This window comes from Pseudomonas sp. FP603 (assembly GCF_030687415.1).
In the GTDB taxonomy this organism is placed as follows: Bacteria; Pseudomonadota; Gammaproteobacteria; order Pseudomonadales; family Pseudomonadaceae; genus Aquipseudomonas; species Aquipseudomonas wuhanensis.
Window position 1 is genome coordinate 1,372,063 of the sequence record NZ_CP117431.1, and the last position, 115,343, is coordinate 1,487,405.

The 115,343-nt window shown below is 59.4% G+C and carries 101 protein-coding genes and 1 pseudogene (2 of these 102 only partly in view); 44 read left to right on the forward strand and 58 right to left on the reverse strand.

The features are described from left to right. Positions 1-814 carry the 3' portion of a glycosyltransferase family 39 protein gene (locus PSH65_RS06355; RefSeq protein WP_305425402.1) on the forward strand. The gene continues 779 nt to the left of window position 1, outside the view, so 814 of the gene's 1,593 nt are visible here — the last part of the coding sequence; its start codon lies off the left edge, out of view; its stop codon occupies positions 812-814. Here PSH65_RS06355 and PSH65_RS06360 read toward each other — a convergent pair. From PSH65_RS06360 to PSH65_RS06385, 6 genes are all read right to left on the reverse strand, one after another. Then, a complete protein-coding gene (locus tag PSH65_RS06360) occupies positions 792-2,411 on the reverse strand; it encodes an FMN-binding glutamate synthase family protein (RefSeq protein WP_305425403.1) in 1,620 nt (539 codons plus the stop codon). The genes PSH65_RS06355 and PSH65_RS06360 overlap by 23 nt on opposite strands. A gap of 280 nt (positions 2,412-2,691) precedes the next feature. Beyond that, on the reverse strand, positions 2,692-4,098 hold the full coding sequence (locus PSH65_RS06365) for an ATP-binding protein (protein WP_305425404.1): 1,407 nt from the start codon (positions 4,096-4,098) through the stop codon (positions 2,692-2,694). Next, positions 4,095-5,903 (reverse strand): DAHL domain-containing protein, encoded by a 1,809-nt coding sequence (locus PSH65_RS06370; protein WP_305425405.1) that lies wholly within the window; start codon positions 5,901-5,903, stop codon positions 4,095-4,097. Before PSH65_RS06370 ends, PSH65_RS06365 begins: the two co-directional genes overlap by 4 nt. Next, the gene (locus PSH65_RS06375) at positions 5,900-6,859 is read right to left on the reverse strand and encodes a cytochrome-c peroxidase (protein ID WP_305425406.1); all 960 of its coding nucleotides are present in this window, start codon (positions 6,857-6,859) and stop codon (positions 5,900-5,902) included. Before PSH65_RS06375 ends, PSH65_RS06370 begins: the two co-directional genes overlap by 4 nt. A gap of 44 nt (positions 6,860-6,903) precedes the next feature. After that, on the reverse strand, positions 6,904-8,778 hold the full coding sequence (locus tag PSH65_RS06380) for a bifunctional diguanylate cyclase/phosphodiesterase (protein WP_305425408.1): 1,875 nt from the start codon (positions 8,776-8,778) through the stop codon (positions 6,904-6,906). Continuing rightward, on the reverse strand, positions 8,775-11,081 hold the full coding sequence (locus PSH65_RS06385) for an EAL domain-containing protein (RefSeq protein ID WP_305425410.1): 2,307 nt from the start codon (positions 11,079-11,081) through the stop codon (positions 8,775-8,777). Before PSH65_RS06385 ends, PSH65_RS06380 begins: the two co-directional genes overlap by 4 nt. A gap of 256 nt (positions 11,082-11,337) precedes the next feature. Between PSH65_RS06385 and PSH65_RS06390 the strand changes: the two genes are divergently transcribed. From PSH65_RS06390 to PSH65_RS06405, 4 genes are all read left to right on the forward strand, one after another. Continuing rightward, positions 11,338-12,696 (forward strand): HD domain-containing phosphohydrolase, encoded by a 1,359-nt coding sequence (locus tag PSH65_RS06390; protein ID WP_305425412.1) that lies wholly within the window; start codon positions 11,338-11,340, stop codon positions 12,694-12,696. 206 nt (positions 12,697-12,902) lie between these two features. Beyond that, entirely contained in the window at positions 12,903-13,337 is a 435-nt protein-coding gene (locus tag PSH65_RS06395; RefSeq protein WP_305425413.1) for an NUDIX domain-containing protein, read from the forward strand. Between the two features lie 23 nt (positions 13,338-13,360). Continuing rightward, positions 13,361-13,999, forward strand: coding sequence for a LysE family translocator (locus PSH65_RS06400; RefSeq protein ID WP_305425414.1), 639 nt, complete (start codon positions 13,361-13,363; stop codon positions 13,997-13,999). A gap of 2 nt (positions 14,000-14,001) precedes the next feature. Then, positions 14,002-14,499, forward strand: coding sequence for a GNAT family N-acetyltransferase (locus PSH65_RS06405; RefSeq protein WP_305425415.1), 498 nt, complete (start codon positions 14,002-14,004; stop codon positions 14,497-14,499). Between the two features lie 34 nt (positions 14,500-14,533). Here PSH65_RS06405 and metR read toward each other — a convergent pair whose 3' ends face one another. Further along, entirely contained in the window at positions 14,534-15,451 is a 918-nt protein-coding gene (gene metR, locus PSH65_RS06410) for a transcriptional regulator MetR (RefSeq protein ID WP_007898547.1), read from the reverse strand. Between the two features lie 110 nt (positions 15,452-15,561). Here metR and metE point away from each other — a divergent pair, with 110 nt between their 5' ends. Next, entirely contained in the window at positions 15,562-17,874 is a 2,313-nt protein-coding gene (gene metE / locus PSH65_RS06415; protein WP_305425417.1) for a 5-methyltetrahydropteroyltriglutamate--homocysteine S-methyltransferase, read from the forward strand. Positions 17,875-17,928: 54 nt separating this feature from the next. Here the strand turns inward: metE and PSH65_RS06420 are convergent, their stop codons facing one another. Further along, positions 17,929-23,499 (reverse strand): dermonecrotic toxin domain-containing protein, encoded by a 5,571-nt coding sequence (locus PSH65_RS06420; RefSeq protein ID WP_305425418.1) that lies wholly within the window; start codon positions 23,497-23,499, stop codon positions 17,929-17,931. A 261-nt stretch (positions 23,500-23,760) separates the two neighbouring features. On the opposite strand from PSH65_RS06420, the gene PSH65_RS06425 reads away from it, so the two are divergent. After that, positions 23,761-24,795, forward strand: a complete 1,035-nt coding sequence (locus tag PSH65_RS06425) for an alpha/beta fold hydrolase (RefSeq protein ID WP_305425419.1) — start codon at positions 23,761-23,763, stop codon at positions 24,793-24,795. A 178-nt stretch (positions 24,796-24,973) separates the two neighbouring features. Here PSH65_RS06425 and PSH65_RS06430 read toward each other — a convergent pair whose 3' ends face one another. After that, the gene (locus PSH65_RS06430) at positions 24,974-25,330 is read right to left on the reverse strand and encodes a DUF6124 family protein (RefSeq protein ID WP_305425420.1); all 357 of its coding nucleotides are present in this window, start codon (positions 25,328-25,330) and stop codon (positions 24,974-24,976) included. A gap of 542 nt (positions 25,331-25,872) precedes the next feature. Between PSH65_RS06430 and PSH65_RS06435 the strand changes: the two genes are divergently transcribed. From PSH65_RS06435 to PSH65_RS06445, 3 genes are all read left to right on the forward strand, one after another. Further along, positions 25,873-26,538, forward strand: a complete 666-nt coding sequence (locus PSH65_RS06435; RefSeq protein WP_305425421.1) for a DsbA family oxidoreductase — start codon at positions 25,873-25,875, stop codon at positions 26,536-26,538. A 96-nt stretch (positions 26,539-26,634) separates the two neighbouring features. Continuing rightward, complete coding sequence (locus tag PSH65_RS06440) at positions 26,635-27,330, forward strand: hypothetical protein (RefSeq protein ID WP_305425423.1); 696 nt, start codon at positions 26,635-26,637, stop codon at positions 27,328-27,330. Continuing rightward, on the forward strand, positions 27,327-28,235 hold the full coding sequence (locus PSH65_RS06445) for a hypothetical protein (protein ID WP_305425424.1): 909 nt from the start codon (positions 27,327-27,329) through the stop codon (positions 28,233-28,235). Before PSH65_RS06440 ends, PSH65_RS06445 begins: the two co-directional genes overlap by 4 nt. 61 nt (positions 28,236-28,296) lie before the next feature. Here PSH65_RS06445 and PSH65_RS06450 read toward each other — a convergent pair whose 3' ends face one another. From PSH65_RS06450 to PSH65_RS06500, 11 genes are all read right to left on the reverse strand, one after another. Continuing rightward, the gene (locus PSH65_RS06450) at positions 28,297-28,626 is read right to left on the reverse strand and encodes a GlpM family protein (RefSeq protein WP_305426949.1); all 330 of its coding nucleotides are present in this window, start codon (positions 28,624-28,626) and stop codon (positions 28,297-28,299) included. Positions 28,627-28,634: 8 nt separating this feature from the next. Continuing rightward, positions 28,635-29,915, reverse strand: coding sequence for a sigma-54 dependent transcriptional regulator (locus PSH65_RS06455; protein ID WP_305426950.1), 1,281 nt, complete (start codon positions 29,913-29,915; stop codon positions 28,635-28,637). 44 nt (positions 29,916-29,959) lie between these two features. Continuing rightward, positions 29,960-31,861: a sensor histidine kinase gene (locus PSH65_RS06460; RefSeq protein ID WP_305425425.1), complete on the reverse strand. Its 1,902-nt coding sequence runs from the start codon at positions 31,859-31,861 to the stop codon at positions 29,960-29,962. A 203-nt stretch (positions 31,862-32,064) separates the two neighbouring features. Then, positions 32,065-32,799: an amino acid ABC transporter ATP-binding protein gene (locus PSH65_RS06465; protein ID WP_305425426.1), complete on the reverse strand. Its 735-nt coding sequence runs from the start codon at positions 32,797-32,799 to the stop codon at positions 32,065-32,067. Next, positions 32,796-33,467: an amino acid ABC transporter permease gene (locus PSH65_RS06470; protein ID WP_305426951.1), complete on the reverse strand. Its 672-nt coding sequence runs from the start codon at positions 33,465-33,467 to the stop codon at positions 32,796-32,798. Before PSH65_RS06470 ends, PSH65_RS06465 begins: the two co-directional genes overlap by 4 nt. After that, complete coding sequence (locus PSH65_RS06475; protein ID WP_305425427.1) at positions 33,467-34,213, reverse strand: amino acid ABC transporter permease; 747 nt, start codon at positions 34,211-34,213, stop codon at positions 33,467-33,469. Before PSH65_RS06475 ends, PSH65_RS06470 begins: the two co-directional genes overlap by 1 nt. A gap of 164 nt (positions 34,214-34,377) precedes the next feature. Next, on the reverse strand, positions 34,378-35,292 hold the full coding sequence (locus PSH65_RS06480; protein WP_305425428.1) for a glutamate/aspartate ABC transporter substrate-binding protein: 915 nt from the start codon (positions 35,290-35,292) through the stop codon (positions 34,378-34,380). Between the two features lie 448 nt (positions 35,293-35,740). Continuing rightward, the gene (gene glpD, locus PSH65_RS06485; RefSeq protein ID WP_305425429.1) at positions 35,741-37,279 is read right to left on the reverse strand and encodes a glycerol-3-phosphate dehydrogenase; all 1,539 of its coding nucleotides are present in this window, start codon (positions 37,277-37,279) and stop codon (positions 35,741-35,743) included. Positions 37,280-37,574: 295 nt separating this feature from the next. Next, positions 37,575-38,330, reverse strand: a complete 756-nt coding sequence (locus tag PSH65_RS06490) for a DeoR/GlpR family transcriptional regulator (protein WP_007898523.1) — start codon at positions 38,328-38,330, stop codon at positions 37,575-37,577. A gap of 83 nt (positions 38,331-38,413) precedes the next feature. Continuing rightward, on the reverse strand, positions 38,414-39,919 hold the full coding sequence (gene glpK, locus PSH65_RS06495) for a glycerol kinase GlpK (RefSeq protein WP_305425430.1): 1,506 nt from the start codon (positions 39,917-39,919) through the stop codon (positions 38,414-38,416). A gap of 76 nt (positions 39,920-39,995) precedes the next feature. Next, positions 39,996-40,847 carry an MIP/aquaporin family protein gene (locus PSH65_RS06500; RefSeq protein WP_305426952.1) on the reverse strand — a complete coding sequence of 284 codons (852 nt, stop codon included), beginning with the start codon at positions 40,845-40,847 and terminating at the stop codon, positions 39,996-39,998. Between the two features lie 371 nt (positions 40,848-41,218). Here PSH65_RS06500 and ybaK point away from each other — a divergent pair, with 371 nt between their 5' ends. Together ybaK and PSH65_RS06510 are read left to right on the forward strand one after the other, a co-directional pair. Then, positions 41,219-41,689: a Cys-tRNA(Pro) deacylase gene (gene ybaK / locus PSH65_RS06505; RefSeq protein ID WP_305425431.1), complete on the forward strand. Its 471-nt coding sequence runs from the start codon at positions 41,219-41,221 to the stop codon at positions 41,687-41,689. Between the two features lie 116 nt (positions 41,690-41,805). Beyond that, positions 41,806-42,588: a PhzF family phenazine biosynthesis protein gene (locus tag PSH65_RS06510; protein WP_305425433.1), complete on the forward strand. Its 783-nt coding sequence runs from the start codon at positions 41,806-41,808 to the stop codon at positions 42,586-42,588. Between the two features lie 124 nt (positions 42,589-42,712). Here the strand turns inward: PSH65_RS06510 and PSH65_RS06515 are convergent, their stop codons facing one another. Both PSH65_RS06515 and argF read right to left on the reverse strand, forming a co-directional pair. Then, positions 42,713-43,822 (reverse strand): ABC transporter ATP-binding protein, encoded by a 1,110-nt coding sequence (locus PSH65_RS06515; RefSeq protein ID WP_305425434.1) that lies wholly within the window; start codon positions 43,820-43,822, stop codon positions 42,713-42,715. Beyond that, positions 43,819-44,739: an ornithine carbamoyltransferase gene (gene argF / locus PSH65_RS06520; RefSeq protein ID WP_305425435.1), complete on the reverse strand. Its 921-nt coding sequence runs from the start codon at positions 44,737-44,739 to the stop codon at positions 43,819-43,821. Before argF ends, PSH65_RS06515 begins: the two co-directional genes overlap by 4 nt. Positions 44,740-45,144: 405 nt before the next feature. Here argF and PSH65_RS06525 point away from each other — a divergent pair, with 405 nt between their 5' ends. The 3 genes from PSH65_RS06525 (at position 45,145) to grxD (ending at position 48,117) form a co-directional block, all read left to right on the forward strand. Next, on the forward strand, positions 45,145-45,435 hold the full coding sequence (locus PSH65_RS06525; protein ID WP_008069494.1) for a hypothetical protein: 291 nt from the start codon (positions 45,145-45,147) through the stop codon (positions 45,433-45,435). Positions 45,436-45,569: 134 nt separating this feature from the next. Continuing rightward, positions 45,570-47,678, forward strand: coding sequence for a molybdopterin oxidoreductase family protein (locus PSH65_RS06530; protein ID WP_305425436.1), 2,109 nt, complete (start codon positions 45,570-45,572; stop codon positions 47,676-47,678). Positions 47,679-47,775: 97 nt separating this feature from the next. Then, positions 47,776-48,117: a Grx4 family monothiol glutaredoxin gene (gene grxD, locus PSH65_RS06535; RefSeq protein ID WP_305425437.1), complete on the forward strand. Its 342-nt coding sequence runs from the start codon at positions 47,776-47,778 to the stop codon at positions 48,115-48,117. Positions 48,118-48,253: 136 nt separating this feature from the next. Here grxD and bfr read toward each other — a convergent pair whose 3' ends face one another. Continuing rightward, entirely contained in the window at positions 48,254-48,727 is a 474-nt protein-coding gene (bfr, locus tag PSH65_RS06540; protein ID WP_019581554.1) for a bacterioferritin, read from the reverse strand. Positions 48,728-48,928: 201 nt separating this feature from the next. After that, on the reverse strand, positions 48,929-49,147 hold the full coding sequence (locus tag PSH65_RS06545; protein ID WP_305425438.1) for a bacterioferritin-associated ferredoxin: 219 nt from the start codon (positions 49,145-49,147) through the stop codon (positions 48,929-48,931). 312 nt (positions 49,148-49,459) lie between these two features. Between PSH65_RS06545 and PSH65_RS06550 the strand changes: the two genes are divergently transcribed. Beyond that, a complete protein-coding gene (locus PSH65_RS06550; RefSeq protein WP_007938920.1) occupies positions 49,460-50,062 on the forward strand; it encodes a peroxiredoxin in 603 nt (200 codons plus the stop codon). Positions 50,063-50,138: 76 nt separating this feature from the next. On the opposite strand, the gene rnt is transcribed toward PSH65_RS06550, so the two are convergent. Then, positions 50,139-50,816 (reverse strand): ribonuclease T, encoded by a 678-nt coding sequence (rnt, locus tag PSH65_RS06555; protein ID WP_007898509.1) that lies wholly within the window; start codon positions 50,814-50,816, stop codon positions 50,139-50,141. Continuing rightward, positions 50,813-51,859, reverse strand: a complete 1,047-nt coding sequence (pyrC, locus tag PSH65_RS06560) for a dihydroorotase (RefSeq protein ID WP_305425440.1) — start codon at positions 51,857-51,859, stop codon at positions 50,813-50,815. Before pyrC ends, rnt begins: the two co-directional genes overlap by 4 nt. Positions 51,860-52,016: 157 nt before the next feature. Between pyrC and PSH65_RS06565 the strand changes: the two genes are divergently transcribed. Both PSH65_RS06565 and PSH65_RS06570 read left to right on the forward strand, forming a co-directional pair. Continuing rightward, positions 52,017-52,925 carry an OmpA family protein gene (locus PSH65_RS06565; protein ID WP_305425441.1) on the forward strand — a complete coding sequence of 303 codons (909 nt, stop codon included), beginning with the start codon at positions 52,017-52,019 and terminating at the stop codon, positions 52,923-52,925. Positions 52,926-53,054: 129 nt separating this feature from the next. After that, positions 53,055-54,272, forward strand: coding sequence for an argininosuccinate synthase (locus PSH65_RS06570; RefSeq protein ID WP_223489117.1), 1,218 nt, complete (start codon positions 53,055-53,057; stop codon positions 54,270-54,272). Between the two features lie 142 nt (positions 54,273-54,414). Here PSH65_RS06570 and PSH65_RS06575 read toward each other — a convergent pair whose 3' ends face one another. Beyond that, positions 54,415-55,029 (reverse strand): hypothetical protein, encoded by a 615-nt coding sequence (locus PSH65_RS06575; RefSeq protein WP_305425442.1) that lies wholly within the window; start codon positions 55,027-55,029, stop codon positions 54,415-54,417. Positions 55,030-55,601: 572 nt separating this feature from the next. On the opposite strand from PSH65_RS06575, the gene PSH65_RS06580 reads away from it, so the two are divergent. Continuing rightward, positions 55,602-56,228: a response regulator transcription factor gene (locus tag PSH65_RS06580; RefSeq protein WP_008069501.1), complete on the forward strand. Its 627-nt coding sequence runs from the start codon at positions 55,602-55,604 to the stop codon at positions 56,226-56,228. 91 nt (positions 56,229-56,319) lie between these two features. Here PSH65_RS06580 and PSH65_RS06585 read toward each other — a convergent pair whose 3' ends face one another. From PSH65_RS06585 to metG, 8 genes and pseudogenes are all read right to left on the reverse strand, one after another. Then, positions 56,320-56,499, reverse strand: a complete 180-nt coding sequence (locus PSH65_RS06585; RefSeq protein WP_007898493.1) for a PA3496 family putative envelope integrity protein — start codon at positions 56,497-56,499, stop codon at positions 56,320-56,322. 108 nt (positions 56,500-56,607) lie between these two features. Next, positions 56,608-57,246: an endonuclease III gene (gene nth, locus PSH65_RS06590; RefSeq protein ID WP_007938911.1), complete on the reverse strand. Its 639-nt coding sequence runs from the start codon at positions 57,244-57,246 to the stop codon at positions 56,608-56,610. A 25-nt stretch (positions 57,247-57,271) separates the two neighbouring features. Next, a complete protein-coding gene (locus tag PSH65_RS06595) occupies positions 57,272-57,862 on the reverse strand; it encodes an Rnf-Nqr domain containing protein (protein WP_305425443.1) in 591 nt (196 codons plus the stop codon). Further along, positions 57,855-58,466 carry an RnfABCDGE type electron transport complex subunit G gene (locus PSH65_RS06600; RefSeq protein ID WP_305425444.1) on the reverse strand — a complete coding sequence of 204 codons (612 nt, stop codon included), beginning with the start codon at positions 58,464-58,466 and terminating at the stop codon, positions 57,855-57,857. The genes PSH65_RS06595 and PSH65_RS06600 overlap by 8 nt, the downstream gene beginning before the upstream one ends. Beyond that, on the reverse strand, positions 58,463-59,455 hold the full coding sequence (locus PSH65_RS06605) for an RnfABCDGE type electron transport complex subunit D (RefSeq protein WP_305425445.1): 993 nt from the start codon (positions 59,453-59,455) through the stop codon (positions 58,463-58,465). The genes PSH65_RS06600 and PSH65_RS06605 overlap by 4 nt, the downstream gene beginning before the upstream one ends. After that, entirely contained in the window at positions 59,442-60,449 is a 1,008-nt protein-coding gene (rsxB, locus tag PSH65_RS06610) for an electron transport complex subunit RsxB (RefSeq protein WP_305425446.1), read from the reverse strand. The genes PSH65_RS06605 and rsxB overlap by 14 nt, the downstream gene beginning before the upstream one ends. Next, positions 60,446-61,015 (reverse strand): electron transport complex protein RnfA, encoded by a 570-nt coding sequence (locus PSH65_RS06615; RefSeq protein WP_305425447.1) that lies wholly within the window; start codon positions 61,013-61,015, stop codon positions 60,446-60,448. The genes rsxB and PSH65_RS06615 overlap by 4 nt, the downstream gene beginning before the upstream one ends. 129 nt (positions 61,016-61,144) lie before the next feature. Further along, a pseudogene (metG, locus tag PSH65_RS06620) lies at positions 61,145-63,197 on the reverse strand (methionine--tRNA ligase). A 171-nt stretch (positions 63,198-63,368) separates the two neighbouring features. On the opposite strand from metG, the gene apbC reads away from it, so the two are divergent. Then, positions 63,369-64,463 carry an iron-sulfur cluster carrier protein ApbC gene (apbC, locus tag PSH65_RS06625; protein ID WP_305425448.1) on the forward strand — a complete coding sequence of 365 codons (1,095 nt, stop codon included), beginning with the start codon at positions 63,369-63,371 and terminating at the stop codon, positions 64,461-64,463. A gap of 124 nt (positions 64,464-64,587) precedes the next feature. Here apbC and PSH65_RS06630 read toward each other — a convergent pair whose 3' ends face one another. Further along, the gene (locus PSH65_RS06630) at positions 64,588-65,346 is read right to left on the reverse strand and encodes an SDR family oxidoreductase (RefSeq protein WP_305425449.1); all 759 of its coding nucleotides are present in this window, start codon (positions 65,344-65,346) and stop codon (positions 64,588-64,590) included. Positions 65,347-65,495: 149 nt separating this feature from the next. Between PSH65_RS06630 and PSH65_RS06635 the strand changes: the two genes are divergently transcribed. The 4 genes from PSH65_RS06635 (at position 65,496) to groL (ending at position 69,004) form a co-directional block, all read left to right on the forward strand. After that, positions 65,496-66,227 carry a HugZ family protein gene (locus PSH65_RS06635; RefSeq protein ID WP_305425450.1) on the forward strand — a complete coding sequence of 244 codons (732 nt, stop codon included), beginning with the start codon at positions 65,496-65,498 and terminating at the stop codon, positions 66,225-66,227. Between the two features lie 66 nt (positions 66,228-66,293). Further along, positions 66,294-66,770: an FxsA family protein gene (locus PSH65_RS06640; protein ID WP_008069522.1), complete on the forward strand. Its 477-nt coding sequence runs from the start codon at positions 66,294-66,296 to the stop codon at positions 66,768-66,770. 247 nt (positions 66,771-67,017) lie between these two features. After that, positions 67,018-67,311 (forward strand): co-chaperone GroES, encoded by a 294-nt coding sequence (locus PSH65_RS06645; protein WP_007898444.1) that lies wholly within the window; start codon positions 67,018-67,020, stop codon positions 67,309-67,311. Positions 67,312-67,360: 49 nt separating this feature from the next. After that, positions 67,361-69,004: a chaperonin GroEL gene (groL, locus tag PSH65_RS06650; protein ID WP_008032122.1), complete on the forward strand. Its 1,644-nt coding sequence runs from the start codon at positions 67,361-67,363 to the stop codon at positions 69,002-69,004. Positions 69,005-69,174: 170 nt separating this feature from the next. On the opposite strand, the gene PSH65_RS06655 is transcribed toward groL, so the two are convergent. Next, positions 69,175-69,918: a phosphatase PAP2 family protein gene (locus PSH65_RS06655; protein WP_305425451.1), complete on the reverse strand. Its 744-nt coding sequence runs from the start codon at positions 69,916-69,918 to the stop codon at positions 69,175-69,177. A gap of 217 nt (positions 69,919-70,135) precedes the next feature. Here PSH65_RS06655 and colR point away from each other — a divergent pair, with 217 nt between their 5' ends. From colR to PSH65_RS06680, 5 genes are all read left to right on the forward strand, one after another. Beyond that, positions 70,136-70,819, forward strand: coding sequence for a two-component system response regulator ColR (colR, locus tag PSH65_RS06660; protein ID WP_305425452.1), 684 nt, complete (start codon positions 70,136-70,138; stop codon positions 70,817-70,819). Then, positions 70,809-72,089: a HAMP domain-containing sensor histidine kinase gene (locus PSH65_RS06665; RefSeq protein ID WP_305425453.1), complete on the forward strand. Its 1,281-nt coding sequence runs from the start codon at positions 70,809-70,811 to the stop codon at positions 72,087-72,089. Before colR ends, PSH65_RS06665 begins: the two co-directional genes overlap by 11 nt. 149 nt (positions 72,090-72,238) lie before the next feature. Continuing rightward, complete coding sequence (locus PSH65_RS06670) at positions 72,239-72,907, forward strand: class I SAM-dependent methyltransferase (protein WP_305425454.1); 669 nt, start codon at positions 72,239-72,241, stop codon at positions 72,905-72,907. 4 nt (positions 72,908-72,911) lie between these two features. Continuing rightward, complete coding sequence (locus PSH65_RS06675) at positions 72,912-73,628, forward strand: lipopolysaccharide kinase InaA family protein (RefSeq protein ID WP_305425455.1); 717 nt, start codon at positions 72,912-72,914, stop codon at positions 73,626-73,628. A 2-nt stretch (positions 73,629-73,630) separates the two neighbouring features. After that, positions 73,631-73,858, forward strand: coding sequence for a hypothetical protein (locus PSH65_RS06680; protein WP_026331876.1), 228 nt, complete (start codon positions 73,631-73,633; stop codon positions 73,856-73,858). A 187-nt stretch (positions 73,859-74,045) separates the two neighbouring features. Here the strand turns inward: PSH65_RS06680 and PSH65_RS06685 are convergent, their stop codons facing one another. The 7 genes from PSH65_RS06685 to PSH65_RS06715 all read right to left on the reverse strand — a co-directional run bounded on the left by PSH65_RS06685 (position 74,046) and on the right by PSH65_RS06715 (position 86,100). Next, on the reverse strand, positions 74,046-77,084 hold the full coding sequence (locus PSH65_RS06685; protein ID WP_305425456.1) for a multidrug efflux RND transporter permease subunit: 3,039 nt from the start codon (positions 77,082-77,084) through the stop codon (positions 74,046-74,048). 13 nt (positions 77,085-77,097) lie between these two features. Next, a complete protein-coding gene (locus PSH65_RS06690) occupies positions 77,098-78,246 on the reverse strand; it encodes an efflux RND transporter periplasmic adaptor subunit (protein ID WP_305425457.1) in 1,149 nt (382 codons plus the stop codon). 238 nt (positions 78,247-78,484) lie between these two features. Further along, positions 78,485-79,582: a DUF1513 domain-containing protein gene (locus PSH65_RS06695; protein WP_305425458.1), complete on the reverse strand. Its 1,098-nt coding sequence runs from the start codon at positions 79,580-79,582 to the stop codon at positions 78,485-78,487. A 14-nt stretch (positions 79,583-79,596) separates the two neighbouring features. Further along, complete coding sequence (locus tag PSH65_RS06700; RefSeq protein ID WP_305425459.1) at positions 79,597-80,661, reverse strand: imelysin family protein; 1,065 nt, start codon at positions 80,659-80,661, stop codon at positions 79,597-79,599. A 27-nt stretch (positions 80,662-80,688) separates the two neighbouring features. Continuing rightward, on the reverse strand, positions 80,689-82,116 hold the full coding sequence (locus PSH65_RS06705; RefSeq protein WP_305425460.1) for a di-heme oxidoredictase family protein: 1,428 nt from the start codon (positions 82,114-82,116) through the stop codon (positions 80,689-80,691). A 265-nt stretch (positions 82,117-82,381) separates the two neighbouring features. Continuing rightward, positions 82,382-83,725, reverse strand: a complete 1,344-nt coding sequence (locus PSH65_RS06710; RefSeq protein WP_305425461.1) for an imelysin family protein — start codon at positions 83,723-83,725, stop codon at positions 82,382-82,384. 326 nt (positions 83,726-84,051) lie between these two features. Next, positions 84,052-86,100 (reverse strand): bifunctional diguanylate cyclase/phosphodiesterase, encoded by a 2,049-nt coding sequence (locus tag PSH65_RS06715; RefSeq protein ID WP_305425462.1) that lies wholly within the window; start codon positions 86,098-86,100, stop codon positions 84,052-84,054. 627 nt (positions 86,101-86,727) lie between these two features. On the opposite strand from PSH65_RS06715, the gene PSH65_RS06720 reads away from it, so the two are divergent. Further along, positions 86,728-87,096, forward strand: coding sequence for a DUF6124 family protein (locus PSH65_RS06720; protein WP_305425463.1), 369 nt, complete (start codon positions 86,728-86,730; stop codon positions 87,094-87,096). Between the two features lie 249 nt (positions 87,097-87,345). Here the strand turns inward: PSH65_RS06720 and PSH65_RS06725 are convergent, their stop codons facing one another. From PSH65_RS06725 to PSH65_RS06735, 3 genes are all read right to left on the reverse strand, one after another. Further along, positions 87,346-87,942 carry a superoxide dismutase gene (locus tag PSH65_RS06725; protein ID WP_007938876.1) on the reverse strand — a complete coding sequence of 199 codons (597 nt, stop codon included), beginning with the start codon at positions 87,940-87,942 and terminating at the stop codon, positions 87,346-87,348. A 176-nt stretch (positions 87,943-88,118) separates the two neighbouring features. Next, complete coding sequence (locus PSH65_RS06730; RefSeq protein WP_305425464.1) at positions 88,119-88,721, reverse strand: LysE/ArgO family amino acid transporter; 603 nt, start codon at positions 88,719-88,721, stop codon at positions 88,119-88,121. A gap of 5 nt (positions 88,722-88,726) precedes the next feature. After that, positions 88,727-89,128: an ACT domain-containing protein gene (locus PSH65_RS06735; protein ID WP_305425465.1), complete on the reverse strand. Its 402-nt coding sequence runs from the start codon at positions 89,126-89,128 to the stop codon at positions 88,727-88,729. Between the two features lie 96 nt (positions 89,129-89,224). On the opposite strand from PSH65_RS06735, the gene PSH65_RS06740 reads away from it, so the two are divergent. From PSH65_RS06740 to PSH65_RS06750, 3 genes are all read left to right on the forward strand, one after another. Continuing rightward, positions 89,225-90,118 (forward strand): LysR family transcriptional regulator ArgP, encoded by an 894-nt coding sequence (locus PSH65_RS06740; protein WP_305425466.1) that lies wholly within the window; start codon positions 89,225-89,227, stop codon positions 90,116-90,118. 89 nt (positions 90,119-90,207) lie between these two features. Next, positions 90,208-91,200: an NAD(P)-dependent oxidoreductase gene (locus PSH65_RS06745; RefSeq protein ID WP_305425467.1), complete on the forward strand. Its 993-nt coding sequence runs from the start codon at positions 90,208-90,210 to the stop codon at positions 91,198-91,200. A 117-nt stretch (positions 91,201-91,317) separates the two neighbouring features. Next, on the forward strand, positions 91,318-92,175 hold the full coding sequence (locus tag PSH65_RS06750; RefSeq protein ID WP_305425468.1) for an ATPase: 858 nt from the start codon (positions 91,318-91,320) through the stop codon (positions 92,173-92,175). Positions 92,176-92,246: 71 nt separating this feature from the next. Here the strand turns inward: PSH65_RS06750 and PSH65_RS06755 are convergent, their stop codons facing one another. After that, positions 92,247-93,764, reverse strand: a complete 1,518-nt coding sequence (locus PSH65_RS06755; RefSeq protein ID WP_305425469.1) for an MDR family MFS transporter — start codon at positions 93,762-93,764, stop codon at positions 92,247-92,249. 78 nt (positions 93,765-93,842) lie between these two features. Continuing rightward, on the reverse strand, positions 93,843-95,027 hold the full coding sequence (gene pobA / locus PSH65_RS06760; protein ID WP_305426953.1) for a 4-hydroxybenzoate 3-monooxygenase: 1,185 nt from the start codon (positions 95,025-95,027) through the stop codon (positions 93,843-93,845). A gap of 188 nt (positions 95,028-95,215) precedes the next feature. Here pobA and PSH65_RS06765 point away from each other — a divergent pair, with 188 nt between their 5' ends. Further along, entirely contained in the window at positions 95,216-96,112 is an 897-nt protein-coding gene (locus PSH65_RS06765; RefSeq protein WP_305425470.1) for a helix-turn-helix domain-containing protein, read from the forward strand. 133 nt (positions 96,113-96,245) lie between these two features. Here the strand turns inward: PSH65_RS06765 and PSH65_RS06770 are convergent, their stop codons facing one another. Both PSH65_RS06770 and PSH65_RS06775 read right to left on the reverse strand, forming a co-directional pair. Further along, positions 96,246-96,467: a hypothetical protein gene (locus tag PSH65_RS06770; RefSeq protein ID WP_305427086.1), complete on the reverse strand. Its 222-nt coding sequence runs from the start codon at positions 96,465-96,467 to the stop codon at positions 96,246-96,248. 172 nt (positions 96,468-96,639) lie between these two features. After that, a complete protein-coding gene (locus PSH65_RS06775; protein WP_305425471.1) occupies positions 96,640-97,545 on the reverse strand; it encodes a LysR family transcriptional regulator in 906 nt (301 codons plus the stop codon). Between the two features lie 114 nt (positions 97,546-97,659). Between PSH65_RS06775 and PSH65_RS06780 the strand changes: the two genes are divergently transcribed. Further along, positions 97,660-98,541 (forward strand): MBL fold metallo-hydrolase, encoded by an 882-nt coding sequence (locus PSH65_RS06780; protein ID WP_305425473.1) that lies wholly within the window; start codon positions 97,660-97,662, stop codon positions 98,539-98,541. Between the two features lie 165 nt (positions 98,542-98,706). Continuing rightward, a complete protein-coding gene (locus tag PSH65_RS06785; RefSeq protein WP_305425474.1) occupies positions 98,707-99,321 on the forward strand; it encodes an NAD(P)-dependent oxidoreductase in 615 nt (204 codons plus the stop codon). 129 nt (positions 99,322-99,450) lie between these two features. On the opposite strand, the gene PSH65_RS06790 is transcribed toward PSH65_RS06785, so the two are convergent. Continuing rightward, entirely contained in the window at positions 99,451-100,332 is an 882-nt protein-coding gene (locus PSH65_RS06790; RefSeq protein ID WP_305425475.1) for a LysR substrate-binding domain-containing protein, read from the reverse strand. 159 nt (positions 100,333-100,491) lie between these two features. Here PSH65_RS06790 and PSH65_RS06795 point away from each other — a divergent pair, with 159 nt between their 5' ends. From PSH65_RS06795 to PSH65_RS06820, 6 genes are all read left to right on the forward strand, one after another. After that, positions 100,492-102,129, forward strand: coding sequence for a 5-guanidino-2-oxopentanoate decarboxylase (locus tag PSH65_RS06795; protein ID WP_305425476.1), 1,638 nt, complete (start codon positions 100,492-100,494; stop codon positions 102,127-102,129). Further along, positions 102,126-103,574 (forward strand): aldehyde dehydrogenase family protein, encoded by a 1,449-nt coding sequence (locus PSH65_RS06800; protein ID WP_305425477.1) that lies wholly within the window; start codon positions 102,126-102,128, stop codon positions 103,572-103,574. Before PSH65_RS06795 ends, PSH65_RS06800 begins: the two co-directional genes overlap by 4 nt. A 218-nt stretch (positions 103,575-103,792) precedes the next feature. Beyond that, entirely contained in the window at positions 103,793-104,896 is a 1,104-nt protein-coding gene (locus PSH65_RS06805; RefSeq protein ID WP_305425478.1) for an ABC transporter substrate-binding protein, read from the forward strand. Between the two features lie 192 nt (positions 104,897-105,088). Then, the gene (locus PSH65_RS06810; RefSeq protein WP_305425479.1) at positions 105,089-105,997 is read left to right on the forward strand and encodes an ABC transporter permease; all 909 of its coding nucleotides are present in this window, start codon (positions 105,089-105,091) and stop codon (positions 105,995-105,997) included. Next, on the forward strand, positions 105,994-106,842 hold the full coding sequence (locus PSH65_RS06815; protein WP_305425480.1) for an ABC transporter permease: 849 nt from the start codon (positions 105,994-105,996) through the stop codon (positions 106,840-106,842). Before PSH65_RS06810 ends, PSH65_RS06815 begins: the two co-directional genes overlap by 4 nt. Before the next feature lie 13 nt (positions 106,843-106,855). Further along, positions 106,856-107,911, forward strand: a complete 1,056-nt coding sequence (locus tag PSH65_RS06820) for an ABC transporter ATP-binding protein (RefSeq protein WP_305425481.1) — start codon at positions 106,856-106,858, stop codon at positions 107,909-107,911. A gap of 122 nt (positions 107,912-108,033) precedes the next feature. On the opposite strand, the gene PSH65_RS06825 is transcribed toward PSH65_RS06820, so the two are convergent. Together PSH65_RS06825 and PSH65_RS06830 are read right to left on the reverse strand one after the other, a co-directional pair. Then, positions 108,034-109,335, reverse strand: coding sequence for a transposase (locus PSH65_RS06825; protein WP_305424801.1), 1,302 nt, complete (start codon positions 109,333-109,335; stop codon positions 108,034-108,036). A gap of 94 nt (positions 109,336-109,429) precedes the next feature. Further along, positions 109,430-110,359, reverse strand: a complete 930-nt coding sequence (locus PSH65_RS06830) for an AraC family transcriptional regulator (RefSeq protein WP_305425482.1) — start codon at positions 110,357-110,359, stop codon at positions 109,430-109,432. A gap of 335 nt (positions 110,360-110,694) precedes the next feature. Between PSH65_RS06830 and PSH65_RS06835 the strand changes: the two genes are divergently transcribed. Together PSH65_RS06835 and PSH65_RS06840 are read left to right on the forward strand one after the other, a co-directional pair. Continuing rightward, positions 110,695-111,048 (forward strand): putative quinol monooxygenase, encoded by a 354-nt coding sequence (locus PSH65_RS06835; RefSeq protein WP_305425484.1) that lies wholly within the window; start codon positions 110,695-110,697, stop codon positions 111,046-111,048. Between the two features lie 41 nt (positions 111,049-111,089). Further along, positions 111,090-111,320 carry a hypothetical protein gene (locus tag PSH65_RS06840; RefSeq protein WP_205889518.1) on the forward strand — a complete coding sequence of 77 codons (231 nt, stop codon included), beginning with the start codon at positions 111,090-111,092 and terminating at the stop codon, positions 111,318-111,320. On the opposite strand, the gene PSH65_RS06845 is transcribed toward PSH65_RS06840, so the two are convergent. The 4 genes from PSH65_RS06845 to PSH65_RS06860 all read right to left on the reverse strand — a co-directional run. Next, entirely contained in the window at positions 111,321-111,950 is a 630-nt protein-coding gene (locus PSH65_RS06845) for a flavin reductase family protein (protein WP_018926552.1), read from the reverse strand. Between the two features lie 252 nt (positions 111,951-112,202). Next, positions 112,203-113,522 (reverse strand): MFS transporter, encoded by a 1,320-nt coding sequence (locus PSH65_RS06850; protein WP_305425485.1) that lies wholly within the window; start codon positions 113,520-113,522, stop codon positions 112,203-112,205. 318 nt (positions 113,523-113,840) lie between these two features. After that, the gene (locus tag PSH65_RS06855) at positions 113,841-115,175 is read right to left on the reverse strand and encodes a sigma-54 dependent transcriptional regulator (protein WP_305425486.1); all 1,335 of its coding nucleotides are present in this window, start codon (positions 115,173-115,175) and stop codon (positions 113,841-113,843) included. Continuing rightward, a protein-coding gene (locus PSH65_RS06860) for an ATP-binding protein (RefSeq protein ID WP_305425488.1) crosses the window boundary here: on the reverse strand, positions 115,175-115,343 show its end. The gene runs 1,592 nt beyond the window's last position; the window shows 169 of its 1,761 coding nt (coding positions 1,593-1,761); the start codon falls outside the window, past its right edge; the stop codon is at positions 115,175-115,177. The genes PSH65_RS06855 and PSH65_RS06860 overlap by 1 nt, the downstream gene beginning before the upstream one ends.

Genomic DNA, 115,343 nt, shown 5'->3' on the forward strand with positions numbered 1-115,343 from the left:
GATGATGGAGGGAGCCGTCAGCCATTCATCCTTATGGCGTGTGTTGCCCTCGGTGTTGATCGTTGTTTGCGCTGCTGCGGTGCTGCTCAAGGCACGCCATGAGCGACCTTTCAGTGTCTTGCTGGTGGGCTATTTTTTTGTACCGGTGCTGACCGTTTTTCTGGTGTCGCTGATCGTGCCGGTTTTCAATGCCAGATACCTGGTGTTCGCTGCCGCCGCGTTGCCCCTTATCGTTGCGCTCGCGCTGGACGTATGGAGCGAACGCCACACCGCGCTTGCCGCTGTCGCCATGGCTTTGGTTTTGTTGGCAGAAATACATGGGCTTTTGGCGGTCTACGCGCAAACGGATGAGATGAACGGGACAAGCATTCGCAAAGACGCAAGGCTGGACGCCGTGGTCGAAGGTCTTGGTCGCAAAGTCCGTCCGGGTGACGAGATCGTTGTGGATAACCTGTATTGGTATTTGCCGTTTACGTACTACAACCCGACAGGTATTCAGCCGAGGTTATACGCCTTCAAACCACCGACCGGCACCCTTTGGGGAACCGCCGAATACGGTGGTTGGGCACTCATCCCCCGTCATTTGCGTTCGATTCTCTTCGACGATTTTTCAACCTTGAAACTGAATGCCAAGAGGATCTGGTGGGTCACGGGCAACGCTCGTCCTGAACATGACGCCTTGTTTCCCGAACACTGGAAACAGGTGCAGATGCTGAAGGAAGGGGACAGCGAAGCCCGATTGTTCATCCGAGGGGAAGCGCCAAACCCTGAGGTTGGCGCGCAAACACGGCCTATGCAGCCGCCAGTTCATTAGGCTCAAAACTATCCGTCCGCGCCATCTGCCACATCCGCGAGTAAAACTCGCCGTTCACTTCACCGGTGAGCAACTCGCCCGGTTTCAGGAACACATGCAACTGCGAGAACAGTTTGATCTCGGTCGCCGACATGCGTCGCACCAGATGCTTGGCCGACAGTTGTGAAGGATGATCGAGACCCGCGGCGGCGAGCATTTCGGCCAGGGCTTTAAGCGTATTGCGATGGAAGTTAAAGACGCGCTGCGCCTTGTCTGGAACCACGAGGGCGCGTTGACGCAGAGCGTCCTGGGTGGCGACGCCGGTCGGGCATTTGTTGGTGTGGCAGCTTTGCGACTGGATGCAGCCGATGGCGAACATGAAGCCGCGCGCGGAGTTGGCCCAGTCGGCGCCGATGGCCAGGACGCTGGCGATGTCGAAGGCGCTGACGATCTTGCCGCTGGCACCGAGTTTGATTTTGTCCCGCAGGTTCAGGCCCACCAGCGTGTTGTGCACGAACAGCAAACCTTCGCGCATTGGCACGCCGATGTGGTCGGTGAACTCCACAGGCGCGGCGCCGGTGCCACCTTCCTTGCCGTCGACCACGATGAAGTCCGGGAGGATGCCGGTTTCCAGCATGGCCTTGGCGATGCCCATGAATTCCCACGGGTGGCCCAGGCAAAACTTGAAGCCCACCGGTTTGCCGCCGGACAGTTCACGCAGCTGCGCGATGAAGTGCATCAGTTCGATCGGCGTGGAAAACGCGCTGTGGCGTGACGGTGAGATGCAGTCTTCGCCCATCAGGATGCCGCGGGTTTCGGCGATTTCCTGCGTCACCTTGTGCTTGGGCAAGATCCCGCCATGGCCGGGTTTGGCGCCTTGGCTCATCTTGATTTCAATCATTCGCACCTGCGGGCTCGACGCCTGGGCGGCGAAGCGTTGCGGGTCGAAGCGGCCATCGGCGGTGCGGCAGCCGAAGTAGCCGCTGCCCAGCTCCCAAGTCAGGTCGCCGCCGTTTTCCCGGTGATAGGCGCTGATGCTGCCTTCGCCGGTGTCATGGGCGAAGTTGCCGAGTTTGGCACCCTGGTTCAATGCGCGAATGGCGTTGGCGCTGAGGGAGCCGAAGCTCATGGCCGAAATGTTGAACACCGACGCCGAGTACGGCTGGGTGCACTGCGGGCCACCGACCATTACCCGGAAACTGCTCGGGTCGCTCAATGGTGCCGGGCGCATGGAATGGCCAATGAATTCGAAGCCAGACTGATACACATCGATCAGCGTGCCGAAGGGTTTGTCGGCACTTTCATTCTTGGCTCGTGAATAGACCAGCGAACGCTGGGCCCGGGAGAAGGGCAGGGCGTCGCTGTCGGATTCGAGCAGGTACTGGCGGATTTCCGGGCGAATACCCTCCACCAGATAACGAATATTGCCCAGGATCGGGTAATTACGGCGCACCGCGTGTGGGCTTTGCAACAGGTCGAACAGCCCTACGAGGCTGAGGACGCCGGTGACGGCAGTGATCGGCCAGAGCCAGTCGTGTTGCAGAAAGGGCAGGCTGGCGAGGGTGAATATCACACACACGGCAAAGAAGGCGTAGCGGCTCAGGAGGGACAGGCTCATACGGTTTCCTTGGGGTCGGACTCGGTAAGGGTAGGGCAGTGGCACACAGGCTTTTGTGGCGAGGGAGCTTGCTCCCGCTCGGCTGCGCAGCAGTCGCAAAACCTGCTGACGGGATTTGTCTGACTGAACGCATTGCCTGTTTTGGGATCGCTTCGCGATCCAGCGGGAGCAAGCTCCCTCGCCACAAGATCTCCTGTGTTAGAACAGGACGTCAGGCATTCTGCGCCTGGGGAAAAAACGAAAACAGCCCGGATTGAGATTTGATCCCTTATTCGGCTGGTCAGACAGTCGCTTTCGATTGCCGTACCGGCAACTCGACCCGAAAGGTGCTACCCACCCCGACTTCGCTACGCACCGAAATATCGCCCTGGTGTTTTTTCACGATGCCATAGGACAGGGACAACCCGAGCCCTGTCCCCTGGCCCACCGGTTTGGTGGTGTAGAACGGGTCGAATATTTTCTGCAGGTTGTCCGGCTCGATGCCTATTCCCGTGTCCGCGACCTCGATCGACACCGTTTCACCTTCAAGCCCGGTGCGTAGCGTGATGGTGCCCCGTTCCGGCCCCATCGCCTGAGAGGCGTTGACGATCAGGTTCATGATCACCTGATTGATTTGCGATGGCAGGCATTCGATGTCGGGCAGCTCTTTATACTCCTTCACCACATCGGCTTTGTACTTGAGTTCATTGGCGACGATGTTCAGGGTCGACTCGATGCCTTGTTGCAGATTGGTCCACTGCCATTCCTGATTGGAGTCCACGCGGGAGAAGTCCTTCAGGTCTTTGACAATCTGCCCGACTCGGCCGATGCCGTCCTTGGACTCCTTGATCAGCAGCGGAATATCTTCGCGCAGGAAGTCCAGTTCCACCCGCTCACGTAACTGACCGAGACGGTCGATGACCTCGCTTGAGCCAATGGCGTTTTCCGCCTCCCGATAGGCATCGAGCATGGACTGCAGTTGCTTGAAGTAGCCATCGAGGGCACCAAGGTTGGAGGAAATGAAGCCAATGGGATTATTGATTTCATGGGCGACGCCCGCCGCCAGTTGTCCCAGCGAGGCGAGTTTTTCCGACTGCACCAGTTGGCTTTCCAGTTGTTTGCGCTCGTCGATTTCCCGCTGCAACGCCTCGCTGGCCTGCTTGAACTGGTCCGTGCGCTGATCCACCAGATGCTCCAGATGGCTCATCTGAATAGACGCCCGTTCGGTCATTTCCCATTTGGTGAGCAGGGTGTTGGCCATTTGCTGGACTTCAATGTTGTCGAACGGCTTTTTCAGAATCAGCAGGCGGTCGTGGGCGTGCAAGCGTTCCAGCAGTTCATCCCAGGAATAGTCGGAATAGGCGGTACACACTACAACTTGCAGCTGCGGGTCTTCCTGCCACAGATGCTCGATGGTCTGTGCACCGTCCCAACCCTCGGGCATGCGCATGTCGACGAAGGCCAAGGCGTAGGGGCGGTTTTCCTGTAATGCCTGGATGAGTTTGCTCAGACCCTCCTGGCCGCCATAGGCCGAATCCAGCTCGAACAACAGGTTAGTGGACTTCACTTCGTCACCGAACAGCGCGGCCTCCATTTCGTCCAGCTCTACATGTTGCGCCGATGTCGGGGTGAGGATCTTGCGAAAGTCTTCATGGATGGACGGCGTGTCGTCAATCAACAGAATGCGTCGGTTCGAAAGATCGCTCATGCTTCCTCCATGACGGGTTTCAACGGGATCTGCAACGTGAACAGTGCACCTTTGCCCGGTCCGTCGCTGTGGGCGGTGAGATGGCCGTTCATCTCGATCGCGGCCAGGGCACAGCTGTGCAGGCCGAAGCCGTGACCTTCCTTGCGGGTGGTAAAACCGTGGGCAAAGATCCGCGTCATGTTCTCCGGCTCGATGCCTTCACCGTCATCCTTGACGCTGATTTGCAGGATCGTGTCCTCGACGACTTTCACCCCAAGGGTCATTTGCCGAGGGCGATTGCTGAGGTCGGTCATGGCGTATTTGGCGTTACTGATCAGGTTGATCAGGATCAGCAACAACCGGTGCTTGTCACCCATGACTTGCGGTACATCGCCGTACTCCTTGACCACCGTGACGTGATGGCGGGTCAGGGCGCCGGCATTCATCCGCAGGGCGTCTTCCAGCAGTTCGCTGATGTGCAGCGGCTCCATCAGGCTGTTGGCACCCGCGTAGGACTGCTGGGTGGCAACGATGTCCTTGATGTGGTCGACGCTTTTGCTCAGTTGCGCGAGTTCATCGGCCATGCCTTGTTGTTCAAGGGCAATGGCATCCACCAGTTGGTTCAGGTAACCGGGCAGCAGTTTTCCTTTCTCGTCCTGGGTCAGGAAAACGCCCAGGTCGTCTTGATGCGCGTTGATCAGCTGCATCGCCTTGCCCAATCCCTGGGCCTTGCTGCTACGCAGCTTGCGGGTGACCAGGTCGGCCGAGATGTTCACGCTGTTGAGCACGTTGCCGACGTTGTGCAGCACGTTAGTGGCGATTTCAGCCATGCCGGCCTGGCGCGCGGTGTCGAGCAGTTCACTCTGGGTATCCTTGAGTTCGCGGGTGCGCTCTTCGACCCGTTGTTCGAGGATCTCGTTGGCCGTTTGCAGTTCCTTGTTGACCCGATTGATCTCACCGAAGCTGCGCATCAGGCGAGTTGCCAGGTACACCAGCCCCATCACCAGCAGCGTCGAAAACACCAGCATGTAGAAGTGGTAGCGCTGGTCGATTGCCTCGGTTTGCTGCTGATCCCGGTTTAGCAGACTGGTGATCTCGTCCAGCCGTGCGGCCACAGGAACGGCTTCAATGTTTTGCAGCAGCCGATTGACCACGGGTTGTTCCCGCAGTATCAGCGCGATGTGATTGCTCAAGACGTCGATCGGGCTATGAAACTGCTCCGGTAATCGGTCCTTGTTCACCCGTAGTTTGTTCAGCCCGACCAGGATATCGGCGGCTTTGTCGTCGGAGGTGACCTGGGCGAACTCCAGGCTGCTGAGCAGCAAGTCGTAGGTGTCGGTGGCAATGTTCTGGAGTTGCAGTTTGTCTTCGTCGAGCAGTCGGGTAAGCGGTTCCTGAATGTCGTCTTCGGCAGTGGGCAAAAACGCCAGTGAGTTGCGCAGCACCGCGTTGTGGGATTTGAACTGCTCCACCAGCCGGGTTTTTTCCTGAACGGCGGTGTGGTACGCGTCATGGCCGGCGTGCCAGATGGGGTCGTTGCGGCCGTGATTGGACTCCATGGTCTCGAATTGCTCCCACAACTGGGTCATCTCGTTCAGCGGTGCAACCAGTGGATCGTAATTGTGGCTAATGGCAATTCTGGCCTTGAGAATCTCGGTTTCCCACTGCGCATTGAGCTGTTTGATCTGGCCGATCAGGCCCCGGGACTCGGCGTACGTCGAAGTCTGGTCGGAGCTTGATTTGAGGTACAGAAACAGCAATGTCGAAGCCAATATCAAGGCCACGCCACTGAGCAATGCCAGGTGGCGACGGTGGTAAGTTTTCATAAAGGTTTGCCTCCCCACTCACCGGTCAGGGTCTTGAGGAATTTGATGATCAGGTCCTTGTCCTTGTCGGAGGGCACACGACCGAGCTGGAATTTGAACATCACGTCCACCGCTTCTTCGAGGGTTTTCGCCGAGCCGTCGTGAAAGTACGGCGCCGTCACGGCGACGTTGCGCAGGCTCGGCACCTTGAACACGTTGCGGTCCTCTTCAGCCTTGGTGACCAGATAGCGCCCCAGATCGGCTTCGGTGGGGTTGCCTCGAACCTCGAAGTAGTCGCCCATGACCCCGAACTTCTGGAACATGTTGCCGCCGATATTCACCCCCTGATGGCAGGCGATGCAGCCGTAGTCCTTGAAGCGTTGGTAACCGTACTTCTCCTCGATCGTCAGAATATCGGTATTGCCCAGCAGGTATTGGTCGAAACGCGAGTTGGCGCTGAGCAGCGTGCGCTCATAGGTGGCCAGGGCTTTTTGCACATTGTTCATGGTCACGCCGTCCGGGTAGGCCTGGGCGAACGCGCTTTTGTAAGCTGGGTCTGCGGACAGCACCTCGACCACATGCTCCCAATGACTGCCCATTTCGCTGGGGCTTTGCACCACTTCGTGGGCCTGTGTTTCCAGGGTGTCGGCGCGGCCGTTCCAGAACTGTCGGAAATTCAGACTAGAGTTGAAGACGCTGGGGGTGTTGATCGTCAGGGGATCGCCTTTGAAGCCAATAGACAATGCTTTGTCGTCTGCGCCTCCGCTTTCCAGACGATGGCAACTGGCGCAGGACAGGCTGTTGTTGACCGACAGGCGTGGTTCGTTGAACAAGCGGCGACCGAGTTCGACTTGCAAGGGATTCTGCTGGGGCACCGCGGGCAAGGGTTTGAGCGGTTCGTCCAAAGGTGCGCCGTTGGCTATCAGACAACATCCGAGTAGCGGCGCAAGAAGCAGGTAGTAGAAGGGGCTCGACATCTTATGATTCCTTGGCGCAGGCCCTGGGTGTCGTTGCACATCGGTCATGGGGTGGTGGATGAGGCGGTCTGCACGGACGTCAGGTATTGGACGAAGGCGTCCGGCTCCACGGCTTTGCTGAAGTAGTAACCCTGGCCTTCCTCACACTGGAGGCCCTTGAGAAAATTCAACTGTTCGAGGGTTTCTACCCCTTCGGCAATGACGGCCAGTTTGAGACTCTTGCCCAGGCTGATGATGGCGCTGACCAGGGCCGCGTCATTGCTGTCACAGCTCAGGCCGCGAATGAATGACTGGTCGATTTTCAACACATCGATGGGAAACCGTTGCAGGTAACTCAGGCTGGAATAGCCGGTGCCGAAGTCATCGATGGCCAGTCGTACGCCCAATGCCTTTAGCTGATTCAGCGCGACCATCGTGGCATCGACATTCTGCATCAATACGCCTTCGGTAATTTCCAGCTCCAGTAAGGTGGGGTCCATACCGGTTTGCTTGAGTATCAGCTCTATACCTTCGACAAAGTCCCGCTGACGGAAATCGATGGCCGATACGTTCACCGACATGTAGAGCTTCGGCAGGCCTTTTGCCTGCCAGGCACGGGCTTGTCGGCAGGCCTGGGCAAGCACCCATTTGCTCAACGGTACGATCAAGCCGCTGTCCTCGGCCACACCGATGAAATCGGTTGGGTAAACCCAGCCTTGCCCCGGCTTTTGCCAGCGGATCAATGCCTCGGCGCCGACCACCTTGCCGCTGCCCAGGTCGAGTTTGGGCTGGTAGTGCAGGACAAATTCGTTGCGTTCCAGCGCCAGGCGAATACCCGACTCGATGCTCTGCTGTTCCCGGGCGCGCTGGTTCATCTCATCGATGAAAAAGCTGAAATCGTTCGGGCCGCTGTCTTTGACGTTGCGCATGGCGGTTTCGGCTTTTTTGATCAATGCAATGGCATCGAAACCGTCCTCTGGATAAATACTGATGCCCAGGCTGGCCGTCACGCTCAGGTCATGGCCGGCGATGTGTTGAGGCGTGCGTATGGCGTTCAGGAGCTTTTCGGCGATGCCCTTGGTCTGTTGGGGGTGGTGGATGTCAGCCAGGATCACCACAAACTCATCGGAGCCGTAGCGAAACACCGAATCGGACGCGCGTACACAGGCCACCAGGTTTTGCCCGACACGCTTGAGCATCTCGTCACCGGTCGGGTGACCCAAGGCATTATTGATGCGCTTGAAGCGATCGAGCCCCAGAAACATCACGGCCAGTTGTTTGTCATGGCGCCTGGACAGGGCCAGTGACTGGTTCAGCCGGTCGCCCAGCAAGGTGCTGTTGGGCAATTCGGTCAATACGTCGTACTGCAACAAGTGCGATACCTTGAGCAGCTCATGGACACGGGCCTCGATGGTTTGCTCCAGGGTCTGCACTTTAATGGCCGCGTCCTGCGCCATCTGCCACTTCCAGGTCAGAGCGCTGGCCATCTGGCGGATTTCCAGGCTGTCGAAGGGTTTTTTCAGCACCAGCAACTGATCGCCGAACTCCAGTCGTTCGGCCATGGCTTCCCAGGTGTAATCGGAAAAGGCCGTGCACAGCGCGATTTGCAGGTGAGGATCTGCCTTCCAGAGCTGTTCGATGGTTTCCAGCCCGTCCCAGCCCGGGGGCATGCGCATGTCGGTGAACGCCATGGCGTAAGGGCGACCTTGTGCCCGGGCATGCTTGACCAGTTCGAGCGCTTCCTGGCCCTGGTAGGCGGAATCGAGCTGGAATATCAGCCGGGTAGATTGCTGGCTGCCGAACAGCGCTGCTTCAGTGCCGGCGATGGATTGTTCGTCGTCGGTATCCGGACCGAGAATCTTGCGAAAGTCCTGATGGATCGAAGGCGTGTCGTCAATGATCAGAATGCGCCGGTTAGCCTGGACGAACGGAGTTTTCATTTCTTGTCCTCCGTGGCACGCCGCGGGTCGTCCGGCATCGCTCCGGTTCCGTAGCTGGTATGCACGATGCACCCGGCCTTCAGCAACTCGGCGGCCTGTTGGCTGCTGACCGCTTGGCTGAAGTAGTGACCCTGGGCGTTCATCGGTGAGCCGGTGGCCATCAGCGAACTGCGTTGCTCCTGGGTTTCGACGCCCTCGGCGATGATGCCGATCCCTACCTCGCGGGCGAAGTTGATGATGGCCCGCAAGGTGGTTGCACTGGACGGGTCGCGTGCGGCCATGTCGATGAAGGTCTGGGCGAGTTTCAGGTGATTGACCTGATAAGTCTTGAGGTAATCGAACGAGGAGTATTCGGTGCCGAAGTCGTCGATGGCGATTTTCACCCCCAGTTCACGCAGGCGCGGCAGTACATCGTTGTGCGTCCACTTGGTCTGGGCCAGGGTCGCTTCGGTGACGTCGAAACGCAGGTCCCACGGGCACAGTTCCCAGCGCGCGGTGGTGCGCAACACGTCATAGATCAACTCGGGACCGCTCTTGAGCTGAGCCAGGGACAGTTTTATCGCCACCACTGGTGGCGCCATGCCCTCGTCACGCCACTGGCGCATTTGCTGACAGGCGCGCTCCAGCACCCAGTGACCGAGGGCGACGATGGTGCCGGTCTTTTCCGCCGCGGGCAGAAACGCCTGGGCTTCCAGCAACCCGCGCAGGGGGTGATTCCAGCTGACCTGTGCTTCCATGCCGAGGATCTTGCCACTGCTCAGGTCCACTTCCGGCCAGTAACGCAGTTCGAGTTCGTCGTGTTCGATGGCCGTTTTCAAGTCGTTGGCAATGGTCATGCGCTCGACCACTTCCTGATTGATCTCCTCGGAGTGGAAGTGGTACTGGTTGCGGCCCTTTTCCTTGGAGCGATACAGCGCCATGTCGGCCTGGGTCAACAGGCTGTCCGCGCTGAGGCTGACCGGCGCGTAGCTGCTGATGCCGATGCTGACCGAGACCCGCACATCATTGCCGGCCAGGGAGTAGGGCAACACCAGTGCATCGCGGACCTTGGCGGCCAGGGCCGCTGATTGGGTCGGATCGCCGACGTCCAGTTGCAGTATCGCGAACTCGTCGCCACCCAGGCGGGCAACCACGTCGTTTTCGCGCACGCAATTTTTGATGCGCCTGGCAACCTCCTGCAACAACAGGTCGCCCACCGGGTGGCCCAGGGTGTCGTTGATGCGTTTGAAGTGATCAAGGTCCAGGTAAAACATGGCGAACGGTGTGGCTCCGCGCCGGGCGGCGGCGAACGCCTGATGCAGCCGCTCGATCAGCGTCGCGCGGTTGGCCAGCCCGGTCAGCCCGTCGGTGCGGGCCAAAAGGGCAATTTTTTCCTCGGCCAGTTTGCGTTCGGTGACGTCGATGATGATGCCTTCGACTTCCAGCAAGCGGCCTTCATCGTCACGCACCGGGATATAGCGGTTTTCGACCCAGCGCCAGTCGCCATCGCCGGTGCGCATCCGGAATTCGATGGAAGCACCTGCCGCATGGCGGTCCAGCACCCGGGCCATGGCCGTATCGACTTTTGATTGATCGTCGGGATGGATCAGCTCCTGCGCCCAGTTGGACGAAGCCACCAGGGCCGCCGCGATGTGACCGTATTTGGTGATGTTGTGGGAGATGTACATCAACGGAAACGACGGTTCGCCCCGCAGTCGATACAGAATGGTCGGGCTGTTCTGCACGATGATGTTGGCGTCGGACAACTCCCGGGTACGCTCTTCGACCGCATGCTCCAGCAAGGACATCTTCAGCGCGGCGTCTTCGGTCATTTGCCACTTGGCGGTCAATGCGCTGGCCATCTGGCGAATTTCGATGGCATCGAAGGGCTTTTTCAGGATAAGCAGGCGATCGCCCAGTTCCAGGCGTTCGGCGATGTCTTCCCAGGAATAGTCGGAATACGCGGTGCAGAGCGCCACCTGCAACTTGGGATCGACCTGCCATAGGCGTTCGATGGTTTCCAGGCCGTCCCAACCCGGCGGCATGCGCATGTCGATGAAGGCCATCGCATAGGGCGAGTCGTTCGCCAGTGCGCTCTCGACCTTGTCCAGCGCTTCACGGCCCTGAAACGCCGAATCGATGACGAAACTTTGCAACGATACCGACGCTGGGGTACCGAACAGGGCGTTTTCGGCGCTGATCAGGCTGTCGTCTTCGATCGATGGCGGGCTGAGAATCTTGGCAAAATCCTCATGGATCGACGCCGTGTCATCGACGATGAGAATCCGACGATTAATGCGCGCAAGCAGCGTGTTCACTGACATGCGCCTATACCGACAGCAGGTTGGTGCAATGAGCTCATAGAGGGTATCCCTTCCCTGATCGCTGGATGGCGCGAGTATCGTTCTGGATCCGAGTGATCTGAGCATAGTCGCCCGGCCGGCACTTCGCCCGGTTGACTGAAACGAATCATTTCCGGGGTCGGGCTGAAAATCATCTAGCCTGTAGGTCAGGCTCGGGGAACGTCAGGACGTTTGCCCCCGCGCGCGATAAAGACACCGTTTTACTTGAGGTAATGCCATGGAAGAGCAACTCCCCACGACTGTGACCGATAAACCCAAGTTATTGCTGGTCGACGATGAGGAGTCGATTCTCAACAGCCTGCGCCGCCTGCTGCGCGGCCAGCCCTACGAGGTATTGCTGGCAACCAACGGTGCCCAGGCCCTGGAGATCATGGCGCAGCAGCCGATCGATCTGGTGATGAGTGACGCGCGCATGCCCAATATGGACGGCGCCACGCTGCTGGCTCACGTCCACCAGCTTTACCCCGATACCACCCGCATCATGCTGACCGGTTATGCCGATCCTTCGGCGATTATCAAAGCCATCAATGAAGGGCAGATTCATCGTTACATCAGCAAACCCTGGCACGATGAGGAAATGCTGCTGACCTTGCGACAATCACTGGCCTATCAGCATTCCGAGCGTGAACGCTTGCGTCTGGTGCAGGAGACGTGGGATCAGAACGAGAAACTGAAGCAGCTCAACGCCACCCTGGAAAAACACGTCGCGGCCCGCACCAGCGAGCTGCAACAGACCGCCGACATGCTGGACCTGGCCTACGAAGAGCTCAAACGCAGCTATGTCACCGGCACCGAAGTGTTTTCATTGCTGGCCAACCTGCGTCTGCCGCCCGCCAAACAGACCAACCGGCAGATCATCGAGCTGGTGCGGGTGTACTGCAAACTCCATGGCCTGGACGAAGGCACCAGTCGTGACCTGACCATGGCAGCGGCGCTCTACAACATCGGCAAGTTGAGCTGGACCGACAGCATGATGAGTACGCCTTCGGACCTGCTGCATCACAATGACCGCGAGCGCTATCGGGGTTATCCGAAGCAGAGTGAGTCGCTGCTGATGACGCTCGATCCGATGAAGGATGCCGCCCGGCTGATCCTGCATCACCAGGAGCGTTGGGACGGCAGCGGTTTCCCTGATCGGCTCAAGGGCGAAGCGATTCCGTTCGGTTCACGGTTGCTGAAACTGGCGGTGGATTTCATCGAGTTGCAGCGCGGGCTGATCCTCGAACGGCAGATGAACAGCGATGAAGCCTTGGTGTATATCCGCCAATACGCCGGTCGCCTCTACGACCCGGAACTGGTGGAGGATTTCATTCAGGTCTGCGCCACTTATCTGAGCGACGTGACGCTGGCCGATCCGATGGTCAAGGTGCTGACCACCCGGGAACTGGCGGCGGGCATGATCCTGGCGCGCAATCTCAATGCCGACAACGGCATGCTGCTGCTCAATGCCGGCAAGGTGCTGAATGGGCCGCTGGTGGAGAAGTTGATCGCTTTCGAGGCGATGGAAGGTGCCAAGTACAGCATTTTCGTGAAAGTGCCGGAGGAAGTGGAGGGCGCACTTCTGGAGACGAGTTGAGCTTTCCAGACTCAGCACTGATCCCCTGTGGGAGCGGGCTTGCCCGCGATGAGGTCATCACATCCAACATTGATGTTGCTGACAGTCCGCAATCGCGGGCAAGCCCGCTCCCACAGTTTGGCGCTCGGCAGATGCTTTTTTCGGCGTGACGAAGAACCGGCGCGCATGTGATCCTTGCTGCTTTTACCCAAGGCCAATCACGATCCATGACGCTTTCATCCGCCAGCTCGCCCCGCATCATCCGTATTGCCGCCGCCCTGCTGATCGGCCCCGACGGTCACACCCTGCTGGTCCGCAAGCGCGGCACCCAGGCGTTCATGCAGCCGGGGGGCAAGATCGAGGCCCATGAGCAACCGGTCCATGCCCTCGCCCGTGAGCTGGAAGAGGAGTTGGGGCTGGTCATCGATCCGACGCATGCCGCCTACCTGGGACAATTCTCGGCACCGGCCGCCAATGAGCCGGGTTATGTCGTACAGGCCGAACTTTTTCAGCTGACCATCGATTCGCAGGTTTCCCCGGCGGCAGAGATTGAAGAAGTGCGCTGGATCGATCCGGCCACCGACGGCGAAATCACGCTGGCGCCATTGACACGAGACCTGATCCTGCCGTTTTATCGAGCTTCACTGATCGAAACTGCCTGATCGTCCAAGGACGGAGGATGCCCATGATTCCGCTTCAAGACTTGCTGATTTTTGCCGCCGCGGCGTTACTGATGGTGCTCACGCCCGGGCCGAACATGATCTACCTGATCTCTCGTTCAATCTGCCAGGGACGCAAGGCTGGGGTGACTTCGTTGCTGGGTGTGGTCGCGGGATTCTTCGTGCACCTGTTCGCCGCAGCAGCCGGTTTGACGGCGGTGTTCCTGGCGGTGCCGATGGCCTACGAAGTGTTGAAATGGGCCGGTGCGTTGTACCTGCTATGGCTGGCCTGGCAGGCGGTCAAGCCCGGAGCGCGTTCGCCGTTCGAGGCGCAGCAGTTGCCGGCGGACTCGTCGCGCAAGTTGATCACCATGGGCTTTCTCACCAGCGCTCTGAACCCCAAGATCGCGGTGTTTTACCTGTCGGTGTTTCCGCAGTTCATTACCCCTGAGCACGGTTCGGTGTTCACCCAGAGCATCATCCTCGGCGTGACCCAGATCAGCGTGAGTTTCAGCGTCAATCTGCTGATCGCATTGTTCGCCGCGGGCATCGCGTCCTGGTTCGTCAACAACCCGAACTGGCTGGCGATGCAGCGTTACTTCATGGGTTTCGTGCTGTCCGGGCTGGCGGTGCGCTTGATGCTTGAGCAGCGGCGAGTGGCCTGAAAATGTGGATTGAACGGCTTGATGCCAGCCATGCCCTGGATTACCGGGCGCTGATGCTCGAAGCCTATGACTTGCATCCCCAGGCGTTCACTTCCAGCGTGCGCGAGCGCGCCGTGATGCCGCTGAGTTGGTGGGAATCGCGCCTGACCAGCAAGCTGGACCGGGTACTCGGGGCGTTTGAGGAAGGGAAGCTGGCGGGCATCGTCGGCGTGGCTTTTGAGCCGCGGGAGAAGGCTCGGCACAAGTCGACGTTGTTTGGCATGTACGTGACAAGCCAGGTCCGGCAGCGCGGGCTCGGCTATCAACTGGTTCAGGCAGCGTTGGCTGAAGCGCAGAGCCATCAGGGCCTGAGGCTGATCCAGTTGACCGTCACCGCCGGCAATGAAGCCGCCTTCAAGCTGTATCAGCGTTGCGGCTTCGTGCAGTTCGGGCTGGAGCCACTGGCAGTGCGAGTCGGCGAAGACTACTTCGACAAGATCCATATGTGGCGTGAGCTCTGAAGCCACCCCGATCCCTTGTAGGAGCGAGGTCGCTCTATCGGACAGCGCTGACGCCATCGAGCGTCGAAAACGACGTGTCCTTGGCCGTCAGCAAAAAATCGCGCATGTACGGCGCATCCAGCATGTCGGCGCGAATCCCTGCGTACAACGTCGCAAACAAGCCTTTCTCGCCTAGTCGCTTGGCCTTCACATAACCCCGTGAACTGTACTCATGCAACGCCCAATGGGGCATGCCACACACGCCGCGACCGCTGGCCACCAGTTGCATCATCATCACCGTCAGTTCCGAGGTGCGCACCTGGGCCGGTTCGATGTCGGCCGGTTCGAGGAATCGGGTGAAGATGTCCAGCCGATCGCGTTCCACCGGGTAGGTGATCAAGGTTTCCGTGAGCAGGTCTTCGGGCACGATGTACGGCTTGCTCGCCAGACGGTGCTGGTTCGCCACCGCGAGCATGGCTTCGTAGGTGAACAACGGCACGTAAGTGATCCCGACCAGTTCCAGCGGGTCGGAGGTCACCACCAGGTCCAGGTCGCCGCGTGCCAGTGCCGGCAGCGGGGCGAAGGAGAAACCCGAGGCCAGGTCCAGCTCGACTTCCGGCCAGGCATCGCGGAACTGGTCGATGGTCGGCATCAGCCACTGAAAGCAACTGTGGCACTCGATCGCCATGTGCAAACGCCCCGCAGTGCCACCGGCCAACCGCGCAATGTCACGCTCGGCGCCGCGCAGCAACGGCAGGGTGGCATCGGCCAGTTGCAGCAGGCGCAGGCCGGCACTGGTGAAGCGCACCGGTTTGGTCTTGCGCACGAACAGCGGCATGCCCATGCGCTCTTCCAGTTCCTTGAACTGGTGGGACAGCGCCGATTGGGTCAGGTGCAGGCGGTCGGCCGCATCCACCAGGCTGTCGGCTTCGCGCAAGGCGTGCAGGGTTTTCAGGTGACGGATTTCAAGCACCGGGGGGGCTCCATGAGGAAAACTTGTGATCAACACGAAAAGGTTGAGTTTGTCTCATGTTGGGTGGGCTGTCGACAATAGCACCATCTTTTATAGGGAGGATTCTCATCATGGCCTTGGCCCACACGCTTGGTTTCCCGCGCATCGGCGCTGACCGCGAACTGAAAAAAGCCCTCGAAGCCTATTGGAAGGGCGATCTGGATCAGAACGCATTGAAAAGCGTCGGGCGCCAACTGCGCGCCACCCACTGGCAATTGCAGAAAGACGCCGGCATCGACCTGCTGCCCGTGGGCGACTTCGCCTGGTACGACCAGGTGTTGACTCACTCGCTGACCTTCGGTGTGGTTCCCGAGCGTTTCGACAGCGCCAACGATGAACGCGGTCTGCCGACCCTCGACACCCTGTTCGCCATGGCTCGTGGTGCTACCGCAACCTGCTGCGGCGGCGAACATGCCAAGGTGCAATACGCCCAGGAACTGACCAAGTGGTTCGACACCAACTACCACTACCTGGTCCCGGAGTTCAGCGCTGATCAGCCATTCAAACTGAGCTGGGAACAGCTGTTCGATGAAGTTGAAGAAGCCAAGGCCCTCGGCCACAACGTCAAACCGGTGATCATCGGCCCGCTGACTTACCTGTGGCTGGGCAAGGCCAAAGGCAACGACTTCGACAAGCTCGACCTGTTGGAGCGCCTGTTGCCAATCTACGGCGAAATCCTCGGCCGCCTCGCCGCTCAAGGCGTGGAATGGGTGCAGATCGACGAACCGATCTTGACCCTCGATCTGCCACAGGCCTGGAAAAACGCTTTCGAGCGGGCCTATCACATCCTTCAATATTCACCGCTGAAAAAACTCGTGGCCACCTACTTCAGTGGCCTGGAAGATAACCTCGGGCTGGCTGTCGGCCTGCCGGTGCAAGGCTTGCACATCGATGCGGTGCGGGCGTCGGAGCAACTGGGCCAGGTGCTGGATCGCCTGCCGACCTACAAGATTCTCTCGGTAGGGCTGGTCAACGGCCGTAACGTCTGGCGCTGCGAACTGGAACAAGCCCTGGCACAACTGCAATTTGCCCAAGAGCGCTTCGGCGATAACTTGTGGGTCAGCAGTTCTTGCTCGCTGCTGCACAGCCCGGTGGATCTGGAGCGTGAAGACAAACTCGACCCTGAACTGAAAAGCTGGCTGGCGTTTGCCGTGCAGAAGTGCGGCGAAATCGCCGTGCTGCGTGATGCCCTCAACGACCCGCAAGCGCCCAAGGTACAAACCGCCCTGGCCGAAAGTCGCGCCATTGCGGCCAGTCGCGCTCAATCTCCGCGTATCCACAAAACAGATGTGCAGGCCCGAATCAACGCCATCGGCGCGACCGACAGCCAACGCCATTCGCCGTTTGCCAAACGCATCGAACAACAACAGGCTCGGTTGAAACTGCCGGCGTTCCCGACTACCACCATCGGCTCGTTCCCGCAGACTGGGTCGATCCGCTTGGCGCGCCAGGCCTTCAAGCAAGGCAAGCTGTCGGCCAACGATTACACCGATGCCATGCACAGCGAAATTCGCCATGCCGTGCAAATCCAGGAACGCCTGGGCCTGGACGTGCTGGTGCATGGTGAAGCCGAGCGCAACGACATGGTCGAGTACTTCGCCGAACAACTGGACGGCTACCTGTTCACCCGGTTCGGCTGGGTCCAGAGCTACGGTTCGCGTTGCGTCAAACCGGCGGTCATCTATGGCGACCTGAGCCGCCCGAAGCCGATGACGGTCGACTGGATCAGCTATGCCCAGAGCCTGACCGACAAGGTCATGAAAGGTATGCTCACCGGTCCCGTCACCATGCTGATGTGGTCGTTCCCGCGCGAAGACGTCTCGCGCAAAATTCAGGCGCAGCAACTGGCCCTGGCCTTGCGCGATGAAGTGGTGGACCTGGAAAACGCCGGCATCAAGATCGTGCAGATCGACGAAGCCGCGTTTCGCGAAGGGCTGCCGCTACGCCGGGCGCAATGGCAGGAATACCTCGACTGGGCGGTGGAAGCCTTCCGCCTGAGTGCATCGGGCGTGCGCGACGAAACCCAGATCCACACCCACATGTGCTACAGCGAATTCAATGACGTGATCCAGTCGATCGCCGCCATGGACGCCGACGTGATCACCATCGAAACCTCACGCTCGGACATGGAACTGCTGGAGGCCTTTGAAGCATTCGACTACCCGAACGATATCGGCCCGGGCGTCTATGACATCCACTCACCACGGGTGCCCGACACTGCCGAGATGGTGAAGTTGATGAGCAAAGCCGTTAAGCGCATTCCGGCCGAGCGCCTGTGGGTCAATCCCGATTGCGGGTTGAAGACTCGCGGCTGGCCGGAAACAGAAGCCGCGCTGGTGAACATGGTCGCGGCGGCACGCCAGCTGCGCAGTCAGTTGGCCTGACACCACCGGTTATTGGCTGACAACGGAGCGCTTCGGGCGCTCCGTTGTCGTTCTTCACAGCTGTGGGAAATGTTTGAGCGCCAGCGGTTTGCCGATGTCGCCCCGCCAGATCGACTCCACCTGAGCGCCGCTGCTGGCCTGGGCCTGCTGCCATTGCAGGCCCAGGTTGCGTTGTTCAGGCAACTTCAGATGACCTTTGACAAAGTCGTTGAGCGGCGACTTCGCCGAGGTGTAATGAAAGTGCGCATACCATAGCGTTTGCGGCGGCTGGCGGGTCAAATCGCGGACTTCATACTCCTGCAGAAAATCCCGTCGCCCGTCCGGGTGCTTGCCTATATCCCGCAATGCGCCTTCCTTGCGAATGTCCACCACCCGCTGCTCCAGCAGGTAGTCCAGATAACCCTCGGTCGGGGTTTTGCTGTTCATGGACTGTTCGATGTGCAGGGTCCGTCCGGCACGCGCAAGATCCCGGGCCTTCTCCTTCAATTGCACGATGATCGGATCGGTCGGTGACAGTCGTTCGATGTCCCGCGCCCGCATGATGAGTTCGTCAGCTTCGCTGTTCATCATGTGTTCAAGGTCGACCGGCAGCATGCCCTGGTCGGCATATCCTTTGACCTTGCTCTGGTAGTTTTCTATGGCAGCAAGCCGTGTTCGGGACTCCGCCAGTAACGGCCGAACATCCGTCTGCTGCGGACGCTGCACAGCGACAGATTGCTCGCTGAGGTGATATTTACCGCTTGAGCGCGGCAGCCAGGTTTCCGTGTGTCCATCGACCCCCTCGATGGTGAACCGCTTCTGCCGAGTCACCGCATCGGTTTTTTCGACGCCGATCAGTAACTGGTTGTCTTCGGTCTCAAACAGCTTTTTACCGGAGGCGGCTTCATTCGGCGAGGTGGAGGCGCGGTTACCCAAGACTTTTTGAGCAGACGTCTCGAGATTCGCCAGGTTCTCTAGAAACCGGGTGACTAGTTCCTTATCCAGGTGTTGCGGATAGCCCAGTACCCAGGCATTCAAGTCGCGGCGGAATTTGGAGTAAGACTCCAGACAGTCTTTCAGCACTCTATGGCGTTGTGTCACGTTGGCATGCACGGTCGGAAGGTTGTGCTGGGTGACCATGGCACGATCCACTTTGATCCTGGCGGTTTTCAACTGCACATGAAAATACAACCAGGACTGGTCGTGGACGGCGTCGTATCGGGTAATGATTTGGAGGCTGTGTGCTGCTTTCAGGTAACGGTAGCTTGTCCCGGTGAACGCCTTGTTTACCTTCGCCAGATCCTCGGCCATTTTCAGTTTTTGGTCTTTAAGGGTGATTCGACCATTCCACAGGTTGGCCTGTTCGGTCGCGGTGTGAGCGTATTCGAGATCCTGAAGAAAAGCTTTACGGACCGCCGTGCGTTGTCCCATCAAGTCCAGGTGTTTGCGGATATCGCTGGCGGGTGTGGTGTTGGAAAGTTCATTGAGTTCATCGATCCGGTCGAGGCAGTCCTGTAGTCGCTTGTTGGCCAGGTCGACCCGGCACAGGGTGCGATCAACCACTAAAAAGGCGCAACTGTTTTTAACCTCCGCAATTTCACGGGCTTGTCGTCGCCCGCCCAAACTGCGCAGTTCTTCCAGATTGGCGTATTGGTTCTGGGCGATGTCGATGTCTTTGGCACAGGCAGCGTCGACGGAAGGTTGCAGTTTTATGCGTTGTTCGGTGCCGGCTTCATAGTATTGCTGGATGTCGATTTTCGTTTTTCTGGACTGCGTAGTGAGTTGCCGGGTACTCGCGTCGATGGTGTGTTTCAATGTCCCCAGACGACGCTGAGTCCGATCAGCCCACCAGCGGGGCAGCCAACGCCTGATGACGGCTGGCCAGAGCGGATCCATGCCGTCGGCCAGATGCCCGAGCACCGCACCGCCGCCCACGCCACCTCCCTCCATCAAGGTGCCGTACACCGCATAGTGGGTGTTCCAGTTGCCGGCTTCATCAAGGGCGATCGGCTGTTTATAGGCGCGGGCCGATGTGCCGTGCAAGCGCCAGCCACGAGAAGCATCGCTCAGCTCGATTCGATAGATACGCCCCTGGCTGATCATGAAATCGCCCTCGACATGCCGATAGACATTGCGATAGATGCCATGTGTGGCAGGTTGCAGTTCAGCCAGCGAAATTTCGTGTTCGTATTCGTAGCCGTGGAAGTAATCACGGATGCGGCGGGCCTGTCGATGCGAGGGCATCTGCAAGGCTCCGGCCTTTCTGGCCATTGCCCGTAACTGACGATGGCGCGTTAGCGCACGGGCAGCACCGGGAGCCGCGTGGGCACCCGGAAGCACATCCATGGCAGCGTCAATCAACGACAACAACACCGCTTCCACCTCGGCCAGACCATGACCGACATCGCCACGCAGGAAGGCAGCGACCGCCAGATTGGCGCTTCCCCAGGCGTCATACAAAGCAATGGCCGTACCCACGAATGGCACCATGCCCAAGACCATTTTCAGATAGTTGAACATCGCCCCGGACTTCAGTGCGCAGTGCTCCAGATACAAGGCGTCATTGGAACGTGAGGTACTTCGATGGGCTTCCAGCAAACGCCCCATATGCACATTGAGCAGATGCGTCGCCAGCGAGGTGGTGGTCGTCCACGCCATGCCGACGCCGATCAGCGCATTGAAGTTTTGCAGTAATGCCTGATTGATCCGACTGACGTGAAGGGCGAAGTCGCCTTGCAAGGCACGCCCGGCCAGATAGTTGACCATGCTGTTGTGCAGGCACAGGTTGAACAGGTTTTGGCGTGCCTGCTCAAGGGTGTCGTACTGACGCAGATGGATACCGTCCGGGCTGTCCGGCAGGTAGAGCAGCGTCAGGCCGCTGACCTGTTCCTCGATGAAGGTGACCCCCGACAACGTGCTCGGGCCCTGATGCGGCGTGTCTTCACCGCCCACGGTCAGGTGGGCCGGCAGCAGTACGATACGCTTGCCTTGGGCAGCAAAGGCTTGCGCGGTATCGGCGTCAATCGCGATATTCAGCACTTGCCATCCATGGGCGTCGATCTGCCGTTGCAGCAGGGCAAATTCGCCTTGCAGTTTCAGCATCAGGCGCCACGGCTCGGTCAGGCATTCACGGCGATATTCAAGATCAAAGGCTGAGGTAGTAGGCGCGCCCAGAAAAGCGTGGCGGATCTGTGTCTCGTAATGTCCGGCCAGATCCAGTTCGGTGATCAGCTTGCGCAGATAGGGTTGTGTGATGCCGCTTTTCAGCTTCTGGCGTTCTGCCTCGTCATCCGCAGATATCTCGACACGCATGAACGACAGTCGCCACCATAACTGCTGATCGATATTGGTTTGGGCCAGTTCGGCGAGGGACAGCGTGCTGCGGTTTTTACTGGCTATCAGCACATTTTCTTGCGGCGTTCCCGGTGCGGCGCCTTCGGTCACGACCTTTTGCCAGATGGTTGAATCGGGCAGATCCAGCATCACCTCAAAGCCTTGCTCGAGGGCGAAGTCCTGACGCAGGCGAGCGTCGATGCGTTTTTTGCTGAAATCATCCCGTGGCGGCAGATCCCGTTCGAGTAACTCATGGGAGCGTTTCATCGCGGCAATGTACGTCTTGAACAGATGCTTGAACTGCAAGCGCCGAGCATCGGACAGCGTGCCGAGCCACTGTGGCAGTGCTTTAGCCAGGACGCTGCTGTGGTTTTGCTCGAGGAGTTGCGCGAAAGCCAGTTCCCGCGCGGCGGGCATCGGCACTGTCAGGCGGGCGAGGGTGTGTTCGCGCAGTTTTTCCAGCGCCACGGTACGCTGCTGGGCCTTGGCTGGCACGGGGTTGTCGGCAATCAGTCGAGTCGCCTGCTGCACGCAGCGGTAAAGCTGATTTTGCAGGGCATATTCGAAGGGGGCGCCGCTCAACTCGCTCAGGTGCAAGGCCAATACGTCGTCGTTGGCGCTCAACTTGAACAGTGCTTGTTCCAGTGCTCGCCGAGAGGCGAAACGCTGCAAGCCACCGAACCGGCCGGGCCAGTACAACAACAGACTGTGGGACGCGACACCGCGCAGCACGGATGGGTGCGTAATCAACAGCACGCCGTCCAGTTCCTCGCTTTGAGTGCTGCCGCCTTCGGTGGCCGATAGAGTCAGCCGCGCCACCGCGACGTCTGCATGGCGCGGCGCGGCAGGCGCATCGAGAAGTGCCTGAACCCAGCGGAGTTCTTCAGGGCTGAGCTGGTTCAGGGTCAGTTGAATCTCTGCCTCGCTGCGTAACCCCGCTAGCCGTGCCTGATACAGCGCGGGGTAATGCGGATTCGATGCATGGCGCAGTTCCAGCATCTTCAGCGCATCACGGGTGTCCAGCAATGCGGAGGCGGCAGTTTGGCTGGCTTGTTCTGCTGCCGCGAGGGCGTCGAGGTGTTTTTTCAGGTTCTGCAGGCGTGGATCATTCAGATCCCCGGCGAAGTCTTTGCCAAGCAGGGTTTCGAGCGCTGCGCAGTGATACGCCAGGGCACTCTGGCGGGTGTCCAGCGCAATGTCGGGGGTGAGCAAGCCGAACTGCGGAACGCTGTCGCCGGTCTCTTCCTCGTTGATGATTTCCGCCGGCCATTCGGCAGGCTCGGCAAAAGCAGCTTCTTGCCGGTGTTTGCGATCCAGTCGATCGGCGGCGTCCAGGGCGGTAGCGCCATGCTGGACGATATCACTGCCGTTACCCTGACGAATACTGTTCATCCAGGCGACCGATACACGCGCAATCAGCTGTTCGGCGGCTACCGCCAGCGGTGTGGTTACGATGCGGGTGTATTCGAGGCTGATGCTGTCGAGCGGAGGCATCCCGGCAATATTCTGCGGGTGTGTGGTCAGCCAGTTTTCCACCTCATGACGGTGCTGGAAATGCCTCCATGCCGGTTGCTGCTCTGGCAAGTACAGCAACTGCGCGGCCGGGTGTCCGGGGCTGATGAGTAAAACCCCGGGCAACTCGACACGGCGACTGTCAGTCAATCTGAGCGCCAGTTGATGGATCGTTATACGGGCGTCGACAACCGCGCTGTCGTTGGGGGCATCGATCAGCGTCAGCAGGGACTTCATCTGTTCGGCCGTCAAGGTGCGCTGGGCATGGGCCACCTGGCTGGAGGCTTCGAAGTGCTGGCGATACAGCTGGATGGCCAGCGCTCTGCGCGTTACCGCCGTCCCGGGCGCCCGGCCATTCCACCAACGCTCCCAGTCGTGATTGAGCAGGCGCTCCGGGTTCAGGTTTTTCAGTTGTTCGAGCAGTTCGGAAGGGGGCTTGCCGAAGAGGCGGTGTTCCCGTGCAAGACCGATCACCGCGCAACGTGCGTCGAGTGAAACCTCAACCGCGGGCTGTTGCAGCACAAAGGCGCAGGCGTGGGTCAGGCTGACAAAGTGTTCCGGCCGGGTACTGGTGGCGAAGAAGCCGAAACCGACCCGGTTGCCATCCAGATCCCAGTGGTCTTTGAGCACTTGGTTGATCGAGTCGTGTGCCTGCGGGCTTTGCGCCATGAGTTCGAGCCACTGTCGGCGACAGTCGCGCCAGCGTTCCGAGGCGGTTAGCAACAGGTTCTGATCGGGGTTGGGTGCAAGCAGATGGGAATAGACGAAATCGGCCTGAAAGGGCTTGGGGGCGTCGGGCATGGCGACTGGTCTCCAAAGGGCGAGAGGGCCGGGTTGTTCCGGCGTCCAGGCCATTAGAGGTCAGTTGTATGGGGGGCTGGTGGTACATAGTTATAGGATTGTGCGTTTATCAAATGCCAGGTTATGTCCACGCTACGACCCATTTTTATAGCGATGACCGCTCGGCAATCTTCATCAAACTGTCACGTAACTGTGGCAGCGCGCTTGAGCAAACTTCATCAGACTCGCGCTCTACTGGAGTTCTGCGTTTCGGTGTTTTTCATGCGTGCACGATTTTTATCCACAGCGGTCTTTCTGGCCGCTGTGTTGTTCAATTTTCCGTCTCTTGCGGCGTCTCGTTGCGATGTCAATGTTCCGACCGAGCGGGTCGATCTGGAGCAAGTGAGCCTGGCTTACCAGAGCATTGGCCGTGCCTCGGACCCTGCGTTGTTGCTGGTAATGGGCCTGGGCGGGCAATTGATTCACTGGCCGGATGAGGTGGTGGTTGCGCTGTGTCAGCAGGGATTTCGGGTGATTCGCTATGACAATCGCGATGTTGGCCTGTCGACTTGGCGGCAGACGCCTGTCGACGCCAACCTGACCTTCGAAGTGCTGCGCTACAAACTCGGCTTGCCGGTATCGGCACCGTACACCCTGACCGACATGGCGGACGATGCCTTTGGACTGATGGATGCCTTGCACGTCAAGCAATTCCACGTACTGGGCGCGAGCATGGGCGGGATGATTGCCCAGCATATGGCGGCCATGGCACCGCAGCGTGTCGAGAGCCTGACGTTGCTGATGACCAGTTCGGGTGCCGAAGGTTTGCCGGCGCCGAGTGCGGCGCTGGTGCAGCTACTCGCGCGACGCGGCGCCCCGAATCGCGAGGTGGCGCTGGAGCAACAGGCTGATTTGCTGGCGGCACTGGGTAGCCCGGCGGTGAGCGATGACCGGCAGGCGTTGTTGCAGCAGGCGGCGCAATCCTATGACCGGGCGTTCAACCCGGAGGGCGTGAAGCGCCAGATCATGGCCATCCTCGCCGAACGCAGCCGCGTGGCGCTGCTCAACCAATTGCGGGTTCCGACGCTGGTGGTTCACGGCACCGCCGATCCGTTGTTGCCGGTGATGCATGGCGTGCACCTGGCGGCGCATATCCGTGGCAGTCAGTTGAAGCTGATCCCGGGGTTGGCTCATCGTTTTCAAGAGGCGTTCAAGGCGCCGTTATTGGCGGCGGTATTGCCGTATTTGCAGGCCCACCGAGAAGACACCTCGCATTGGGCACAGATCGATCCGGTGGCCGAACGCAATCTTCTATAACCCCCAAATCCGAGCTCTTGTGGCGAGGGAGCTTGCTCCCGCTGGGCTGCGAAGCAGCCCCAATCCTGCACATGCTGAGTCTCAGGTAATCCGTATTTACCTGTTTACGACTGCTGCGCAGCCGAGCGGGAGCAAGCTCCCTCGCCACAAAAGCGCCTCACTTACAGTGGAGGCTGGTTTACGTTGGAACGAAGTTATCCAGCATCCGGTTCACCGCCAGTTCACCCAACATGACGGAGTTCTGGATGCCGAGCACGGTGTTGCGCTGCGGGCCGTCCAGCAACCCCGCGAAATCGCTCAACATCACACTCGCTGACGCCAGGGCTTCGCAGGCGTTGATCAGCAGGGTTTCGTTATCGGCGTCGGGGGCGATGAGGTAAAGGGTGCTGGGTTTGCGTGGGGTATCTTTGGGAATGACCGGTTTGAGGTAGTAATCGAGGGCGCGGTCGGCGGCTTCGTTGAGCTTTTTGGAGCCGGGGGCTTCGTATGGGGAAACGTCGTCGGTTTCCGGGGGATTGGGTGTGATCTTGAACATTGAACTGGAGCTCCTGTTAGTAGAGCTGCAACTCATCTCGCTACTAAACGGAATGGGTGGCAGCTGTGCGCAAGTTAGTAGACCGGCCTCCAGTCAAAACCGGCGCGCCCGAGGGCGCCATGCGCACAGCCACCATCAAGTGCAGGCAACTACCTGACTGGATGACACTTATGCGACCGGAAAAAGCCGGGCTACTAAACCCGATCACTGGGAATCAGTGACACGAACCAAGTTACCGACGGGCCTCCAGGCGCACAAGCCGGCGGATTCTGACGTGGTTGTAGGCGACGGCGCAAGGCGCTGTAGCTTTCAGGAAGTAACGATAAACAGAACTAAACACGTCCCCCCAAACACCCCAAAACCTGTGGGAGCGGGCTTGCCCCGCGATGGCGGCGTGTCAGTCACCGCAGATGTCGTTTTGAACACCGTCATCGCGGGCAAGCCCGGCTCCCACAGGGAGAGTGGAACGGCTGCCACACAGGCTCAGCCTGCGGGTGTATCGTTCGAACTTTCCGGCGCGATTCAAGCCTGTGAGGTAAATGATGAGTCCCCCCCTGAGAATCGATTTCGTCAGCGACGTGTCCTGCCCTTGGTGCGTCGTCGGCCTGTACGGCCTGACCCGTGCCCTGGATTTGCTCGGCGACGAAGTCCGGGCCGAGATCCGTTTCCAGCCGTTCGAACTGAACCCGAAGATGGGCCCCGAAGGCCAGAACATCACCGAACACATCAGCGAAAAGTACGGCTCGACGCCTGAGCAATCACAGAAGAACCGCGAAATGATCCGCGCGCGCGGCGCCGAGGTCGGGTTTACCTTTCGCACGGACGGCAACAGCCGCATCTACAACACTTTCGATGCTCACCGCCTATTGCACTGGGCGGGGCTGGAAGGGTTGCAGTTCAATCTGAAAGAGGCACTGTTCAAGGCGTATTTCACCGAGGGCGGCAATCCATCCGATCACGCACAGTTGGCGCAGATCGCCGAAAGCGTGGGGCTGGATCGACAGCGGGCCGAGGCGATTCTGGCATCCGACGAATTCGCCAAAGAGGTTCGCGAGGAAGAACAGTTGTGGTTAACGCGCGGCGTGAGTTCGGTGCCGACGGTGGTGTTCAACGGACAGTACGCCGTCAGTGGCGGGCAGCCGGTGGAAACGTTTGTCGATGCGATTCGCCAGATCATGAGTGAGGCCAAGGGCGGAACAGTCAACTGACGACTACTGGCTGAAAAATATATCAATGTGCCACTACGGTTTTTACCGATGCTGCCGACATAAGCAGCATCGTTAATCATCATAGGGACTTGATCCATGAATCTTCACGCTCTACGCACCTGGGCAGCACTGACGTTGCTCGCCTGCCTGACCCTCACTGGCTGTGCCCACGTGCAACCACCCGTACCTCTGGACCACCAATTCTGGGATGCCAAAGAGCCGACTATCGGCGTGGCGATCACTGTGGTGCCGGAGCCGGTGCTGGCGTTGACCGGCAATCAGGGGCTGCTCGATTACGCCATCAACAAGGGCGTTAACAACAATCTCAGTGACAGCGTCGAAAAATGGCAAGTGGGCGACCTCAACACCTTGCCCGATGTCCTTGTCGCCAAGCTGCAGGCCAAGGGTTACAAAGCCAAGCGGATCAACGAGCCGTTCGATCTGAAGATTTATAAGGAAACCAGTTTCCGCGAAGGTTACATGACCCGGGACATGACGCCGGTCAAAGCCACCTACGGCGTCGATCGTCTGTTGCTGGTGAATGTCTACGCCACCGGCGCTACCCGCAGCTACTACAGCATCGTGCCGACCAGCGTGCCGATGGCGCAGGTGGGCGGACAGGGCATGGTGATCGATCTGGCAGACAACAAGCTGCTGTGGTTCAAACCTTTTGTCGCTACGCAAGCCGCCCAGGGCGAATGGGACGAGCCGACCTACACCAACCTGTCCAACGCGTTCTATCAGGCTGTGGACAATAGCCGTCAGCAAATGATCACCCCGTTCGCGCAATGAAGCATCTGCCCATAGTGGCCGGTGCGCTGGCCCTGCTGATGCTGACGGGGTGTGCGCAAAAGCCGGCCCCTGAGACCGGTTTCAAGGACCAGAGTGCCTTGCCTTACGTCCAGGCCCACGGGCTTAAGGTCGACGTGCAGCTGCCGCAATCCTTTGTCGGTGCGAGCACCGTGATTGACTCCCAGGCGGCCTTGAAGGCTGCGTCGTCGAGTCATAACTTGGTGGCGAGCTCGGGCAACACTGCCGGGCTTGCCGGCTTGCTGGTTGCCAGCCTGATCAATACCCAAATGGGTAGCGGCAGCTTGCAGCGCGATGCGGAAAAAAACGCACTCAACGAGGCGCGACCGATGGCCGACTTGCTTGCCGGCGTTCCGTTGCAGGAGCGTCTGCAAAAGCGCTATCAACAGGCGTTGCAAGTGGCCGGGTTCAAGCAAGGAGCAGGGCAGGTCACCGCGCGCCTGTTGATTGAACCCAAACTGATGCTTACCCCCGATCGCGGCAGTTTCGTGCTGGTCAATCAGGTGCAGGTTCAGGACATTGCCGGTTCAGCGCTGTATCGCATGCGGATCGAAGTCGTCAGCCAGCCGATTCGTCGCTGCGGCAAACAGTGCATCGACGACGGCAGCCTCGATTTGGCAAAGGTCACGGCTGTGCTCGACGAGTGCATCGACGAGTCGATGCGCGTTCTGTCCACCGACCTGATGCAGCCGACACCGCCAGTGGCTGCCCAGGAAACCTTGCGTTATATCCTTGATGGCCAGCGAGTGGTCGAGCGTGGTTATCAACTGGCCAACAACGGTAACTATTGGCGTTATCGCAACCTCTACGGGGCGGTGAAATCGGTGCCGGTGCCGTTTGAGGATGCGTTGACACAAGCGCAGTTGCAGAAGGTTTACGGGCAGTAATGCCCAATGCCAGTCAGTTAAGCGAGTAAACCGCTTTTTTGTAGGCGCCAGGGAATTGTGGTCAGGATTGAAAACGCACCCACACAGTCACCAACACCGTCGCCGCCATCAGCCACGCCACTGCCGCCACCGCCAACGAAGCCTCCAGCCGCATCCGGTCGACCATCAGATACAAGGTCGCCAGGTAGACGAAGTACGGAATGATCGACCACATGCCAAACACGATGGTGGTTTTCAGATCATCCAGCGAGCGCCCTTTGCCGACGATGTAATGAGCGATCAGCGCAAAGGTCGGAAACAGCGGTACCAGGCCTGCGATGTAATAGTTTTTGGTCTTGGCCAGCATGGCCAGAATCACCACCACCGCGGCGCCCAGGATTGCTTTGAAAATCAGGTCCATCAGTGGCTCAGCCCGTACTTCTTCACTTTGTCGAACAGCGTGGTCTTGGCCATCCCCAGTTCCTGGCTGGCCTGGGTCAGGTTGCCGCCGCTGCGCTGCAAGGCGTCGCTGAGCAGGTTGCGTTCGAAGGCTTCCACCGCTTCGGCGAAGGCCAGGCCTTGATTGTTGCCATTGGTGCCGGATTTTTTGAAGGCCGGCAGGCCCAATGCGAAACGCTCGGCGACGTTGCGTAATTCGCGCACGTTGCCCGGCCAGTCGTGGCTCATCAGGTTCGACAGGGTCTGGTTGTCCAGATCCGGCACGGCGCGGTCGAAGCGTAGGGATGACTGCTGCAGGAAGTGTTCGAACAGTTGCAGGATGTCTTCGCGGCGTTCGCGCAGCGGCGGCAACTCCAGGGTTACCACGTTCAGGCGGTAATACAGGTCGCTGCGAAACTCGCCGGCCTTGCTCGATTGATCCAGATCGGACTTGGTCGCGGCGATCACTCGGCAATCCACCGCCACGCTCTGGTTTGAGCCGAGGCGTTCAAGGGTGCGTTCCTGCAATACCCGCAGCAGTTTGATCTGCAACGGCAGCGGCATGCTTTCCACTTCATCGAGGAACAGCGTGCCGCCGTCGGCGTGTTCGATCTTGCCGATCCGCCGCTTGCCGGCACCGGTGAAGGCGTTGGCCTCGTGGCCGAAGATTTCACTTTCGAACAGGTTCTCCGGCAGGCCACCGCAGTTCAGCGCGACGAACTGTTTGCTGTGCCGGCGGCTGAAGTCGTGCAGGCAGCGTGCAACCAGTTCTTTACCGGTTCCGGTCTCGCCTTCGATCAGCACGTTGGCCGAGGTATCGGCGACGTTGGCGATCAGTTCCCGCAGGTTCTGCATGGCCGGTGAGCGCCCGATGATCCGGCCTTCGAGGGAATCACGCTCGAACAGTTGGCGACGTAACGAGGTGACTTCCCGCGCCAGGCTGCGTTGCTCCAGCGCACGGCGGGCGACGTCCACCAGGCGTTCGGGGGAGAAGGGTTTCTCCATGAAGTCATAGGCGCCTTTCTGCATCGCGCCGACAGCCATGGAGATGTCGCCGTGGCCAGTAATCAGCACCACTGGCAGGCTGCGATCACGGGCCTTGAGCCGGGTCAGCAGTTCCAGACCATCGATGCCCGGCAGGCGAATGTCGCTGATGACGATGCCGGCGAAGTTATCGCCGACTCGCTCCAGCGCTTCTTCGGCGCTGCCGACGCCCATGCAGGGAATGTCTTCCAGGGTCAGCGCCTGTTGGCAGCCCAGCAGGACATGGGGGTCGTCTTCGACGATCAGCACACTAAGGTCGTTGTTCATATTGGCTCGGCGGGAGTGGGGCTTACCAACGGTAAACTGAGGACGAAGGTGGTACCACCGCTGGCCGGGTGTTCGACACCCAGATGCCCGCCGGTGGCGGCGGCCAGGCTCGCCGACAAAGTCAGGCCGAGGCCCAGGCCCTGTTCGCCGGGTTTGGTGGTGAAGAACGGTTCGAACAGATGCTTGCGCGCTTCGGCATCGATGCCGTGGCCATTGTCGCGCACCCGCAGGCGATACTTGCCGTCGAATTCCTCGGCTTCGAGCCACAGCTCCGGCTGGGGCTGCGACTGCATGGCGTCGAGCGCGTTGCCGATCAGGTTGACCAGAATCTGCTCCAGACGAGTCTGGTCGATCTGTACCTGCACGTCTTCGAGGTCGCGATGCAATTGCAGGTGCGCGCTTTCCATCCGGCTGCCCAGCAATTGCAGGGCGGCGTCTACGGCTTTACCAAAACTGGCCTGGCCCTTGTCATCACCGCGCCGGGCGAAGGAACGCAGGCTGGCGGTGATCCGGCCCATGCGGTCGATCAGTTCATTGATGGTCTTGAGGTTGGTGCTGGCCACATCCAGCTGACCGCGTTCCAGAAAACGCACGGTATTGCCGGACAAGGTCCGCAAGGCGGCCAGCGGCTGGTTCAATTCGTGGGCGATGCTGGTGGACATCTGGCCGATGGCGGCCAGTTTGCCGGCCTGGACCAGTTCATCCTGGGCGCGGCGCAGCGTCTCTTCCGCCTGACGCCGTTCGCGGATCTGGCCCTTGAGCCGTTCGTTGCTGGCGCGCAGGTCGGTGGTGCGTTCGGTAATCCGACGCTCCAGTTGATTGTTGGCTTCCTGCAAAGCTTCCCGCGCCGCGAGGCGGGTGGCGATCACCTTGCGCCGCTCGTTCCAGGCGATCAGCAGAAACGCCACCAGGGCAAACGCCACCGCCACCAGAATCCCCTGATTGATCGCTTCACGCCGCAAATCCTGCAGGGGGGTGAGCAGGGTGAAATTCCATGGGGTGTCGCTCAGCGGCCGGGTTTGCGACAGGTAGCTGATGTTCTCTTCATCGGACATCAATTCGCTGTTGGCGGGGAAGGTCAGCTTTTCCTCGCCTTCGGCGAGTTTCTCCCGCGCCAGCGGTTGCAGTTCGTTCAGTGGAAACCAGTAGTACTGCAGGCTACGGGCCAGTTTTTCCTTGGTTTCCTCGCTCAATGGCACAACCGATTTAAGCCGCCGCGCCGGATCGCTGGAGAGAATGATGATGCCGTTTTCGTCGCTGACGAAGGCTTCCAGGCGCGCGCGCTGCCAGCGTTCTTCCATGGCTTCGAGGCGAACCTTGACCACGGCGACGCCGATGATCTTGCCGTGCTCCTCCAGCCCGTGAGCCAGGTAATAGCCGGGTTCGCCACTGGTGCTGCCGATGCCGTAGAAACGCCCCGGCTGACCGCGCACGGCATTCTGGAAATAGGCGCGGAAGGACAGGTCTTCACCCAGATAACTGTCGACATCGCGCCAGTTGCTGGTGGCCAGTACGCGACCGGTGGTGTCCATCACATAAATGGCCCGACTGCGGCTGCGCCGGTTCAGGCCTTCAAGGTATTCGTTGACCGTCTGCCGGTGTTCCGGTGACGTGTCGGCCAGCAGTTTGGAAACACTGGATTCGAGTTCCAGCAGGCTGGGCAGGTAGGTGTACTTGCTGATTTCGCTCTCGACGGCGCGGGCGTGCAGTTCCAGCTGACGCTGGCCATTCTCGCTGAGGCTGCGAATTCCGTAGTGTTCACTGACCCAGAAGCCGATGTAACCCAATCCGATCATCAGGGCGATGATCAGCGGCGGCAGGAACAGATGGCGAATCAAACGGGGTTTCACGGCGAGTGATGGCGGCGCGGCGCGATAGAGGGTGGAGTCGCATTTCATCACAGATGCCTTGGGTCAACCACAACACAAATATCCATATACCCACGGGCCCCTGTGGGAGCTGCTGTGTGGTGATCCGTAGGAGCCAGGCTTGCCGGCGAAGGCGTCCTTGAGAGCGCCTTCGCCGGCAAGCCTGGCTCCTACGAAAAGCGGTTCACTCCACACAAGTCCGCTCCCACATCAGTTGGGGAGCGGTGCCTTTCTTAGTGCTGCAAAATTTTCGCGAGGAAGTGCTGTGTACGCTCGGCACGGGCGTTGATGTCGCCGAAGAACTCTTCTTTCTTGCAGTCTTCGATGATCTTGCCCTGGTCCATGAAAATCACCCGGTCTGCCACTTTACGGGCGAAGCCCATTTCGTGGGTCACGCACATCATGGTCATGCCTTCGTGGGCCAGTTGCACCATCACGTCGAGTACTTCGTTGACCATTTCCGGGTCCAGCGCCGAGGTCGGTTCGTCGAACAGCATGACGATCGGATCCATCGCCAGCGCACGGGCAATCGCCACACGCTGTTGCTGACCACCGGAAAGCTGGCCCGGGTGCTTTTTGGCGTGGGAGGAGAGGCCAACGCGCTCAAGCAGTTGCAGGGCTTTTTTGCTGGCTTCTTCCTTGCTGCGGCCCAGCACCTTGATTTGCGCGATGGTCAGGTTATCCATGATGCTGAGGTGCGGGAACAGTTCGAAATGCTGGAACACCATGCCGACGCGCGAACGCAGTTTCGGCAAGTTGGTTTTCGGGTCGGCGATAGACGTGCCATCGACGATCACGTCGCCTTTCTGGAACGGTTCCAGCGCGTTGACGCATTTGATCAGGGTGGATTTGCCGGAACCGGACGGCCCGCACACCACGATCACTTCGCCTTTTTTGACCTCGGTGCTGCAGTCAGTCAGTACCTGGAAGTCGCCATACCACTTGTTGACATTCTTGATAGAGATCATACGGCAAACCTTTTTTGCAGACGCTTGACCAGCTGCGAGGCGGCAAAGCTGATGATGAAGTATGTGAAACCGGCGAAGATCAGGAACTCATTGGAGCGACCGATGATGTCGCCACTGGCGCGCGAGGCATTGAGGAAGTCGACCAGACCCACCGCGTAGACCAGCGAAGTGTCCTGAAACAGGATGATGCTCTGTTGCAGCAGCAGCGGGGTCATCTTGCGGAACGCTTGCGGCAGGATGATCAAACGCATCATCTGGCTATACGTCATGCCCATGGCCTGGGCAGCACTCATCTGGCCCTTGGGAATCGACTGCACGCCGGCGCGGACGATTTCGCAGAAGTACGCCGCTTCGAACATCATGAATGCCACGATGCATGAGGCGAACGCGCCGATCGGGGTGTCTTCACCGGTGATCCAGCGCAGAACGAACGGCACCGCCAGGTAGAACCAGGTGATGACCAGCAGCAATGGAATCGAACGGAAGTAGTTAACGTAGGCGCCGGCGATGTTCGACAGCAGTTTGCTGTGGGACAGGCGCATCAGTGCCAGGATCGTGCCGAGGATGATCCCGCCGACCACGCCCAAGGCCATCAGCTTGAGGGTCATGACCATGCCGTTCCACAAGCCCGGCAGGGAAGGGATGATGCCCGAGAAGTCGAATTCCATCATTTACCCCCTACGGAGATCAGGCCCGGTACGGCGACTTTCTTCTCGACACCGCGCATCAGCAGCATCAGGCCCATGTTCAGCGTGAAGTAGATCAGCGTGGCCAGGGTGAAGGCTTCGAACAGGTTGGCGGAGAACTCGGCGGTCTGTTTGGTCTGCGCGAGCAGCTCCATCAGGCCGATCAGCGATGCCACGGACGAGTTCTTGAATACGTTCAAAAATTCCGAGGTAAGCGGCGGAATGATGATGCGATAAGCCTGGGGCAGCAGCACGTTCCAGTAGATCTGCGGCAGCTTGAAACCCATGGCACGGGCAGCGGATTCCTGGCCGCGAGGCAGCGCCTGGATACCGGTGCGCACTTGTTCACAAACACGAGCCGTGGTGAACAGGCCCAGGCACACGACGACGCTGAGGAAGGCCGAGGTGGTTGGGTTCAGGTCCTGTTTGTACCAGTCCTGCAGGTTTTGCGGCAGCAGGTCGGGCACCAGGAAGTACCAGATGAACAGCTGAACCAGCAGTGGCACGTTACGGAAGAGTTCGACGTAGCAGGTCGCGATGCCCGATACGATGCGGTTCGGCACCGTGCGCATGACGCCCAGAATCGAGCCCAGCAGCAGCGCGATGATCCAGGCTGCGATGGCGATGGCGATGGTCCAGCCCAAACCGGAGAGGTACCAGTCGAAATAAATCTCGCTGCCCACGCCGGTGGACTTGAAGAACACGCCCCAGTCCCAGTTGTAATTCATTAGGGTCTCCCCTCGGATTCGATCGATGTACAAGTGCCCGATGACGGTCAGGCACACGCGAACGGCTCGACAGCCACCGGTTCGAGTGTTTCCAGAAATGCCAGCAGGGAGTGACAACCCTCTGAAAGGGCAGAGGCCCTTCAGAGGGTAAGGTTAGTCAGAAATCAGGATTTCTTTTCGTCAGCCGCTTTGTCGGTCGGATTGGCGATCAGGGCCTTGAGCTCTTCGCTCATCGGGAACATCAGGTTCAGGCCTTTAGGCGGAATTGGCTGCATGAACCATTTTTCGTAGATCTTGTTGATCTCGCCGGATTTGTAGGTCGCGATGATGGCGTCGTCGACAGCTTTCTTGAACGGCGCGTCGCCCTTGCGGACCATGCAGCCGTAAATCTCGTTGGACTGTGCAGTCCCGGTCACGGCCCAGTCAGTCGGCTTCTTGGCCTTGGCCATTTCACCGGCCAGCAAGGCGTCGTCCATCATGAAAGCCACGGCACGGCCGGTTTCCAGCATCTGGAAGGACTCGCCATGGTCTTTGGCGGAGATCACGTTCATGCCCATCTGCTTGTCGGCGTTCATCGACTTGAGGATGCGCTCGGACGTGGTGCCGGCGGTGGTCACGACGTTCTTGCCTTTAAGGTCGGCGAAGTCTTTGTACGGGGAGTCTTTCTTGGACAGCAGCTTGGTGCCGATTTCGAAGATGCCGACGGAGAAGTCAACTTGCTGCTGACGCTCGACGTTGTTGGTGGTGGAACCGCACTCGAGGTCCACGGTGCCGTTCTGCACCAGCGGGATACGGGTTTGCGAGGTCACCAGGTTGTATTTGACCTGGAGGTTGGGCATGTCCAGGTCTTTCTTGATGGCTTCGACGACTTTCAGCTGGATATCGTGGGAGTAGCCAACCGGTTTGCCGGAAGCGTCCGAGATGTAGGAAAACGGAATGGAAGCGTCACGATGCCCGAGGGTGATGGTGCCGGACTCTTTGATCTTCTTCAGTGTGCCGGTGAGTTCGGCTGCGAAAACTGGAGTGCTAATCAGAGCGGCAGCAATGGCTGCGCCCAGGAGATGGGGAACGATGCGCATCAAATTTTCCTCGACATTGTTTTTATATGGAGCCAGTTCATCGGCCCTTTTTTGTGCTTCGAATGCTTGCCGGCTCCTGAAGGGCTGGCGCAGCAGACATTCGTCCAAGAGTGTAGAGCATGACTCGTGCCAGACCAGGCGGTATGGATCAAGTTATTGATTTATAAAGGTATTAAATATTTATGGCGTTGAATTTTCTATCGGACGATCCGGTTTACCGAATCGACTGGCAAGTCGCGTTCGGAAAACCGAATGCAATCTTGGGTCTTGCTCAAACCCTGTGGGAGCGGGCTTGCCCGCGATAGCGGTGTGTCAGTCGACATTATTAGCGGCTGTGCTGCCGTCATCGCGGGCTAGCCCGGCTCCCACAGGGAGTCGAGGTGTGTTCGGAATACAAAAAGCCCCTGAATCGTGAGATTCAGGGGCTTCGTTTTAACCGGATTCCCGATCAGGCCGCTTCGATCTTGCTGCGGTTCTGTTCGACCTTGTTCAGGTAATCCTTGAGCTTCTGCTGCTCGGCCGGGGTGGTGAACAGCCCAAGCTTGCTGCGGCGCCACAGAATGTCGTGGGCGGTGGTTGCCCATTCTTCGCTGCACAGGTAATCGACTTCGCGGGTGTAGAGACCGCCGCCGATGTGTTCGCCCAGGTCACTGAGGCTTTCCACACGCTCGAGCATGCGCCAGGTGCGGCTGCCGTAAGTGGTGGCCCAGCGTCGGGCGATCTCGGTGGGCACCCAGTCGAACTTGTCGCGGATCCGCGAGCTCAAGGCTTGCGGGGTGGTCATGTCTTCGCCGCCGGGCAGGGTGGCGCTGGCGGTCCAGCTTGGCTTGATGTGCGTGAAGTACGGGGCCAGTTGCGCCAGCGCCGATTCGGCCAGTTTGCGGTAAGTCGTCAGTTTGCCGCCGAACACCGACAGTAACGGTGCTTCTTCGCCACTGCCCGACAACGCCAGGGTGTAGTCGCGGGTGACGGCCGACGGGTTGTCGGATTCGTCGTTGCATAGCGGACGAACGCCGGAATAGCTGTGCAGGATGTCCGTGCGGCTGAGTTGCTTCTTGAAGTGGGCGTTGACCACTTTGAGCAGGTAATCGGTTTCGCCCTCGGTGATCGCCACTTTAGCCGGGTCCCCGGTGTACTCGCGGTCGGTGGTGCCAATCAGGGTGAAGTGGTTCAGGTACGGAATGGTGAAGACGATACGCTGATCTTCGTTTTGCAGAATGTGCGCGTGTTCGCCTTCATACAGCTTCGGCACGATCAGGTGGCTGCCCTGGATCAAGCGGATGCCGTACGGCGATTCCATCTTCAGGTCGTCACGAATGAACTGGGCGACCCATGGGCCGGCCGCGTTCACCAGCGCCTTGGCACGGATCGAAAACAGGCTGCCATCGGCGCGTTCCAGGTGCAGGTCCCACAGGCCTTTGGTGCGACGGGCACTGACGCAGCGGGTTTGCGTATGAACGTGGGCGCCTTTTTCGCGGGCGGCCATGGCGTTCAGCACGACCAGGCGCGCGTCATCGACCCAGCAATCGGAATATTCGAAGCCTTTGGTGATTTCGCTTTTCAGTGCGCTGTCCGGGCCGAACTTCAGGCTTTTCGAGCCTTCGAGTTTTTCCCGTTTGCCGAGGTGATCATAAAGGAACAGGCCGGCGCGGATCATCCAGGCCGGACGCAGGTGCGGGCGGTGCGGCAACACGAAACGCATCTGTTTGACGATGTGCGGCGCCTTGGCCAGCAGTACTTCGCGCTCGGCAAGGGCTTCGCGCACCAAGCGGAACTCGTAATGTTCGAGATAGCGCAGGCCGCCGTGGATCAGCTTGCTGCTGGCGGATGAGGTGTGGCTGGCCAAGTCATCCTTTTCGCAAAGGAATACCGAAAGACCGCGACCGGCGGCATCCGCTGCGATCCCCACGCCATTGATCCCACCACCGATGACGGCGATATCGTAAACCTCGGCGAGAGGGGGCGTAGGCAAGGTAGAAGTGGGCATCGGCTGGCCTCGGGCTTTTGATTTTGTATATTGGAATTCGAACATTAATGTTCATTTGCGAAAATATTAGCCCATAAAGACACGCGCAGCCAGTCAACTTCGATTGAAAATACTGATCGAAGGGCGGTTAAAGGAAAATTTACGAACATTTAGACGCGCGGTAGGGCGCAAGAGGTGTGTTGCGGATGTGGCCGTCATCGCGGGCAAGCCCGCTCCCACAGGTTATGTACAGACCCTGTGGGAGCGGGCTTGCCCGCGATGGCGTCGGTACAGGCGACGAAGATGTGAGGGGAGGTTAAACGACTTCCAGCCGTATCTTGTGCTGGCTCAACAACTGCGCCAAGGCCGGCGAGGGCTGCTGATCGGTGACCAGGCAATCGATCAGGCTGATCGGCCCCAGGCGAATCATGGCGTTGCGCCCGAATTTGCTGGAGTCAGCCGCCAGAATCACTTGTCGGGCGTTGGCGATGATCGCCTGGGACACCCGCACTTCCTGATAATCGAAGTCCAGCAAGCTGCCGTCTTCATCGATGCCGCTGATGCCGACTAGCGCGAAGTCGACCTTGAACTGGTTGATGAAGTCGACACTCGCCTGACCGACCACGCCACCGTCACGCCGTACGTTGCCACCGGTCAGCAGCACGTCGAAATCGTCCTTGGCGCTGAGCATCGAGGCCACATGCAGGTTGTTGGTGATGATCTTCAGGTGGTTGTGGTTGAGCAGTGCCCGAGCGATGGATTCGGTGGTGGTGCCGATGTTGATGAACAGCGAGGCGTGATCGGGAATCTGAGCGGCAATGGCTTCGCCGATACGCTGCTTTTCATCGCGCATCTGATCGGCGCGCATGGCGTAGGCGGTGTTTTCGACGCTGGAGTCGTAGGCTGCGCCGCCATGGTAGCGACGCAACAGATTCACTTCCGCCAGTTGATTGATATCGCGGCGGATGGTTTGCGGTGTAACGACGAACAGCTGAGCCATTTCCTCGATGCTGACATAGCCGCGTTCGCGGACCAGTTCGAGGATTTGCTGCTGACGGGGAGGCAGATTCATGGGGCTTCCTTTGGGCTGCCGTGCAAAATTTGCCCATGATGCCGCAGGAATCTGCTCCCTGCCAGTTAGAACCCGACCTTGGCTTATTCAGCACCCTCGTGCGGTTCCCAATCACGGGTGCGGCTGACGGCTTTTTTCCAGCCGGCGTAGAGTTTTTCCTTCGCGGTTTCGTCCAGCATCGGTTCGAACTCGCGCTCGATCACGGCCTTGCCGCGCAACTCGTCCAGGCTGCCCCAGAAGCCGCAGGCCAGACCCGCCAGGTAAGCGGCGCCCAACGCGGTGGTTTCGCGCATTTTCGGACGCTCGACCTGAGTGCCGAGGATGTCGGCCTGGAACTGCATCAGGAAATTGTTCGCCACTGCGCCGCCGTCTACGCGCAGGGCTTTGAGGCGTTCGCCGGAATCCTGTTGCATGGCGTCCAGGACGTCACGGGTCTGGTAGGCAATCGACTCCAGCGCGGCACGAATGATGTGATCCACGCGTACGCCGCGAGTCAGGCCGAACAGCGCGCCACGGGCATACGGGTCCCAGTACGGAGCACCCAGACCGGTGAAGGCCGGCACCAGGTACACACCGTTGCTGTCCTTGACCTTGTTGGCGAAGTATTCGGTGTCGTGGGCGTCGTTGATGATTTTCAACTCGTCACGCAGCCACTGCACGGTGGAACCACCGTTGAATACCGCGCCTTCCAGCGCATAGGCCACTTCGCCGCGCGGGCCGCAAGCGATGGTGGTGAGCATGCCGTGTTTGGATTTCACCGCTTTGTCGCCGGTGTTCATCAGCAGGAAGCAACCGGTGCCGTAGGTGTTTTTCGCCTGGCCTGGCTCGACGCACATCTGGCCGAAGAGGGCCGCCTGCTGGTCGCCGGCGATACCGCCAATGGCGATGCCGCTTTTGGTGTGGCCGTAGATTTCGGATGAGGACTTAACTTCCGGGAGCATCTCGCGCGGGATGTCGAGGACTTCCAGCATCTTCGCGTCCCACTCCAGCGTATGGATATTGAAGAGCATGGTGCGCGAGGCGTTGGTGTAATCGGTGACGTGCACTTTGCCGCCGGTAAATTTCCAGATCAGCCAGCTATCGATGGTGCCGAACAGCAGTTCACCCTTGCGCGCCCGCTCGCGGCTGCCTTCGACGTTGTCGAGGATCCACTTGAGCTTGGTGCCGGAGAAGTACGGGTCGGTGACCAGGCCAGTGGTGTCGCTGATGTACTGCTCGTGGCCATCGCGCTTGAGCTGTTGGCAGATTTCGGTGCTGCGGCGGCACTGCCAGACGATCGCGTTGTAGATCGGGCGGCCGGTGGTCTTGTCCCAGACCACGGTGGTTTCGCGCTGGTTGGTGATACCGATGGCCGCGACCTGGTCGTGATGCAGGCCGGCTTGAGCCAGGGCCTCGACCATCACGGCGCTTTGGGTGGCGAAGATTTCCATCGGGTCATGTTCGACCCAGCCGGCTTGCGGGTAATGCTGTGCGAATTCGCGTTGGGCGGTGCAGACCACGTTCGCGTCACGGTCGAAAATGATCGCGCGGGAGCTGGTCGTACCCTGATCGAGGGCAATGATGTAGTTCTTATTCTGAATGTCGGTCATGTCGATTGCCTTGGACGAAATAAGGAAGTGAAGTCAGGCGCGGGACCAAAATGGGCAGGATCGCGCGTCAACGGTTTCAAGACGTTCTTGGTTTGCCGTCAATGGCCGGTGCTGCATCCTTTTTAGCAGGTATGGCGCTGGGCAGATGGCGGGCAATCAACCCACGATAAGCTGCAGCACCGAGGCAGGCACCGACAATCGGTGCAAAAATCGGGATCAGGAAGTACGGGATATCGCGCCCGCCAGTGAGGGAAATTTCACCCCAGCCTGTAAAGAAAGTCATTAGTTTAGGACCGAAGTCGCGGGCCGGGTTCATCGCGAAACCGGTCAGCGGGCCCATTGAGCTACCGATCACGGCAATCAGCAGGCCGATCAGCAACGGCGCCAGCGGCCCTTTGGGCAGGCCATTGTTGTCGTCGGTCAACGACATGATCACTCCCATCAGGATGGCGGTGATGATCACTTCAACCAAAAAGGCCTGGGCTGTGGTCAGGGCAGGGTTCGGGAAGGTGGAGAACACCGAAGCCAATTCAAGGCTGGCCTGAGTGCCACGAACCATTTGGTGAGTTTGTTCGAAATCGAAGAAAAGGTTGCTGTACAGCGTGTAAACCAACAAGGCCCCGCAGAAGGCGCCGGCCACCTGGGAGAAGATATAGAAAGGCAGTTTGCGCTTTTCGAAGTCAGCGAAAATGCTCAGCGCGATACTTACGGCAGGATTGAGGTGCGCGCCGGAAACGCCGGCGGTGAGGTAGATCGCCATGCTGACGCCAACCCCCCAAATGATGCTGATTTCCCACAGCCCGAAGCTGGCACCCGCCACCTTGAGCGCGGCAACACAGCCGGTACCGAAAAAGATTAGCAGTGCAGTACCCAGAAACTCGGCCATGCATTGGCTGGAGAGCGACGGTTGTTGTAAAGCAGTTGTCATTGAAAACCTCGTTTTTGTTGTTGTCTGGCGCTTTTTCATCAAGGTCAAAGCGCGATTTTCACCGAGGCAAGGATCCCCATCCTGTGCCCGGCTTACTGCTGGGTGCTGCGGTGAGACATTCGTACAGTATTCAGATTCGAAAAAATATAGACAAGAAACGCTGCTGTCAAAGGTCGAAAGTGAACTGTCGGTCACATTTCAACTATTAGTCACGTGAATGACCGCATCGTTCATCAGGCAGGCCGACCGTGGACGAACGGCACAGAAGCCCGGCCAAGCTTTTGAAATGGCGTTGTAATAGAGCCTTTTATCGATCAATGACCTAGAATCTTGCGCAGTATTTTTCTTCTGCCGCCAAGCTTGGAGCTGCCATGACCCCCGCATTGGATTTGTTGAAAAAAGTTCGTGCCGAACATCGCGTGCACAGTTACGAACATGATCCGAAGGCAGCGTCCTATGGCCTGGAGGCCGCGGAGAAACTGGGGTTGGACCCGGCCCAGGTGTTCAAGACCTTGCTGGCGGCCAGCGAAAAGGGAGAATTGTTGGTGGCGGTGGTGCCGGTCGTCGGAAGTCTGGACTTGAAGGCGCTGGCGCAGGCCGCTGGCGTGAAAAAAGTCGAAATGGCCGACCCCGCGGCTGCACAGCGATCGACAGGCTATCTGTTAGGCGGCATCAGCCCGCTCGGACAGAAGAAGCGCCTGCGTACCTTTATCGATCATTCGGCTCAGCCTTTTTCCAGCATCTTTGTCAGCGCCGGACGGCGTGGTCTGGAAGTTGAGCTGGCGCCCGCCGTGTTGGCCGAATACACCCAGGCGAAGTTCGCCGATATCGGTCGCGCGTGAGCAGAAGGCCTCGGGCGTTCAGCCCGGCGCTGTATGGTGGAAATTGATTCGTTCTGTCACTGGTGAAGGGCTCCTCGTGGCTTCATGCTCGTCGACCTGAAAAAGGGAGAAGTGGCATGCAGCTAGAGTTTCATCAAGTCGACGCGTTCAGTGATCGGCCGTTCAGTGGCAACCCGGCGATGGTGTATCGGCTCGATACCTGGCTCGACGATGAGTTGATGCAAAAAATCGCCGCCGAACACAACCTCGCCGAAACCGCATTTCTGGTGCGTGAGGATGCCGTCTGGCACATCCGCTGGTTTACCCCGACCACCGAAGTCCCGTTATGCGGCCATGCGACCCTGGCCAGTGCCTTTGTCCTGTTTGAAATCTATAAAGAGCCGGTCGAGCGGCTGGACTTCATCTGCAAGTCCGGCCCGCTGAGTGTCAGTCGTGAGGGCAAGCGCTTGTGGCTGGATTTCCCGGCCATCGCGCCGACAGAAGTGGGCGTGACCCTGGAGGTCGAGCGCGCCTTGGGTGTGAAAGCAGTCGATGTGTTGGGTTCGAAAGAATTGTTCGTGGTACTGGAGTCCGAGCAAGCCGTGCTCGATTGTCAGCCGGACATGGTTGCGCTGGCAAAACTGCCGTGGCCGGGCGCCATTGTGACGGCCAAGGGCAACAAGCATGATTTTGTATCGCGGTACTTTGCGCCAGCAATCGGCATCAACGAAGACCCGGTGACCGGTTCAACCCATTGCAGCCTGATTCCGTACTGGTCGCAACGCTTGAGCAAGTCGAGTCTGACGGCTTATCAGTGTTCGGCACGGGGCGGGGAGTTGTTTTGCCAGCTGGAAGGTGATCGGGTGAGTATTGGCGGGAATGCGACGCTGGTCGCAAGCGGCAAGTTATTGCTCGGATGATTTTTTGTAGGAGCGAGCGGTGCGGCGATCCGACTTGCCCGCGAAGGCGTAGTGTCAGTCGATATCATCATTGACTGACATGACGCCTTCGCGGGCAAGCCTCGCTCCTACACAGATTGGGGTGTCAGCTAGAGGAGCTGTACCGCCGAACACCGGATTCGATCACCGGAATCTGCGCCGCCGTGCTGCCGGACGCCTGGAACAACACCAGGTGTTCAGCCGCCACCCGAATGCCTACTTCAGCACCGACCAGATGATCGGCATGGCTCGGGAAAATCGACTCCAACTGCGCGCCCGTAGGCAACTGCAAGCGGTACAGGGTCGATGCCCCCTGGAAGCTCTTGCCAACAATCTGCGTCCTCAGTGGGCTGTCCGGCGCATAGACGATATCGTCCGGACGCAACAATACGTCCACGGCGCCACCGATCGGCCAGGTGTAGGCACGATTACCGCGCAATTCCCCCAACTCGGTCTGCACCGACTCCGGGCTGCTCAACTGACCGCGAATGAAGTAACCCTGGCCAATGAAACTGGCCACATACGGCGTCAGCGGTTCGTGATAGAGGTTGTAGGGCGTATCCCACTGTTCAAGGCGACCTTCCTTGAAAACGCCGACATGGTCGCTGACTGCGAAGGCTTCTTCCTGATCGTGGGTCACCAGGATCGCACTGGTGCCGCGAGCCTTGAGAATGTCGCGTACCTCATGACTGAGCTTGCGTCGTAGTTCACCGTCGAGGTTGGAGAACGGTTCATCGAGCAACAGCAATTGCGGTTCCGGCGCCAGGGCGCGGGCGAGGGCGACACGTTGCTGCTGGCCGCCGGACAGCTCATGGGGGAAGCGTTTGCCGAGGTTTTTCAGGTTGACCAGTTCGAGCAATTCTTCGGTGATGCGATCCTTTTGCGGGTGCTTGCGGATCCCGAAAGCGATGTTCTCGGCCACGCTCAAATGCGGAAACAGTGCGTAATCCTGGAACACCATGCCGATCCGGCGCTTCTCCGGGGCGAGGGTGAAGCCAGCGCTGGAGATGGTCTCGCCCGCCAGCTGGATTTCACCTTCGTGCACCGGTTCAAAACCGGCAATCGCCCGCAGGGTGGTGGTTTTACCGCAGCCCGAAGACCCCAGCAGACAACCGATATCGCCGGCGTTCAAATGCAGGTTGAGGTTCTGCACGACCCGCTGGTTTTGGTAACCGCAAGCCAGGTTGCGCAGGTTCAGCAGTAAGGGCGGGCTCATGCGTGGTGATACGCCGGCTCGACGAGAAACTCGAGCAGCGCCTTTTGTGCGTGAAGACGGTTTTCGGCTTGATCCCAGGCCACCGAGCGCGAGTCGTCGAGCAGGTCGAGACTGATTTCCTCGCCACGGTGGGCCGGCAGGCAATGCATGAACAGGACGTCCGGCGCGGCCAGGTCGAGCAGGGCACGGTTGACCTGGAAGGGGGCGAACAATTTCAGGCGCTTGGCGGTTTCCTCTTCCTGGCCCATAGAGGTCCAGACGTCGGTGCTCACCAGATGTGCGCCGCTTACGGCTTCCTGCGGATCGCGGACGATGGTCACCCGATCGCCGGCTTTAGCCACGAACTCAGGGTTGGGTTCGTAACCTTCCGGGCAGGCGATGCGCAACTGGAAGTCGAACTGGATCGCCGCTTCTATATAGCTGTTGCACATGTTGTTGCCATCACCGATCCAGGCCACGGTCTTGCCTTGAATCGAACCGCGGTGTTCGAGGAAGGTTTGCATGTCGGCCAGCAACTGGCATGGGTGCAGGTCGTCGGACAGGCCGTTGATCACCGGCACACGGGAGTTGGCGGCGAATTCGGTCAGGGTGCTGTGGGCAAAGGTACGGATCATCACCGCATCGAGCATGCTCGACATGACGATGGCGCAGTCGCCGATCGGCTCGCCGCGACCCAGTTGGGTATCGCGCGGCGACAGGAAGATCGCCTGGCCACCGAGCTGGATCATGCCGGCTTCAAACGAGATACGGGTGCGGGTCGAGGACTTCTCGAAGATCATCCCCAGGACGCGGTTCTTCAATGGCTCGAACAGTACGCCGCGGTTACGCAGGTCCTTGAGCTCAACGCCTCGACGGATCACGCTGACCAGCTCTTCGGGCGTGCAATCCATCAGGGAGAGAAAGTGCCTTGCGCTCATCATTGACTACCTTTTTGCAACAGACCGCAGATACTCAAAGCCTTGTTTAACTGAAAAACGGGCGAGACCTGCGGCGTAAGCCGCACGGGGCGACGAAATAGGGGGAGGCGCGATATTGACATTAAATGTCGCGTTTTTCCAATGGGCTACGGTGTTTAGGGGATTTCAGAGGGGCTACGGGTGACCGCAATAGCGCTTTTGAAGCCTGTTTCCTGACAGCAGCTAACCATTTGTACACTGGGCTCGCCGGGCTTGGCAATCAAACAGGGCGCGGGCGACACGCTGACGGTCGGTTTTTGACCTGTCATTCGGGCCTCTAGCGGGCAATGTGTGTTGTCCGAAACATTTGCTAAAGCAAAGTGCTGGGTTATAACTAGGTCACGAGCGACGCAGGAAGCCCTTGGAATGGAATCGAAAGAACAACTGTTGATGGAGCTACTCGGCCTTACGGCACGCTCCCTGACTCACCTCACCGCTTCCATGACCTCGATGTCTTTCGAGCTGTTGCGCAGTGAAGACGAAGTCACGAAGGCGGCTGGCCGGCGCATGATCGACCGCATGGCCACCATCAGCGCCGGGCTCGACGAGCATTGGCGACTGATCGGCGAGCTCACCGGCGTGCATGTTGCCCATGAGCAGATCGAAACCATCGAGGAGATTCAGTTGCAGGCGCCGCCGAGTCTACCGTCGAACTGATCCCTTGCGGCCATCGGCTGGCCTGATGGTCGCCAATTCACAAGACGAACGTCGCTGGCAAAGGGGCGAATCGCGCGCCATAGTTTTGTTCCCGCGGCCGATATTACCCGCCCAGAACAAAACAGAGACTGGCCATGACCAAGACTCTCCATCACCGTGCGTGCCACTTGTGTGAAGCCATCTGCGGCCTGACCATCGAAACCTCCGAGGTCGAAGGCAGCGGCGTACAGATCACCTCGATCAAGGGTGACCCCCAAGACACCTTCAGCCGCGGGCATATCTGCCCCAAAGCGGTAGCCCTGCAAGACATTCAGAACGATCCGGATCGCCTGCGTCAGCCGATGCTGCGAGTAGGCAGCGAATGGCAGCCTATCGAGTGGGAAGATGCTTTCAGCCTTGTGGCCGACCGCCTGGCGGCGATTCAGGAGCGTCACGGGCAGAACGCGGTGGCGGTCTATCAGGGCAACCCCAGCGTGCATAACTATGGGTTGATGACCCACAGCAATTATTTTCTCGGACTGCTGAAAACCCGTAACCGGTTTTCCGCGACATCGGTCGATCAGTTGCCCCATCACCTGAGCAGTCACTTGATGTACGGCCACGGCTTGCTGTTGCCGATCCCGGACATCGATCACACCGATTTCATGCTGATCCTGGGCGGCAATCCACTGGCCTCCAACGGCAGCATCATGACCGTGCCGGATGTAGAGAAGCGCCTCAAGGCGATTCAGGCGCGGGGCGGCAAAGTGGTGGTGGTCGATCCGCGTCGCAGCGAAACGGCGGCGATTGCCGATCAGCATTTGTTCGTGCGCCCCGGTGGCGATGCGGCGCTGTTGTTCGGGCTGCTCAATACCTTGTTTACTGAAGGCTTGGCCAGCGACAGTCATTTACCGGTCGACGGCCTGGATGAAGTGCGTGGGGAGATCGCAGGTTTCACCGCCGAGGCCATGAGCCCGTTGTGCGCAGTGCCCGCCGAGCAGATCCGCCAACTGGCGCGCGACTTCGCGGCAGCGCCGACCGCGGTCTGCTATGGCCGCATGGGCGTTTCGACCCAGGCTTTCGGCACCCTGTGCCATTGGCTGGTGCAACTGATCAATCTGGTCACGGGCAACCTCGACCGGGTGGGCGGTGCGTTGTGCACCGAGCCTGCGGTGGATCTGGTGGCATCGACCTCGGGCGGGCATTTCAACCGGTGGCAGAGCCGGGTGTCCGGACGTCCAGAATACGCTGGAGAACTGCCGGTGTCGGCGCTGGCCGAAGAGATGCTCACCGAAGGGGAAGGGCAGGTCCGCGCGCTGATCACCGTGGCGGGTAATCCGGTGCTGTCCACGCCCAATGGCCGACAACTGGAGCAGGCACTGGACGGATTGGAGTTCATGGTCAGCGTCGACCTGTACATCAATGAAACCACGCGTTATGCCGACCTGATCCTGCCGTCGACTTCGGCGTTGGAAAACGATCATTACGACACCACGTTCAACATGTTCGCGGTGCGCAACGTCACCCGCTTCAACCGGGCGATCCTGGCCAAGCCCGAAGGCGCGCTGCATGACTGGGAAATTTTCGTGGGGCTGGCCAAAGCCTTTGCGGCCAAGACCGGCAAGGAGCTGAAACCAACTATCGCGCCAGCGCAGATGATCGACCGAGGGCTGCGGATGGGCCTGTATGGCGACGCTTCGGAACACAAACTGTCGCTGGCGACCTTGTTCGATCATCCTCACGGTATCGATCTCGGGGCGCTCAAACCCAACCTGGCACCACGCCTGAAAACCGCCAATCAACGAGTCCAGGCGGCGCCTGTCGAGATCCTCGCCGACCTGGCGCGCTTCGCGGCACTACAAGCACCGGCTGCCGATGAGTTGCTGATGATCGGCCGCCGTCATGTGCGCAGCAACAACTCATGGATGCACAACTATCACCGTCTGGTGAAGGGCAAACCGCGGCATCAACTGCTGATGAACCCGGACGATTTGGCCAGCCGCGGGCTCAGCGATGGGCAGCGGGTGCGCGTCAGTTCGCGGGTCGGCGTGATCGAGGTTGAAGTGGTCGCCAGCCTGGATATGATGAAAGGTGTGGTCAGCCTTCCTCACGGTTGGGGTCATGCGCGACCGGGTGTGCAGATGTCGATTGCCAGTAGCCAGCCAGGCTCCAGCGCCAATGACCTGACTGACGAATGTCAGCTCGATGAGTTGTCGGGCAATGCGGCGTTGAATGGCGTGCCGGTGACCGTGGCGGCGGCGTGAACATGTCTGTCGGGGAGGCCGAGCATGGCGCTCGGGTTTCCGTTACAATGCGCCACCGTGCCGACCACTGAGTCGGAAAGTTCAGCCGAGGTGCTCCATGGATATCATCGAAACGATTAAAGAGCAGATTGCCAACAACACCATTCTGCTTTACATGAAAGGCTCGCCGAATGCCCCGCAGTGTGGGTTCTCCGCGAAAGCCGCTCAGGCTGTAATGGCCTGTGGCGAAAAGTTTGCCTATGTGGATATCCTGCAGAACCCGGAAATCCGCGCCAACCTGCCTAAGTACGCTAACTGGCCAACCTTCCCGCAACTGTGGGTCGGCGGTGAGTTGGTCGGCGGTAGCGACATCATGACTGAAATGTCTGCTGACGGTTCGTTGCAGGCACTGATCAAAGACGCAGCAGCAAAAGCCGCAGCGAACAAGACCGAAGCCTGATTCGCTGTGTGTGGGAGCGAGCAAGCCCGCTCCCACATTTGTTCCAGGGTGAGCCTGAAATTCGGTCATTAAAAAAGCCCCGCCTCTGTAAAAGAGAGCGGGGCTTTTTATTGCGTCGGGGTTAGCGGCGCAGAACTTACTCTTCGCCCATCTGCGACTGCAGATAGTTCTCAAGACCGACTTTATCGATCAGGCCCAGTTGGGTTTCCAGCCAATCGATATGTTCTTCTTCGGATTCAAGAATGTCTTCGAGCAGCTCACGGCTACCGAAGTCGCCGACGGTTTCGCAATGAGCGATAGCGACTTTCAGATCGGCATGGCCGTCGCGTTCGATCTTCAAGTCACACTCAAGCATTTCCTTGGTGTGCTCGCCGATGTGCAGCTTGCCCAGGTCCTGGACGTTCGGCAGGCCTTCAAGGAACAGGATGCGCTTGATCAGCTTGTCAGCGTGCTTCATCTCGTCGATGGATTCGTGGTACTCGTGCTTGCCTAGCTTGTTCAGGCCCCAATCTTCATACATGCGCGCATGCAGGAAGTACTGATTGATCGCGACCAGCTCATTGCCAAGGATTTTGTTGAGATGCTGGATGACTGTAACGTCGCCTTTCATGGTCGGAGTCCTGCCCTGTATTAGCTGTATATAAGGCAGAGTTTGAGCCGCGTAATTAATAGTGTCAAACCTAAGTTATTGAAACTTAAATGAAAATTAATCGGAATAAGAATGTTTGTGTTCCGCGTCTAGGCCCTAAGCGATTGATTTTCAGACATAAAAAAACCGGACATCAAGTCCGGTTCTTCGAAATATGGGTAGTTATGCGGCGGTAAATTCTGCGGGGTAGGGAATCGCCGCCTGGGCTGATTGCAGCTTGCCCAGTGTTTCGCGCACCACTTCCTTGGCCAGGCAAGCGCATTTACCACATTGGCCGGCTACGCCGGTAGCCAGACGGACTTCCTTGTAGCTGCAGCAACCTTCATAGATTGCATCGCGGATTTGACCGTCGGTGACGCCAGTGCAGAGGCAGACATACATAAGTGAGAACCGTCGCTGGTTGTGACTCAATTGCGATGGATCTTAATGTTAACGAGAATGATTGTCAAAGTGGTTTCTGAAAGCTTTTCGTCATAAAGGCTTGTGACTGACGAACGGCCTTCACAGCTGCCATGAAAAAAATATAACAGCGGCCTTTTTACCTTCAAGAAAAAACCGTTGAGGACAGGCGAAAAACGCGGTGTATGATGGTCGGCCTTTTGCGAAGGAGGTTCGTGTCACAGGGCTGTCGCCTGAGGGTGACAGGCTGGCATGAACTCTGTTCTTCAACGTTATTACACCAGGAGATATCCAATGAGCGTACTCGTAGGCAAACAAGCCCCTGACTTCACCGTACCGGCCGTACTCGGCAATGGCGAAATCGTAGACAGCTTCACCCTGTCCTCGGCCATCAAAGGCAAATACGGCCTGGTGTTCTTCTACCCACTGGACTTCACCTTCGTTTGCCCGTCCGAGCTGATTGCTCTGGACAACCGCATGGCTGACTTCAAGGCACGCAATGTTGAAGTGGTCGCCGTTTCGATCGACTCGCACTTCACCCACAACGCATGGCGTAACACCCCGGTGAACAATGGCGGTATCGGCCAGGTTCGTTACACCATGGCTGCTGACATCAAGCAGGAAATCATGAAGGCTTACGACGTTCAGTCCGCTGACGGCGTGGCGTTCCGTGGTGCGTTCCTGATCGACGACAAAGGCGTTGTCCGCTCGCAGATCATCAACGACCTGCCGCTGGGCCGTAACATGGAAGAACTGATCCGTCTGGTTGACGCTCTGCAATTCCACGAAGAGCACGGCGAAGTTTGCCCGGCCAACTGGAAAAAAGGCGACAAAGGCATGAACGCTTCGCCAGAAGGCGTTGCAGCGTACCTGACCGAGCACGCTGCTGCGCTGTAAGCCAGGCGTCCGGCCATAAAAAACCGGCCTCACTGAGGCCGGTTTTTTTATGGGCGGGATAAACCGGCGACAGGCATCAGTCGTTGTAGTCTTCCCAGCCGCCCATTTGTTTCCAGCGATTGACGATGCCGCAGAACAGGTCAGCCGTCTTCTCGGTGTCGTAGCGGGCCGAGTGGGCCTCGCGACCGTCGAAGTCGATATCGGCTGCCTGGCAGGCCTTGGCCAATACGGTTTGACCGTAGGCCAGGCCGGCGAGGGTCGCCGTGTCGAAGCTGGAAAACGGATGAAACGGGTTGCGTTTCATGTCCAGGCGCGCGACAGCGGCGTTGAGGAAACCCAGGTCGAAGCTGCTGTTGTGTCCGACCAGAATCGCCCGTTTGCAACCGTTGGCCTTCAGAGCCTTGCGCACACCGCGGAAGATATCGGTCAGGGCCGCTTCTTCACTCACGGCCATGCGCAATGGGTGATCGAGCTTGATCCCAGTGAATTCCAGGGCTGCCGCTTCGATGTTCGCGCCTTCGAAAGGCTCGACCCGGAAGAAATAGGTGTGCTCAGGGTACACAAAGCCTTTTTCATCCATGCCGATCACGGTGGCGGCGATTTCCAGCAGGGCATCGGTGGCCGAGTTGAAGCCACCGGTTTCTACGTCGACAACGACCGGCAGGTAACCACGGAACCTGGCTGCCATTGGATGGCGGGAACCGCCTCCGCCGCCATTACCGTCCTGTTCGTCGTCGAAATGGTCTTCACTCACGCGTGTTCCTCCAGCAGGCGCCAGCGCAGTTTTTCACCGGCGCGCAGCGGGATTACGGTCAGCTCGCCAAACGGCAGGCTGGTTGGGGCGGTCCACTCGTCGCGGACCAGGGTGATGCGATCGGTGTTCACCGGCAGGCCGTAGAAACGCGGACCGTTGAGGCTGGCGAAGGCTTCGAGCTTGTCCAGCGCGTTGCGCTGTTCAAAGGCTTCGGCATACATCTCGATCGCGGCATAAGCGGTGTAGCAACCGGCACAGCCGCAAGCTGCTTCCTTGGCGTGCTGGGCATGGGGTGCCGAGTCGGTGCCGAGGAAGAACTTGTCGCTGCCGCTGGTAGCGGCGTCGAGCAGGGCTTCCTGGTGGGTATTGCGCTTGAGGATCGGCAGGCAATAGAAGTGCGGCCGAATCCCGCCCACCAGCATGTGGTTGCGGTTGTACAGCAGGTGATGCGCGGTGATGGTTGCACCGACATTGGCCGAAGCCTCGTTGACGAACTGCACGGCATCGGCGGTAGTGATGTGTTCAAACACCACTTTGAGGGTCGGGAAGCGCTCGACCACTCGACGCATGTGCTCATCGATGAAGATTTTTTCACGATCGAAAACGTCGACATCGCCACGGGTGACTTCACCGTGAACCAACAAGGGCATCCCGACTTCGGCCATGGCCTCGAGCGCGGGGAAAATCTTGTCGATGCTGGTGACGCCAGAATCCGAGTTGGTGGTCGCGCCGGCCGGGTACAGCTTGGCGGCGTGAACGAAACCGCTGGCCTTGGCTTCAAGAATTTCTTCGGGCTGGGTGCGGTCGGTCAGGTACAGCACCATCAGCGGTTCGAAACGGCTGCCGGCCGGACGCGCGGCGAGAATCCGCTGGCGATAGCCATTGGCTTCAGCAGCGTTGCGCACTGGCGGTACCAGGTTGGGCATGATGATGGCGCGACCAAAGGTGCGCGCGACATCCGCGACGGTATTGGGCAACACAGCACCATCGCGAAGATGAATATGCCAGTCGTCGGGACGCAGCAGGGTCAGGCGGTCGGACATGAGGGGATTCCAGGCGGGTCAAACTCAGGGGAATGCTACCGGAAAAGACTCTTGCAGGCACTCGCTATCAAGTTTTGCGGCAAGCTTCCGATATCCAACAGGTATGCCGTAAATATGTGTGTCGGTCTTTTTGTTGCAGAAGCCAGTGGAGCCTCCCGTGCGCCAGCGTTATTTAGCCTTGCTCAGTGTGTTTGCCAGCCTTCCTGCGATGGCGCTCACTTTTCAGACCCCTCTGGAGAGCATCGAGTGGACGGTCGAAGGCGACAAGTTCGAATGCCGCCTGACTCAACCCATCACCGATTTCGGCTCGGGTGAGTTCGTGCGTCGTGCCGGCGAGCAGGCGACATTTCGCTTGAAGGCTTACAACTCGATGATCGGTGGCGGTTCCGCGACCTTGCTGGCGGCCGCTGCACCATGGCAGCCGGGGCGTGGCGACATCAACCTGGGCTCGGTGCGAATCGGCAGTGGCAACGTGCTGTTCAACAGCTCGCAAGTTCAGGCCGGGCGCCTGATCAGCGGGTTGATGGATGGCCGCAGCCCGGTCGTTCGACACTCCTCAGGTGACGGCCGGGTGTCTGAAGTCCGTCTGCTGCCAGTCAAATTCAGCAAGGCCTACAGTGACTATCAGGGTTGCGTGGCCAAGTTGCTGCCGCAGAATTTCGAGCAGGTGAAGCAATCCGAAGTCGGCTTTCCGGGGGAAGGCATCGATCTCGACGCCCAAGCCAAGGCCCATTTGCAGGTCATGCTGGAATTCATGAAAGCCGATCCGACGGTCAACCATATTGAACTCGACGGCCATTCCGACAACAGCGGCAACCGCTTGACCAACCGTGAGCTGTCACGACGCAGGGCGCTGGCCGTGATGGACTTCTTCAAGGCCCACGGTATCCAGGAATCGCAGATCACCCTGCGTTTTCACGGTGAGCGCTATCCTCTGGCGCCGAACAACAATGCCGCCAATCGGGCGAAGAACCGTCGGGTTGCCGTACGCCTCGAACGGGTAGCGCCGACCGAGACACCGGCGCCTCAAGCCACCGCTTCCGCGGGCAGCGCGAAGGCCTCCTGAAGCTGCTGAAATCGTCGCTCGCTCGACATAATCTGTCGCTTCGTCGTCATAAGCTGTCGCGCCTCTGTAAATTATTCTGCATGGGCGGTAGACTTGACGGCTTTCCGTAGAACCCCGTGGAGTGATGGCATGGCGGACGTAAACAAGGTCGTTCTGGCGTATTCCGGCGGCCTGGACACTTCGGTGATCCTCAAGTGGCTGCAGGATACTTATAACTGTGAAGTAGTGACCTTCACCGCTGACCTGGGTCAGGGCGAAGAGGTCGAACCGGCCCGCGCCAAGGCACAGGCCATGGGCGTAAAAGAAATCTACATCGACGATCTGCGCGAAGAATTCGTGCGCGATTTCGTGTTCCCGATGTTCCGCGCCAACACCGTTTACGAAGGCGAGTACCTGCTGGGTACTTCCATCGCTCGTCCGTTGATCGCCAAGCGCCTGATCGAAATTGCCAACGAAACCGGCGCTGACGCCATTTCCCACGGCGCGACCGGCAAGGGCAACGACCAGGTTCGTTTCGAACTGGGCGCCTACGCCTTGAAGCCAGGTGTGAAAGTGATCGCTCCATGGCGCGAATGGGACCTGCTGTCCCGCGAGAAGCTGATGGATTACGCCGAGAAGCACGCGATCCCGATCGAGCGTCACGGCAAGAAAAAATCCCCGTACTCGATGGATGCCAACCTGCTGCACATCTCCTATGAAGGCGGCGTGCTGGAAGACACCTGGACCGAGCACGAAGAAGACATGTGGCGCTGGACCGTCTCCCCGGAGAAGGCTCCTGACAAAGCGCAATACCTGGAACTGACCTACCGCAACGGCGACATTGTGGCACTGGACGGCGTCGAAATGACCCCGGCCACCGTGCTGGCGACCTTGAACCGTATCGGTGGCGAACACGGTATCGGCCGTCTGGACATCGTCGAAAACCGCTACGTCGGCATGAAGTCCCGTGGCTGCTACGAAACCCCGGGCGGCACCATCATGCTGCGCGCTCACCGTGCGATCGAATCGATCACCCTGGACCGCGAAGTGGCTCACCTCAAAGACGAGCTGATGCCTAAATACGCCAGCTTGATCTACACCGGTTACTGGTGGAGCCCTGAGCGTCTGATGCTGCAACAGATGATCGACGCTTCCCAGGCCCACGTGAACGGCGTAGTGCGCCTGAAGCTGTACAAGGGCAACGTGATCGTCACTGGCCGCAAGTCCGACGAGTCGTTGTTCGACGCCAACATCGCGACCTTCGAGGAAGATGGCGGCGCCTACAACCAGGCCGATGCGGCGGGCTTCATCAAGCTCAACGCCTTGCGCATGCGCATCGCGGCGAACAAAGGCCGGAAGCTTTTTTGAGACCTTTGAGTCGGTAATGGATTTGTGGCCTCATTGATGAGGCCACAAATCTGAAAGAGGGATACCCTGTCGTACACTGCGTGTTCAGCTTTTCTTCTTGTCTGTGTTAATTCCTTTCTTCGCTTCTTTCCCCGATGGCTCTTCAAGAGCTGGCTGCTGTGTGCCTGTAAAGATTTTGACCAATCATCGTCAGACCGTGTGAATTCAAATTGTAAGCAATGCAGAACGTTGCGCCGTTGCGTTTCCTGGTGTGTTTTGAAAGCTGGAACGCACTTTCCTTCAGCTGCGTCTCCGATTCGGCACAGGTGAGAAATACGATCACCTGCGCAGGATTTTCCTGTGCTTGCTGAATTTTCTCCATCAAGGCGTTGAATGCCATTTTATTGTTCATCCAGCGTGCATCAATGATATGCAGGTCTTTTAAGTGCTCGGGCAGGCGTACATGGTGCTGGGTCGAGCTTTCTGGTGGTATCCAGGAAGGGTCGTTTCCTGACCGGTTAGCGTTCTCCATGACTTTCATGAAGTGCTTCCCTTTCTCGAAGTCAGAGGGCGCGTAAAGCGATCGATAGTTGAAGTTGAGTGTGACGAAAAAAAGAAAAAGTAAATAAAAGGGAAAGCTAATCAGGAACCAGACATAGAGTTCTCTTTCCTTGTTGTCGAGAAAGGGGAGGGATACAGCGGCCGATGTTTCAGATAATACTGCAAATATTGCAATGATTGTCATGGGGTTGGTGATTCTTTTTTTGAGTTTTATCATGTCTTCTGCTCATGGAGATATTATTTCTTCTCGATTTGTTTGTGGGGTGGATCTCGGGGCTGTGTTTAATGAGTGACTTTTTTCTGTTGTTATTTTGGGCTCCTTTTTTTTGCTGAGTAATAGGGGGCGTTATAGTAGCTGTATTGTTATTGGTTCAGGTATGGCTGTTTATTTGTTTTAAAATTATATGGGTTTATTTTGTGGGTGAAATGTTGCTGTATATGAGCTTTCATAAGTCGCTCGATTCCAGTTGTGCAGGGATTGGAAAATGCTCGTTACTTTTAAGGGTAGCTCAATAGTTGAAGTCTGTCGGATTACTAGTATCAAACCCCGTTCTTGTGTTTTTTTGGTTTAAAGTCGATACAAAAAAACTGTCGAAGTGCCGAGCGCCGTTCGGCTAGTGGCAATCCCATGACTCATGTTACGCAATGATTTTTTGTAGGAATAATCCGTGTTGTTTGTAGGCTATGTCTCTCGCTGCGAGTGGCTGGGGGTAACGGCATGCCATGGGTGAAACGACTAGGCTATGGTGCGGGCTCTAAAAATTCGAACAGCGAAAATTGGACTTGCCCATGAATAAAGTGCTGATCGTGGATGATCACCCCGTCATTCGTCTCGCGGTACGTATGCTAATGGAACGTCATGGCTACGAAGTCATTGCAGAAACAGATAATGGTGTGGACGCATTGCAACTCGCTCGTGATCTTATGCCGGACATTGTTATATTGGATATTGGAATACCGAAACTGGATGGGTTGGAAGTTATCGCGCGCCTGACATCGACGGCGATGCCTCTTAAAGTGCTGATATTGACATCCCAGGCGCCAGGACATTTTTCCATGCGTTGCATGCAGTCGGGGGCCGCCGGATATGTTTGCAAACAACAGGATCTCACTGAGTTGCTCAGTGCAATAAAAGCCGTGCTATCAGGTTATAGCTACTTTCCTAATCAGGCTCTGCATACCGTGCGCTCCAGTCTGGGGAACGCCAGTGAAGCTGATATGGTGGATCGTTTGTCCGGGCGAGAGATGATGGTCCTGCAACAGTTGGCCCGAGGAAAGACAAACAAGGAAATCGCCGATGGAATGTTCCTCAGCAATAAAACAGTCAGTACTTACAAGACTCGTCTTCTTTTAAAACTCAATGCTCGCTCACTGGTCGACCTGATCGAATTGGCCCAGCGCAATGGCCTGGTATGAAGTTGCCAGCGTTTGACGAGGCGCGATGAACGGGCGTTTATCAGGGGTCGGCACTTAGTAAAAAGCCTCCGTTTCGGGAGGCTTTTAAGTGTCACAAGTCAAAATCGTAATCGGCCAATTGCTTCTGCAGTCGGCGCTCCTCCAGCAGATTGTCGATGGTGCGGCGTTTGCTCAGATTGGTCTTCGCCACTTCCACTACCGGCTCTGCGTCATCGGCCTCAACGGGGGTGAAGTCGTCTTCTACGTCCAATTGCTCTTTGCCAGTGCTCATAAGGTTAACTCCAGGCTAAGGCTGCCCTTTGGCGCTCCTTATATCGACAATTTCCCGGCGGGTAAAAAAGATTTTTTCAATCGGTCGATCAATAAAACTAATAGCGCCTCAATCGTCCGAGGTCTTTTGCTTGTATTCGCACAAATCCTCGATCCGGCAGCTGCCACAACGCGGCTTGCGGGCCAGGCAAACGTAGCGCCCGTGGAGAATCAGCCAGTGATGAGCGTCGAGCAGATATTCCTTCGGCACGAATTTCATCAGTTTTTGCTCCACCTCCACCACATTCTTGCCAGGAGCGATGCCGGTACGGTTGCTGACCCGGAAAATGTGAGTGTCCACGGCCATGGTCAACTGACGAAAGGCGGTATTGAGCACCACGTTGGCGGTCTTGCGACCGACGCCGGGCAATGCCTCCAGTGCCTCGCGGGTCTGCGGTACTTCACCGCCATGGCGCTCCACCAGCAAACGACAGGTTTCGATCACGTTTTTCGCTTTACTGTTGAACAGGCCAATGGTCTTGATGTACTCCGACAGCCCTTCGACGCCCAAGGCATGGATCGCCGCCGGCGTATTGGCCACCGGGAACAGTTTGGCGGTGGCCTTGTTCACGCCGACATCGGTCGACTGCGCCGAGAGAATCACGGCGATCAGCAATTCGAACGGGGAGGAGTAGGCCAGTTCGGTTTTCGGCTCAGGGTTGTCTTCGTGAAACCTGCGGAAAATTTCAAGACGTTTTGCGGCATTCATGGGCGATGCGTTTCCTCGAAGGCGGTCAATGTGGGGCAGCCGGGCGGTGGGTCCAGGCTTGATGTGCGGCGATCAGCAGTCCCAGTAGAATAAACCCGCCAGGTGCCAGCGTGGCCAGATGCAGGCCACCGTCGGCGATCAGCGTCCAGCCTTGCCAGTCCGGTTGCGTGGCACCGGCCATCCAGGACAGATGGCTACCGAGTGCTCCGTTGCCGATGAACTCGCGCAGCAGGCCCAAGCCCACCATCAAGGCGCCGAACAGGCCGCACAGACGCAATCGATCACGCCATGCGCTCTGGAAAAAACCGTTATGTTCCAGCACAACGCATTGCAAGGCGATCAATCCTGCGTAGAAGCCCAGATGCTGGTGCCATTGGAGCGACCAGGCTTGCGTGGCGAGTTCCGCGCAACTGGTCAGCGTGGCAGCCAGCAGCAGGCATGCCAGCAAATGTGTGGCCGGAATCAGTCGCGAACGCAAGACGCCCATGCTCGCACCGTAAGCACTGAGTACCAGAGCAAACATCAGCCACAGGCCCAAAGCCGTTACCAACGAATCAGTGACGCCGATCAACGGCGTTAGCATCAGCGAGTTCTGCAGGGTCGATGACTTATTCATGGGCGCTGCTCCCGATCAGCGGTTGCCGGTGTTCATCGAAGTAGCGCAATGCGTCATGGGTAGCATTGATCACCGCTCTTGAGGTGATGGTCGCGCCAGCGATCTGATCGAATTGCCCTTGGTCCTTTTTCAAGGCCCAGCCATTGTCATTGGGGGCGGTTAGAGACTTGCCGGTAAACACCTGAAGCCAGGCATTGGGCCAATCGGCGAGCTTGCCGCCCAGCCCCGGGGTTTCCGATTGCCTGAGAGTTTTGACCCCCACTAACTTGCCTTGGGGGTCGATAGCGATCAGCAATTCAATGGAGCCGGCGTAGCCCAGAGTCTGGCTGCGCAGCAACACGGCGCTCGGTTGGCCGGCCTTGGACGCCAGGTAGCCACCCAACAGTGTGCTGTTGGCCAGTCGAGTGCTTTCGAGACTGAGAGGGTGTTCCAGTGGTTGGTTGTCGTAGCTGCCGGGCGGTAGCAGATCCAGTAACTGGCGGCTGTCGATCAGGCGTTGTTCAGCGGTAATGCGCGCGGCGCTGGTGTGCTGCACGAGGTACGTCGCGCCCATCCCCAGGCTTGCCAGCACTAGCAGGATCACAACGCTCGTCGCTCGGTTCATGGGGCAACCTGCTCCTCTCTGGACGCGGCAAACCGTTCCAGCGCCGGTACACAGAGATTCATCAGCAAAACCGCAAAGGCCACGCCGTCCGGATACCCGCCCCACGTCCGAATCAGGTAAGTCAGTAACCCCACGCCTGCGCCGAACAGTAATCGGGCAGTGGGGCTTTTTGCGCCGGATATCGGTTCCGTCACGATGAAGAAGGCACCGAGCATGCTCGCGCCAGTGAGCAGGTGAAACAGTGGCGAGCCATTAGAGTCGGAGCCCGTACCGTTCCAGCACAACAGGCTGATGATGAACAGACTGGCGAGCATGCCGACCGGCGCATGCCAACTGAATACCCGCCGTTGCAGCAGAAACGCCCCGCCTGCCAGAAACGCCAGGTTGACCCATTCCACGCCTCGGCCGCCAAAACGGCCGAATGCCGGATTGCCGGCGAACAGTTCTTCCATGGTCAGGCTTTTGTTGATTCGCAGACTGTCCAGCGCCGTGGCCTGGGCCCATGCATCGGGTGCCTGACCGAAGCTGAAGCCGAACACCTGTTGCAGCCCACCGAACAAATCCATGCCATGGGACGCCGGCCAATGGGTCATTGGCTGGGGATACATCACCAGGACCAGTGCGAAACCGAGCATCGCCGGATTGAACGGATTCTTGCCGATGCCGCCATACAGATGCTTGCCGAAAAACAGTCCAAACGCCGCAGCACTGACCGTCAGCCACCACGGACAATAAGGCGGCAAGGCCAGTGCCAACAGCGTCGCACTGACCAGCGCACTGCCATCGCTCAGCGTCGGTTTTACCGGTTGCTTGCGCAGCTGCAACACCGCCGCCTCAACGGCCAGTGCGGTGGCAGCCGCCAGAATCAGGTTGATCAACACGCCCCAGCCGTACAGCCAGAACAACATCAGCATCCCTGGCACGGTGGCCAGCAATACCAGCTTCATGGCCTGCTGAAGGCGTTCGTCCACCGATTCAAGGGGTGACATAGGCATCCACCTGACGCTCGGCTTCGCTGAGCGCATGTTGCAACGCTTCGATCTGTTCGGCCGGCGCCTCGCTTGCTTGTGCTTTTTTGAGTTCGGCGCGGCGCATGGCCAACTGGATCTTCGCTCGTTTCAGCTCGGCATCTTTTGCCGGGGCAGGTGCCGCAGAGACCGGTAGTGCGCTGCTCTCCAGTTGCGCCAGTGCCTGTTCGGCGGCGTCGAACTGCTGTTGCAGTACGATCAGTTGCGATTGCTGCTCGAAGGTTGGTGGATGCCCGAAGGCCTTGAGCGATTTGTTCAGCTGCGCCCGACTCATCGCCAGATCGACCTTGGCCTTTTTCAACGCGGCATCGGCGTTGGCAGCCTTCTGTGCGCGGACGCGCTCGAGTGCAGCCTGAACCGGGTCGAGCGTCACTTCGCTGGGCTGCATGGCGCGTTGGACACGGGCCTGGCGTTCGGCGAGTTTCTGTTCCTCTTCGCGATGCAAACGGGCATTGCGCTGTTCGAAACGGCGTCGCGCGTGATTGCGCTTGGCGGCCCGGGCTTGTTGTTCCTCCAGGCTGAACGCCAGCCCGCCGATAATCGGCAGCACCGTGGCCAGCGGTAACGGATGCATCTCGATGCAATCCACCGGGCAGGGCGCCACGCAGAGGTCGCATCCGGTGCATTCGTCGACGATGACCGTGTGCATGAATTTCGCCGCGCCGACAATGGCGTCGACCGGGCAGGCCTGGATGCACTTGGTGCAGCCGATGCATTCGGCTTCGCGGATGTAAGCGATCTGCGCCGGCGCCGAACCGCGACTGACGTCCAGTTCCAGCACCGGCACTTTCAGCAGGTCGGCCAGGGCTGCGATGGTTTCGCTGCCGCCCGGTGGGCACTTGTTGATCGGCTCGCCGCTGGCGATGCCTTCGGCGTAGGGTTTGCATCCGGGGTGGCCACACTTGCCGCATTGGGTCTGCGGCAAGAGGGCGTCGATGCGTTGAATCAGACTCATGTTTTGATCAGCCCGCTGAATCCGAGAAAAACCACCGCGATCAATCCGGCGCCGATCAACTCGATCGGCAGGCCACGAAAGGGCAGGGGGATATCGTTATCGAGTGTGCGCTGGCGCAAGTCGCTGAACAGACTCAGTACCAGCCAGAAACCCAGCCCGGCGCCAAGGCTCAGGGCTATGGCGTGGAAAATGCCCTTGTCGTCTTGAGCGTTGAGCAACGTCAGCCCAAGCACCCCGGCATTCCCCAGCAGCAGGGGCCAGAGGCCATCGAATGAAAGCTTCGCCAATAAACGTGAAAGCAGCTTTTGCAGGGGGCCGATCAGCAGAACGCTCAACGGCAGGAACACGAACAGACGCAGCGACGTCAGCCCCAACGGCACCAGTAGCCAGTGGTAGAGCGCATAGCCGAGTGTTCCGACGATCAACATCAGGCACGTTGTCGCGATGCCCAGCGCGTGGATCTGTGGCCGCTCGCTGCCCAGCACCGGATCGACGCCCAGCGGCCAGTGCAACACGAGGTTGTTGATCAGGGCAGCGCTGATAAGCGTAAGAAGCAGTTCGGTCATGATCGTGCCGGCAAAAGGAGGCCTGTCTAACAAGGTTAGGCATTATCCGGCAAGGAAGGAGGGTGGGCCAGACATGAAAATCCCACAGTCGCGCCGGGCACGACTGTGGGATCGGTTTACCGCAGGGCTTTACTTGATGCGCTGACCCGGCTTGGCGCCGCTGTCGGGGCTCAGCAGGTAGATTTCTTCACCGCCAGGGCCGGCCGCCATCACCATGCCTTCGGAGATCCCGAATTTCATTTTGCGGGGCTTGAGGTTGGCGATCATCATGGTCAGGCGACCATTGAGCTTGGACGGATCCGGGTAGGCGCTCTTGATGCCGGAGAACACGTTTCGTTGCTCGTCACCGATGTCCAGGGTCAGGCGCAGCAGTTTGTCGGCACCTTCCACGGCTTCGGCCTTGACGATCAGCGCAACGCGCAGGTCTACGGCGGCAAAGGTGTCGAACTCGATCTCTGGCGACAACGGATCCTTGGCCAGTTCACCGTTGCCGGCGGGTGCAGCTTCGCCGGTGTCGGTTGCGCTGGCGGTCAGGTCTTCTTTCGAGGCGTCGGTCATGGCTTGTACTTTTACCGGGTCGATGCGGGTCATCAACGGTTTGAACTCGTTCAGCTGATGGTTGCTGAGCAAGGTGGCGTGGTCGTTCCAGGTCAGTGGGGCGACGTTCAGGAACGCCTCGGCATCGGCGGCCAGCAGCGGCAATACCGGTTTGAGGAAAATCACCAGCTGGCGGAACAGGTTGATGCCCAAGGCGCAAATGGCCTGGACTTCATCCTGTTTGCCTTCCTGTTTGTTCAGCGACCACGGCGCCTTGTCGGCAATCCAGGCGTTGGCGCGGTCGGCCAGGCCCATGATTTCGCGCATGGCACGGGCAAAGTCGCGAGCTTCATAGGCTTCGGCAATGCTTGGCGCGGCAGCCAGGAAGGCGTCGGTCAATTCCGGCGCGGCGTTGCCGGCGACCAGCACACCGGCGTTGCCTTTATGGATGAAACCGGCGCAACGACTGGCGATGTTGACGACTTTGCCGACCAGGTCGGAGTTGACCTTCTGCACGAAGTCTTCGAGGTTCAGGTCCAGGTCGTCGACGCCCACGGCTCAGCTTGGCGGCGTAGTAGTAGCGCAGGTATTCCGGCGACAGATGATCCAGGTAAGTCCGCGCCTTGACGAACGTGCCGCGGGATTTGGACATCTTCTGGCCGTTGACGGTCAGGTAGCCATGTACGTTGATGCCGGTCGGTTTACGGAAACCGGCGCCTTCGAGCATCGCGGGCCAGAACAGGGCGTGGAAGTTGACGATGTCCTTGCCGATGAAGTGGTACAGCTCGGCGGTGGAGTCCTTGCCCCAGAACGCGTCGAAGTCCAGCTCCGGCGTACGGTTGCACAGGTTCTTGAAGCTGGCCATGTAGCCGATCGGCGCGTCCAGCCACACGTAGAAATATTTGCCCGGCTCATCGGGAATCTCGAAGCCGAAGTACGGCGCATCGCGGGAGATGTCCCACTGTTGCAGGCCGGCGTCCAGCCATTCGGCGATCTTGTTGGCCACGGCCTCTTGCAACGTGCCGCTGCGGGTCCAGGCTTGCAGCATTTCCTGGAAGTCCGGCAGTTTGAAGAAGAAGTGCTGGGAATCCTTGAGCACCGGGGTGGCGCCAGAGATGGCCGACTTCGGATCCTTCAGGTCGGTCGGTGCGTAGGTCGCGCCGCACTTTTCGCAGTTGTCACCGTACTGATCTTCGGTGCCGCATTTCGGGCAGGTGCCCTTGATGAAGCGGTCGGCCAGGAACATTTTCTTTTCCGGGTCGAAGTACTGCGTGATCGAGCGCGTGGCGATGTGCCCGGCGTCGCGCAGCTTCAGATAGATCTGACTCGACAGCTCACGGTTTTCTTCGGAGTGAGTGGAGTGGAAGTTGTCGAAGTCCACCAGGAACTCGGCAAAGTCGGCGCTGTGTTCAGCCTGGACGTTGGCGATCAGTTGTTCCGGGGTGATGCCTTCCTTTTCCGCGCGCAGCATGATGGCCGAACCGTGGGCGTCGTCGGCGCAGACATAAATGCATTGGTTACCGCGATGCTTCTGGAAGCGCACCCACATATCGGTCTGGATGTATTCCAGCATATGGCCGAGGTGGATCGAACCATTGGCATAGGGCAGGGCGCTGGTGACGAGGATCTTGCGTGGCTCGGACATGGGGCTCGGCTACTTGATGAAACGGAGGTCGGCCACTATAAAGCGCCGGCGCATATTTTTCACCCCGTGAGCCTGTTTCATTGGATGATTCATTCTTTTGAACATCCCGCCAAACCATCAGAACAGGTAGGATACCCCCCTGATTTTTCAGTCTTGCTATCGGAGTTGCCCATGAGCGCCGTCAATCGCGCAGCGGTGGAAGCCGTCCTTCGCCAATACACCGACCCTTACCTGAATCAGGACCCGGTCAGCGCCGGGTGCGTGCGCGGCATCGATATCCAGGGTGATCGCGTCAGCGTCCAGCTGGAACTGGGTTACGCCGCCGGTCTGTTCAAGAGCGGCTGGGCGCAGTTGCTGCAACTGGCCATCGAAGGCCTGGACGGCGTCGTCACCGCGCGCGTCGAGATCACCAGCGTGATCGCCGCGCACAAGGCCCAGGCACAGATTCCGGGGCTGGCCAACGTCAAGAACGTCGTGGCCGTGGCGTCCGGCAAGGGTGGCGTGGGCAAGTCCACCACGGCTGCCAACCTGGCCTTGGCGCTGGCTCGTGAAGGCGCCAAGGTCGGGATTCTCGATGCGGATATCTACGGTCCGAGCCAGGGCATCATGTTCGGCATCCCTGAAGGCACCCGACCGAAGATCAAGGATCAGAAGTGGTTCATTCCGATTGAGTCCCATGGCGTCGAAGTGATGTCCATGGCCTTCCTGACCGACGATAACACGCCGATGGTCTGGCGCGGACCGATGGTTTCCGGCGCGCTGTTGCAACTGGTCACGCAAACGGCCTGGGGCGATCTGGATTACCTGGTCATCGACATGCCGCCAGGCACCGGCGACATCCAGTTGACCTTGGCGCAGAAAGTCCCGGTGGCCGGTGCGGTAATCGTGACCACCCCGCAAGATCTGGCATTGCTGGATGCGCGCAAGGGCGTTGAGATGTTCCGCAAGGTCAACATCCCGGTGCTGGGCGTGGTGGAAAACATGGCCGTGCACATCTGCTCCAACTGCGGGCATGCCGAGCATCTGTTCGGTGAAGGTGGCGGTGTGAAGCTGGCCAACCAGTACGGTGTCGAACTGTTGGCTTCGTTGCCGCTGTCGATGCTGATTCGCGAACAGGCCGATGGCGGCAAGCCAACGGTGATCGCCGAGCCGGACAGTCAGATCGCAATGGTTTACCAGGAACTGGCCCGCCATGTCGGCGCGCGGATTGTGTTGCAGGAAGCGGCATCGCCGGCGATGCCAAATATCACCGTCAGCGACGACTGAATCGCTGAAGAAATGCGATCCAATGTGGGAGCGGGCTTGCTCGCGAAAGCGGTAGATCAGTCAACTTATCTGTTGAATGACACACCGCATTCGCGAGCAAGCCCACATTGGGTTTACGTCAACCTTAAATCCGCAACCCGCCATCCAGTTCCAGAATCCGACCGGTGTAGTAGTCGTTCTCGAAGATGTACGCTGCCGACTGAGCGATCTCCTCAGGTTTGCCCATGCGCTTGAGCGGAATCCCGGACGTCATTTTCTCCAGCGCTTCGGGCTTCATGCTCAGGGTCATCTCGGTTTCGATGAAGCCCGGCGCAATGCCCGCCACCCGAATGCCGTAACGTGCCAGTTCCTTGGCCCAGGTCACGGTCGCCGCGGCGACACCGGCTTTGGCCGCGGAGTAGTTGGTCTGGCCGATGTTGCCGGCGCGCGAGATCGACGAGATATTGATGATCGCGCCGCTGTTGTTCAGCTCGATCATTTTCGCCGCGACTTCACGGGTGCACAGGAACACGCCGGTGAGGTTGACGTCGATCACCGCCTGCCATTGGGCCAGGCTCATCTTGGTCATTTCGCCATCCTTGACCTTCAACAGCAGGCCGTCGCGCAGAATGCCGGCGTTGTTGATCAGGCCATGGATCGCGCCGAAATCGTCGGCCACTTGGGCGGCCATGTGGGTCACTTGCTCTTCATCGGCGACGTTGCACAGGTAGGCACGGGCCTCGACGCCCTTGGCCTTGCAAGCCGCGACGGCGGCGTCGAGTTTTTCCTGGTTCAGGTCCACCAGGGCCAGCTTCGCGCCACGACCTGCAAGATACTCGGCCATGGACCGGCCTAAACCCTGGCAACCGCCGGTGATAATGATTACTTTGTCAGTGAGTTGCATTCGCATGCCCCGTTAGCTGGTCAGAGTGGATTTCTTGTCGGCCTCTCTTGCGCGGGCCCGCCGTACATGAGAACTGCCTGATGGCGTCCTGGGAACTTTAGCCCAGTTGTCCGTCCGTTTTCGACGGATTCTACATAAGGAGTCATAAATTGAGCATTAAAGTTGCTAAGAGCGCCCGAGAATTGCTTCTCAAGGAATACCGTGGAGTGCTCTCGACGCACTCCAAAGCGATGCCCGGTTTCCCGTTTGGCTCCGTGGTTCCTTACTGCCTGGATGAACAGGGGCAACCGCTGATCCTTATCAGTCGCATCGCTCAGCACACGCACAATCTGCAAAAAGATCCGAAATGTTCGCTGCTGGTGGGGGAGCGTGGGGCAGAAGACGTACAAGCCGTTGGTCGCCTGACTTACCTGGCAGAGGCGCAAAAGCTCGAGGCTGCCGAAGCCATTGAAGCGGCGGCCGAGCGTTACTATCGCTATTTCCCGGACTCGCAGAATTATCACAAAGCCCACGATTTCGATTTCTGGGTGCTCAAACCGATACGGCACCGCTACATCGGCGGCTTCGGTGCGATCCACTGGATCGATCAGTTGACCCTCGCCAACCCTTTCGCCGGCAAGGCCGAAGTGAGCATGGTCGAGCACATGAATGCCGATCACGCCAAAGCCATCGCCCACTACGTCGAGCTGGCGGGTCTGCCGAAAACCGCTCCGGCGCAATTGGCCGGCATCGACAGCGAAGGCATGCACTTGCGCATCGGTCAGGGGCTCTACTGGCTGCCGTTTCAAACGCCCTGTAATACGCCGACACAAGTCCGGGAAGCCTTGGTTTTCCTGGCTCACGCCGAGCATTGGCCGAAAAATGAAGTGGCCGACGCTTGAATTCACGAAACGGCGACGTCATCTAAGGAAAACTGGCAAGGTATTCTTGCGTTGAGGAACCATTTGATGCGCCCTTTTTTACTGCTCTTTGTACTGTTCCCGGTGTTGGAGCTGTTCGTATTCGTCAAGGTTAGCGGGGCGATCGGGTTTTTCCCGGCCCTGCTGCTGATCATTCTCGGCTCGATGCTCGGCGTGTTCGTGCTGCGTATCGCCGGTCTGGCTACTGCGCTGCGCGCCCGTGAAAGTCTGAACCGCGGCGAGCTGCCGGCCCAGACCATGCTCGAAGGCCTGATGCTGGCCTTGGCTGGCGGTCTGTTGATCCTGCCGGGCTTCGTCACCGACGTGCTGGGTCTGATCATGTTGCTGCCGATCTCTCGTCGTCTGCTGGCCAACAAAATGCGTCTGCGCGCCGAGGAACAAGCGATGCGTCAGCGTGCGTTCGCCGATGACCTTCAGCCACGGGGCGGTCCTGCTCCGCGGCAGCCGTTGGGTCGCGAGCCCAACGTGATCGAGGGCGAGTTCGAACACCGCGATTCCAAGTAACACTTCCATCGACACGGCACCTTCGGGTGCCGTGTTGGTTTTCAGGGCCTCGACGTAAAAAAATTTCGCTCCCCGCCCTTGAAATAAGCTTGTGCGCCCTTATGTAACGGTCACCGCAAGGTTTCTGGCAATTGCGCCAGACAGACTTCCGCGGTTCGCTTGACGAACCGCACCCGGCGCCGCCGGATTTGTTAAACCCGCCGGGATTACACCGGCCGATGAAAACCACAATTAGGAGAGATCGACAATGAAGCTTCGTCCTCTGCATGACCGCGTCGTCGTCCGTCGCAGCGAAGAAGAAAAGAAAACCGCTGGCGGTATCGTCCTGCCAGGTTCGGCTGCTGAAAAGCCAAACCAGGGTGAAGTCCTCGCTGTAGGCCCAGGTAAAGCACTGGACAACGGTGAAGTGCGTGCGCTGGCCGTGAAAGTGGGTGACAAGGTTGTGTTCGGCCCTTACTCCGGCAGCAACACTGTGAAAGTTGACGGCGAAGACCTGCTGGTCATCGGCGAGAGCGAAATCCTCGCTGTCATCGAAGGCTGATTCCCCGCTCATTTTCCCGTTACTACAAAGTATTTAAGGAATATCGATCATGGCTGCTAAAGAAGTTAAATTCGGCGATTCCGCCCGTAAGAAAATGCTCGCCGGTGTCAACGTCCTGGCTGACGCAGTAAAAGCGACCCTGGGCCCTAAAGGCCGTAACGTGATCATCGAGAAGAGCTTCGGCGCTCCGACCATCACCAAGGACGGCGTTTCCGTCGCCAAAGAAATCGAGCTGAAAGATCGCTTCGAAAACATGGGCGCGCAGCTGGTCAAAGACGTTGCCTCCCGTGCCAACGATGACGCAGGCGACGGCACCACCACCGCTACCGTCCTGGCTCAGTCGATCGTCAACGAAGGCCTGAAAGCCGTCGCTGCCGGCATGAACCCGATGGACCTGAAGCGCGGTATCGACAAAGCGACCATCGCTATCGTCAAAGAGCTGAAAGCCCTGTCCAAGCCTTGCGCTGACACCAAGGCCATCGCTCAGGTCGGTACCATCTCGGCCAACTCCGACAACTCCATCGGCGACATCATTGCCGAAGCCATGGAAAAAGTCGGTAAAGAAGGCGTGATCACCGTTGAAGAAGGCTCGGGCCTGGAAAACGAACTGTCGGTTGTTGAAGGCATGCAGTTCGACCGTGGCTACCTGTCCCCGTACTTCGTCAACAAGCCAGAGACCATGACTGCTGAGCTGGACGGTCCGCTGATCCTGCTGGTCGACAAAAAAATCTCCAACATCCGCGAAATGCTGCCAGTACTGGAAGCCGTTGCCAAAGCCGGCCGCCCACTGCTGATCGTTGCCGAAGACGTTGAAGGCGAAGCCCTGGCGACTCTGGTTGTGAACAACATGCGTGGCATCGTTAAAGTCGCAGCCGTCAAGGCTCCAGGCTTCGGCGACCGTCGCAAGGCCATGCTGCAGGACATCGCTGTTCTGACTGGCGGTACCGTTATCTCCGAAGAGATCGGTCTGAGCCTGGAAAGCACTACCCTGGAACACCTGGGTAATGCCAAGCGCGTGATCCTGTCCAAAGAAAACACCACCGTGATCGACGGTGCCGGCGTTGAGGCTGACATCCAGGCTCGCGTTCTGCAGATCCGTCAGCAAGTGGCTGATACTTCGTCCGACTACGACCGTGAAAAACTGCAAGAGCGTCTGGCCAAGCTGTCCGGCGGCGTTGCAGTGATCAAGGTTGGCGCTGGTTCCGAAGTTGAAATGAAAGAGAAGAAAGCCCGCGTTGAAGACGCCCTGCACGCTACCCGTGCAGCCGTTGAAGAAGGCGTGGTACCTGGCGGCGGCGTGGCACTGGTTCGCGCTCTGCAGGCTATCTCCGAGCTGAAAGGCGACAACGATGACCAGAACGTTGGCATCCAGTTGCTGCGTCGCGCTGTAGAAGCGCCACTGCGCCAGATCGTTGCCAACTCCGGCGACGAGCCAAGCGTAGTTGTCGACAAGGTCAAGCAGGGTTCGGGTAACTACGGTTACAACGCTGCGACCGGCGAATACGGCGACATGATCGAAATGGGTATCCTGGACCCGGCCAAAGTGACTCGTTCGGCTCTGCAAGCGGCTTCGTCGATTGCCAGCCTGATGATCACCACCGAAGCCATGATCGCCGAGATCAAGGAAGACGCTCCAGCTGGCGGCGGCATGCCAGACATGGGCGGTATGGGCGGCATGGGCGGCATGATGTAAGCCAGCCTTACCCCGTACATAAAAACCCCGCCTGCGTTGAGCAGGCGGGGTTTTTTATTGCCTTCAATTTGGTCTGCCAGGAGACCGAGTCGCGGCCATCGCGGGCAAGCCACGCTCCCACAGGATCGGCATCAACCCAAGGAGCGAGGCTTGCCCGCGAAGGCGTCAGTTCAGACGCTGACAGGTTCCGCGTTGGCTACTCCCTCAGCCTTGGAGGCCGGTTGATAAAGAATGTAGTAATACACCCCCAAACAAATCAGCCAGCAGAAAATCGCCGTCCACACGTTGTGTGAGAAAAAGTGCGCGCCCTGCATCATCCGGCTGATGGAAAACACCGAGCCCAACGTGAAGGCCAGGACGAACGCCTTGCGTGCCAGGCGCGGACGGCGGTCGCGCAACACGAAGAACAGCGCAAACAACGTGAAGCCAGTCGCCGCATGACCACCGGGCCAGCAGCGGCCCGGCTTAGCGGTGTGCGGGCGAGGGCTGAGCAGTTCGCTGTAGGTTTCATGCCCGCCGAATTGCTCCAGGCTCCACGGGCATTGCACCGCTGTGACCGCTTTGACCGGGGTGACAAACGATGTCGCCAGCGCCAGAGACAACACCAGGCAACCCAGTTCACGCTTGAACGGTTTGAGCCTGTCCATGAAAAAGGAGCTGATGAAGCCAAGGATGGCGAACACCGAAAAGGCGATGACCACTTGCTTGGCCCGGTCATGCAGAATGTTTTCCAGGAAGTAACTGTGCCGTCCGATGAACTCGCCTGCCGCCGGGTCATAGAACCGCTGGGCAAGGTCCATGTCCAGGGACGTCAGTTCGAGCAACAGCAGGGTGATCGCCGCAATGGCGGGCACTCCCAGGCATAGCCAGGCATTCAGTGGCCTGGAAGCGGGGCGGGCAGCGGTCGAAGCCATGGCAATTCCTTGGTGTGTGAAATGTTCTGAAGAGCGCAACCGCGGGAGTCTGAACACGCCGCTGTCGCCAGCCTGTGAATCGATGGTGAAAAAGTCGTTAAGGCCGTTTCTGTTTTTTTTTGTCGGATTTACCCCCGCACGCCACCCTATCCCTGAGCCACACTTGGCCTTAAGCTGCGCGCCAAGACAGCCGTTACTGTGTACGGAGGAGGTGCCGATGCGAATTCTATTGGTTGAAGACAACCGCGATATCCTGGCCAATCTGGCCGATTATCTTGGGCTCAAGGGGTACACCGTGGATTGCGCGCAGGACGGTTTGTCGGGCCTGCACCTGGCGGCCACCGAGCATTACGACTTGATCGTGCTCGACATCATGCTGCCCGGCATCGACGGCTACACCCTGTGCAAACGCCTGCGCGAAGATGCCCGCCGTGACACGCCAGTGATCATGCTCACCGCCCGCGACCAACTGGATGACCGTTTGCAAGGCTTCAAATCCGGTGCTGACGACTACCTGATCAAACCCTTTGCCCTGTCCGAACTGGCCGCGCGGATCGAGGCGGTCATGCGTCGTGCCCAGGGTGGCGGTCGCCGAGCCTTGCAAGTCGGTGATCTGAGCTACGACCTTGATACTCTGGAAGTAACGCGCGGAGGCCGTCTGCTGAAACTCAACCCGGTGGGCCTGAAGTTGCTGGCTGTGTTGATGCAGAAAAGCCCGCACGTGTTGCGCCGGGAAGTTCTCGAAGAGGCCCTGTGGGGCGATGACTGTCCAGACAGCGACAGCCTGCGCAGCCACGTCCATCAACTGCGTCAGGTGATCGACAAACCGTTCGACAAGCCCTTGCTGCACACGGTGCATGGCGTCGGTTATCGCTTGGCCGAGGGCCGTGATGGAGTTTAAGCAGAGCCTTGCTCAACGGATCATCATCGCCTTTGCGTTGATGAGTGCACTGGTGGCGGGAGCCTTCGCCATGGGCATTGTGGCGACCGTGCACCTGGTGGAAGAAAAACTGATTTCGGCAGGTCTGGGCGGCGATTTGCAACGCCTGTTGCTGATGGACAGCGTGTCGGACTGGAGCCACCGCCCCGAGCCGGACCAGCTGTTCTATTTCAGCGGCGGGCCGGGCGACTTCGATTTACCCAAGGATTTGCGGCACCTGGACTCGGGCTTTCATGAAGTCTTTCGCGAGCAGCTGTCGTATCACGCGATGGTCGAGATCGTCGACGGTCGGCGTTACGTGCTGTTGCAGGATCAGAGCGATTTCGAAGAGCGGGAACGGGTGCTGTTTGCCGTGGTGCTGGTGGGTTTCGTCCTGAGCCTGGCATTGGCGGTATTTCTTGGCTGGGTGCTGGCGCGCAAGGTCATGGCGCCGGTGGTGCGACTGGCTCGTCAGGTGCGTCATCGCGATCAATTGCTGGGCCTGGCGCCGCCACTGGCGCCGGATTATGCCGCCGATGAAGTGGGCGAACTGGCCGTCGCCTTCGACGCTACCCTTGGGCGCTTGCGTCAGGCGTTGACCCGTGAGCGATTGTTCACCAGTGACGTCAGCCACGAGCTGCGCACACCGTTGATGGTGTTGGCCAGTTCCTGTGAGCTGTTGCTGGAAAATCCCGGCATCGATCAGCGCGGCCGTGCTCAGGTCGAGCGAATCGCCCGTGCGTGCGCCGAGATGCGCGAGCTGGTGCAAACCTTCCTCATGCTGGCTCGCGCTCAACATGAAGACGCCAGCATGGCCCCCCAGCAGACCCTGAGCCAGGTAGCCGACGGGCTGCTCAGTCAATGGCGCGATCCGATCGAAGCCAAGGGCCTGACGCTGAACTTCGAGCAGGGCAATCCGCCGGACACCCGTTATAACGCGACCCTGTTGCATGCGGTGATGGGCAACCTGTTGCGCAATGCGCTGCATTACACCGAGCACGGCTACATCCGCCTCGCCCTGACGGATACAGGGTTCGTGGTCGAGGACAGTGGTGTCGGCATTCCCGAGGAAAAACGCGAGGCGATGTTCGAGCCTTTCGTGCGCGGCAACGAGAAACGCGGCGAGGGCCTGGGGCTGGGGCTGTCGCTGGTGCAGCGGATTTGCGAGAACCAGGGCTGGAGCGTCAGCCTGACCAACATGGAGCCCAATGGTTGCCGTTTTCAGGTGGATTTGACTCCGTCCCTGATCTGAAGGAAAAACGAAAAGATCCTGAATTTGGCCCTGTAAAACCCTGAAATAATTCCGGGTTTTACATGACAAATTTTTCACATCGGCACGACCTGAGACTGACACGACGCTGCTTAAAGTGGTGGTCATCAGAAGTTCAGGAGACTGCAGTGATGGCTCGTCCGATCAAACTCGATTTTTCCGAAAAGTACGACGATCAACACGCCCAGAAATATTTGCGCAAGCATCAGGAAGGTCTCAGCCGCCGACTGTCCCACTGGCGTGACGAACAACTGGCGCGAAAAGCGCTGACCCTGGCCGGTGAGCCGGGGTTGATCCTCGATTTGCCGTGCGGCGCGGGACGTTTCTGGCCGCTGCTGGCGGAGAAACACAACCGTGTCATCATTGGGGCCGACAACTCGGAGTCCATGTTGAAGACTGCCATGCAGGCGCAACCCGCCGACGTGGTAAAGCGGGTACAACCCTTGCATACTTCTGCATTCGACATTGCCTTGCCCGATAACGCCGTCGACAGCATCTTCTGCATGCGCTTGCTCCATCACATCGGTGAAGCCGAGCATCGACTGGCCATTCTGCGTGAATTCGAGCGCGTCACCCGTGACAGCGTGATTGTTTCGTTGTGGGTAGACGGCAATTTCAAGGCCTGGAAACGCAAGCGTGCCGAGAAAAGGCGTGTGCAGGAGGGTTACCAGAATCGATTTGTGTTACCGGCTGCCACGGTTGAAAAAGAATTCGAGCAGGCGGGTTTTCGGATTCAGGAACAACTGGATTTTTTGCCGTTCTACGCGATGTGGCGGGTCTACGTATTACGCAAGAGGTAACAGGATGGCAGTGCCGTATGCAGCTCAAACGGAAGTTGCTTCTCAGGACCGCTTCGACTACTTCTGGAACCTGCGCGGTGAATGGGTAGAAGAACCCAACGTCCGGCGCGGTGGAGAAAGTGGCGTGCAGCGCGTCAGGGGCCGTGATGGACAGCTGCTCTACACCAAGCGTCAAACCGGGCATATCTATCGCAGCGGGTTACACCCGTTCGGTCGGCCGACGGTGTTGCGCGAGCGTGATGCGCTCATTGGTTTGCGCCTGCTCGACGTTCGTGTTCCGGAAATCGTTTTCTGCGGGGCACAGCGCGATGCAGAGAATAATGAATGGCGCGCATTGCTGGTTACCAAATCCCTGGATGGCTTTGAGGAAATCAAACACTGGTATGCCGGTGGTGGTCGCGAGCGTTATGGTGAGGGGGTGCATGACCGCGTGTTGAAGGATCTGGCCGACAACCTGGCCCGCATGCACAAGGGCCGTTGGCAGCACAGCTGCATCTACATCAAGCATGTATTCGTGCGGGTCACCGGTGAAGGCGAGTCAGCCAAGGTCGAAATTGCCTTGATCGATCTGGAGAAATGTCGGAAGCGTATGACCGCCCGTCAAGCGGCGACCCATGACCTGAAACAACTGCGTCGCCACTCGTCGTTCAGCGATACAGACTGGAAAAAACTCGTCTATTTTTATGAGACGGCGTTTGGCAGCGCTATCAAAGGCTTATAACAATGAAACTCGAAATTGCACGAGGTTTGTTTTTAGCCGGAGCCTTGGCAGTTGCTTCATTGGCGGTGGCAGCGTGGGAGCAGCCCCGCACTCAAGTCCTCAGCTCCGTGCACGGTGACGCGCATTGTCCGTTGCCCCGGGTTGCCAAAGCACCCGTGGCCACTCAACCCGATCATGACTTGTTACTGTTCATGTTCGGACTTTCTCAGGGACTGAGGCCACAAAGTTGAATAGATTGAAGCCCAAATGAAAGGCCTCGCAAATGCGAGGCCTTTCATTTGCCGATCGTTCCCACGCTCTGCGTGGGAATGCCTCTACGGACGCTCCGCGTTCGGCTTTTGATGGGACGCGGAGCGTCCCGGGCCGCATTCCCACGCAGAGCGTGGGAACGATCATTCAGCCTTGCGCTCGACCGGTTCATGGGTATTTTTCAGGTTTATCAGGCTTGGCCAGCAACGTGTAGATGCACGGCAACACGAACAAGGTGAACAGCGTTCCGATCGACATCCCCGTCGCGATCACCGTGCCAATGTCGAACCGGCTGACCGCCCCCGCGCCCGTGGCGATGATCAACGGCACCATGCCGAACACCATCGCCGCCGTGGTCATCAGTACCGGACGCAGGCGAATGGCCGCCGCTTCCTCCACCGCTTCGCGAGGCGTCAGGCCTTTCTCCTTGCGTAACTGGTTGGCGAATTCGACGATCAGGATCCCGTGCTTGGTGATCAGCCCGATCAACGTCACCAATCCCACTTGGGTATAGATGTTCATGCTCGACCAGCCAAGGAACAACGGGATCAACGCGCCACAGATCGACAGCGGCACGGTCACCAGAATCACCAGTGGATCGCGGAAGCTTTCGAACTGGGCCGCCAGCACCAGGAAGATGATCGCCACGGCCAGGGCGAAGGTGACCCACAGCGCGCTGCCCTCCTGAACGTATTGCCGCGACGCGCCGGCATAATCGACGGCGTAACCCGCTGGCGCTTCTTCCCGGGCGATCTGGCGCACGGTGTCGATGGCTTCACCCATGCTGACCAGCGGGACCCCGGAAAGAATCGCCGAATTGAGTTGCTGGAACTGGTTCAACTGACGCGGTCGCGCGCGGTCGCTTACAGTGATCAGGGTCGACAAGGGCAGCAGTTCGCCCTTGGTGTTCTTGACGTAATAATGGTTCAGCCAGTCGGGGTTATCCCGGAAGGGCCGTTCCACCTGCGCAATGACTTTGTAGCTGCGGCCTTCGATGGTGAAACGGTTGATCTCCGCTTCACCCAGCAACGTTGCGAGGGTGCCGCCCAGGTCCTGCATCGACACACCCATCTGCGCCGCCTTGGCGCGATCGATATCCACCACGACTTCGGGCTTGTCGAAGGCCAGGTCGACGTCGACGAAAGCAAACTTGCCGGATTCCATCGCTCTTTTTTTCACCCGGTCCGTCACCTCCAGCAACGACTCGTAGGCGTTGGCCGAGTTGATCACGAATTGAAACGGCAGGCCTTCGCCGGTGCCCGGCAGGGACGGCAGGTTGAAACCGAAGATTTGCAACCCGGGGATGCTTTCCAGTTTGCTCTGGACCTCGGGCAGGATCTGCATTTGGGTCCGGTCGCGTTCGTTCCAGGGTTTGAGCAGGAAGCCGCCGATACCCGATTGCACACCGTTGAAGCCGTTGATCTGGAACGAGGAGTAGTACTCGGGAAACTCCTTGAAAATCGTGAGGAACTCGTCGGTATAAGTATTCAGGTAGTCGAGGTTGGCCGTCTGCGGGGCGCTGGCCATCATGAAGATGACGCCCTGGTCCTCGTCTGGCGCCAGTTCCGACTTGGTGAATTTGAGCAGCACCGGAATCAGGCACAGCACGATCACCGCGAACACCAGCACCACTGGCCGGGTGTTGAGGGTGCCGTGAAGCACACTCTGGTAGCGACGCTTGAGGCCTTCGAAGATCACGTCCAGACGATGGGCCAGGCCGCTGGGGTTTTCATCGTGGCGCAGCAGCAGGGCGCACATCATTGGCGACAGTGTCAGGGCGACGATTCCGGAGATCACCACCGCCCCGGCCAGGGTCAGGGCGAACTCCTTGAACAGCGCCCCCGTCAGGCCGGTCAGGAAGCCGATCGGCGCATAGACCGCCGCCAGGGTAATGGTCATCGACACCACCGGCATGGCGATTTCCCGGGCACCTTCAATCGCGGCGTCCAGCGGCGTCTTGCCTTCTTCGATGTGTCGGTGGATGTTTTCCACCACCACGATGGCGTCATCCACCACCAGCCCGATGGCCAATACCATCGCCAGCAAGGTCAGCAGGTTGATCGAGTAGCCCATCATCTGCATGAAGAACATCACGCCGATCATCGACAGCGGAATGGTGACCACCGGGATCACCACCGAACGCAGGGCGCCGAGGAACAGGAACACCACCACGATCACGATCAGCACCGCTTCGAACAGGGTTTTCACCACTTCATCGATTGAGGCCTGGATGAACAGCGTGGCGTCGTAGGCGATTTCACCTTTGAGATTCGGTGGCAGTTGCGCTTCCAGCTCCGGCATGATCTTGCGCACTTCCTTGATCACGTCCAGCGGGTTGGCGCCTGGGGTGGCCTTGATGCCGATGTACACCGAGGGCGTGCCGCCGAAGGAACTGACGGAGTTGTAGTTCTCCGCGCCCATCTCGACCCGCGCCACGTCCCGCAGCAGTACGCGACTGTCGCCCTCTACCTTGAGCGGGATCGCGGCAAAGGCCTCGGCGGATTTGAGTTCGGTGTTGGCGTTGATGCTGGTGACCACATACTCGCCTTTCACTTCGCCGGCGGCGGAGAGGAAGTTGTACTGGCGCACAGCGTTGGTCACGTCGCTGGCGCTCAGGCCGAAACCGGCGAGTTTCACCGGGTCCAGCCACAGGCGCATGGCGAACACCTGGTTACCAAGAATCTCGGCTTCGGCCATGCCCGGCAGGGTCGCCAGTTTTGGCTGGATGACCCGTGACAGGTAATCGGTGATCTGCGGATTGCTCAGCTCCTTGCTGAAGAAGCTGATGTACATCAGCGCCGAGGCGTCGGCGGCTTCCTTGCTCAGCACCGGGTCTTCGGCGTCCTGGGGCAGCTGGTTCTTGACCTCGTTGGCCTTGGCCAGCAGCTCGGTGAACAAGCGGTCGCTATTGGAGCCGATGCGCGCGTAGATCGAGATCACCGAGAAATTCTGGCGACTGACCGACGTCATGTAGTCGATGCCCTCGGCACTGGCCAGGCTCTGCTGCATCGGTTGGGTGATGTAACCCTGGATGGTTTCGGCGTTGGCCCCGGGGTAAGCGGTGGTCACCGTGATCAGGGCGTTTTCCATTTGCGGGTATTGGCGCAGCGGCAACTTGCTCCAGGCCTGGAAGCCCAGCAGCACAATCAACAGGCTGACCACGGTGGCGAGCACCGGGCGGCGGATGAACGGGTCGGTAAAAGCCATGGGGATTCCTTGATCAGTCAGCGCGCGGCTGACTGCTCTTCTCGGCTAGGGTCTTGTCGTCGCTGATGGCAATGTGTGCGCCGTGGTCCAGTTTGATCTGGCCCCCCGTGACCACTTTTTCGCCGTTCTGCACGCCTTTGGTGATCATGACCATCCCGTCGCGGCGCTCGCCGGTTTCGACGAAGCGGCGTTCGGCGATCAGAACCGGCTCGCCCTTGTCGTCTTTTTCGAGGCTGCCGTCTTCGGCCTTTTTCTGTGTGACGACGTACAGCGAGTTGCCATAAAGGGTGTAGGCGATCGCGCTTTCCGGCACAACGATGTGCGGCTGCGGGTTGGGCAACAGCACCTGCAGGCTGGCGAACATCCCCGGCAGCAACTTGCCGTCGGGGTTGGCCAGGGTTGCGCGCACCAGCACGTTGCGGGTGCTGCTCTCGACCTTCGGGTTGATCGCGCTGACGGTGCCGGGGAACGTCTCTGTCGGATAGGCCGAGACAATGACTTGTACCGATTGGCCGAGGGTGATCTTCGGCACGTCCTGCTCGGGCACAAAGAAGTCGACGTAGAGGCTGCTGAGGTCTTGCAGGGTGGCGATCATCGTGCCGCTGGCCACGTAGTCACCGACATCTACCCGACGAATGCCGATGGTCCCGCTGAACGGCGCGAGGATGCGTTTTCTTTCCAGTGCCGCCTTGAGTTGATTGACCGTGGCCCGGCTCTTTTGCAACACCGCCGAGAGTCGGTCGAACTCGCCTTTGGAAATAGCCTGGCTGCCCACCAGTTGGCTGCCGCGACCGTAATCCAGTTGCGCCAGTCCCAGGTCGGCCTGGGCGGTTGCCAGCAGGGCGGTTTCCACAGCGCTGTCGAGTTGCAGCAGCGGCTGACCGGCCTTGACCTTCTGCCCTGACTCGAACTGCACTTCCTTGACGGTACCGTCGACTTCCAGACTCAGGTCGACCCCTTGCAGCGCCGTGAGGGTGCCGACCGTTGGCAAACGGCTTTGCCACGGACGTTCGGTGGCGGTGGCCACGGCGACACTGATCGGCGGTTTCGGCGCGGAGAAGCCCTGCATCATCGTGTAGATAGAGAAGGCTTTGTAACCGGCCAGGACCAGCACGATTAGCAGAACAACACCCAGCATGATCAGCATGCGGCGACGCAGCATATTTCCGGTTCCTTGGAGAAAATCAGGTGAGACAGGCGGGAACATTACTCCGAGTGTGACAGTGAATCCAACTGCCACTTTTTACAGACGAGTATGCAATGCGGCGAACACAAAAGCTGTGGCGAGGGAGCTTGCTCCCGCTGGACTGCGTAGCAGTCCCATTTTTTAGGGCCGCTGCGCAGCCCAGCGGGAGCAAGCTCCCTCGCCACAAGGTAACCCCACCACTGGGAAGGTGGCCTCAGATCAGATGAAGATGGTTGTCCCAGAGCCCGGCAGGCAACTCCAGAGGTTTTGCAACGAGGGTTGTCTGGCGGCAATCGTAGTACCGGCATCGACCCTGACCGGAGGTCACGACAAAACCATCGGCCACGGCCCCGACGCCGGCGCAGTCGGGAAGAGGCGCATCGAGGCGTACTTCACCGTTGTCCAGGTCCCAGATAAAAAAGCGGTTGCCCCGCGGCGCGGTCAGGGCGACCAGACGCAGTTCGCTGTGTACGGCGACGCTGGCGGTGTAATGCCCCATGGCCTGTAACTGATGCTCGGGTACCGGGAACGCCACGAACGGTTGGCCGGGACGCTTGATCGCCAGCAGCTCCGATGACTCGTGGGCAGCGCCCATGAACTGCTGGCCGGCAACGATGGTGCCATCGCTGGCAACGCCCAAATGCCGCACGCTGTTCATCTGCTGGGCCAGTGTTTCCTTGCTCAACAAAGTGCCATCGCGCTGCATCAACACCAGGCTCGGTTCCATCGCGTTGAGGTTCATCTCGACCCGGCTTTCGGCCTCGGTGCGAATGCCGCCGTTGGCCACGATCAGCGTCTCGCCATCGGGCATCCACGACACTTGATGCGGGCCGACACCGTGGGTGGAAAGCTCGCCGCTGTGCACCAGTCGCTCACCTTCGAACTTATACACACCGAGCAGACCACGGCCCGGATCGCAGGTGTCGTTCTCGGTGGCGTACAACCAGTCGCCGCTCTGGTGAATCACCGCATGGCCGTAGAAATGCCGGTTCGGCCGCGAGACCACGGTTTGCAGCAGCGTGCCGTCGCGCAGGTCGATCAGGTAGCTCTCGGTGCCCGGCCGCCGGGCGACGAACAGCGCCATCGGCAGTGTCGGGTGGTTGATGATGTCGTGGCAGCGCTGGCCGACCTGGGTGGCAAACACCCGGGTGCCGTCCAGCCGATAACCGACGGCATAGTGCTTGCCGTCAGCATCGTCTCGCGCCGAGAGCAGCAGCGGGCTTTTGTCCTTGTGCTTGAACAGCGTCCAGCCGCCCAGTGTCACCGCACCCAGCAGCAAACTCCCTAACGTCAGAGCCTGGCGTCGCAGCATGGCACTTGCCCTCATCAGTCACCGTCGTTGGCGTTGAAGCCCAGTTGGATACCCAGCGCCTTGGCCAGTTCGCCTTCGTGCAGGCGGTGGACGACGTTGAGGCTGTCATAGATGGCGTTGAGCTGCTGGCGACCAGCGTCGTCGGTGAGCATGTCGGTCAGCGGGCGCTGGTTATCGGCAAGCAGTTTCAGGGACGCTGCGTAGGCCGCGTCGATCTTGTCGGCCAAAGGTTTCTGCTCGCTCGACAACAGACCGCGCAGGCCTTTGTTGTCCACACCGACCCACACGGTTTGCGCCGCGCTCAGGCTGGCTTCCAGGCCTTTGAGCGACGATTGGCTGCGCCAGGCATCGGCCTGGAATGGCTGTGGCGTGCCCTTGCTCTGACGGCCCATCGGCGTGCCGAGTTTTTTCTTCAGGGTGTCCAGTGCGGTCACTTGCACACGCAGCAGATCGGCAATCGCTTCGTGGGAGTCTGCGTAGCGCTGGTTCGGGAATTTGCTCAGCTGCGCGAGCATGCCGTCGGTGGTGTTCCAGCGCGACAGGATCTCTTCGGCCAGTTGTTTCTGACGTTCGCCAATGGCGGTCAGCAGTGGGCAATATTTGGCTTTCTGAGCGCTGTCGGCCATGTCGATCTTGCTGTCGAACAGGATGTATTCATAGGCCGAGAGGCCTTGCACCACGACGCTGGACTTGGTCAGGGCGGCGGCATCGATCTGCGGTTGCGCGGTGACCAGTTGCTCGACCTGACGGCCCACGAGGTTTTTCTTGTCCGGCCAGAACTGCACTTGCCAGGAACGGTTGCCCTCGGCCAACGGCCCGATCAGCAGCGGTTGCAACTCGGCCCAGGCTTTCTGCGCGTGCAGGAAGTCGGCGCGGGCGGTGTCCAGGGTTTCCTTGCCTTGGCAGAACGCCAGGGCGCTGACCGCCAATTGACGGTCGGCTTCGACCCAGCGGCTATAGGTCGGCAGGATGACTTGCTTGGCGATGGCCGCCGACGTGACCGCTTGCGGATCCTGGGGCGAACAGGCGCCCAGGGCGAGGGCGGCAAGGCTGGTGAACAACAATTTGGGACGGAACATGTCGGGCTCCCGCTGAAGGAAAACGTATTAAAGGGAATTCAAGAACGCCAGTAACGCCGCGCGCTGCTCGGCATTGAAAGACAAAACCTGTTGCTGCGCCGCCTTTGCCTCGCCGCCATGCCAGAGCACGGCTTCGAGCAGGTTACGGGCGCGGCCGTCATGCAAAAATTGGGTGTGGCCGCTGACCGCCTGCGTCAGGCCGATGCCCCACAACGGCGGCGTGCGCCAGTCGCGGCCACTGGCCTGGAATTCGCTGCGGTTGTCGGCCAGGCCGTCGCCCATGTCATGCAGCAGCAGATCGCTGTAAGGGCGAATCACTTGATTAGCCAGTTCAGGTTCCGCGGCATTGGCGGCGGTGGTGTATTTCGGGGTGTGGCAGGACTGGCATCCGGCCTGGAAAAACAGATTCTTGCCGGCCAGCACTTGCGGCGCGCCGACATCGCGACGGGCCGGCACCGCGAGGTTACGGCTGTAGAACAGCACCAGACGCAGAATGTTGTCGCTGACTTCCGGCTCGCCATCCGGGCCATTGCCGTTGGGCGCCTGCTTGCAAGCGGTTTGTGCGTCGGTGCAGTCATCAATGGGCTTCAGGCTGGTGGTGAGGCCCATATCACCCGAGAACGCGTGAACATTTTGTTGATTGAGGTTCGGTTGCCCGGCTTTCCAGCCAAATCGTCCGAGAACAGTCTTCTGCTGCGCGTCATCCCAGACCCGGTTCGGTCGTCCGGCGATGCCATTTTTCTCTCGCGCCTGAGCCTCGGCGTTGGCCAGGATGGCCTCGTCGGGGATCGCTTCAAGCAAGCCCAGGCCAATCATCGGCGGTGCGATGCGCGCCGAGAAACGCGTGTCGGGGTGCATCGGGCCGTAGCCGAGTTGAGTGATCTGCAGGGTCGGCTTACGTAACTCGATTTCGCTGCCGTCTTTGAAACGCACCGGGACCGCTGTGTAATCGACGCGTACTTTGCCTTCCGGGACGACGCCGGGCACCGACATGTCCTGCAACTGGCCGCCGTAGACCGGCTCCGGCACCACGCCCAGTTGCTCGATGACCTTGGCGTAGGCCGGCGCGTCAGGAATCGACAGGCGCACCAGCATCGACACCGCGTTCGGTGCATCGGGCGCGGGAGGGTGACCGCGCCCGTCCTTGATGTGGCAGTTCTGGCAGGCGTTGGTATTGAACAACGGGCCAAGGCCATCGCGGGCGGTGGTGGTCGACGGCGCGATCACCCAGGGGCTGCGAAAAAAACTGTTGCCGACGCTGAAATCGACGCGCCGTGACGGCGGCAGATTGGCGGACGGCAGGGAGAATGCGTTCTGATCGGTCTTGCGCACCGTTGCGCTGCCGCCGGACCGGGCTTCACCGGGCTCGGCCTGGGTAAAACGCGGGGCGTCATCGCAGGCACTCAGGCCCAGGGCCAGCAACAGTGCGGACAAGCGAAGAGGCAGCGAGGGCATCGGACATCCTGCAAGACGAGCAAAACAAGGGCGCAAAGTCTAACAGGGCAGGGGAGTTTGAATAAGAGGAATTATCGTTTGGTTGATGTGGCGCAGGGTTTGATTTGAGACCGCGTCGCGGCCATCGCGGGCAAGCCCGCTCCCACAGGTCTTGCACTGAACCTGTGGGAGCGTGGCTTGCTCGCGATGAGGCCATCAGCATCACTCAAAAATCAGGCATGAAAAAGGCGACCCGAAGATCGCCTTTTCGCTCAGCCAGCGTTGATCAGAACTCGTGATCAGCGTTGTCCGGGTTCAGATCGCTGATGCCCAGTTTGCCAGCGGCCGCTTCGATCGAACCGGTCTGCTTGACCAGCGAGGCGATGGCGTCGCGCACGATCTGGTTGCCTGCGGTGTTGCCGGCAGCGATCAGTTGGTCGTAGTGCTCACCCTTGTTGGCGTGATCGACCATGACCTGAAGCTTGGCTTCGGTGGCGGCCAGGTCAGCTTTCAACGCGGTATCGGCAGCAGGGTCGGCTTTGGCCACCAGCGACGACAGGCTGGCGCCGGTCATTTTGGTGCCATCGACGCGGGTGTATTCGCCCAGGTACACGTTACGCACGCCTTTGGCATCGTAGAAGTGCGAGTTGTGGGTGTTGTCGCTGAAGCAATCCTGTTCGTCTTCCGGAGAGTTGGCTTCCAGGGAAACCTTCATGCGCTCGCCCGCCAGTTCGCCCAAGGACAGGCTGCCCATGCCGAACAGCATTTTGCGCAGACCGGTTTCAGCCGGTTCCGCTTCCAGCGTGGCGCGGTAGTTGTCGGCCACGTTCGGCTTCCAGTTACCGACCATTTCTTGCAGGTCGTTGACCAGCAGTTGGGTCACGGATTTCAGGTAAGCGCGACGACGATCGTTGTGACCGCCGGTAGCGCCTTTGCCTTCCAGGAAATCGGTAGCCGGACGGTTGCCGGCGCCAGGGCCGGTGCCGTTCAGGTCCTGGCCCCAGAGCAGGAATTCGATGGCGTGGTAGCCGGTGGCGACGTTGGCCTCGGAACCGCCCAGCTCGTTCAGGCTGGCGAGTTTTTCCGGGGTGATGTCTTTCACGTCGACCTTGTCTTCGCCGACCTGAACCTGAGTGTTGGCGATGATGTTGGCGGTGGCGCCCGGGTTACCCAGTGCGTGTTCGTAGGATTTGTCGACGTAGTCGATCAGGCCTTCGTCCAGTGGCCAGGCGTTCACCTGACCTTCCCAGTCGTCGATGATCGTGTTGCCGAAGCGGAACACTTCGCTCTGCAGGTAAGGTACGCGGGCCGCGACCCAGGCAGCCTTGGCGGCTTTCAGGGTGTCGGCGTTCGGCTTGGCGAGGAACGCGTCGACGGTGGTTTGCAGGGTTTTCGCGGTGGATTCGGCATCGCTGTAAACGGCGAAGACGATGTCGGCGTAGTGCGCGACCACAGCCTTGGCGGCGGCTTCATCGACTTTACCGGCAGCAGCAGGCGCAGCCGGAGCAGTGGTGCTGGCGGCCGGGGTCGGCGCTTGCGGAGCGGCAGCCTTGTCTTTGCCTTCGCCGCAACCGGCGAGGGAAATAGCGATGGCCAGCAGACTGGCGGTGGCCAGAGGCATACGAATCATGGCGAACATCCTGCTTCGGTGATTGATTGGACGCGCGCGGGGCGCACGCAAAACTGCGACATAATGCAAATCTTTCGCATTATGTGTAAAGGGTTGTGCTTGTAAATATTTCTTATTCGCGCGGCTAAATGCCAGGAACATGATCTATAGCAACTGGCGAAGCCCTGTGGCGAGGGAGCTTGCTCCCGCTGGACGGCGAAGCTGTCCAAAATTTTGCAACCCGGTTCTGCCAGAAGTATCGCGTCAACCTGATTGCGACTGCTACGCAGCCGAGCGGGAGCAAGCTCCCTCGCCACAGGGTTTTTCCATCTGCTACAAAGGCTGTTTCAGAGAATGAATGCGTTAGTGCGCTGGGCTTGCTTTAGGTAGGCACTCAATTCCCGCGCAGGCAGCGGTTTGCTGTAGTGATAGCCCTGACCTTCATGGCAGCCTTCGGAGATGATGTAGGCCTCTTGCTCGGCGGTTTCCACGCCTTCGGCAATCACCTGCATGCCCAGGCTCTTGCCCAACTGAATGATGGCCCGAACGATAGTCGCATCGTCGTCGTCATCGAGCAGATCCTGAACGAAGCTCTTATCGATCTTGATCTTGTCCAGCGGCAGGCTTTTCAAATAGCTCAGTGATGAATAACCGGTGCCGAAGTCGTCGATGGCGATCAGCGCACCGGAGCGACGCAGGCTCAGCAAGTGCTGAGCGGCGGTGCTGATGTCTTCCATCAGGCCGGTTTCGGTGACTTCCAGTTCCAGGCTGCGCGGTGGCAGGCGATACATCTGCAGCAGGTTATTGACCACCCGCGGCAACTCGGCGTGGTGCAGTTGCACGGTGGACAGGTTCACCGCCATGCGCAGCTCGAAACCCTGATCGTGCCATTCGCGCAATTGTTTGCAGGCCTGATCCAGCACCCATTCGCCGATGGCGATGATGGTGCCATTCTGCTCGGCCAGCGGGATGAACAGGTCCGGCGGCACCAGCCCGTGTTCGGGATGCTGCCAGCGAATCAACGCCTCGACGCCCACCACGCGATGATCGCGGTAGCTGATCTGCGGCTGGTAAACGAGGTAGAACTGGTCGCGGATCAAGGCATCGCGCAGGTCTTTTTCCAGCTCGCGGCGCCGACGCATTTCCGTGTCGACGCTGGCGATATAGAACTGATAACGGTTGCGCGAGCGAGTCTTGGCCAGGGTCATGGTCTGCTCGGCTTTTTGCAGCAACTTCTCGGTGCTGTCACCGTCCTCGGGGAACAGGGTGATGCCGATGGTGGCGCGCAGGCGGATTTCCTGATGATCAAGGGCGAACGCCGCTTCCAGATCATCGAGAATGCTTTGGGCCAGTTCGGCCGCTTCATAGGGTTGTTCGATGTCGGCCTGGACCAGTGCGAACTGGTCGCCCCCCAAGCGGGCGAGGGCGCCGAGGCGGCCGCTGTGGGCTCGCAGGCGATCGGCCAGGGCCAGCAGCAACTGGTCGCCGGTCTGATAGCTGAACTGTTCGTTGATGCCTTTGAAATCATCGAGCCCGACACACAACACCGCGACCCGACGCTGCAATTTGCCGGCGTCGACGAGGATTTTGTCCAGTTGTTGCTGCAATTGCTGGCGGTTCGGCAAACCGGTGAGGAAGTCGTACTGGGCCATGCGCAGCAGGCTGTTTTCCGCTTCGTGGCGCAGGTGAGTGTTGCGCTCGATGGATTCGAGCAACTGGTTGGCGGTGTTGATCCAGACCCCCAGCTCGTTTCTCTCATGACCCTTGAGCTGCGGAATCTTGTGGGCGCTGGGCCGGTCCGGGTTGATTTCGGTCAGGTGTTCGATAATCCGCGACAGCGGTTTGGTCAGCAGCCAGTGATAGACCAGATACAGCACCAGGGCCATGGCCAGGGCGCGCAATACGCCAGAGATGAAGATGATCACCGAGCTGACTATGAAGCCCTTGCCATAGGTGGCGGTGTCGAGAGTGATACTCAGGTCGCCGTAGTACTCGCTGTAGGGCCCGCGGCCCACCAGTTGGGTGGTGAAGGTGCGTTCGTTGCCGAGGATCAAGTCAGTCAGCCAGCGGCTGTTGGAGTGCTGCAGTTCACGGGTTTTTTGCGCAAGCATGGCTTCATTAGGATGGCCGATGGAGGCCATGCGCACGGCGTCGTCCTGAAACAGGCCTTCGATCACCTGCATGCCCATTTCCCGGTCCAGGCTATAGACGGCCTGGGTCGAAGGGTCGCGGAACATATCGAGGATGCGCTGGGCATCGCTGGCCACGGCCTGGCGTGTTTTATAGGCATCGAAAACGATCTGCGCGCAGCTCAAGACCACGCCGACGATCAATGCCGACAGGAGCACGACCCGGAGCAACTTCACCGACAAGCTGTTCTTGAGTTCCAGCTTCAAAGGGTAATTCCTTGTTCCGTGCGGGTAGCGTCAAGTTGCCATGAGTATTGGCAATCCCGTGATGTCAGTCAAAGGGACAATCCAACCCAGGGGATTTTGCCGGTAGCTTGGCCGATATGCTGTTGTTTGGAGTATTTGCCCTATTAGCACTGTGTCGGTTGTTGGGGCCCTCAACTTGAGGGGCGCGGGACAATTTTTCCTTGTGGTTGATGTTAGCCCGCTGTGGTGTGGGGGCAAGAGGGCGAATGCCACTCGTGTTGTGGGAATGCTCCCTCTTACAGAGACCGGCGTCTGGTATGGGTTGTTTAATGGGCTTGTCAGAACGCAGATCTTTCCCACGCATTTTTCAGGTTGCCGGGTGGGAAGCGGATTCCCTAACCTTTGGCTGTCGCTGCAAATTCAGCGACCGGGCGTGAGATCCCCGGCAACTAGTATGCATCTAGCGCCAATACCACCATAATTGGCGCCAGCTTATCCGCTGCCTGTAAATGCGTTATGGCGGCTGTGTGCGGGCAGACTTCGGTCTGGCCGGGTGCCTGCTACCGGTGATCTCACTCTGCACATAGCTGCCACCTCTTAGCCGCTTGAGATCCGGCGAGTGGTGGCACCATTTCAGCAGGAGTTTGTATGGATAAGTTAATCCCCGACCCACCCTTCAACACCACCACCCCCAACGCCGAAGCTTCGCGCACCGAAGAATTACTCAAAGACCGCGAAGCGATAAAACGCGCCCTTGATTACTACCTTGATCCCCCGGCGCAATACACCGAAAAACCCCGTCGTCCCAGCACGATGTTTATGGTCGCCCCGGATGCCGGCACCGAAAGCCTGCTGGCCCACGCCTACGAATCGTTGGCGTCAGCGAGTGTCCTGGCCAGCGATTTCGCCAACAATCTGATCGGCCCGCAGCGCCATATAGCGTTGGCGATTCAGCAGATCATCATGGTGGCGGAGTTGGCGGTGAACCGGGCGCTGGATAACGTCGACCCGGCGTAGCTCTCAGATACACCGCAATCCTGTGGGAGCGGGCTTGCCCGCGATGACGGCGGCACATCCAACATCCCTGGGCCTGGCACACCGCTATCGCGGGCAAGCCCGCTCCCACAGGAATTGTGTCGTACACAGATTTTGTGACCGCTCCTCTGGAGCGAGGCTTGCCCACGAAGGCGGCTGTAGGAATGTACCCATTTCCCGAGCCCATAAAAAACCCGGCAAAAAAGCCGGGTTTCTTGACTGGCGCGAAGCTTAAGCGGTGAAGGTTTTGCCTTCGAACTGCTCAGCCACGAACTTCCAGTTGACCAGGTTCCAGAACGCTTCGACGTACTTCGGACGAAGGTTGCGGTAGTCGATGTAGTAAGCGTGTTCCCAGACGTCGCAGGTCAGCAGCGGGGTGTCGCCGCTGGTCAGCGGGTTGCCGGCGCCGATGGTGCTGGCCAGGGCCAGGGAACCGTCAGCCTTTTTCACCAGCCAGCCCCAACCGGAACCGAAGGTGCCGATGGAGGTTTTGCTGAACTCTTCCTTGAACTTGTCGAACGAACCGAAAGCGGCGTTGATGGCATCAGCCAGTGCGCCGGTTGGTTGACCGCCGGCGTTTGGCGCCAGGCAGTTCCAGTAGAAAGTGTGGTTCCAGACCTGAGCGGCGTTGTTGAAGATACCGCCCGAGGAAGTCTTGACGATTTCTTCCAGGGTCTTGCCTTCGAACTCGGTGCCTGGCACCAGGTTGTTCAGGTTCACGACGTAGGTGTTGTGGTGCTTGTCGTGGTGGTATTGCAGAGTTTCCTCTGAAATGTGCGGCTGCAGGGCATTGTGCGCGTAAGGCAGCGGCGGCAATTCGAAAGCCATGATGATTCTCCTAATCAGGTCAGTTGCGGTGAGCGCAAGGCCGATCACGGGCGGCCAGACATGCGCCGGGGAGTTTGTACTCTTTGCGGCGCAGGGATCGGATCATAGCACCGGGGGTGCGGCATAACCACGCAACAACTGTGTGGAATAGAGGTTCCAGAGCCTTTTGGAATAAATCATGAAGCGATGATTAACTGGAACGCTACTGTGAACATCATGACAGCGACCAACAGGTCGAGAATTCGCCAGGTGCCTGGCCGTGCCAGCCACGGCGCCAGCCATGCCGCGCCAAGGGCTAAAGTGAAAAACCACAACAGTGACGCACTGGCCGCGCCCACCACATAAGCACCGGGCTCGGTTTGTTGTGCGCCGAGAGAACCGATCAGCAAAACGGTGTCCAGATAAACGTGCGGGTTGAGCAGTGTCACCGCCAATGCGCTGAGCAACACCGCCCGCAGCGAGCGCACGGTCTGATTTTCACCCTGTTGCAGGCTTTGTTTCGAGCAGGCCCGACGCAGCGCCAGGCTGCCATACCACAGCAGAAACGCCGCGCCACCCCAACGGGCGATAGCCAGCAGGGTCGGGTTTTGCGCCAGCACCGTCGCCAGGCCGAACACTCCGGCGGCCACCAGCAACGCATCGCAGGTCACGCAGAGCGCCGCCACCGGCAGGTGATGTTCACGCCGAAGACTTTGCGCCAACACAAACGCATTCTGGGTGCCGATCGCCATGATCAGCCCCGCGGCCACCAACAGGCCGTTCACATAGCTTTGCCACATACGTATTACTCCGCGTTGGCCGCCAGATCCCGCAGGACCTGCACGGCGCGTTCGGCATCGGCCTGGCCGACGAATAAATGGTCGTGGTAATACCCGGCGATCACGTTGCAACTGATGCCGGCCTGGCCCAGCGCCGTGGCGAACGCGGCGGTCAGGCCGACGGCTTCGAGGGCCGAGTGCACGTTCAAGGTGATCCAGGCGGCGACGTAGTCGAAGCTGAAACCGGCCTTTTCGGCGTCGGAACGTTGCAGAATCAGCGTCAGCCCTTCCTGTTCACGAAAACTGCCGACAATCTCAAGGCCGGCGGGCAGCTTGCCGTCGCGCAACGTGCAGAACACGTATTCGCCGTCGTTGAGTTGCGGGCTCATGCTGCGCAGCAGGGTTGCCAATGACGTTTCGCCAGCCATGTCGGTGATCCTTGTTCAAGAGTTCTTGCTGGCCATTCTCCGGTTCGAGGCTGTATAAGAAAAACCAATAGTCCTGATCGCCCATTAGGAAAACTGATGTTCGACTACAAATTACTTTCCGCGCTCGCCGCGGTGATCGAACAGGCCGGATTCGAACGCGCCGCGCAGGTGCTGGGGTTGTCCCAATCGGCCATCTCCCAGCGGATCAAACTGCTGGAGGCACGGGTCGGCCAACCGGTGCTGGTGCGGGTCACCCCCCCGGCGCCGACGGAGATTGGCCGGCGATTGCTCAACCATGTGCAGCAGGTGCGATTGCGTGAGCGCGATCTACAAACGTTGGTCCCGGCGCTGGACGAAGAAGGCCTGCCGGAACGCCTGCGTATCGCTCTGAATGCCGACAGTCTTGCGACTTGGTGGGCACAGGCGGTGGGGGACTTTTGTGCGGAACAACATTTGCTGCTCGACTTGGTGGTAGAAGACCAGACCGTCGGCCTCAAACGCATGCGCGCAGGTGAAGTGGCGGCGTGTGTCTGCGCCAGTGAGCGACCGGTGGCTGGTGCGCGCAGCGTGCTGTTGGGGGCGATGCGTTACCGAGCGATGGCGAGCCCGGCGTTTATTGCCCGGCATTTTCCCGACGGTGTGCGTGCCGATCAGTTAGCCAAAACCCCGGCCCTGGTGTTTGGCCCGGATGATTTCCTACAGCATCGCTACCTCGCATCCCTCGGTGTGGAGGGCGGTTTCGAACACCATTTATGCCCATCGTCCGAAGGGTTTCTTCGTCTCACGGAAGCAGGGCTTGGCTGGGGCCTGGTGCCTGAATTGCAGGTGCGCGAGCAACTTGAGCGCGGCATCCTGCAGGAGCTTTTGCCAGATAAGCCGATCGATGTGCCGCTGTACTGGCATCATTGGCGCAATGGCGGTCAGCTGTTGGGGTTACTCACCGATCAATTGGTGCGCTCGTCAAAGCAATGGCTGGTGCCGTTGGGCTGACGGGCAGCGTCAAGACCTCATGCCCTGCGCCCTACGCCCTACGCAATATGCAAAGCGCAAAACGCAAAACGAAATATTCGGAGCAATTCATGAAGATTCTGGTCACCGGCGCAAGCGGCTTCATTGGCGGACGCTTTGCGCGTTTCGCCCTGGAGCAGGGCCTGGACGTGCGGGTCAACGGTCGCCGGGCCGAAAGCGTCGAGCATCTGGTGCGCCGTGGCGCCGAGTTCATTCAGGGCGACTTGAGCGACCCGCAACTGGCTCGCGACCTGTGTTCAGACGTCGAAGCTGTGGTCCATTGCGCCGGCGCAGTGGGTTTGTGGGGGCGGTATCAGGACTTTCATCAGGGTAACGTCGAAGTCACCGAGAACGTGGTCGAAGCCTGTCTGAAACAACGGGTCCGGCGTCTGGTGCACTTGTCGTCGCCGTCGATCTACTTCGATGGCCGCGATCATCTGGGGTTGACCGAAGACCAGGTGCCCAAGCGCTTCAAACATCCCTACGCCGCAACCAAATACCTGGCCGAGCAAAAAGTCTTTGGGGCGCAGGAATTCGGCCTCGAAACCCTGGCCCTGCGCCCGCGTTTCGTGACGGGCGCCGGCGACATGAGCATTTTCCCGAGACTGCTGAAGATGCAGCGCAAGGGGCGGTTGGCGATCATCGGCAATGGCCTGAACAAGGTCGACTTCACCAGCGTGCAAAACCTCAATGAAGCGTTGCTCAGCAGCTTGCTGGCCAGTGGTTCGGCGTTGGGCAAGGCCTACAACATCAGCAACGGAGCGCCGGTTCCGTTGTGGGATGTGGTGAATTACGTGATGCGTCAGATGGATGTCCCACAGGTTACCCGTTACCGTTCCTACGGTCTGGCCTACAGCCTTGCCGCGCTCAACGAGGGTGTGTGCAAGCTGTGGCCAGGTCGTCCCGAGCCGACCCTGTCGCGGCTGGGCATGCAAGTCATGAACAAAAACTTCACCCTGGACATCAGCCGCGCACGGCATTATCTGGACTACGATCCGAAAGTCAGCCTCTGGACCGCCCTTGATGAGTTCTGCGGCTGGTGGAAGGCTCAGGACATTCGCTGACACACAAGGACGGCCCCTTACTGAACCGAGTTCGGGGTTCAGGGTCAACCGGTGCGGCAGCGGGGGTTATACTTCGCCGCATCAAGCCATCACCGCGTTCCACAAAGGTTGACCCTAATGCCCATGCGTAACGATGCCAACGACGACTTCGATGTCCCGAGCCTGCGCGCCGACAGCCTCGATGACGATGATTTTCCGACCACCGCTCGCACTGCCGTGCATTCGCGCACCGCACCGGTGGTCAAGGTCAAAGGCCCGAGCACCGGCCCCCTGTGGGCATTGGTCGGCGCGTTGTTCTTTGCCTTCGCCGGCCTTGCCTGGTGGAGTTTTCAGCAGATCTCGCTGATGGAACAGCAACTGGTGGCGACCCAGGAAAGTTTCGCGCGCATCAGTGAGGAAGCGGCGGGGCGCTTGCAGGACATTTCCGGCAAGGTCGTGGCCAGCCAGTCCAACGTAAACACAGGCAGTGAAGCGTTGAAGCTGCAAATCAAACAGCTCGAAGGCAAACTCCAGGACCAGAGCAAGCAGCTGGAAAGCAAGCTTCAGGACCAGAGCAAAGGCGTACTCGGCCAGACCTCCGAACTGGACAAGCGTCTGGCGCAAATGACCGCACAAGCCACCGAACAACAAACCGCCAATGCTCAGTTGCAGGCCCAGGTCAAAGCCTTGAGCGGCGAACTGGCCGCGTTGAAGAGCGCGTCGGACGATACCAGCCAATTCGACGCCCAACTGAAAAGCCTGGGCGCTGACATCGTCGCGCTGAAGAAACAAGGCAACCCGAGCGCCGCCATCGAGCGCCTGGAGCAAGAAATGATCGTGCTCAAAAGCCAACAGGACAACCGCCCGGCCGCCGCGCAAGGTGGCACCAACATCGCCGAGTTCGACGCCTTCCGTGGCCAGGTCACCCGCAATATCAACACCCTGCAGGCACAGATCCAGAATCTGCAGCAACAGCTGCGCACCCGGTCTCAATAGCGCGATGCAGTGATGGGGCCTGTGGCGTTGATCGTTCCCACGCAGAGCGTGGGAATGATCGGTCGGTGGGGTTAGCGAACCGTGTCCTCCCGCCCCCGCAACACTCTATTCGGCATGGCAATCGCCGCCGCCAGCCCCAGCAGCGACACCGCCGCGCTGACCATCAGCAAATGCCGAAAGGTCAGCAGCAGTTCAGCCCGCAGAGCGTTTTGTGCATCCCCTGGAGCGGCGTTCAAACCATCGAGCAAGACATTCCCCGAACTCCCTTCGGCCATCAACGACGAGCCCGCCAGATGAGCGAAACTCGAATCCTGTAACAACGCCAGCAACAGCGCCGACATCAACGCCACGCCCACTGCACCACCCAGAGAGCGAAACAGATTGGTGGTGCTGGTGGCGACGCCGATGTCCCGTTGTTCCACCGAGTTTTGCGTACCCACCAACGATGTCGGGAACTGCATGCCGCTGGCGATGCCGCTGAGCAACATGAACAGGCTGCTCAGCACAAACGCCTGAGGCGCACTGAGCGCCATGCCGAGAATCGAGAACGGCATCAGCAGGGCGCCGGTCAGGATCATCGGTTTGTAACGACCGGTCACCGAGGTCTGGCGTCCGGCGAAATACGCGCCTATTGGCAAGCCCATGGCCAGCGGCAACAGATGCAGCGCAGCGCTGTCGGCCCCGGCGCCGGTGACGCTCTGGAAGCGCAGCGGCATCAGCACAATCAAGGAAATCGCCTGGAAACTGGTGAAGAAAATCGTGCACCAGCAAAGAATCGCACTGCGATTGGCGAACAAATGCATCGGCAGCAACGGTTCCCGCGCCCGCCGTTCATGCCAGACGAACACGGCCAGCACCACCACCGCACAACCGAGCAACCCCGACACTTCGGTGCTGCGCCACGAATAGCCCTGGCCAACCTGAGTAATGCCCAGCAACAACGCCGTCAGGCCGATGATCATCAGCAATGTGCCGAAGTAGTCGATGATCGGCTTGCGCTGCGGCACTGGCAGCCCCACCAGCGTGCGGTGGGCCACCCGCCAGGCAACCAGGCCCAGTGGAATATTGATCAGGAACACCCAGCGCCAGGACAGGTATTCGGTCATGTAGCCACCGAGAACCGGGCCGGCCACGCTGGCCACCGCGTACATGCTGCTGAAGTAACCCTGATAGCGACCGCGTTCGCGGGGTGGAACGATGTCGCCGATGATTGCCTGGCTCACCGAAATCATCCCGCCGGCGCCGATGCCCTGAAGGATCCGCGCCAGCACCAATTGCTCCATGCTCTGCGCCATGCCGCAGAACAACGACGCCAGGGTGAATAGCCCCATGCCGAACAGCATCAATTTGCGGCGGCCATACAGATCGCCGAGTTTGCCGTAGATCGGCACCGCCACAGTCATCGCCACCATGTACCCGGAAATCACCCAGGCCAGCAGGCTGACATCCTTGAATTGCGCGGAAATGGCCGGCATCGACACGGCGACGATGGTCTGGTCCAGCGCGCCCAGAAAGATCGCCAGCATCAGGGCGATCAGCACGCTGCGAATGGCCGGTTTGGGCGTTTCAGGCTGGTTGAGATTGGTCACGGGTAAAACCTGCGGGCAGTAATGGGCCCGCAGCGGGCAAGGCGAGCGGGATGCTCGCCAGTGTAGATCGGTAGTAGGCTATTCGATAGCCTCGTATGGAAGCCCGACGTAATTTTCGGCAATGGTTTTTCGGCCCGCCTCAGAGTCCACGAAATAGGCCAGTTCCGATTCGCTGATGCGCTGGCTGAACGCGTCGTGCTCGTCGAAGCGATGCAACATCGAGGTCATCCACCAGGAAAACCGCTCGGCTTTCCACACCCGACGCAAGCAGACCTCGGAATACTTCTCCAGCAAATCCACACGCCCTTCGCGGTACACCTTCAGCAGAATATTGAACAACGTACTGACGTCACTGGCCGCCAGGTTCAAACCCTTGGCGCCGGTGGGCGGGACGATGTGAGCGGCGTCGCCGACCAGGAACATCCGCCCGTACTGCATCGGCTCGACCACGAAACTGCGCAGCGGCGCGATGCTTTTTTCGATCGACGGACCGGTCACCAGCGCGTCGGCGAGGGCGGCTGGCAGACGGGATTTGAGCTCATCCCAGAAGCGTTGATCGGACCAGTCTTCAACTTTGTCCTGGGCCGGGACCTGAAGGTAATAACGGGTGCGTGTCGGCGAACGCATGCTGCACAACGCAAAACCCCGTTCGTGCCGTGCATAGACCAACTCTTCATGCACCGGTGGCGTGTCAGCGAGAATCCCCAGCCAGCCGAACGGATACACCCGCTCGAACACCTTCAGGCAGTCAGCGGGGATCGATTGTCGCGCCACGCCATGGAAGCCGTCGCAACCGGCGATGTAGTCACAATCGAGTCGATACGTTTCGCCGTCCTTGTCGAAGGTGACAAAGGGTTCGGCGGTTTTCATGCCGTGGGGGACGACATTGCTGGCTTCATAGATCGTCTGTGCACCGCCGTCCCGACGAGCGGCCATCAGATCGCGGGTGACCTCGGTCTGGCCATAGATCGTTACAGTTTTGCCGCCAGTCAGCGCCTGCAAATCGATGTGTACCCGGCGCCCGTCGAGGGCCAGTTCGAAGCCTGCATGGACCAGCCCTTCGGCATCCATGCGCTGACCCACCCCGGCCTGACGCAACAGCTCTACCATGCCTTGTTCGAGGACACCGGCGCGGATACGTCCGAGCACGTAGTCCGGGGTCTGGCGCTCGAGGATCAGAGTGTCGATGCCGGCGTTATGCAGCAATTGGCCGAGTAGCAAGCCAGAGGGGCCGGCACCGATGATCGCGACTTGGGTTTTCAGTGTTTTCATTGTTTTTATGACTCGCAAGCTCCACACGACCAAGGCCGGTGAATGATTTTTATGGATCGAGTACTTGCATTTTTCACTTGCGGGTCTGTCAATTGAAGGGGAAAACTGAGCCGATACCTGTACATTCTGCCAATCGGTGCGATTATCGCCCCGTTACCCTCGAGGCCTGGATTGAAGTGATGAACAAGCCTGACCTGCCATCGATTCCGGTGTTCAAACTCTACGGTGAAAGCCTGGACTGGCCGACCCCTGACTTGTTGCACTGTGAAACCATTTCCAAACGCAGCCGCGAACATCAATGGGAAATCAAACCCCATCGCCACGCCGATTTGTGTCAGTTGCTCTTCGTCTTCAAAGGTCAGGCAGAGCTTGAGATCGAAGGCAAACGCTCAAAATTGACCGAGCCGGCAATCCTGATTCTGCCGCCGTTATCGGTGCATGGTTATCGCTTTTCCGAGGACGTCGAAGGTTTCGTCGTCACGCTGGCCGCGCCGCTGATCGCTCACCTGCAAGCACAACTGGGCAATTCGGTGAACGCTCTGGCACAGGCCGAAAGCTACCCGGCGGGCAAGGACAGCGAGTACCTCAACAGCCTGTTTTCGGCGCTGCAAAGCGAGTACACCGGCCATCAACCGGCGCGGGAAATGCTCATGCATTCGCTGGTCAGCGTGATTATGGTGTGGATCAGCCGTCAGGTGATTCAGCGCCAAACCGCCACTCAGCGTCCGCAGCGGGCCCGGGAATACCTCAACGGCTTTATTCAACTGGTGGAAGAAACCTATCGCCAGCACGTCAAGGTCGAGGACCTGGCTCATCGGCTGGGGATTTCCGTGTCTCATCTCAACGGCACGTGCCGTGAATTGGCGGGGCAACCGGCGTTGCAGATCATGCATGAGCGTCAATTGCTGGAGGCCAAGCGCTTGCTGACCTACACCAGCATGACCATTTATGAAATGTCCGACGTGTTGGGGTTTTCCGATCCGACCAACTTCACACGCCTGTTCAGGCGTCGCGTGGGCATTTCGCCCAAGGCCTTTCGCGACCGCTTGAAGGCCGATCAGGACAACGGGGCCTGAATCCTGTGGCGAGGGGGCTTGCCCCGTTCGGCTGCGCAGCAGTCGTAATTCGGTGAATGCGGTGTTCTCATTGAAATGCTGGGGCCGCTTCGCGACCCAACGGGAGCAAGCTCCCTCGCCACAGGTGAGATCGTCATCGGAGGGCGTTGAGGGTCGCGTTGTGGGGAATGCAGCGTTCAAAGTTGCAGCTCGCGTATTCACGGGGCACTTGTCGTAACTGCTCGACCCGCCAGGCGGCTGTGCCATACAGCGCCAGCGTCGCCGCGCAAGTGATAAAAATGGCGAGGTATCTTCTTGTTTTGATGTTCATGGCGTTGACCTCTGAACGAATACCTTTCGGTACTGCTTTGAGCATAGGTCAGCGCCAGTGAGTTGCCAGCAAAGCGGCCTTCGCCGTTAACGCGATATTCAGAACACTGATATTCCCTGTGGGAGCTGTCTTGCCTGCGTTAGCGGGCTATCAGTCAGCATCATTGTTGGATGTGACGACGCCATCGCAGGCAAGCCAGCTCCCACAGGGGAGGTGTTTACAGACCGATGTCCCACCCCGGCTCTTCGGGAAATCTGATCACCAGAAAATCCAGCATGCTGCGCAACGCCGCCGGCATGTGTTTGCGTGAGGCATACACCGCATAGATGTTCATCTGCCGGGGCTCGGCCTGGGGCAGCAGGCGGATCAGTTCGCCGCTGTGGATATGCACTCCCGCCTGATAGCTCGGCAGCATCGCCACACCGGCGCCGGCGATCGTCGCGCGCAACAGCGTGCTGGCTTCGTTGGCGCTGATGTTGCCCTGCACCGGCACTGAGACGGGCTCGCCGTTCTGGTCGAAATGCCAGAGGCTTTTGCCGAAGTAGGAATGTGTCAGGCAGTTGTGCAGGCTGAGGTCCTCGACCCGTTGCGGCGTCGGGTGTTCGCGCAGGTAAGCGGGAGAGGCGCAGATCACTGAGCGGCAGACCGTCAGGCGCCGGGCGATCAGGTTCGGGTCCAGGTCGTTGCTGGTGCGGATGGCCAGGTCGATGCGTTCATCCACCAGGTTCACTGTGCGGTCGAGCATTTGCATATCGATGCTGACGCCGGGATAACGTTTGACGTAAGCCGCCATGGCGTCCGCCAGTTGCGCCTGGCCGAACGAGGTGCTGACGCTGATCCGCAGCAGGCCTCGCGGTGCGTCGTCCGGCTCGCTGACGGCGGCCTGCATGTCGGTGGACAAATCGAGCATCTGCCGACAGCGCGGCAGAATTTCCGTACCGGCGGCGGTCAGGCTCAATTTGCGTGTGGTGCGGTGCATCAGGCGTGCGCCAACCCAATCTTCCAGCTCTGCCAGATAGCGTGAAACCACCGGCCGTGAAAGGTCCAGGTGATCGGCGGCGGCCGACTGGCTGCCCAGGTCCACCACCGTGACGAACACCCGCATTGCTTGTAGACGATCCATGATTTGCCCGCTTTCAGAAACAAACTATGTTCAAGCATCGCATTTTTTGTATCGAACCAGGCAACTAAGCTCTGTCCCATCGCCAAGCACGGCATTCGGACAACGGAGCAACAGATGATCGGCTTCACTTCAATCAAACGCATTCTTCTGGCAACTGCCACGCTCGGCTTCGCGACCCATGCCGCTGCGGCGTCCACTCTGACGCTGGACGTCTACAACCCCGGCACCCACGCGATCTTCCCGGTGACCTCGGTGCTGGTCAGCGGCGAGAAGGAAGCGATTCTGGTGGACGCGCAATTCGGCAAAGCCCAGGCCGAACAGGTAGTGGAAAAAATCCGCGCCAGCGGCAAGCAACTGACCACCATCTACATCAGCCACGGTGACCCGGATTACTACTTCGGCCTCGACACCGTGACCCAAGCGTTCCCGAAAGCCAAGGTGCTGGCCTCGCAACCGACGGTTGATCACATCAAAAAAACCGTCGACGGCAAACTGGCGTTCTGGGGTCCGAAAATGGGCGCTGATGTACCGAACAAAACCATCGTGCCGCAGGTGCTCAAGGGCGACAGCCTGATGCTGGAAGGGCAGAAATTGCAGGTGATCGGCCTGGACGGCAAGCAGCCGGATCGCAGCTTTGTGTGGATCCCGTCGATCAAGGCGGTGGTCGGTGGCGTGGTTGTTGCCGAAAACATTCATGTGTGGATGGCCGACACCCAGACCCCGCAATCTCATGCCTATTGGCTGACAACGTTGCAGGCGATTGAAGCGCTGAAGCCGACCACCATTGTGCCGGGTCACTACCTCGGTGAGAGCGCTCGCTCTCTGGCGGCGGTGCAGTTCACTGCCGATTACATCAAGGCTTTCGACGAAGAAACCGCCAAGGCGAAAGACGCTGCCGAACTGATCGCCGCAATGAAAAAACGCTACCCGAGCCTGGGCGAAGAAAGCTCGCTGGAGCTGAGCGCCAAAGTCGCCAAAGGTGAGATGAAGTGGTAATCCGTCGCACTCAACTGATCGTTCCCACGCTCTGCGTGGGAATGCCTCAACGGACGCTCCGCGTTCGGCTTTGGAAGGGACGCGGAGCGTCCCGGGCTGCATTCCCACGCGGAGCGTGGGAACGATCATAAATACAGATTCACCCAAGCCAACTGGAGAAACGTCATGAGCAACATCGCAATCATCGGTGCCACCGGTCGTGCCGGTAGCCAACTGTTGGAAGAAGCCCTGCGTCGCGGTCATAGTGTCACTGCCATCGCCCGCGACACCTCGAAAATCTCCCCGCGTGCCGGTGTGGTGAGCAAAAACGTCGACGTGCTCGATGCTGCTGCTCTGCAAGCCGCCGTGGCCGGGCATGATGCGGTGATCAGCGCTGCGCATTTCTCCACCATCCCCGCCAGCGCGATTATCGAGCCGGTGAAGCAGGCCGGGGTCAAGCGTCTGCTGGTGGTGGGCGGTGCCGGTTCGCTGTTGCTGCCGGACGGCTCTCGGGTGATCGACAGCGAAGGCTTCCCGGAGGAATACAAGGCCGAAGCCAGCGCCGGTGCCGAATTCCTCAATACCTTGCGTCGGGAAAAGGACCTGGACTGGACCTTCCTGTCGCCGTCGGCGGAGTTTGTCGAAGGTGAGCGCACGAGCACGTTTCGGGTCGGCAAGGATGACTTGCTGGTGAGCGCAGAAGGCCGTAGCTGGATTACTTTTGCTGACTTCGCGATTGCGCTGCTTGATGAAGTGGAAGCACCGAAGCATTCCCGCCAACGGTTTACTGTCGGGTATTGATCGTCTGATCGTTCCCACGCTCTGCGTGGGAATGCCTCAACGGACGCTCTGCGTTCGGCTGTTGAAGGGACGCGGAGCGTCCCGGGCTGCATCCCCACGCGGAGCGTGGGAACGATCATCGGGGGGCGGTTACCGTGATTGAGCCTGCTCCACCAACCACCCCATCAATTCGCGCAATTTCGGCGAAGGCTCTGGTTTTTCGGGAAACACCAGGTAATACGCCAACCCGGTTTTCACCTTCAATTCAAAGGGCATGACCAGCCGCCCGGCACTCAGGTCATCGCCGATCAACGACCAATCGCCAATCGCCACGCCCGTCCCCTGGGACGCCATCGACATCGCCAGGTCCAGGGTTTCGAAATGCTGACCTTTGCCAACATTGCTCAGCCGAATATCCGCGGCCTTCAGCCAGGCGTTCCAGTCCCGTTCATCGCGGGTGGGGTGCAGCAACAAGTGCTGTTGCAGATCGGCCGGCGTCTGCAAAGCCATCGGCCCTTCAAGCATCGGTCGGGAACACACGGGCGTCAGTTGCTCATCGAACAGATGTCGGGAAGCCAGTGAGCTGCCTGGCGGCGGGCCATACATCACCGCCGCATCGAACTGCTCGCGATGAAAATCCACGCCGTGTTTGACCGTGGTGGTCAATTCCACCGGTACATCCGGGCGCTCCTTTTGCCACTGCAACAGGCGTGGCAACAGCCAGCGCATCACGCAGGTCGGCGCTTTCAATTGCAGGGTTTCGCGCTTCTCGCCGATCTGCTCCACCGCCTCGTCGATCAGGCCGAAAATCTGTTGCACCCGTGGCAACCACTCCCGTCCTTCGGCGGTCAGGCTCAAGCCCCGCGCCTGGCGAATGAACAGCTCATAACCCAGATGATCTTCCAGCCCGGCGATCTGCCGGCTCACCGCGCCTTGGGTGATGTGCAGTTGTTCGGCGGCCCGGGTGAAGTTGCAGCACTGCGCGGTGATCAGAAAAGTGTGCAGCGCCGGCAGGGGAGGCAATCGTTTCATTGGGATCCAAGGTATGACGTGAGGACATGGCTAGTATGACTTTTTATCCATTGTTGCGGCTATGTGTCGCCCGTTCCAATGAGGCCATCCCTGGACCTGCCAACCCATCATAAACACTGCGCAGGCCCGGCGTCTCAAACGAACAAAAAGGGCAAAGACATGGCGACGTGCGGCGAAGTATTGGTCAAGTTACTCGAAGGTTACGGGGTCGAGCAGGTGTTCGGCATTCCCGGGGTTCACACCGTGGAGCTGTATCGCGGGCTGGCCCGTTCGAGCATCAACCACGTCACTCCACGTCACGAACAGGGCGCCGGTTTCATGGCCGACGGTTACGCTCGCACCAGCGGCAAACCGGGCGTGTGCTTCATCATCACCGGCCCTGGCATGACCAACATCACCACCGCCATGGGCCAGGCTTACGCCGACTCGATCCCGATGCTGGTGATCTCCAGCGTGCAATCGCGCAGCCAATTGGGTGGCGGTCGCGGCAAGTTGCATGAGCTGCCGAACCAGAGCGCACTGGTCGGCGGCGTGGCAGCGTTCTCCCACACCTTGATGTCGGCGGCTGAATTGCCGGGCGTCCTGGCTCGCGCCTTCGCGCTGTTCCAGGCTGGCCGTCCACGTCCGGTGCACATCGAAATTCCGTTGGACGTATTGGTCGAAGAGGCCGATGACTTGCTCGCCAGCGTGCCGGTCAACATCGACCGCGCCGGTGCTTCGCCAAGCGCAATCAGCCGCATGACCGACTTGCTGGCCGGTGCCAAGCGCCCGTTGATTCTCGCCGGTGGTGGCGCCATCGATGCGGCGGCCGAGCTGACTGAACTGGCCGAACTGCTGGATGCGCCAGTGGCCCTGACCATCAATGCCAAAGGCATGCTCGAGTCCAGTCACCCGCTGCTGATCGGTTCGACCCAGAGCCTGGTAGCCACACGCGCGCTGGTCGCCGAGGCCGACGTGGTGCTGGCCATCGGCACCGAACTGGCCGAAACCGATTACGACGTCACCTTTGCTGGCGGCTTCGAAATTCCTGGCGTGCTGCTGCGCGTGGACATCGACTCCGACCAGACCGTGCGTAATTACCCGCCGAAAGTCGCCTTGGTGGCCGACTCGCGCAACGCCGCTCAGGCCTTGCTGAGTGCGCTGGCCCACCAGTCGCTGGCCGAGCGTCGCAACGATTGGGGCCAGGTACGGGCCGCGCGTTTGCGCGATGAACTGGCTGCGTCCTGGGACGCCCCGACGCTGGCCCAGACCCGTTTCCTGGAAACCGTGCTGTACGAATTGCCAAACGCGGTGTTCGTCGGCGATTCGACCCAACCGGTGTACACCGGCAACCTGACCTTTAACCCGGAGCGCCCGCGCCGCTGGTTCAACTCGTCCACCGGTTACGGCACCCTCGGTTACGCCTTGCCGGCGGCGATTGGCGCTTGGCTCGGTGGCAGCATCGAAGGTGGCGCACGCCCGCCGGTGGTGTGCCTGATCGGCGACGGCGGTCTGCAATTCACCCTGCCGGAATTGGCCAGTGCGGTGGAAGCACGCACCCCGGTGATCGTCCTGCTGTGGAATAACCAGGGCTACGAAGAGATCAAGAAATACATGGTCAACCGCGCCATCGAGCCGGTAGGCGTGGACATCTACACCCCGGACTTCATCGGTGTGGCCAAGGCCCTGGGTTGCGCGGCCGAGGCGGTTAGTGGTGTCGAAGAACTGCGCAGTGCATTGCGTCTCGCCACCGATCGCCAGGGCCCGTCCCTGATTGAAATTGATCAGGCCCAGTGGATGAAGGCGGTGTCGAAATGAGTTTTCCAACTACTTTGGATGGCTTGTACATCAATGGCCAATGGTCCGCCGGAGGCGAACATCTGCGCGTGATCAACCCGGCGACCGAAGCCCTGTTGACCACCGTTAACGGCGGCGATGCTCACGCTGTCGATCAGGCCGTTACGGCTGCGGCCAACGCTTTCAACGAATGGTCGAAAACCACTGGCGCCGAGCGCGGGGCGATCCTGCGCAGAATCGCCGCAGGCGTGCAGGCCGGTCGCGAGCAGTTGATGAAATTGCAGTCGAGCAACAACGGCAAACCGCTGTTCGAAGCGGCCATCGACGTCGACGACGTGATCGCCACCTTCGAGTATTACGCCGGTCTGGCCGAAGGCCTGGACGCGAAGCAAGACAGCGCCGTGGCGTTGCCGAGCGACGATTTCAGCGCCCGTTTACGCCGCGAACCGTGCGGTGTGGTGGGGCTGATCGTGCCGTGGAATTTCCCGATGGTCACCACCGCCTGGAAACTCGCCCCGGCCCTGGCCGCCGGTTGTTGTGTGGTGCTCAAACCGTCAGAAGTGACGCCGCTACCGGAGCTGGAACTGGCGACGATCATTGCTGAAGCGGGCCTGCCAAACGGTGTGTTCAATCTGGTCTGCGGCACCGGTCTGGCCGTCGGCGCACCGCTGTCGGCTGACCCACGCATCGCCAAGATTTCCTTCACCGGCAGCAACGCGGTGGGCGTGCAGGTGATGCAGCGAGCGGCGGAAACCGTGAAAGGCGTGAGTCTCGAACTCGGCGGCAAATCTTCGCTGCTGGTACTTGCCGATGCCGACATCGAGCTGGCCGTGGAAGTGGCCTGCGGTGGCGGCTTCTTCAATGCCGGGCAAATGTGTTCCGCCACCAGCCGCGTGCTGGTCGCCGACGAATTGGCGGATAAATTTGTCGCGCGATTGAAGGCCCGTGCCGAAGCTATTCGCGTGGCCGACCCGTTCGACCCGAACGTGGAAATGGGCGCACTGGTCAATCAGGCGCAATACCAACGTGTGCTGGGCCACATCGACCGTGGTTTGAGTGCTGGGGCGAAGCTGATCTGCGGCGGTAATCGTCCGGCAGATCTGCCACGCGGCTATTTTTTGCAGCCGACGATTTTCATCGACGTGCCCCTCGACAGTGCGCTGTGGTGCGAAGAGATTTTCGGCCCGGTGATCTGCGTGCGCAGTTTCACCTCTGAAGCCGAGGCAATTGCCCTGGCCAACGACAGCCAGTTCGGCCTGGTGGCCAGCGTGGTCACTCGCGACGCCGAAGCGGCCGATCGGGTCGCCAACGCTTTGCAGGCGGGGCTCGTGTGGATCAACGCGCCGCAAGTGATCTTCCCGCAGACCGCCTGGGGTGGCTACAAACAGAGCAGCATCGGTCGCGAATTGGGGCCGTGGGGCTTGCAGGCTTTCCAGGAAATCAAACACGTGATTCGGGCTGTCTGACAGCACGAAAAAGGTGAGCGCATGCCTCTCGATGAGGCATGCGCCAGCGTCATGGCTTCAATGAGTTTTTATCGATAGTCAGGTGTTTTGCACGACCTCAGGATGAACCCGCTGGCATCGCCAAGGCCCATTGAAACCGGGGGCTTGAAGCTGATCTGGCCGCGCGGATGCAACGGTTGCGACCAACCTCATACTTAAAAAAACAAAGGGAGTCCTTCATGGGCGAGCACGATCTGAACAGACGTCAATTCATCAAAACCGTGGGCGTAGCGTCCGTGGCTGCGGCGGCCATGAGCATGCCGTTCATCAAGGCCAATGCCAGCGATACGCGCTTCCAGGGCAAGACCCTGCGCTTGCTGACCTGGTCCGATGACACCGGCCTTGCGGCATTGCGCAACATCGCGGCAACCTTCGAAGCCAAGTACGGCTGCAAGGTCATCGCCGACCGTACCGGCAGCACCTCGGAAATGGTCGCCAAACTCAAGGCCGGCGGTGATCGTCCGCAGTACGACATCATCACCCTGGCCGGCGTCGGCGCCGAAGGTCTGGCCGCCGCCAACTTATTGGAAAAACCCGATCTCAATCGCATCCCTAACCTGATCGACGTGCCGGAAAAATACCGCACCGGCGCCAACGGTCACGGCATCGGTTATCTGCTGTGGTGCAACAGCCTGGTCTACAGCACCCGCACCATCAAGGAAGCGCCGGACAGCTACGCCGCCCTGTGGGACGCGGAGCTGTCGCCGAACATCTTCCTGCCGCCGCCGAACTGGACCGAGGCCATGGACCTGATCATCATCGCCGCCAAACTGGCCGGTGGTGACGAACACAACATCGAGCCAGGCTTCAAGAAACTCGCCGAGCTGAAAGATCGCGTCGTGACCTTGGGCGAAAACCCGAACCAGATCGCCGAGCTGTTCCGCACCGGTTCGCTGGACATGGGCGGCTTGTACGCGCCAGCGTTTTTCCCGAAACAGATCCGCGATCCGGCCTACGGTCTGGGCGCCACCTTCGGCATGAAGGAAGGCTTCTACACCGACCTGATGTTGTCGGTGATGCCGAAGAATCGCCCGGGCGAGATCGACTTGGCCTATGCCTTCATCAACCACTCTCTGGACCCGCTGGTGCAGGGCAAGATGGCCGAAGACATCTACAACGGCCCGGTCAATGCCAAGGCGATCATCTCCGCCGAAGCGCGCAAGAGCCCCTACATCCTCACGCCGGAGCAGATTGCCGAGAAGGCGATCATGCACGACAACGCCTTCCTGGCCACCGTGCATGACCAATGGATTCGTCGTTACACGGAAATCTTTTCTTCCTGATCGAGTGGCGAACGCAGGTTTTCAGAACACTGCAAAACACTGTGGGAGCGGGCTTGCCCGCGATGACGGCCTCCCTGTCGATAATGATGTGACTGACAGATTGCTATCGCGGGCAAGCCCGCTCCCACAGGGTTAACGGTGGTTTTGAAGGTTGTGCTCGCTCAGCTGCTTTCCATTGACGAGACCCTTGCTATGGAACATCAACCTCTGACTCACCCGGTAAGCGCCGCACCAGTGCGCATCAATCGGGGTGTCTCACCGACGGCGCGCGCCTGGCTTTTCCTTTCGCCGTCGATGCTGTTTCTCGGCGTGCTGATTGCCGCGAGCCTCTTGGTGCTGCGCATGAGCGTCGGCACCAAAGACGCGGAGTGGTCTGGCTTCAGCCTGGCCAGTTACGCCCAATTGCTGGAACCCTATTACCTCAAATCGTTGCTGCTGACGTTGCGCCTGGCGCTGATCAGCGCGGTGATTGCGGTGCTGCTGGCGATCCCGGTGGCCTACACCATGTCGCGGCTGACCTCGCCGTTTGTGCGGCGGATTTTCCTCGCGGCGGTGCTGCTGCCGTTGTTGGTCAACCTGCTGCTGCAAAGCTACGGCTGGCTGGTGATCCTCGGCCCTGGCGGCATGCTCAATCAGGCGCTGATGGGGCTGGGCCTGATCAAGCGCCCGATCATGCTGCTCTACAACCAGAACGGCGTGTTGATGGGCCTGGTGCAAACCGCGTTCCCGCTGGCCGTGCTGCCGATTGCCAGCGCCATGCGCGGCGTTGCTCGCACTTACGAAGAAGCCGCCGCCACCCTGGGCGCCAGTCGCTTGCAGGTGTTTCGCCAGGTGGTGTTGCCGATGAGTTTGCCGGGGATCATCACCGGCGCGACGCTGGTGTTCGCCTACAACGCCAGCAGTTTTGTGGTGCCGCTGCTGCTCGGTGGTCGGCGCGTGCCGATGCTGGCGGTGATGGTGCATGACCAGATCGCCCCGCTGATGAACTGGCCCGCCGCGTCTGCTGCTGGTGTGGTGCTGATCGTTACCACCCTGGCGATCATGACCTTGTCCGAATACATCACTGGCCGTCGTCGGCGCATGCTGGAGGCTTCGCAATGAGCTCTGTGATCAAGAAGCGTCAGTCGCTGTTGCCGGGCGATACCGGCAAGTTCGCCGGCATCCTGTCGGGCTTCATTTTGCTGCTGGCGGTGCTGCCGATCCTGACCATGATCGTCATGTCGTTCAGCGGCGCGTCGAACCTCGACTTCCCGCCGAGCAGCTACAGCCTGCAATGGTACAAAGCCGCCTGGAACACCTTCGTGTCGCCGGATTCCAGCGATGTGCTGAGCCTCGGCAAAGCCATGACCACCAGCCTGATGGTGGCCTGCCTGACCATGATTTTCGCCACGATTATCGCGGTGCCGGCAGCTTATGCCCTGACCCGTTGCGAGTTCCGCGGCAAGGCTGTGGCCTTGCAATTGATGTCGCTGCCACTGGTGTTCCCGATGGTGGTGTTGGGCCTGGCCTTGCTGCTGGTGTTCGACAGCCTGCCGTTCCACATCACCACCTCGCGGCTGGTGATTGCCCACGTGATTCTGGCGCTGCCGTTCGTGGTGAAAAACTGCACCGCGGCGATGCTCTCCATCGGCAGCGAAGTCGAAGAGGCCGCGCAAATGCTCGGTGCTTCACCGCTGCGGGCGATTGTCGATGTGGTGGTGCCGCTGATGAAATCGGGGATTCTGGCGGGCATGCTGCTGGCGTTCATCGTCTCGTTCAACGAATTCACCGTGACCTATTTCCTCTACACCATCGACGTCATGACCGTGCCGATCTGGATGTACAGCCGCACCGTGTCTTCGCTCGACCCTACCGTTTTCTCGTTTGCCGTGCTGATTGTGCTGATCGACTTCGTCCTCATTTGGGCGTTGGAGAAGCTGGTCGGCGAAGGTGGCGTTTCCTTTTGATTTGAGGTGCAACATGACTGGTCTGATTCTGGAAAACGTCGAGAAACATTACGGCTCGGCCTGCGCGGTAAAGAATGTGAACCTGCATTTGCCCGAGGGCAAACTGGTGTGTTTCCTCGGCCCGTCGGGCTGCGGAAAAACCACTTTGCTGCGGATGATCGCCGGGCTCGAAACCCTGACAGGTGGCGAGATTCGCCTGGACGGTGAAGACATCGGCCACACGCCGGCGCATCAGCGCAATTTCGGCATGGTGTTTCAATCGCTGGCACTGTTTCCGCACATGACGGTGGGGGAGAACATTGCCTATCCGCTGAAACTGCGCGGGGTCAGCAAGGTTGATCAACAGGCGCGGGTAGTGGAGTTGCTGGAGCTGATTCAGCTGCAGGAAATGATTGATCGCCCGGTGGCGAAACTCTCCGGCGGTCAGCGTCAGCGTGTGGCGATTGCCCGGGCGATTGCCTCGCGGCCGAAAATCCTGCTGCTCGACGAACCGCTGTCGGCGCTGGACGCCAAGCTGCGCGAATCGATGCAGGTGGAAATCCGTCAGCTGCAACAACGTTTGAACATCACCACCATCATGGTCACCCACGACCAGCGCGAAGCCATGACCATGGCCGATATCGTGGTGGTTTTGGGTGAGCATCGGGTGCAGCAGGTGGGTACGCCGATTGAAATCTATCGGCATCCGGCCAATGAATTTGTCGCGGACTTTATCGGTTCGGGGAACATTTTCCCGGCCACGGCGCTGGGCAATGGCAAGGTCTGCTTGCCCGGTGGCGATGCACTGCAAGTGCCGATCTGCAGCAGCGTTGTGGTGGGGGAGAAGGTGAAAATGCTGATTCGCCCGGAAGACCTGCAACTGTCGCAACCCCAGGCCACGGCGGGGAATCGCTTGCTCGGCAAGGTGACGTTTGTGCGGGATATCGGTGCGACCATCGAAACCACTGTCGAGTGTTCCGGGGTGTCGTTTACCGCGTTGAGCACGCCGTGTCAGGGAGTTGGGTTGAGCATTGGCAATCCGGTGTCGGTGACATTGCCGGCTGAGGCGTGCCGAGTGCTAAGCGCCTGACGTTAGAGGCGGGTTGCTCTGACTGGTCCCATCGCGGGCAAGCCCGCTCCCACAGAGTTCCGTGTACACCGGTCCTTGTGGGAGCGGGCTTGCCCGCGATGGGCATAGGTATCTACACATCTCTAAAGTCTTCGGCTGGCCACCCAGCCGATGGCCTCTTTAGCAAAACCCGCCAGTTCCTGGGGCGTGTATTGTTCCAATGTCTCGCACATGGCCAAAAGCATGTATAAACCGGCCAGCAGCGCGGAAGCCGTCACCGGCTGCGAGCGCTTCATCTGTCGACCAGACAGACGGACCAAAAAATCCCGTGTTTGCTCAGCGAACTCCCCCTTAGCCCGCATCAGACGCCAACTGACAGCACATGCCTGACTGGCGATCAACAGCCGTTTGAACACCGCTTCACCGCTCTCTTGCTGCCAGTTTTCCAGCTGATGCCCACCCCCTTTAAGCAGTTTGAAGTAGGACTCGATACGCCAGCGCCAGTAATACCAGAGCGCCAATCGTTCATCTGCGACCTCTTGCTCAAGGTTGCTCAGCAAATACCATTCGGCCAGCAGGTGACCATCGGCTCCCAGTATTCGGCTCACGACGAGCCGGGCCGGCAACGGCTCACCAGACTTGCGCAGCGTCTTGCGGTCGGCCCTGTCTTTGGTGAAAGGCTGGGCTTGGCGAGTCAGCACGACGGCGGTTTCTCCCACCCATTGAATGGCCGGTTTTCCTTTGTAGTCCACCTTGCGAGTTTTGCGGTAGGTCATCTCGCGAGCAATTTGACTCAGGGCCCTCGATTGACCTGCATGACTGGCCGTGGAACCGGCCTTGACTCGCACCAGCCATTGCCGACCCTCGGCCTGCCATTGCCTCAGGTGAGCGACCGAATCAGCCTCTCGATCCACGATATGGACAAGCGGCTTGGCAAAATTCTGCTGTTCCAGCCAAGTGATACGTTGTGTCAGTTCATGCAGATGCTTCTCAGGGGCCAGCACTTCTTCGGCTCGCGTGCTGAGCACGCCGTCCTTGGTCGCCAGATTTTGAGCGGGAGTACAGATCGGTGCACCGTCACGGTCGGTGACTAGCAGGCTGCTTTGCAGCTCGTAACCGATGTCGCCCCGGTGGGTCATTTGCAGGCGATCAGCCTTGCTGTGGTGGTGCATGTAATTGAGCCGAGACCAATCGTGCATGACCAGCGCGTAATCATCACAGTCATCCCGACAACCCTCGTGGGCCAGCGCCAGCAGCGGTTTAACCAGGTCAACGGGCCGAACCCGGTCATTGCTCAAAAATCGCCAAAGGGCTTGCGTCTGTGCAAAAGCCTTGTCGCTTCGCGGCAAGGCTTTCATCCCGGCGGCCAGCGCCGGTAGTCCATTACTGTGTCCCATGACTAACTCGTCGTATCGTTTTGTCAGTCGGGCATCTAGCCCGGTCATTTGATATCCATGCCGTCCCTTTATAGACCAGGATCGGGAGATGTGTAGATACCTATGCCGCGATGGGGCCATCAGCCACAAAACAAATGCCAGATCAAACCGACAACCGTAACCGCGCCAAATCCCGGAGCGGCGGCGCGCCAAACAGTCGGCTGTACTCCCGGCTAAATTGCGAAGGGCTTTCATACCCCACCCGATAACCCGCCGCCGAAGCTTCCAGCCCTTCGGCCAGCATCAACCGCCGCGCTTCTTGCAGGCGCAACTGCTTCTGATACTGCAGCGGGCTCATCGCCGTCATCGCCTTGAACCGGTGATGCAGCGTCGACACGCTCAGGTTCACTTCCCGCGCCAGATCATCGATGCGCAACGGTTGCTCATAATTGCCGTTGAGCCATTTGATCGCCTGGCTGATGCGATGGCTCTGACTGTTGGCGATAGCAATCTCATACAGCCGATGCCCCTGCTGGCTACGCAACAGCCGATACAGAATCTCCCGGCGGATCAGCGGCGCCAGCATGGCGATGTCTTTGGGTGTGTCCAGCAAACGTGCCAGACGCAATACGGCATCGAGCATTGCTGTGTCGATCTGCTCAACATACAGGCCGCGGCCAGTGGGACGTGTGGGTACGCCGATGGGGCCGGCGTCGGCAATCAGCGCGCTGATTTCCGCCGGGTCGATGTCCAGCCGCACGGCGAGGATTGGTTCCTCGGGCGAGACATTCACCACCCGCCCGCTCAACGGCATCGAAACCGACACCACCAGGTAATTCAGCGGGTCGTAATTGAAGTATTCATCTGCCAGCCGAACTTCCTTGCGCCCCTGGGCCATGATGCACAGGGCCGGTTGCGCCAGCACCGGGGCGAAATCATGGTTTTGACTGTGGCGCGACATGAACAGCGAGCCGACGGCGGTGGCATAAGTACCATCCTCCATCGTGTTACGACGGATGAGGGCGGCCAGTTCCGCGCGTTGTTTTTCCATGTCGGCATTCAGCGGGGCTTGAAAATGATCGAGCGACGACATGCTGGGCATCCTCGGTGACGCGTTGGTAATGGGCTGAGCTTAAATTTGTGCAAGGAACAGCGGTAGACACATCCTGCCAAAAGCTTGCCTGATTCTGCACGGGGTGAGTACGCGGTGCTGCTATGGCAGGGCAGCGCCGGGAAAACTTGCTTGAAAGTCGTATTGCAGCGATGTGACAGTGGTTTACATGCTGTTACAGACGTTTTTTGCAGCCGCGCAGGATTGTGCAATAAGCCGGCAGGAATCGACTAACGACGACCAGGGCGCGCCGCCTAATCTTGGATCCTGTCGCAGCCCGTCCCCGGCTGCCACTGGATGACCTGGGAGGGTTGAACATGTCTACGCAGATCCCCGTCAGTCATATGGCCTTCGTCCGCGCCCGCGCCGGGCGTTCAGCAGAACTCGGTGCGCGCCTCAGCGCCCTGATCGAGCCATCGCGCAACGCGCCGGGTTGCCTGAGCTTCGCCCTGCAGCACTCGCAATGCGATCCAGAGCTGTGGCTGGTGTCCGGTTTCTGGACCAACCAACAGGCCATGACCTCTTACTTCGGCAGCCCGGCGATGCAGATTTTTGCCGAGCTGGTGCAGGAGTTGGTGGTCAATAGCCTGGATTTCCATACCTTCAAGGATGTCTCGGCGGTCCAGGCCCTTGGCCATTCCCAGGCAGCGGTACACAAACTGGCCGGTTGAGGGTTTAATGGCGCAACTCTCCATTAGCCAGGATCCGCGACATGGCACGTAAAGCCTTTGAACACTTCGAAGCCGTTTCAGCAGTAGTACCGGGCGAGGGCGGTTACCATGCCGCGATTGCCGTCAAAGCCCTCGGTGGTTCCGGCGCCCCGGTTTTTCACAAAGTGCTGGAAGGCCAGACCTTCAAGACCGCTCATGAAGCCGACGAGGCCGCGGCCAAAGAGCTGACCCGCCTCAAAGACGTCAAACAAGACGCCGACTTGCTCTGGTAATTACTTGACCGCCCCCGGGCGGAACATCTTGAACAGTGCCTCTGGCCCCAGCTGAAAGTAATCCGCTGGCCCGCCGCCGCGCAGAATCGGTTCTGCCGCGGCGGTGTCGTAGACCCCATCCTTCAACAGCCACTTGGCGATGTGCACGGCGACCACTTCGCCGAGAATCAGCCAGCTCGGCACCACTTCCTTGTTTGCGCGCTGCAACTGAATGATCTGCGTGACCTTGCACTCAAAGGACACCGGGCTTTCGGCGACCCGTGGCACCTGAATGATTTTCGACGCCGCGGTGGTCAGTCCGGACAGTTCGAATTCATTGACCTCGGGCCCGACCATGGCGCAGCTCTGATTCATCTGCTCGGCCAGTGGACGGGTCGCCAGGTTCCAGGCGAATTCGCCGGTCTGCTCGATGTTGTTCAGGCTGTCTTTGCGCCCGACGCTGGAAAAACCAATGATCGGCGGGATGTAATTGAAGGCGTTGAAAAAGCTGTAGGGCGCCAGGTTCAGGCGACCGTTGGCATCCTGGGAGGAAATCCAGCCGATAGGGCGCGGGCCGACGATGGCGTTGAACGGGTCATGCGGCAAGCCGTGGCCGTTGGCGGGTTCATAGAAGTGGATGTCGTCGGGCATGTGAATTCCTGGAGTCGTTCGGGAGGCGATCATGGTGCAAGGGCCAGCGGCATATTTCCAGTCCATCCTCGATCACTGTGGGAGCGGGCTTGCCCGCGATAGCGGTTTAACAGTCAACATAGATGTTGAATGTTATGGCGTCATCGCGGGCAAGCCCGCTCCCACAGGGTTTTGTGTCGAACCTGGCATTTTGCTTTCCCCCAGAAACGACCAAGCCCGACCAAGGCCGGGCTGTGGTGTTGCGTTCAGGGATCAGTCCGTCTCGATCCGCGAATGCTTGCGGGTGTCTTTCATGGTGATGTACACCAGCAACGACACCGCGATGCACGCCGTGACATACCAGTAGTAACCGGTTTCCATGCCGATGCTCTTGAACCACAGCGCGATGTATTCAGCGGTGCCGCCGAAGATCGACACGGTCAGTGCGTATGGCAGGCCAACGCCCAGGGCGCGGATTTCGGTCGGGAACAGTTCAGCTTTGACCACCGCGTTGATCGAGGTGTAGCCGCTGACGATGATCAGCGCCGCCATGATCAGGAAGAACGCGCCCCACCAGGTCTGGACGGTGTGCAGAGTGGTCAGGATCGGTACGGTGAACAGTGTCCCGAGAATGCCGAAGGCGATCAGGATCGGCCGACGACCGACTTTATCCGACAGCCCGCCGATGATCGGTTGCAGGCACATGAACAGGAACAACGTGGCCGCAGAAATCGTGGTGGAGTCGGAAATGCTCATGCCGACGGTGTTCACCAGGTATTTCTGCATGTACGTGGTGTAGGTGTAGAACGCCAGCGTGCCGCCCATGGTCAGGCCGACCACGGTCATCAGTTCCTTGGGATGGCGCAGCAAGGTGCGCATCGCGCTTTCCTTGGCTTTCTCTTTCTTGGTGAACGACTCGGTTTCTTCCATGCCGCGACGCAGGTAGAGCGCGACCACGGCACACAGCGCACCGATGGCGAACGGAATGCGCCAGCCCCAGGCGTACAACTCTTCGGTGGTCAGGGTCTGTTGCAGCACGATCAACACCGCCAGGGCGATGAGCTGGCCGGAGATCAACGTCACGTACTGGAAACTGGAGTAAAAGCCGCGACGTTCCTTGGTCGCCATCTCACTGAGGTAAGTCGCCGAGGTGCCGTATTCACCCCCGACCGACAAACCTTGCAGCAGGCGGGCGAACACCAGCAGGATCGGCGCGCCGATGCCGATGGTTTCATAACCCGGGCTCAGGGCGATCAGCAGCGAGCCAAAGCACATCAGGTAGACCGAAGCCATCAACGCACGTTTGCGACCGGCCTTGTCGGCGTAGAGGCCCATCAACCAGCCACCGATCGGGCGCATCAAAAAGCCCACGGCGAAGATCGCGGCGGTGTTGAGCAGTTGTGCGGTGGTGTCGCCTTTGGGGAAGAAGGCTTTGGCGAAGTACAGGGAGAAGGCGGCGTAGACGTACCAGTCGTACCACTCGACCATGTTGCCGACAGAACCGCTGAAGATCGATTTGATCCGGCTGGCGGTGGTTCTTTCTTTGGCCGGCGCGGCAGCCGACCCAAGAGGCAGGGCGTTGGAGTTATCCATTGAAGGATCCTTCGTTTAATTGTTTTTGTGGAGCGCGTTAAAACGCAGCCTGCTGGAGCTATAGCAGGAGCTGTGCCAAGGAGAGGAGGGCCGGTTTAGAGGGGGTGCGGGGAATTGGTGAGCGGAAATCCGCTTATGCCGGACTGGGCGTGAGCGGAAAATTGCTTATCTGGCTTGTGGATTTGTATCGTTTGTACCGGCCTCTTCGCGGGCAAGCCCGCTCCCACAGTGACCGAGTTGAACAAAGATTTTGTGTACGACACTGAACACTGTGGGAGCGGGCTTGCCCGCGAAGTGGCCAGTCCAGGCACTACAAGTTTAACTGCCTAAAACGAACATCTCCCGAGTCAGCCCATGCCGCTGCATCTTTTCATTAAAGGTACGGCGCGGCAGTTGCAGTTCTTCTAGCACCGCTTTCACATCACCTTTATGCCGGGTCAGCGCCGCGCGCAAGCAATGCGCTTCGAAGGCTTCCTGCTGCGCCGCCAGTGACTGGCCGGGGTCGATCCCCGCCGGTTCCGGCTCGCCGAGACCCAGCACTTGTCGCTCGGCGACGTTCGCCAGTTCGCGCACATTGCCCGGCCAGTCGTGGCTCAGCAAATGGCTCAGTTGCGGCCCGCTCAAGGGTGCAACGGTGCGGCCCAAACGCTCGGCAGCACTTTGTGCGAAGAACTCGAACAACAGTGGAATGTCTTCACGCCGATCACGCAACGGCGGCAGACGTAACTCGGCGACGTTCAATCGATAGGCCAGATCTTCGCGAAAACGTCCGGCCCGGGCTTCATCCAGCAAATCGGGTTTGGTCGCGGCGATGATCCGCAAGTCCACGTGGATGCTCTGGTTGGAACCCAATCGCTCAAGCTTCTGCTCCTGCAACACCCGCAGCAGTTTCACCTGCTGGGCCAGCGGCATGCTTTCGATTTCATCGAGAAACAGCGTGCCGCCGTCGGCGTATTCGAGCTTGCCAATGCGTTTACCCTGGGCGCCCGTGAACGCGCCGCTCTCATGGCCGAACAGTTCAGCCTCGAACAATTGCTCGGGAATCGCTGCGCAATTGAGCGCCACGAAGGGCTTGTCTGCGCGGGGACCAAAGTCGTGCAGGCAACGGGCAACCAATTCCTTACCGCTGCCGGTTTCGCCCCGGATCAGCACATTGACCGGCAGCGTTGCCAAATCGAGCACCTGGCGGCGCAGCGTTTGCAAACCACGGGAAACCCCCAGCAGGGTGGCATCGAGTTTGGCGCGATTGTCCGCCTGCTCGTGCAGGGCACGGTTTTCCAGCACCAGCCGACGCTTGTCCAGAGCCCGGCGCAGACTGCTCAGCAGGGTTTCCGGGCTGAAGGGTTTTTCGAGGAAATCATAAGCACCGTCGCGCATCGCTTCGACGGCCATGGGCACATCGCCGTGACCGGTCAGCAAGATCACCGGCAAATCGACATCGCGACGCTGGATTTCGGCCAGCAATTCCAGCCCCGTCATGCCGGGCATGCGCACGTCGCTGAGAATCACCCCGGGGAAATGCTTCGGCAGTTGCGCCAGGCACTCAGCGGCGCGACTGAACAGCTGCACTTCGAAACCTGACAGACTCAGCCACTGTTCGACAGCGCTGCGGATGCTGCTTTCGTCATCGACCACCATCACCGAATTGAGCATCAAGCAGGCACCTCCAGATCAATGGGCAACGTCAGGGTGAACACCGCGCCGTTTTCACCATTATCGGCACTCAGGCGGCCGCCTGCTTCGTGAGCGATAGCGAAGGAGACGGCCAGCCCGAGGCCCAGGCCATCGCCCACCGGTTTGGTGGTGAAGAATGGATCGAAC

Excerpts from the sequence above, each read along its gene's own strand:
- PSH65_RS06850 (WP_305425485.1), bottom strand. The coding sequence starts at position 113,522 with ATGGATAACTCCAACGCCCTGCCTCTTGGGTCGGCTGCCGCGCCGGCC.
- PSH65_RS06545 (WP_305425438.1), bottom strand. The coding sequence starts at position 49,147 with ATGTATGTCTGCCTCTGCACTGGCGTCACCGACGGTCAAATCCGCGAT.
- PSH65_RS06840 (WP_205889518.1), top strand. The coding sequence starts at position 111,090 with ATGGCACGTAAAGCCTTTGAACACTTCGAAGCCGTTTCAGCAGTAGTA.
- PSH65_RS06725 (WP_007938876.1), bottom strand. The coding sequence starts at position 87,942 with ATGGCTTTCGAATTGCCGCCGCTGCCTTACGCGCACAATGCCCTGCAG.
- PSH65_RS06605 (WP_305425445.1), bottom strand. The coding sequence starts at position 59,455 with ATGTCACCCCTTGAATCGGTGGACGAACGCCTTCAGCAGGCCATGAAG.
- PSH65_RS06790 (WP_305425475.1), bottom strand. The coding sequence starts at position 100,332 with ATGAAACGATTGCCTCCCCTGCCGGCGCTGCACACTTTTCTGATCACC.
- PSH65_RS06530 (WP_305425436.1), top strand. The coding sequence starts at position 45,570 with ATGACCAAGACTCTCCATCACCGTGCGTGCCACTTGTGTGAAGCCATC.
- PSH65_RS06575 (WP_305425442.1), bottom strand. The coding sequence starts at position 55,029 with ATGATAAAACTCAAAAAAAGAATCACCAACCCCATGACAATCATTGCA.
- PSH65_RS06600 (WP_305425444.1), bottom strand. The coding sequence starts at position 58,466 with ATGAACCGAGCGACGAGCGTTGTGATCCTGCTAGTGCTGGCAAGCCTG.
- PSH65_RS06825 (WP_305424801.1), bottom strand. The coding sequence starts at position 109,335 with ATGACCGGGCTAGATGCCCGACTGACAAAACGATACGACGAGTTAGTC.
- PSH65_RS06405 (WP_305425415.1), top strand. The coding sequence starts at position 14,002 with ATGTGGATTGAACGGCTTGATGCCAGCCATGCCCTGGATTACCGGGCG.
- PSH65_RS06390 (WP_305425412.1), top strand. The coding sequence starts at position 11,338 with ATGGAAGAGCAACTCCCCACGACTGTGACCGATAAACCCAAGTTATTG.
- PSH65_RS06425 (WP_305425419.1), top strand. The coding sequence starts at position 23,761 with ATGCGTGCACGATTTTTATCCACAGCGGTCTTTCTGGCCGCTGTGTTG.
- PSH65_RS06490 (WP_007898523.1), bottom strand. The coding sequence starts at position 38,330 with ATGAATCTGCCTCCCCGTCAGCAGCAAATCCTCGAACTGGTCCGCGAA.
- PSH65_RS06785 (WP_305425474.1), top strand. The coding sequence starts at position 98,707 with ATGAGCAACATCGCAATCATCGGTGCCACCGGTCGTGCCGGTAGCCAA.
- PSH65_RS06630 (WP_305425449.1), bottom strand. The coding sequence starts at position 65,346 with ATGCAACTCACTGACAAAGTAATCATTATCACCGGCGGTTGCCAGGGT.
- PSH65_RS06720 (WP_305425463.1), top strand. The coding sequence starts at position 86,728 with ATGGATAAGTTAATCCCCGACCCACCCTTCAACACCACCACCCCCAAC.
- PSH65_RS06800 (WP_305425477.1), top strand. The coding sequence starts at position 102,126 with ATGAGTTTTCCAACTACTTTGGATGGCTTGTACATCAATGGCCAATGG.
- PSH65_RS06445 (WP_305425424.1), top strand. The coding sequence starts at position 27,327 with ATGAAGCATCTGCCCATAGTGGCCGGTGCGCTGGCCCTGCTGATGCTG.
- PSH65_RS06705 (WP_305425460.1), bottom strand. The coding sequence starts at position 82,116 with ATGCCCTCGCTGCCTCTTCGCTTGTCCGCACTGTTGCTGGCCCTGGGC.
- PSH65_RS06430 (WP_305425420.1), bottom strand. The coding sequence starts at position 25,330 with ATGTTCAAGATCACACCCAATCCCCCGGAAACCGACGACGTTTCCCCA.
- PSH65_RS06385 (WP_305425410.1), bottom strand. The coding sequence starts at position 11,081 with ATGTCAGTGAACACGCTGCTTGCGCGCATTAATCGTCGGATTCTCATC.
- PSH65_RS06770 (WP_305427086.1), bottom strand. The coding sequence starts at position 96,467 with ATGCTCAAAGCAGTACCGAAAGGTATTCGTTCAGAGGTCAACGCCATG.
- nth (WP_007938911.1), bottom strand. The coding sequence starts at position 57,246 with ATGAATGCCGCAAAACGTCTTGAAATTTTCCGCAGGTTTCACGAAGAC.
- PSH65_RS06710 (WP_305425461.1), bottom strand. The coding sequence starts at position 83,725 with ATGATTCGTATGCCTCTGGCCACCGCCAGTCTGCTGGCCATCGCTATT.
- PSH65_RS06500 (WP_305426952.1), bottom strand. The coding sequence starts at position 40,847 with ATGACAACTGCTTTACAACAACCGTCGCTCTCCAGCCAATGCATGGCC.
- PSH65_RS06480 (WP_305425428.1), bottom strand. The coding sequence starts at position 35,292 with ATGCGCATCGTTCCCCATCTCCTGGGCGCAGCCATTGCTGCCGCTCTG.
- PSH65_RS06515 (WP_305425434.1), bottom strand. The coding sequence starts at position 43,822 with ATGAGCCCGCCCTTACTGCTGAACCTGCGCAACCTGGCTTGCGGTTAC.
- PSH65_RS06695 (WP_305425458.1), bottom strand. The coding sequence starts at position 79,582 with ATGCTGCGACGCCAGGCTCTGACGTTAGGGAGTTTGCTGCTGGGTGCG.
- rsxB (WP_305425446.1), bottom strand. The coding sequence starts at position 60,449 with ATGAGTCTGATTCAACGCATCGACGCCCTCTTGCCGCAGACCCAATGC.
- PSH65_RS06685 (WP_305425456.1), bottom strand. The coding sequence starts at position 77,084 with ATGGCTTTTACCGACCCGTTCATCCGCCGCCCGGTGCTCGCCACCGTG.
- PSH65_RS06460 (WP_305425425.1), bottom strand. The coding sequence starts at position 31,861 with ATGAAATGCGACTCCACCCTCTATCGCGCCGCGCCGCCATCACTCGCC.
- metE (WP_305425417.1), top strand. The coding sequence starts at position 15,562 with ATGGCCTTGGCCCACACGCTTGGTTTCCCGCGCATCGGCGCTGACCGC.
- glpK (WP_305425430.1), bottom strand. The coding sequence starts at position 39,919 with ATGACCGACATTCAGAATAAGAACTACATCATTGCCCTCGATCAGGGT.
- PSH65_RS06820 (WP_305425481.1), top strand. The coding sequence starts at position 106,856 with ATGACTGGTCTGATTCTGGAAAACGTCGAGAAACATTACGGCTCGGCC.
- PSH65_RS06680 (WP_026331876.1), top strand. The coding sequence starts at position 73,631 with ATGAAACTCGAAATTGCACGAGGTTTGTTTTTAGCCGGAGCCTTGGCA.
- PSH65_RS06775 (WP_305425471.1), bottom strand. The coding sequence starts at position 97,545 with ATGGATCGTCTACAAGCAATGCGGGTGTTCGTCACGGTGGTGGACCTG.
- PSH65_RS06550 (WP_007938920.1), top strand. The coding sequence starts at position 49,460 with ATGAGCGTACTCGTAGGCAAACAAGCCCCTGACTTCACCGTACCGGCC.
- PSH65_RS06640 (WP_008069522.1), top strand. The coding sequence starts at position 66,294 with ATGCGCCCTTTTTTACTGCTCTTTGTACTGTTCCCGGTGTTGGAGCTG.
- PSH65_RS06675 (WP_305425455.1), top strand. The coding sequence starts at position 72,912 with ATGGCAGTGCCGTATGCAGCTCAAACGGAAGTTGCTTCTCAGGACCGC.
- PSH65_RS06845 (WP_018926552.1), bottom strand. The coding sequence starts at position 111,950 with ATGCCCGACGACATCCACTTCTATGAACCCGCCAACGGCCACGGCTTG.
- PSH65_RS06475 (WP_305425427.1), bottom strand. The coding sequence starts at position 34,213 with ATGAATTACAACTGGGACTGGGGCGTGTTCTTCAAGTCCACCGGCGTG.
- PSH65_RS06730 (WP_305425464.1), bottom strand. The coding sequence starts at position 88,721 with ATGTGGCAAAGCTATGTGAACGGCCTGTTGGTGGCCGCGGGGCTGATC.
- PSH65_RS06465 (WP_305425426.1), bottom strand. The coding sequence starts at position 32,799 with ATGATCTCTATCAAGAATGTCAACAAGTGGTATGGCGACTTCCAGGTA.
- PSH65_RS06690 (WP_305425457.1), bottom strand. The coding sequence starts at position 78,246 with ATGCTGCGTCGCCGCATGCTGATCATGCTGGGTGTTGTTCTGCTAATC.
- PSH65_RS06435 (WP_305425421.1), top strand. The coding sequence starts at position 25,873 with ATGAGTCCCCCCCTGAGAATCGATTTCGTCAGCGACGTGTCCTGCCCT.
- PSH65_RS06420 (WP_305425418.1), bottom strand. The coding sequence starts at position 23,499 with ATGCCCGACGCCCCCAAGCCCTTTCAGGCCGATTTCGTCTATTCCCAT.
- PSH65_RS06580 (WP_008069501.1), top strand. The coding sequence starts at position 55,602 with ATGAATAAAGTGCTGATCGTGGATGATCACCCCGTCATTCGTCTCGCG.
- apbC (WP_305425448.1), top strand. The coding sequence starts at position 63,369 with ATGAGCGCCGTCAATCGCGCAGCGGTGGAAGCCGTCCTTCGCCAATAC.
- PSH65_RS06700 (WP_305425459.1), bottom strand. The coding sequence starts at position 80,661 with ATGTTCCGTCCCAAATTGTTGTTCACCAGCCTTGCCGCCCTCGCCCTG.
- PSH65_RS06795 (WP_305425476.1), top strand. The coding sequence starts at position 100,492 with ATGGCGACGTGCGGCGAAGTATTGGTCAAGTTACTCGAAGGTTACGGG.
- PSH65_RS06740 (WP_305425466.1), top strand. The coding sequence starts at position 89,225 with ATGTTCGACTACAAATTACTTTCCGCGCTCGCCGCGGTGATCGAACAG.
- PSH65_RS06395 (WP_305425413.1), top strand. The coding sequence starts at position 12,903 with ATGACGCTTTCATCCGCCAGCTCGCCCCGCATCATCCGTATTGCCGCC.
- colR (WP_305425452.1), top strand. The coding sequence starts at position 70,136 with ATGCGAATTCTATTGGTTGAAGACAACCGCGATATCCTGGCCAATCTG.
- PSH65_RS06375 (WP_305425406.1), bottom strand. The coding sequence starts at position 6,859 with ATGTCGAGCCCCTTCTACTACCTGCTTCTTGCGCCGCTACTCGGATGT.
- PSH65_RS06525 (WP_008069494.1), top strand. The coding sequence starts at position 45,145 with ATGGAATCGAAAGAACAACTGTTGATGGAGCTACTCGGCCTTACGGCA.
- ybaK (WP_305425431.1), top strand. The coding sequence starts at position 41,219 with ATGACCCCCGCATTGGATTTGTTGAAAAAAGTTCGTGCCGAACATCGC.
- PSH65_RS06810 (WP_305425479.1), top strand. The coding sequence starts at position 105,089 with ATGGAACATCAACCTCTGACTCACCCGGTAAGCGCCGCACCAGTGCGC.
- PSH65_RS06750 (WP_305425468.1), top strand. The coding sequence starts at position 91,318 with ATGCCCATGCGTAACGATGCCAACGACGACTTCGATGTCCCGAGCCTG.
- PSH65_RS06830 (WP_305425482.1), bottom strand. The coding sequence starts at position 110,359 with ATGTCGTCGCTCGATCATTTTCAAGCCCCGCTGAATGCCGACATGGAA.
- glpD (WP_305425429.1), bottom strand. The coding sequence starts at position 37,279 with ATGCCCACTTCTACCTTGCCTACGCCCCCTCTCGCCGAGGTTTACGAT.
- groL (WP_008032122.1), top strand. The coding sequence starts at position 67,361 with ATGGCTGCTAAAGAAGTTAAATTCGGCGATTCCGCCCGTAAGAAAATG.
- PSH65_RS06440 (WP_305425423.1), top strand. The coding sequence starts at position 26,635 with ATGAATCTTCACGCTCTACGCACCTGGGCAGCACTGACGTTGCTCGCC.
- PSH65_RS06835 (WP_305425484.1), top strand. The coding sequence starts at position 110,695 with ATGTCTACGCAGATCCCCGTCAGTCATATGGCCTTCGTCCGCGCCCGC.
- PSH65_RS06645 (WP_007898444.1), top strand. The coding sequence starts at position 67,018 with ATGAAGCTTCGTCCTCTGCATGACCGCGTCGTCGTCCGTCGCAGCGAA.
- pyrC (WP_305425440.1), bottom strand. The coding sequence starts at position 51,859 with ATGTCCGACCGCCTGACCCTGCTGCGTCCCGACGACTGGCATATTCAT.
- PSH65_RS06780 (WP_305425473.1), top strand. The coding sequence starts at position 97,660 with ATGATCGGCTTCACTTCAATCAAACGCATTCTTCTGGCAACTGCCACG.
- bfr (WP_019581554.1), bottom strand. The coding sequence starts at position 48,727 with ATGAAAGGCGACGTTACAGTCATCCAGCATCTCAACAAAATCCTTGGC.
- PSH65_RS06655 (WP_305425451.1), bottom strand. The coding sequence starts at position 69,918 with ATGGCTTCGACCGCTGCCCGCCCCGCTTCCAGGCCACTGAATGCCTGG.
- PSH65_RS06585 (WP_007898493.1), bottom strand. The coding sequence starts at position 56,499 with ATGAGCACTGGCAAAGAGCAATTGGACGTAGAAGACGACTTCACCCCC.
- PSH65_RS06365 (WP_305425404.1), bottom strand. The coding sequence starts at position 4,098 with ATGAGCGATCTTTCGAACCGACGCATTCTGTTGATTGACGACACGCCG.
- PSH65_RS06470 (WP_305426951.1), bottom strand. The coding sequence starts at position 33,467 with ATGGAATTCGACTTCTCGGGCATCATCCCTTCCCTGCCGGGCTTGTGG.
- PSH65_RS06510 (WP_305425433.1), top strand. The coding sequence starts at position 41,806 with ATGCAGCTAGAGTTTCATCAAGTCGACGCGTTCAGTGATCGGCCGTTC.
- PSH65_RS06815 (WP_305425480.1), top strand. The coding sequence starts at position 105,994 with ATGAGCTCTGTGATCAAGAAGCGTCAGTCGCTGTTGCCGGGCGATACC.
- PSH65_RS06360 (WP_305425403.1), bottom strand. The coding sequence starts at position 2,411 with ATGAGCCTGTCCCTCCTGAGCCGCTACGCCTTCTTTGCCGTGTGTGTG.
- argF (WP_305425435.1), bottom strand. The coding sequence starts at position 44,739 with ATGAGCGCAAGGCACTTTCTCTCCCTGATGGATTGCACGCCCGAAGAG.
- PSH65_RS06735 (WP_305425465.1), bottom strand. The coding sequence starts at position 89,128 with ATGGCTGGCGAAACGTCATTGGCAACCCTGCTGCGCAGCATGAGCCCG.
- PSH65_RS06745 (WP_305425467.1), top strand. The coding sequence starts at position 90,208 with ATGAAGATTCTGGTCACCGGCGCAAGCGGCTTCATTGGCGGACGCTTT.
- PSH65_RS06855 (WP_305425486.1), bottom strand. The coding sequence starts at position 115,175 with ATGCTCAATTCGGTGATGGTGGTCGATGACGAAAGCAGCATCCGCAGC.
- PSH65_RS06595 (WP_305425443.1), bottom strand. The coding sequence starts at position 57,862 with ATGAATAAGTCATCGACCCTGCAGAACTCGCTGATGCTAACGCCGTTG.
- PSH65_RS06570 (WP_223489117.1), top strand. The coding sequence starts at position 53,055 with ATGGCGGACGTAAACAAGGTCGTTCTGGCGTATTCCGGCGGCCTGGAC.
- PSH65_RS06370 (WP_305425405.1), bottom strand. The coding sequence starts at position 5,903 with ATGAAAACTTACCACCGTCGCCACCTGGCATTGCTCAGTGGCGTGGCC.
- PSH65_RS06380 (WP_305425408.1), bottom strand. The coding sequence starts at position 8,778 with ATGAAAACTCCGTTCGTCCAGGCTAACCGGCGCATTCTGATCATTGAC.
- grxD (WP_305425437.1), top strand. The coding sequence starts at position 47,776 with ATGGATATCATCGAAACGATTAAAGAGCAGATTGCCAACAACACCATT.
- PSH65_RS06665 (WP_305425453.1), top strand. The coding sequence starts at position 70,809 with ATGGAGTTTAAGCAGAGCCTTGCTCAACGGATCATCATCGCCTTTGCG.
- PSH65_RS06615 (WP_305425447.1), bottom strand. The coding sequence starts at position 61,015 with ATGACCGAACTGCTTCTTACGCTTATCAGCGCTGCCCTGATCAACAAC.
- PSH65_RS06765 (WP_305425470.1), top strand. The coding sequence starts at position 95,216 with ATGAACAAGCCTGACCTGCCATCGATTCCGGTGTTCAAACTCTACGGT.
- PSH65_RS06670 (WP_305425454.1), top strand. The coding sequence starts at position 72,239 with ATGGCTCGTCCGATCAAACTCGATTTTTCCGAAAAGTACGACGATCAA.
- PSH65_RS06400 (WP_305425414.1), top strand. The coding sequence starts at position 13,361 with ATGATTCCGCTTCAAGACTTGCTGATTTTTGCCGCCGCGGCGTTACTG.
- PSH65_RS06805 (WP_305425478.1), top strand. The coding sequence starts at position 103,793 with ATGGGCGAGCACGATCTGAACAGACGTCAATTCATCAAAACCGTGGGC.